Source organism: Providencia sp. PROV261, assembly GCF_028477945.1.
In the GTDB taxonomy this organism is placed as follows: domain Bacteria; phylum Pseudomonadota; class Gammaproteobacteria; order Enterobacterales; family Enterobacteriaceae; genus Providencia; species Providencia stuartii.
In genome coordinates this window covers 57672-173014 of sequence record NZ_JAMPMC010000013.1, presented here as the reverse complement: position 1 = coordinate 173014, position 115343 = coordinate 57672, and the positions used below count along the sequence as shown (strand labels likewise).

The 115343-nt window shown below is 39.3% G+C and carries 105 protein-coding genes and 2 pseudogenes (2 of these 107 cut by a window edge); 62 read left to right on the top strand and 45 right to left on the bottom strand.

The window, feature by feature from the left end; translation table 11 throughout:
* The 4 genes from tsaB to rnd all read left to right on the top strand — a co-directional run.
* Positions 1 to 619, top strand: the 3' portion of a protein-coding gene (gene tsaB / locus PR675_RS09300; protein WP_004919503.1) for a tRNA (adenosine(37)-N6)-threonylcarbamoyltransferase complex dimerization subunit type 1 TsaB. The gene continues 80 nt to the left of window position 1, outside the view; only the last 619 of its 699 coding nucleotides appear in the window; its start codon lies off the left edge, out of view; the stop codon is at positions 617 to 619.
* A 286-nt stretch (positions 620 to 905) separates the two neighbouring features.
* On the top strand, positions 906 to 1514 hold the full coding sequence (locus PR675_RS09295) for a Slp family lipoprotein (RefSeq protein ID WP_060560585.1): 609 nt from the start codon (positions 906 to 908) through the stop codon (positions 1512 to 1514).
* 327 nt (positions 1515 to 1841) lie between these two features.
* The gene (gene fadD / locus PR675_RS09290) at positions 1842 to 3530 is read left to right on the top strand and encodes a long-chain-fatty-acid--CoA ligase FadD (protein WP_004919508.1); all 1689 of its coding nucleotides are present in this window, start codon (positions 1842 to 1844) and stop codon (positions 3528 to 3530) included.
* Positions 3531 to 3616: 86 nt separating this feature from the next.
* The gene (gene rnd / locus PR675_RS09285; RefSeq protein WP_060560586.1) at positions 3617 to 4741 is read left to right on the top strand and encodes a ribonuclease D; all 1125 of its coding nucleotides are present in this window, start codon (positions 3617 to 3619) and stop codon (positions 4739 to 4741) included.
* 325 nt (positions 4742 to 5066) lie between these two features.
* On the opposite strand, the gene minE is transcribed toward rnd, so the two are convergent.
* From minE to minC, 3 genes are read right to left on the bottom strand one after another with little or no spacing between them, the layout of a single operon-like run.
* The gene (gene minE, locus PR675_RS09280) at positions 5067 to 5345 is read right to left on the bottom strand and encodes a cell division topological specificity factor MinE (protein ID WP_004919515.1); all 279 of its coding nucleotides are present in this window, start codon (positions 5343 to 5345) and stop codon (positions 5067 to 5069) included.
* 3 nt (positions 5346 to 5348) lie between these two features.
* Positions 5349 to 6164: a septum site-determining protein MinD gene (gene minD, locus PR675_RS09275; protein ID WP_004919516.1), complete on the bottom strand. Its 816-nt coding sequence runs from the start codon at positions 6162 to 6164 to the stop codon at positions 5349 to 5351.
* 23 nt (positions 6165 to 6187) lie between these two features.
* Complete coding sequence (gene minC / locus PR675_RS09270) at positions 6188 to 6907, bottom strand: septum site-determining protein MinC (RefSeq protein ID WP_004919519.1); 720 nt, start codon at positions 6905 to 6907, stop codon at positions 6188 to 6190.
* A gap of 129 nt (positions 6908 to 7036) precedes the next feature.
* Here minC and PR675_RS09265 point away from each other — a divergent pair, with 129 nt between their 5' ends.
* From PR675_RS09265 to PR675_RS09250, 4 genes are read left to right on the top strand one after another with little or no spacing between them, the layout of a single operon-like run.
* Positions 7037 to 7309, top strand: coding sequence for a YcgL domain-containing protein (locus PR675_RS09265; RefSeq protein WP_004919520.1), 273 nt, complete (start codon positions 7037 to 7039; stop codon positions 7307 to 7309).
* Positions 7310 to 7352: 43 nt separating this feature from the next.
* Positions 7353 to 8435, top strand: a complete 1083-nt coding sequence (locus tag PR675_RS09260; protein WP_060560587.1) for a lytic murein transglycosylase — start codon at positions 7353 to 7355, stop codon at positions 8433 to 8435.
* A gap of 20 nt (positions 8436 to 8455) precedes the next feature.
* Positions 8456 to 9112, top strand: a complete 657-nt coding sequence (locus PR675_RS09255; RefSeq protein ID WP_004919523.1) for a fumarylacetoacetate hydrolase family protein — start codon at positions 8456 to 8458, stop codon at positions 9110 to 9112.
* Positions 9113 to 9131: 19 nt separating this feature from the next.
* Positions 9132 to 9584: a YcgN family cysteine cluster protein gene (locus PR675_RS09250; protein ID WP_088499444.1), complete on the top strand. Its 453-nt coding sequence runs from the start codon at positions 9132 to 9134 to the stop codon at positions 9582 to 9584.
* Positions 9585 to 9669: 85 nt separating this feature from the next.
* On the opposite strand, the gene PR675_RS09245 is transcribed toward PR675_RS09250, so the two are convergent.
* A complete protein-coding gene (locus tag PR675_RS09245) occupies positions 9670 to 10503 on the bottom strand; it encodes an aldo/keto reductase (RefSeq protein WP_004919527.1) in 834 nt (277 codons plus the stop codon).
* A gap of 53 nt (positions 10504 to 10556) precedes the next feature.
* Positions 10557 to 11504, bottom strand: coding sequence for an FUSC family protein (locus PR675_RS09240; RefSeq protein WP_060560588.1), 948 nt, complete (start codon positions 11502 to 11504; stop codon positions 10557 to 10559).
* Between the two features lie 290 nt (positions 11505 to 11794).
* Here PR675_RS09240 and PR675_RS09235 point away from each other — a divergent pair, with 290 nt between their 5' ends.
* The 6 genes and pseudogenes from PR675_RS09235 (at position 11795) to PR675_RS09210 (ending at position 19001) form a co-directional block, all read left to right on the top strand.
* Positions 11795 to 11962, top strand: a complete 168-nt coding sequence (locus tag PR675_RS09235) for a hypothetical protein (protein WP_004919531.1) — start codon at positions 11795 to 11797, stop codon at positions 11960 to 11962.
* A gap of 1548 nt (positions 11963 to 13510) precedes the next feature.
* Positions 13511 to 14102 (top strand): annotated as a pseudogene (locus tag PR675_RS09230) (fimbrial protein).
* Positions 14103 to 14172: 70 nt separating this feature from the next.
* Positions 14173 to 14874 carry a fimbrial biogenesis chaperone gene (locus PR675_RS09225; protein ID WP_004919535.1) on the top strand — a complete coding sequence of 234 codons (702 nt, stop codon included), beginning with the start codon at positions 14173 to 14175 and terminating at the stop codon, positions 14872 to 14874.
* 9 nt (positions 14875 to 14883) lie between these two features.
* Positions 14884 to 17373 (top strand): fimbria/pilus outer membrane usher protein, encoded by a 2490-nt coding sequence (locus PR675_RS09220; RefSeq protein WP_040133104.1) that lies wholly within the window; start codon positions 14884 to 14886, stop codon positions 17371 to 17373.
* A complete protein-coding gene (locus PR675_RS09215) occupies positions 17364 to 18371 on the top strand; it encodes a fimbrial protein (RefSeq protein ID WP_004919539.1) in 1008 nt (335 codons plus the stop codon). Before PR675_RS09220 ends, PR675_RS09215 begins: the two co-directional genes overlap by 10 nt.
* 12 nt (positions 18372 to 18383) lie before the next feature.
* A complete protein-coding gene (locus PR675_RS09210; protein ID WP_004919541.1) occupies positions 18384 to 19001 on the top strand; it encodes a fimbrial protein in 618 nt (205 codons plus the stop codon).
* 138 nt (positions 19002 to 19139) lie between these two features.
* On the opposite strand, the gene PR675_RS09205 is transcribed toward PR675_RS09210, so the two are convergent.
* Positions 19140 to 19454, bottom strand: a complete 315-nt coding sequence (locus tag PR675_RS09205) for a helix-turn-helix domain-containing protein (protein WP_004919544.1) — start codon at positions 19452 to 19454, stop codon at positions 19140 to 19142.
* Positions 19455 to 20746: 1292 nt separating this feature from the next.
* Here PR675_RS09205 and grxB point away from each other — a divergent pair.
* Positions 20747 to 21385: a glutaredoxin 2 gene (grxB, locus tag PR675_RS09200; protein WP_272582733.1), complete on the top strand. Its 639-nt coding sequence runs from the start codon at positions 20747 to 20749 to the stop codon at positions 21383 to 21385.
* A 101-nt stretch (positions 21386 to 21486) separates the two neighbouring features.
* Here grxB and PR675_RS09195 read toward each other — a convergent pair whose 3' ends face one another.
* Together PR675_RS09195 and PR675_RS09190 are read right to left on the bottom strand one after the other, a co-directional pair.
* Entirely contained in the window at positions 21487 to 21924 is a 438-nt protein-coding gene (locus PR675_RS09195; RefSeq protein WP_014658307.1) for an META domain-containing protein, read from the bottom strand.
* Positions 21925 to 21940: 16 nt separating this feature from the next.
* Positions 21941 to 22939 carry a 2-hydroxyacid dehydrogenase gene (locus PR675_RS09190; protein WP_004919549.1) on the bottom strand — a complete coding sequence of 333 codons (999 nt, stop codon included), beginning with the start codon at positions 22937 to 22939 and terminating at the stop codon, positions 21941 to 21943.
* A 232-nt stretch (positions 22940 to 23171) separates the two neighbouring features.
* On the opposite strand from PR675_RS09190, the gene PR675_RS09185 reads away from it, so the two are divergent.
* The 3 genes from PR675_RS09185 to PR675_RS09175 are packed head-to-tail and all read left to right on the top strand — an operon-like array spanning position 23172 to position 26310.
* The gene (locus PR675_RS09185) at positions 23172 to 25763 is read left to right on the top strand and encodes a YdbH family protein (RefSeq protein ID WP_004919551.1); all 2592 of its coding nucleotides are present in this window, start codon (positions 23172 to 23174) and stop codon (positions 25761 to 25763) included.
* A 50-nt stretch (positions 25764 to 25813) separates the two neighbouring features.
* Complete coding sequence (locus PR675_RS09180) at positions 25814 to 25987, top strand: YnbE family lipoprotein (RefSeq protein WP_004919554.1); 174 nt, start codon at positions 25814 to 25816, stop codon at positions 25985 to 25987.
* A complete protein-coding gene (locus PR675_RS09175; RefSeq protein ID WP_004919556.1) occupies positions 25984 to 26310 on the top strand; it encodes a YdbL family protein in 327 nt (108 codons plus the stop codon). Before PR675_RS09180 ends, PR675_RS09175 begins: the two co-directional genes overlap by 4 nt.
* Positions 26311 to 26358: 48 nt before the next feature.
* Here the strand turns inward: PR675_RS09175 and PR675_RS09170 are convergent, their stop codons facing one another.
* Positions 26359 to 26958, bottom strand: coding sequence for an FMN-dependent NADH-azoreductase (locus tag PR675_RS09170; protein WP_004919558.1), 600 nt, complete (start codon positions 26956 to 26958; stop codon positions 26359 to 26361).
* Positions 26959 to 27175: 217 nt separating this feature from the next.
* Here PR675_RS09170 and hrpA point away from each other — a divergent pair, with 217 nt between their 5' ends.
* Positions 27176 to 31066, top strand: coding sequence for an ATP-dependent RNA helicase HrpA (hrpA, locus tag PR675_RS09165; protein WP_192840891.1), 3891 nt, complete (start codon positions 27176 to 27178; stop codon positions 31064 to 31066).
* Positions 31067 to 31141: 75 nt separating this feature from the next.
* Here the strand turns inward: hrpA and PR675_RS09160 are convergent, their stop codons facing one another.
* From PR675_RS09160 to ydgH, 6 genes are all read right to left on the bottom strand, one after another.
* Complete coding sequence (locus PR675_RS09160) at positions 31142 to 32110, bottom strand: fimbrial protein (RefSeq protein ID WP_060560991.1); 969 nt, start codon at positions 32108 to 32110, stop codon at positions 31142 to 31144.
* On the bottom strand, positions 32107 to 34593 hold the full coding sequence (locus tag PR675_RS09155; protein ID WP_060560992.1) for a fimbria/pilus outer membrane usher protein: 2487 nt from the start codon (positions 34591 to 34593) through the stop codon (positions 32107 to 32109). Before PR675_RS09155 ends, PR675_RS09160 begins: the two co-directional genes overlap by 4 nt.
* Positions 34574 to 35287: a fimbrial biogenesis chaperone gene (locus PR675_RS09150; protein WP_080728264.1), complete on the bottom strand. Its 714-nt coding sequence runs from the start codon at positions 35285 to 35287 to the stop codon at positions 34574 to 34576. The genes PR675_RS09155 and PR675_RS09150 overlap by 20 nt, the downstream gene beginning before the upstream one ends.
* Before the next feature lie 8 nt (positions 35288 to 35295).
* Complete coding sequence (locus PR675_RS09145) at positions 35296 to 35823, bottom strand: fimbrial protein (protein WP_014658314.1); 528 nt, start codon at positions 35821 to 35823, stop codon at positions 35296 to 35298.
* 912 nt (positions 35824 to 36735) lie between these two features.
* Positions 36736 to 38073, bottom strand: a complete 1338-nt coding sequence (locus PR675_RS09140) for a basic amino acid/polyamine antiporter (RefSeq protein WP_004919572.1) — start codon at positions 38071 to 38073, stop codon at positions 36736 to 36738.
* A 328-nt stretch (positions 38074 to 38401) separates the two neighbouring features.
* Positions 38402 to 39352 carry a DUF1471 family protein YdgH gene (ydgH, locus tag PR675_RS09135; RefSeq protein ID WP_004919577.1) on the bottom strand — a complete coding sequence of 317 codons (951 nt, stop codon included), beginning with the start codon at positions 39350 to 39352 and terminating at the stop codon, positions 38402 to 38404.
* Between the two features lie 384 nt (positions 39353 to 39736).
* On the opposite strand from ydgH, the gene pntA reads away from it, so the two are divergent.
* Together pntA and pntB are read left to right on the top strand one after the other, a co-directional pair.
* On the top strand, positions 39737 to 41269 hold the full coding sequence (pntA, locus tag PR675_RS09130) for a Re/Si-specific NAD(P)(+) transhydrogenase subunit alpha (RefSeq protein WP_004919579.1): 1533 nt from the start codon (positions 39737 to 39739) through the stop codon (positions 41267 to 41269).
* Between the two features lie 13 nt (positions 41270 to 41282).
* Positions 41283 to 42671: a Re/Si-specific NAD(P)(+) transhydrogenase subunit beta gene (pntB, locus tag PR675_RS09125; protein WP_014658317.1), complete on the top strand. Its 1389-nt coding sequence runs from the start codon at positions 41283 to 41285 to the stop codon at positions 42669 to 42671.
* 571 nt (positions 42672 to 43242) lie between these two features.
* Here pntB and uspE read toward each other — a convergent pair.
* Positions 43243 to 44187, bottom strand: a complete 945-nt coding sequence (gene uspE, locus PR675_RS09120; protein WP_014658318.1) for a universal stress protein UspE — start codon at positions 44185 to 44187, stop codon at positions 43243 to 43245.
* A 122-nt stretch (positions 44188 to 44309) separates the two neighbouring features.
* Positions 44310 to 45068, bottom strand: coding sequence for an FNR family transcription factor (locus PR675_RS09115; RefSeq protein WP_004919586.1), 759 nt, complete (start codon positions 45066 to 45068; stop codon positions 44310 to 44312).
* A gap of 346 nt (positions 45069 to 45414) precedes the next feature.
* On the opposite strand from PR675_RS09115, the gene PR675_RS09110 reads away from it, so the two are divergent.
* The 5 genes from PR675_RS09110 to PR675_RS09090 all read left to right on the top strand — a co-directional run bounded on the left by PR675_RS09110 (position 45415) and on the right by PR675_RS09090 (position 50996).
* Positions 45415 to 46425, top strand: coding sequence for an NAD(P)H-quinone oxidoreductase (locus tag PR675_RS09110; protein ID WP_060560993.1), 1011 nt, complete (start codon positions 45415 to 45417; stop codon positions 46423 to 46425).
* Positions 46426 to 46827: 402 nt separating this feature from the next.
* Entirely contained in the window at positions 46828 to 48768 is a 1941-nt protein-coding gene (locus PR675_RS09105; protein ID WP_004919591.1) for a pyridoxal phosphate-dependent decarboxylase family protein, read from the top strand.
* Between the two features lie 82 nt (positions 48769 to 48850).
* On the top strand, positions 48851 to 49999 hold the full coding sequence (tyrP, locus tag PR675_RS09100) for a tyrosine transporter TyrP (RefSeq protein ID WP_318558282.1): 1149 nt from the start codon (positions 48851 to 48853) through the stop codon (positions 49997 to 49999).
* A gap of 243 nt (positions 50000 to 50242) precedes the next feature.
* Positions 50243 to 50794: a PadR family transcriptional regulator gene (locus tag PR675_RS09095; protein WP_040133115.1), complete on the top strand. Its 552-nt coding sequence runs from the start codon at positions 50243 to 50245 to the stop codon at positions 50792 to 50794.
* Positions 50787 to 50996 carry a hypothetical protein gene (locus tag PR675_RS09090; protein ID WP_004919597.1) on the top strand — a complete coding sequence of 70 codons (210 nt, stop codon included), beginning with the start codon at positions 50787 to 50789 and terminating at the stop codon, positions 50994 to 50996. Before PR675_RS09095 ends, PR675_RS09090 begins: the two co-directional genes overlap by 8 nt.
* Positions 50997 to 51214: 218 nt before the next feature.
* Here the strand turns inward: PR675_RS09090 and PR675_RS09085 are convergent, their stop codons facing one another.
* Positions 51215 to 52960 (bottom strand): ABC-F family ATP-binding cassette domain-containing protein, encoded by a 1746-nt coding sequence (locus tag PR675_RS09085; RefSeq protein ID WP_060560996.1) that lies wholly within the window; start codon positions 52958 to 52960, stop codon positions 51215 to 51217.
* Between the two features lie 392 nt (positions 52961 to 53352).
* Between PR675_RS09085 and PR675_RS09080 the strand changes: the two genes are divergently transcribed.
* The 6 genes from PR675_RS09080 to ahpF all read left to right on the top strand — a co-directional run bounded on the left by PR675_RS09080 (position 53353) and on the right by ahpF (position 61578).
* Positions 53353 to 53829, top strand: coding sequence for a GNAT family N-acetyltransferase (locus PR675_RS09080; protein ID WP_036940170.1), 477 nt, complete (start codon positions 53353 to 53355; stop codon positions 53827 to 53829).
* A gap of 385 nt (positions 53830 to 54214) precedes the next feature.
* Positions 54215 to 55285: an HlyD family secretion protein gene (locus PR675_RS09075; RefSeq protein ID WP_060560997.1), complete on the top strand. Its 1071-nt coding sequence runs from the start codon at positions 54215 to 54217 to the stop codon at positions 55283 to 55285.
* A complete protein-coding gene (rbbA, locus tag PR675_RS09070; protein WP_014658323.1) occupies positions 55282 to 58038 on the top strand; it encodes a ribosome-associated ATPase/putative transporter RbbA in 2757 nt (918 codons plus the stop codon). Before PR675_RS09075 ends, rbbA begins: the two co-directional genes overlap by 4 nt.
* Before the next feature lie 6 nt (positions 58039 to 58044).
* Positions 58045 to 59169, top strand: coding sequence for an ABC transporter permease (locus PR675_RS09065; protein ID WP_169342274.1), 1125 nt, complete (start codon positions 58045 to 58047; stop codon positions 59167 to 59169).
* A 183-nt stretch (positions 59170 to 59352) separates the two neighbouring features.
* Entirely contained in the window at positions 59353 to 59916 is a 564-nt protein-coding gene (gene ahpC, locus PR675_RS09060; RefSeq protein ID WP_004919611.1) for an alkyl hydroperoxide reductase subunit C, read from the top strand.
* A gap of 87 nt (positions 59917 to 60003) precedes the next feature.
* A complete protein-coding gene (gene ahpF / locus PR675_RS09055) occupies positions 60004 to 61578 on the top strand; it encodes an alkyl hydroperoxide reductase subunit F (protein WP_060560998.1) in 1575 nt (524 codons plus the stop codon).
* 261 nt (positions 61579 to 61839) lie between these two features.
* Here the strand turns inward: ahpF and PR675_RS20995 are convergent.
* Positions 61840 to 61954, bottom strand: a pseudogene (locus PR675_RS20995) (phage integrase); the annotation flags it as partial.
* A gap of 154 nt (positions 61955 to 62108) precedes the next feature.
* Here PR675_RS20995 and PR675_RS09050 point away from each other — a divergent pair.
* A complete protein-coding gene (locus PR675_RS09050; protein ID WP_014658326.1) occupies positions 62109 to 62267 on the top strand; it encodes a hypothetical protein in 159 nt (52 codons plus the stop codon).
* A gap of 1041 nt (positions 62268 to 63308) precedes the next feature.
* Here PR675_RS09050 and drt3b read toward each other — a convergent pair.
* The 5 genes from drt3b to pdxR all read right to left on the bottom strand — a co-directional run bounded on the left by drt3b (position 63309) and on the right by pdxR (position 70217).
* Entirely contained in the window at positions 63309 to 65279 is a 1971-nt protein-coding gene (gene drt3b, locus PR675_RS09045; RefSeq protein ID WP_060560999.1) for an antiviral reverse transcriptase Drt3b, read from the bottom strand.
* Positions 65276 to 66508 carry an antiviral reverse transcriptase Drt3a gene (drt3a, locus tag PR675_RS09040; RefSeq protein WP_060561000.1) on the bottom strand — a complete coding sequence of 411 codons (1233 nt, stop codon included), beginning with the start codon at positions 66506 to 66508 and terminating at the stop codon, positions 65276 to 65278. The genes drt3b and drt3a overlap by 4 nt, the downstream gene beginning before the upstream one ends.
* Before the next feature lie 426 nt (positions 66509 to 66934).
* Complete coding sequence (locus PR675_RS09035) at positions 66935 to 67933, bottom strand: phage portal protein (RefSeq protein WP_239686460.1); 999 nt, start codon at positions 67931 to 67933, stop codon at positions 66935 to 66937.
* 72 nt (positions 67934 to 68005) lie between these two features.
* A complete protein-coding gene (locus PR675_RS09030) occupies positions 68006 to 68587 on the bottom strand; it encodes a YebB family permuted papain-like enzyme (protein ID WP_004919702.1) in 582 nt (193 codons plus the stop codon).
* Positions 68588 to 68735: 148 nt separating this feature from the next.
* Positions 68736 to 70217, bottom strand: a complete 1482-nt coding sequence (gene pdxR / locus PR675_RS09025) for a MocR-like pyridoxine biosynthesis transcription factor PdxR (RefSeq protein ID WP_060561001.1) — start codon at positions 70215 to 70217, stop codon at positions 68736 to 68738.
* A gap of 106 nt (positions 70218 to 70323) precedes the next feature.
* On the opposite strand from pdxR, the gene PR675_RS09020 reads away from it, so the two are divergent.
* From PR675_RS09020 to PR675_RS09010, 3 genes are all read left to right on the top strand, one after another.
* Complete coding sequence (locus tag PR675_RS09020; protein ID WP_004919706.1) at positions 70324 to 70782, top strand: GNAT family N-acetyltransferase; 459 nt, start codon at positions 70324 to 70326, stop codon at positions 70780 to 70782.
* 304 nt (positions 70783 to 71086) lie between these two features.
* A complete protein-coding gene (locus PR675_RS09015) occupies positions 71087 to 71323 on the top strand; it encodes a hypothetical protein (RefSeq protein ID WP_004919708.1) in 237 nt (78 codons plus the stop codon).
* A 146-nt stretch (positions 71324 to 71469) separates the two neighbouring features.
* Positions 71470 to 72051 carry a helix-turn-helix transcriptional regulator gene (locus PR675_RS09010; protein WP_060561002.1) on the top strand — a complete coding sequence of 194 codons (582 nt, stop codon included), beginning with the start codon at positions 71470 to 71472 and terminating at the stop codon, positions 72049 to 72051.
* Positions 72052 to 72200: 149 nt separating this feature from the next.
* Here the strand turns inward: PR675_RS09010 and PR675_RS09005 are convergent, their stop codons facing one another.
* Positions 72201 to 72740 (bottom strand): NADAR family protein, encoded by a 540-nt coding sequence (locus tag PR675_RS09005; protein ID WP_060561003.1) that lies wholly within the window; start codon positions 72738 to 72740, stop codon positions 72201 to 72203.
* 285 nt (positions 72741 to 73025) lie between these two features.
* On the opposite strand from PR675_RS09005, the gene PR675_RS09000 reads away from it, so the two are divergent.
* The 7 genes from PR675_RS09000 to PR675_RS08970 all read left to right on the top strand — a co-directional run bounded on the left by PR675_RS09000 (position 73026) and on the right by PR675_RS08970 (position 79231).
* The gene (locus tag PR675_RS09000; protein WP_061064052.1) at positions 73026 to 73934 is read left to right on the top strand and encodes an AEC family transporter; all 909 of its coding nucleotides are present in this window, start codon (positions 73026 to 73028) and stop codon (positions 73932 to 73934) included.
* A 183-nt stretch (positions 73935 to 74117) separates the two neighbouring features.
* Positions 74118 to 74426 carry a hypothetical protein gene (locus PR675_RS08995; protein ID WP_004919715.1) on the top strand — a complete coding sequence of 103 codons (309 nt, stop codon included), beginning with the start codon at positions 74118 to 74120 and terminating at the stop codon, positions 74424 to 74426.
* 63 nt (positions 74427 to 74489) lie between these two features.
* Positions 74490 to 75956: an AMP nucleosidase gene (locus PR675_RS08990; protein WP_272582732.1), complete on the top strand. Its 1467-nt coding sequence runs from the start codon at positions 74490 to 74492 to the stop codon at positions 75954 to 75956.
* A gap of 87 nt (positions 75957 to 76043) precedes the next feature.
* Positions 76044 to 76460, top strand: coding sequence for a helix-turn-helix domain-containing protein (locus tag PR675_RS08985; RefSeq protein ID WP_004919718.1), 417 nt, complete (start codon positions 76044 to 76046; stop codon positions 76458 to 76460).
* Between the two features lie 130 nt (positions 76461 to 76590).
* Positions 76591 to 77550, top strand: a complete 960-nt coding sequence (accA, locus tag PR675_RS08980; RefSeq protein WP_060561004.1) for an acetyl-CoA carboxylase carboxyl transferase subunit alpha — start codon at positions 76591 to 76593, stop codon at positions 77548 to 77550.
* Positions 77551 to 77593: 43 nt separating this feature from the next.
* Complete coding sequence (locus tag PR675_RS08975; RefSeq protein ID WP_036940207.1) at positions 77594 to 78286, top strand: phosphohydrolase; 693 nt, start codon at positions 77594 to 77596, stop codon at positions 78284 to 78286.
* A 42-nt stretch (positions 78287 to 78328) separates the two neighbouring features.
* Positions 78329 to 79231, top strand: a complete 903-nt coding sequence (locus PR675_RS08970) for a LysR family transcriptional regulator (RefSeq protein ID WP_040133123.1) — start codon at positions 78329 to 78331, stop codon at positions 79229 to 79231.
* A gap of 13 nt (positions 79232 to 79244) precedes the next feature.
* Here the strand turns inward: PR675_RS08970 and PR675_RS08965 are convergent, their stop codons facing one another.
* The 4 genes from PR675_RS08965 to PR675_RS08950 all read right to left on the bottom strand — a co-directional run bounded on the left by PR675_RS08965 (position 79245) and on the right by PR675_RS08950 (position 81981).
* On the bottom strand, positions 79245 to 79715 hold the full coding sequence (locus PR675_RS08965) for a DUF1456 family protein (RefSeq protein WP_042116583.1): 471 nt from the start codon (positions 79713 to 79715) through the stop codon (positions 79245 to 79247).
* 188 nt (positions 79716 to 79903) lie between these two features.
* A complete protein-coding gene (locus tag PR675_RS08960) occupies positions 79904 to 80218 on the bottom strand; it encodes an AzlD domain-containing protein (protein ID WP_060561005.1) in 315 nt (104 codons plus the stop codon).
* A complete protein-coding gene (locus tag PR675_RS08955; protein WP_004919733.1) occupies positions 80215 to 80916 on the bottom strand; it encodes an AzlC family ABC transporter permease in 702 nt (233 codons plus the stop codon). Before PR675_RS08955 ends, PR675_RS08960 begins: the two co-directional genes overlap by 4 nt.
* 198 nt (positions 80917 to 81114) lie before the next feature.
* Positions 81115 to 81981: an AraC family transcriptional regulator gene (locus PR675_RS08950; protein WP_060561006.1), complete on the bottom strand. Its 867-nt coding sequence runs from the start codon at positions 81979 to 81981 to the stop codon at positions 81115 to 81117.
* A 412-nt stretch (positions 81982 to 82393) separates the two neighbouring features.
* Between PR675_RS08950 and leuE the strand changes: the two genes are divergently transcribed.
* The 3 genes from leuE to PR675_RS08935 all read left to right on the top strand — a co-directional run bounded on the left by leuE (position 82394) and on the right by PR675_RS08935 (position 84168).
* Positions 82394 to 83035 (top strand): leucine efflux protein LeuE, encoded by a 642-nt coding sequence (gene leuE, locus PR675_RS08945; RefSeq protein ID WP_036940216.1) that lies wholly within the window; start codon positions 82394 to 82396, stop codon positions 83033 to 83035.
* Between the two features lie 268 nt (positions 83036 to 83303).
* Positions 83304 to 83696: a cytidine deaminase family protein gene (locus PR675_RS08940; protein WP_014658342.1), complete on the top strand. Its 393-nt coding sequence runs from the start codon at positions 83304 to 83306 to the stop codon at positions 83694 to 83696.
* 1 nt (position 83697) lies between these two features.
* A complete protein-coding gene (locus PR675_RS08935; protein WP_014658343.1) occupies positions 83698 to 84168 on the top strand; it encodes an NUDIX hydrolase in 471 nt (156 codons plus the stop codon).
* Between the two features lie 3 nt (positions 84169 to 84171).
* Here the strand turns inward: PR675_RS08935 and PR675_RS08930 are convergent, their stop codons facing one another.
* Positions 84172 to 84786 (bottom strand): LysE family translocator, encoded by a 615-nt coding sequence (locus PR675_RS08930; protein WP_040133126.1) that lies wholly within the window; start codon positions 84784 to 84786, stop codon positions 84172 to 84174.
* A gap of 149 nt (positions 84787 to 84935) precedes the next feature.
* On the opposite strand from PR675_RS08930, the gene PR675_RS08925 reads away from it, so the two are divergent.
* Together PR675_RS08925 and ddlA are read left to right on the top strand one after the other, a co-directional pair.
* Positions 84936 to 85820, top strand: a complete 885-nt coding sequence (locus tag PR675_RS08925) for a LysR substrate-binding domain-containing protein (RefSeq protein ID WP_014658345.1) — start codon at positions 84936 to 84938, stop codon at positions 85818 to 85820.
* A gap of 138 nt (positions 85821 to 85958) precedes the next feature.
* Positions 85959 to 87062 (top strand): D-alanine--D-alanine ligase, encoded by a 1104-nt coding sequence (gene ddlA, locus PR675_RS08920; protein ID WP_004919748.1) that lies wholly within the window; start codon positions 85959 to 85961, stop codon positions 87060 to 87062.
* Positions 87063 to 87130: 68 nt separating this feature from the next.
* Here the strand turns inward: ddlA and PR675_RS08915 are convergent, their stop codons facing one another.
* The 4 genes from PR675_RS08915 to PR675_RS08900 all read right to left on the bottom strand — a co-directional run bounded on the left by PR675_RS08915 (position 87131) and on the right by PR675_RS08900 (position 90415).
* Positions 87131 to 87691, bottom strand: a complete 561-nt coding sequence (locus tag PR675_RS08915) for an adenylate kinase (protein WP_053110207.1) — start codon at positions 87689 to 87691, stop codon at positions 87131 to 87133.
* Between the two features lie 328 nt (positions 87692 to 88019).
* Positions 88020 to 88793, bottom strand: coding sequence for a GNAT family N-acetyltransferase (locus PR675_RS08910; RefSeq protein ID WP_060561007.1), 774 nt, complete (start codon positions 88791 to 88793; stop codon positions 88020 to 88022).
* A gap of 3 nt (positions 88794 to 88796) precedes the next feature.
* Positions 88797 to 88985 carry an FAD-binding oxidoreductase gene (locus PR675_RS08905; protein ID WP_053110206.1) on the bottom strand — a complete coding sequence of 63 codons (189 nt, stop codon included), beginning with the start codon at positions 88983 to 88985 and terminating at the stop codon, positions 88797 to 88799.
* A gap of 266 nt (positions 88986 to 89251) precedes the next feature.
* Positions 89252 to 90415, bottom strand: a complete 1164-nt coding sequence (locus PR675_RS08900; RefSeq protein WP_004919762.1) for an MFS transporter — start codon at positions 90413 to 90415, stop codon at positions 89252 to 89254.
* A 742-nt stretch (positions 90416 to 91157) separates the two neighbouring features.
* On the opposite strand from PR675_RS08900, the gene PR675_RS08895 reads away from it, so the two are divergent.
* Positions 91158 to 91988: an acyl-CoA thioester hydrolase/BAAT C-terminal domain-containing protein gene (locus PR675_RS08895; protein ID WP_272582731.1), complete on the top strand. Its 831-nt coding sequence runs from the start codon at positions 91158 to 91160 to the stop codon at positions 91986 to 91988.
* Between the two features lie 332 nt (positions 91989 to 92320).
* Here the strand turns inward: PR675_RS08895 and PR675_RS08890 are convergent, their stop codons facing one another.
* Positions 92321 to 93094 (bottom strand): GNAT family N-acetyltransferase, encoded by a 774-nt coding sequence (locus PR675_RS08890; RefSeq protein ID WP_004919771.1) that lies wholly within the window; start codon positions 93092 to 93094, stop codon positions 92321 to 92323.
* 173 nt (positions 93095 to 93267) lie between these two features.
* Here PR675_RS08890 and frmR point away from each other — a divergent pair, with 173 nt between their 5' ends.
* Genes frmR through yqfB form a run of 4 tightly spaced genes read left to right on the top strand, consistent with a single transcriptional unit; the run spans position 93268 to position 95937 of the window.
* Positions 93268 to 93540 carry a formaldehyde-responsive transcriptional repressor FrmR gene (gene frmR, locus PR675_RS08885; protein WP_004919776.1) on the top strand — a complete coding sequence of 91 codons (273 nt, stop codon included), beginning with the start codon at positions 93268 to 93270 and terminating at the stop codon, positions 93538 to 93540.
* Positions 93541 to 93555: 15 nt separating this feature from the next.
* Positions 93556 to 94668 carry an S-(hydroxymethyl)glutathione dehydrogenase/class III alcohol dehydrogenase gene (locus tag PR675_RS08880; RefSeq protein WP_060561009.1) on the top strand — a complete coding sequence of 371 codons (1113 nt, stop codon included), beginning with the start codon at positions 93556 to 93558 and terminating at the stop codon, positions 94666 to 94668.
* 58 nt (positions 94669 to 94726) lie between these two features.
* Positions 94727 to 95557 carry an S-formylglutathione hydrolase gene (gene fghA / locus PR675_RS08875; RefSeq protein WP_060561010.1) on the top strand — a complete coding sequence of 277 codons (831 nt, stop codon included), beginning with the start codon at positions 94727 to 94729 and terminating at the stop codon, positions 95555 to 95557.
* Between the two features lie 59 nt (positions 95558 to 95616).
* A complete protein-coding gene (gene yqfB / locus PR675_RS08870; RefSeq protein ID WP_036940233.1) occupies positions 95617 to 95937 on the top strand; it encodes a N(4)-acetylcytidine aminohydrolase in 321 nt (106 codons plus the stop codon).
* A gap of 118 nt (positions 95938 to 96055) precedes the next feature.
* Here yqfB and PR675_RS08865 read toward each other — a convergent pair whose 3' ends face one another.
* The 6 genes from PR675_RS08865 to PR675_RS08840 all read right to left on the bottom strand — a co-directional run bounded on the left by PR675_RS08865 (position 96056) and on the right by PR675_RS08840 (position 101241).
* Positions 96056 to 96607 (bottom strand): SMI1/KNR4 family protein, encoded by a 552-nt coding sequence (locus tag PR675_RS08865; RefSeq protein ID WP_141173396.1) that lies wholly within the window; start codon positions 96605 to 96607, stop codon positions 96056 to 96058.
* A 152-nt stretch (positions 96608 to 96759) separates the two neighbouring features.
* Complete coding sequence (locus tag PR675_RS08860; RefSeq protein ID WP_004919788.1) at positions 96760 to 97272, bottom strand: GNAT family N-acetyltransferase; 513 nt, start codon at positions 97270 to 97272, stop codon at positions 96760 to 96762.
* Positions 97273 to 97300: 28 nt separating this feature from the next.
* On the bottom strand, positions 97301 to 97738 hold the full coding sequence (locus PR675_RS08855; RefSeq protein WP_014658355.1) for a GNAT family N-acetyltransferase: 438 nt from the start codon (positions 97736 to 97738) through the stop codon (positions 97301 to 97303).
* 304 nt (positions 97739 to 98042) lie between these two features.
* On the bottom strand, positions 98043 to 99035 hold the full coding sequence (locus tag PR675_RS08850; protein WP_004919792.1) for a D-cysteine desulfhydrase: 993 nt from the start codon (positions 99033 to 99035) through the stop codon (positions 98043 to 98045).
* 17 nt (positions 99036 to 99052) lie between these two features.
* Complete coding sequence (locus tag PR675_RS08845; RefSeq protein ID WP_004919795.1) at positions 99053 to 100480, bottom strand: Na+/H+ antiporter NhaC family protein; 1428 nt, start codon at positions 100478 to 100480, stop codon at positions 99053 to 99055.
* Positions 100481 to 100698: 218 nt separating this feature from the next.
* On the bottom strand, positions 100699 to 101241 hold the full coding sequence (locus PR675_RS08840) for a GNAT family N-acetyltransferase (protein ID WP_004919796.1): 543 nt from the start codon (positions 101239 to 101241) through the stop codon (positions 100699 to 100701).
* 195 nt (positions 101242 to 101436) lie between these two features.
* Here PR675_RS08840 and PR675_RS08835 point away from each other — a divergent pair, with 195 nt between their 5' ends.
* Positions 101437 to 102225 carry a helix-turn-helix domain-containing protein gene (locus PR675_RS08835; protein WP_101495220.1) on the top strand — a complete coding sequence of 263 codons (789 nt, stop codon included), beginning with the start codon at positions 101437 to 101439 and terminating at the stop codon, positions 102223 to 102225.
* Here the strand turns inward: PR675_RS08835 and PR675_RS08830 are convergent, their stop codons facing one another.
* On the bottom strand, positions 102226 to 103125 hold the full coding sequence (locus PR675_RS08830) for a LysR family transcriptional regulator (protein ID WP_172955140.1): 900 nt from the start codon (positions 103123 to 103125) through the stop codon (positions 102226 to 102228).
* Between the two features lie 123 nt (positions 103126 to 103248).
* On the opposite strand from PR675_RS08830, the gene PR675_RS08825 reads away from it, so the two are divergent.
* From PR675_RS08825 to PR675_RS08805, 5 genes are all read left to right on the top strand, one after another.
* Positions 103249 to 104433, top strand: a complete 1185-nt coding sequence (locus PR675_RS08825; RefSeq protein WP_060561011.1) for an MFS transporter — start codon at positions 103249 to 103251, stop codon at positions 104431 to 104433.
* 86 nt (positions 104434 to 104519) lie between these two features.
* Entirely contained in the window at positions 104520 to 105584 is a 1065-nt protein-coding gene (ada, locus tag PR675_RS08820; protein ID WP_060561012.1) for a bifunctional DNA-binding transcriptional regulator/O6-methylguanine-DNA methyltransferase Ada, read from the top strand.
* 154 nt (positions 105585 to 105738) lie between these two features.
* Positions 105739 to 106986, top strand: coding sequence for an adenosylhomocysteinase (locus PR675_RS08815; RefSeq protein ID WP_004919812.1), 1248 nt, complete (start codon positions 105739 to 105741; stop codon positions 106984 to 106986).
* 26 nt (positions 106987 to 107012) lie between these two features.
* Complete coding sequence (locus PR675_RS08810; protein WP_014658360.1) at positions 107013 to 108281, top strand: NupC/NupG family nucleoside CNT transporter; 1269 nt, start codon at positions 107013 to 107015, stop codon at positions 108279 to 108281.
* A gap of 21 nt (positions 108282 to 108302) precedes the next feature.
* A complete protein-coding gene (locus PR675_RS08805; RefSeq protein ID WP_036940251.1) occupies positions 108303 to 108959 on the top strand; it encodes a Crp/Fnr family transcriptional regulator in 657 nt (218 codons plus the stop codon).
* 229 nt (positions 108960 to 109188) lie between these two features.
* Here the strand turns inward: PR675_RS08805 and PR675_RS08800 are convergent, their stop codons facing one another.
* Positions 109189 to 109350: a hypothetical protein gene (locus PR675_RS08800; RefSeq protein WP_154598661.1), complete on the bottom strand. Its 162-nt coding sequence runs from the start codon at positions 109348 to 109350 to the stop codon at positions 109189 to 109191.
* Positions 109351 to 109501: 151 nt separating this feature from the next.
* On the opposite strand from PR675_RS08800, the gene PR675_RS08795 reads away from it, so the two are divergent.
* Together PR675_RS08795 and PR675_RS08790 are read left to right on the top strand one after the other, a co-directional pair.
* Positions 109502 to 110908, top strand: a complete 1407-nt coding sequence (locus PR675_RS08795; protein WP_036940254.1) for an aminotransferase-like domain-containing protein — start codon at positions 109502 to 109504, stop codon at positions 110906 to 110908.
* A gap of 237 nt (positions 110909 to 111145) precedes the next feature.
* The gene (locus tag PR675_RS08790; RefSeq protein WP_272582730.1) at positions 111146 to 112297 is read left to right on the top strand and encodes an MFS transporter; all 1152 of its coding nucleotides are present in this window, start codon (positions 111146 to 111148) and stop codon (positions 112295 to 112297) included.
* 33 nt (positions 112298 to 112330) lie between these two features.
* Here PR675_RS08790 and ydeE read toward each other — a convergent pair whose 3' ends face one another.
* Positions 112331 to 113524 (bottom strand): efflux MFS transporter YdeE, encoded by a 1194-nt coding sequence (gene ydeE / locus PR675_RS08785; RefSeq protein ID WP_014658366.1) that lies wholly within the window; start codon positions 113522 to 113524, stop codon positions 112331 to 112333.
* Between the two features lie 305 nt (positions 113525 to 113829).
* Entirely contained in the window at positions 113830 to 114615 is a 786-nt protein-coding gene (locus tag PR675_RS08780) for a helix-turn-helix transcriptional regulator (protein ID WP_014658367.1), read from the bottom strand.
* A gap of 99 nt (positions 114616 to 114714) precedes the next feature.
* On the opposite strand from PR675_RS08780, the gene PR675_RS08775 reads away from it, so the two are divergent.
* On the top strand, positions 114715 to 115343 hold the 5' portion of the coding sequence (locus tag PR675_RS08775; RefSeq protein WP_060561015.1) for an MFS transporter. Its footprint extends 793 nt past the window's final position; 629 of the gene's 1422 nt are visible here — the first part of the coding sequence; the start codon lies at positions 114715 to 114717; its stop codon lies off the right edge, out of view.

Below are 115343 nucleotides of genomic sequence, written 5' to 3'. Positions count from 1 at the left end.
GCGTTTTGCCGTTTCGCCTCGAGAGCATACACAAAAAGTGTTGCCAATGGTGGACGAGGTATTATCCCAAGCGGGGGTCACTTTAAACCAATTGGATGCGTTAGCGTTTGGTCGTGGACCGGGGAGTTTTACGGGCGTTCGCATCGGGGTCGGTATCGCCCAAGGGTTAGCACTCGGCGCCAATTTACCGATGATCGGTGTTTCATCATTGATGACACTGGCAGAAGGGGCATATCGAACGCAAGGACATGAGCAGGTTTTGACAGCGATTGATGCGCGCATGACAGAGGTATATTGCGCTCAATATCAGCGTACAGCAGAGGGCATATGGCTCGGTGAGGATACCGAAGCTGTTATGGCGCCGGAGCTATTTAGAGATTCAATCGCTCAGTTGGCAGGGCAATGGAGCCTAGCAGGAACAGGTTGGCAAGCTTATCCGCAATTAAAAGACAGTGCGCTTTCGTTGATTGAGAGTGGGATCACATTGCCAGCGGCACAAGATATGTTACCGATTGCTGAACGTTTATGGCGTGCGGGTCAGGTACAAGCCGTCGAAAACGTTGAACCAACATATTTACGTAACGAAGTGACGTGGAAAAAACTGCCGGGTCGTGAATAGGTATATTTTTTAGATTGGCTATGCTTATTTTATTGTTAAGTTAGGCATAGCCAAGTTCTGTTTTACGCTTTTTTCCTACCAATATTTACTGTCTTAAATGGATGTTTTTTTTAATTCGATGATTGAAATTAGCATCGAGACACATCAAGCCTTATTTTATCAGTCTATAATTGAATTATTCGTGTATTTATCTCTCAAAGTATTGAACATATCGTGTTATGTTAGTTGATATTAATGTTAATCCTTGCCGTCTGAATTTATAATTAAAGCTAAATGGAGGTGGTATATGGGTATAAAAATTAACAGCCGTTCGACATTTAAAGTGGTTTTATTTGTCGGCATATTAACGTTAACGGGGTGTGTGTCGATCCCAGCCTCAATTCAAGGCTCGTCACCTAATCCAGCGGTTAACTTATCGTCAGTACAAAATGCGCCTGAAATGTATATTGGGCAGGAAGGGCGTTTTGGTGGGAAAGTAATCTCTGTTTTTAATCAGCCTAATAAAACGCGATTAGAAATTGCCGTGATCCCACTGAATAAATATGATGCAGCACCAGAATTAAATACGGCATCAACTGGTCGTATTTATGCCTTTGTTAATGGGTTCCTTGACCCTGCTGACTATAATGGTCGTTACATCACAGTGGTGGGTAAAATTACCGGAGAGCAGCCTGGTAAAATTGGTGATATCCCCTATAAGTATGTCACGTTAGACGTAACGGGTTACCAGCGTTGGAATTTAGCGCAAAGTGTAATTTTGCCGCCACCAGGCCCGTGGGGTTATGGGTATTACGGAAACCCTTATTACTATAACCATCCTTGGGGTTACGGATATGGCTATGGTTATGGCTATCCGGGGGGTGTTGCTCCAGTACAAACCTATTTAACCGAATAAAATGAGAAGTGAAAGGCTATTTATTCGGCAATGAGCTTAGTCAGTTTATTTATTAGGTTTATACGTGGGAAATATGTTAATTTTTCCAAAAATGATTCAAAAAAGTGTATTATTATGATATCTACACCAGATATCGTTCTGGAATAACATACTAAAACGAAATAGGCGGAATAGTCCGCCTATTTTTGTTTCGAAGGAATGAAATTTATTTAGTGATAGACCTCTCAACCTTAGCACAGGGTATTTTTCAAACTGGTACGCTGAGTTAATAATTTGTTAAAAGAGTGTTTGAGTTATATTACTATACTAAAATTCAGGAGTCATACTTTGGAAAAAATCTGGCTGAAAAATTACCCAAGCGATGTGCCGGAAGAGATCGATCCTGATCGCTTTGCTTCTTTAGCAGAGTTACTTGAAAATTCGGTTTCGCAATATGCTGACCAACCTGCATTCATCAACATGGGTGCGGTGATGACTTATCGCAAGTTAGAAGAGAGAAGTCGTGCTTTTGCCGCTTACCTACAAAATGGGTTAGGGTTAAAAAAAGGCGACCGCGTCGCGTTGATGATGCCTAACTTGCTGCAATACCCGATAGCTCTATTTGGCGTTTTGCGCGCGGGGATGGTTGTCGTCAATGTTAACCCACTTTATACCCCAAGGGAGCTAGAGCACCAGTTAAATGATAGTGGTGCAACGGCCATTGTCATTGTGTCTAACTTTGCTCATACCCTTGAAAAAGTGGTGTTTAATACCAAGGTTAAGCACGTTATTTTAACTCGGATGGGGGATCAACTCTCTCGTCCGAAAGCGACATTAGTGGATTTTGTCGTCAAGTATGTTAAACGGTTGGTGCCTAAATACCATTTACCAGATGCTATCTCTTTCCGACGTGCGATGCATTACGGTTATCGTATGCAATATATCAAGCCAAAGATCAATGGCGATGACCTTGCGTTCCTTCAGTATACCGGAGGGACGACAGGGGTAGCGAAAGGGGCAATGCTAACGCACCGTAATATGTTAGCGAATATCGAGCAAGCTCGAGCGGCTTATGGTCCGGTATTAAAAATAGGTTCAGAATTTGTTGTTACGGCACTACCGCTCTATCACGTCTTTGCTCTTATGGTAAATTGCTTCCTGTTTATTAATGTCGGGGGGGTGAACTTATTGATTACTAACCCTCGTGATGTGGCAGGTACCGTTAAAGAGCTAGCACGTTATCCGATCACTTCGATTACGGGTGTTAATACCTTATTCAATGCATGGTTACATAACGCAGAGTTTCAACAACTGGATTTTTCTAAACTCAGGTTGACGGTTGGTGGCGGGATGCCTGTTCAAAAAGTAGTTGCTGAAAAATGGCAAAAACTGACTGGGAAGCATTTATTAGAAGGGTATGGATTGACGGAATGTTCGCCACTTGTCACTGGAAACCCGTATAATCTGACGGCTTATAGTGGTAGTATCGGGTTACCGGTTCCATCAACAGAAATCAAGCTGGTTGATGATGATGGAAATGAGGTTGCACTTGGGGAACCAGGGGAAATGTGGGTGAAAGGTCCACAGGTGATGAAAGGGTATTGGAACCGCCCTGATTCAACCGCGGAAATTTTACATGATGGCTGGTTAGCGACGGGGGATATTGCTGAAATAGACAGTGAAGGTTATATCCGCATTGTCGATCGTAAAAAAGACATGATCATCGTTTCGGGCTTCAATGTCTATCCAAACGAAGTGGAAGATGTGATTTCATCTCATCCTGATGTCGTAGAGTGTGCCGCGATTGGTGTGCCGAGTACGAGTACAGGGGAGGCAGTTAAAGTCTTTGTTGTTAGTAGTAATCCTAATCTAACGTCAGATGATCTGAAAACATTTTGTCGCCGCTCATTAACCGCCTATAAAGTACCTAAGTTATTTGAGTTCCGAACCGAGCTACCAAAATCGAACGTTGGTAAAATATTGCGTAGAGAACTACGTGATGAAGAGAAACAGCAAAAAGATAAATCAACAGCGTAACGTTGTCATATCGGTTTGCACCCCTATGAGTAACGCCGGTTTTTACCGGCGTTACTGTGATGAGAATATAAAAAGAGAAATTTGTTTTGAATTATCGTTTAGTTACAACTGATAGCGAACTTGCACAGGTATGCCAGCAGGCGAGTGAAGCCGATTGGTTGGCATTGGATACCGAATTTGTCCGTACTCGAACTTACTATCCACAATTAGGTTTGCTACAGCTTTATGATGGAAAACAAGTTTCACTGATTGACCCGTTATCTATTAGCGACTTTTCACCGTTTAAAGCCTTACTGACAAATAAGAGCCTCACTAAGTTTTTACATGCCGGTAGTGAAGATCTTGAAGTGTTTTTGCATGATTTTGAGTGTATGCCTGAACCGATGGTCGACACACAGGTTATTGCAGCCTTTTTGGGGTATCCAATCTCCTGTGGTTTCGCTTCTTTAGTTTCTGAATACTTAGGCATAGAGCTTGATAAGAGTGAATCTCGAACCGACTGGCTAGCGCGCCCCTTAAGTGAAAAACAGTGCCAATATGCGACGGCAGACGTGCTTTATTTGCTGCCGTTAGCCAAGATCCTGATGCAGAAAGTGGAAGAGTCAGGCTACCTTTCTGCTGCGCTAGAAGAGTGCCAAAGAACGGTTGAACGCAGACAAAATGTGACTGATCCTGCATTAGCTTACCGTAATATCACCAATGTTTGTCAGTTAAAGAATGAGCAATTGGCTTGCTTGCAAATGCTGGCGGAATGGCGGCTAAATCAAGCAAAAGCGCGTGATATGGCGATTAACTTTGTGGTTAAAGAGGAGCATCTTTGGAAAGTGGCGCGTTATTTACCCGGTTCATTAGGTGAATTAGACGCATTAGGGCTGACGGGACAAGAGATCCGCTGTCATGGAAGGCGGTTACTCAGTATTGTTGAAAAAGCCAAACAGATGGATGAGAGTGAATATCCCCCTACAGTGGCGAATTTGAATGAGCAACCTCAATATAAAACGTTATTTAAAGAGATAAAGAGTGTTGTTAAAGAAATTGCAGAGCATGAGAAATTCAATGCGGAATTGCTTGCTTCAAGGCGGCAAATAAACCAGTTGCTCTCGGTACATTGGGGGATCAAATCTATCCCTAATCAGCCTGAATTACTTGATGGTTGGCGAGGAAGAATGCTTGCTGAGCCAATTACAAAGCTCCTTCAACAAGCGCGTTAATGGCCTATTTTCACTCCTAGGTTTGCTAGGAGTGAAATGTTAACCTTTTACCTAGTGAATAGTGACGGCACTTAAGCGTTGAATAGCTCACCCACTCATTAATCAATCGATTTATTTACTGCACTGCTACGGTTTCGACAGAAAGTTAACTATCGGCAGAGGCGTATCGGAGAGTTGGGGGATTTTGTATTTCTTTTGGCAATAGACACCCAAACCACATAGAACAAATATTCATTCCATTGATGATTATTTAAATTCAATTGGTTGAACAAATAAAAAAGCAAGCCGCTATTTACAACTTAAAAACAACGGCTATTTGCTATGATTATTTTTCAGGAGCCTTGATTTCATCACCTTCCGGTAACGTAACGTTGAGTTCAAGTACTGAGATATCATCACCTTTTTGTTCGAATTGTACAGAAAGCATCTCAGGGTCAACTTGCACGTATTTACAAATAACCTGCAAAATATCTCTTTTCATATCAGCAAGATAAGGAGGTTCACTATCACCGCGGCGACGTTCTGCAACGATGATTTGCAATCGCTCTTTTGCGATATTTGCTGTCGACTTTTTTCTCGACAGAAAGAAATCCAATAAAGCCATTATTTACCCCCCAAATAGGCGTTTCAAGAAACCTTTTTTCTCTTCTTCAATGAATCGGATAGGGCGCTCTTCACCTAAAATACGGTCAACACAGTCACTGTATGCCTGACCTGCATCAGATTCTGCGTCTAAGATGACCGGTTCACCTTGGTTTGATGAACGTAGAACAGATTGGTCTTCAGGGATCACACCAATTAATGGAATACAAAGTATTTCCAGCACATCTTCCATGCTTAACATATCACCACGCGTCACACGACCCGGGTTATAGCGGGTTAATAATAAGTGCTCTTTGATAGGATCGAGCCCTTTTTCGGCGCGGCGTGATTTAGAGGCGAGAATACCCAAGATGCGGTCAGAGTCACGAACAGAAGAAACCTCAGGGTTCGTGGTGATGATCGCTTCATCTGCAAAGTAAAGTGCCATTAATGCACCACTTTCAATACCGGCTGGGGAGTCACATACGATAAAATCAAAAGACAAGTCATTACTTAATTCGTCGAGTATTTTTTCAACGCCTTCACGTGTCAGTGCGTCTTTGTCACGAGTTTGTGATGCTGGCAGAATATAAAGATTCTCGGTGCGTTTATCTTTAATCAGTGCCTGATTTAATGTGGCATCACCTTGAATGACGTTAACGAAGTCATACACTACTCGGCGTTCACATCCCATGATCAGGTCGAGGTTACGTAGACCGATATCAAAATCGATCACAACCGTTTTTTTCCCTCTTTGAGCTAGGCCTGTAGCTATGGCCGCGCTTGAAGTGGTTTTACCGACGCCACCTTTACCAGATGTAACAACAATTATGCGTGCCATGAATAATTCCTTGTAAATAAGGTCTAAATTAAGTTTTCAATATTTAATCTGTTGTCAACGAGACAAAGTTTCGCTGCTTTGCCGAGAAATTCAGACGGGATCTGATCACTCAGCCAATATTCACCTGCAATAGACACTAACTCTGCTTGCAAGTGGACACAAAAAATTTGGCTTTCCGTATCGCCAGAAGCACCTGCAAGTGCTCGGCCTCTCATTATGCCATATATATGAATATTACCATCTGCCAACAATTCTGCACCTGCACTCACATTACTTGTTACGATGAGATCACTATTTGGTGCATAAATTCGTTGGCCTGAACGAACAGGGGCATTAATAATTCGTGTTTTCCGGTAATTAAACTCAGGTTCGGCGGGAGTGGCTACCTCGACCGGTGTATGAACAGCCTTAGGTTGAGTATCAACGGCTTTTTGGCTTTTCCCCTCATTGAGAACCGGTAAGCCTGCATCATTGACTTTCTTACGTAGCAAAGGATCGGTACATCCGCTTATTCCGACAACCCTTAAGCCAACCGATATAATTGCTTTGTGAATACTGTATAAATCAGCATTTGTGGTTAAATCAGCAATGTTGATAACCACTGGCGCATTTTTAAGGAAGTCAGGAGCTTGACTAACCTTATCTTGTAGCGCTTTTTTGATGAGTTTGGGTTCTTCACTGTGTAAGTGAAGAACAGAAAGAGTAAAACTACTGCCTTTGAGTTCTATTGGCGACTGTGACATCTATCCGGGCTCAGCAAATTAAAATATCCGAAACAAACTTCGGGTGACGATATTCTGTAAAACAATAGCATGTTATAGTTACTACATTCTTCAAGCAAGCCAATGAACTAAGAAAAAGAGTTAAATATAATGATTTGTGCAATATATCGTAGTCCTAACCGTGAACAAACATATCTTTATATTGAGAAGAAGGATGATTTTTCTCGTGTACCTGAAGAACTCATGAAACAATTTGGTACTCCTCAATTTGCGATGACCCTTTCCCTTGCAAACCGCGACAAGCTGGCAAATGCAGACATTGAGAAAGTCAAAGCTGATTTAATTGAAGTTGGGTATTATCTGCAATTTCCACCTCCAGTTGAAAACCTACTCGCTGAATATCGAGAGTCTTACAGCGAATAAAATTAGGATAATACTTAGATGTTAATTTACTTGGGGAGGTGATGTGATAAAACCAACGTTATTATTTACTTTAATTAGCGGCCTATTTTTAGCTAGCTGCTCAGCAAAACAACCTATTTTGGTTACACCACAGGCTGAGCAAGATGCCATGATTGCAAAAGAGGTGATCGCGCTAAATAAAGCTTTTCCACTCAAAGAGCGTGAACCATCGCAATTCCCTGCTTATGTGGAGTTGTTAAAAGAGCATGCATTAGCTCAAGGTATTCAACCTGCAACTATTGAACGTGGTTTCGCCCATATTCATTTTATTGAACGCGTTGTTAAGGCCGATAAAGGGCAACCGGAAAAAAGAGCAACGGTGACTTTAGAAAGTTATCTCAAGAATGTGCTACCTGCATCACGCATTAATGCAGGCGCGGAAAAATATTGGGAAAATGAGTCACTCTTAAATGCGATTAGCCATCGTTATGGCGTACCGCCCCAATATATTGTTGCGTTGTGGGGGCTAGAAAGTGGCTTTGGTCGCTCCCAAGGTAAAGAAGATGTTATCTCAGCATTAGCTACGCTTTCATTTGAAGGCCGCCGTGAAGCATTATTCAGTAAACAGTTGCTGGCTGCACTGGAAATTATGGATAAAGGCTATATACCGGAAGAGCAGCAGTTAAAAGGCTCTTGGGCAGGCGCCATGGGCCAAAGCCAATTTATGCCGACGTCTTATTTATCTTATGCGGCGGATGGTGATGGCGATGGCAAAATGGATATTTGGAACAATAAGGCGGATGTGTTTGCCTCAATTGCCAATTACCTGTCTACGGAAGGCTGGCAGTCTGCACTACCTTGGGGCTATCAAGTGAGCCTACCTACCGACTTTGATAAGCAACTGGAAGGCGTGAAAGCAGAGCAGGGCAAAACGGTTGCACAGTGGGAGCAACTTGGCGTTAAACTCCCTGCATCTGCGCAGTTATCACCCAATTTAAAAACGTGGGTTGTTATCCCTGATGATCCGTTAGGGCGTGCATACTTAGTAACTGAAAACTTCCGCACGATCATGCATTGGAATCGTTCATATTACTTTGCTTTGAGCGTTTGCCTCATGGCTGATGGCGTTGCTCAAAAAATACAATAACGATAATAGGAGTTACAACTATGTACCAACATCGTGACTGGCAAGGTGCCTTACTGGATTTCCCTGCAAACAAAGTGGTTTGTGTTGGCAGTAACTATGCGAAACATATAAAAGAAATGGGCTCAGCACATCCCGAAGAGCCTGTGATTTTTATCAAACCTGAAACGGCATTATGTGACGCTAACCAACCGATTGTTATTCCAAAAGATCTTGGCTCTGTACATCATGAGATAGAATTAGCGGTTTTGATTGGTATGCCCTTAAAAAATGCTGATGAAGATAGAGTTTCTCGCTCAATCGCGGGTTTTGCTGTGGCATTAGATTTAACATTGCGTGATTTGCAGGCAAAATTTAAAAAAGCAGGGCAGCCATGGGAAAAAAGTAAAGCGTTTGATGGCTCATGTCCTATTTCAGGCTTTATTCCGGTTAATAACTTTGGTGATCCGCAAAGTGCCCAGCTTTCACTGGAGATCAATGGGGAAATTCGCCAGTCAGGCTCTACTCGTGATATGATCACGCCAATATTACCTCTGATTAGCTATATGTCTCGCTTTTTTACTTTGCGTGCGGGGGATATTATTTTAACGGGAACACCAGAGGGTGTCGGGCCGTTGACATCGGGTGATATGTTAAAGCTCTCAATTAATGACCACTCGTTAACGACTCGAGTGATCTAATGATATAGGATTGATAAGTATTATGTCTCAGCCTTTCTGGCAGGTAAAAACGTTAGATGAAATGACTGACGATGAATGGGAATCACTGTGTGACGGTTGTGGTCAGTGTTGTTTACATAAGCTGATGGATGAAGACACGGATGAAATTTATTTTACTAACGTGGCTTGTAATCAATTAAATATCAAGACCTGCCAGTGTAAGCATTATGAAGATCGTTTCAGTTATGAGGCAGATTGTATCAAGCTCAATCGCTACAATTTAGAAACGTTTGAATGGTTGCCACACACTTGTGCTTATCGTTTATTGCTAGAAGGTAAAACCTTACCTGCATGGCATCCTCTTAAAACGGGGTCAAAAGCGGCAATGCACAGTGAGCGGATCTCTGTTCGCCATATCGCGGTTAGAGAAAAAGATGTGGTGGATTGGGAAGACCATATCATGAATCGGCCAGTAGATAGAACATCATCTTAATCAGATAAGCTTGATTTAGCCAATATGTTTGAATAACGCGACAGCCCTATTTTATAGGGCTGTCGTATTTTAAAACAGTGACGTATTAAAATTCTTCATAAACAGCAGGATCTTGATTGCGTAATCGACCATTAGCAGAAGATAAGTTATTTATTGCTTGCATATCTTCCGGCGATAATTCGAAATCATAAACATCAATATTTTCAATTTGGCGTGACGAATGCGCCGATTTCGGTATTGGTAATGCACCTAACTGTAAATGCCAACGTATGATAATTTGCGATACCGATTTATTATAGCGACTCGCTAAATTGAGTAAGGTTGGATTAGATAACACATCACCAGCACGACCTAATGGGCTCCATGATTGCGTAATGATCCCTTTAGATTGGTCATACTGACGCTGTTTGGCTTGATTAAAATTAGGATGCAGCTCAATTTGATTGACCACGGGAAGTATGCCCGTCTCTTTTTCTAATGTTTCTAGATGTTCGGGGAGAAAATTACACACCCCAATACTTCTGATTAAACCTGAACGTTGTGAATCGATTAATGCTTGCCAAGCCTCAACAAATGTTCCTCTTTTCGGATTTGGCCAGTGGATCAAATAAAGGTCAACATAATCTAAACCTAATCGAGCCACTGATTCTTGGATAGTGTGCATGGCATTATTGTATTGTTGGTGTCGGCCAGGTAATTTCGATGTGACGGTTATTTGATCTCTAGGAACAGAGCTATTTTTAATGGCTTTGCCGACAATACCTTCATTCTCATAATTAAATGCAGTATCTAATAAACGATAGCCATGTGATAGCGCACTTTCAATAACCCGAACCCCATGTAAACCTTTTAATGAATATGTTCCAAAACCAATTTGAGGGATTTGGAATCCATCGAGTAATTCATATGATGGGATCATAGTGTCTCCTGATAGATGTCAAAACTGTACCCAATATATCACCGCGTAAGAACTTATTTTGTCGATTTGGGCAGTAGCAATAACATCATGATGGCAATGACCAAAGCGCAAACCGTCAGTAACACTCGGTCAATCGCTAATACAATAGGCCCAGCAGTGGCCGTTAAGTTAAATGTTAATGCGATAGCGGTTAAACAAAATGTCCAATAGCCATAACGTTTCGCACCGATCATTAACATGGCGAATAACAATAGGCCCACTAAGGAAACGTGTAAGAGTGGGTTATTTGATAAACCAAGTAAAAGCCCCCCTACAGCAGCACCGAGCAGAGTGCCTGCACCACGTTGTTTTAGCCTTTGCCAAGTTGCTGTCCGTTCAGATTTCATCACTCTTAAACCAGCAGCAGGTAACCAACAGGGATGAGAGCTAGGGAGCAGGGTTGCAAGAGCACTCCCGATGAGCGCAACGAGAACTATTGCCACAGAGAAGCGCTGTACTGCGAGAGTGCGCATATCAATTTGAGTTGTTGGTGCGGGAAGGTCATGACGGGGCAACAGAATATAAGCAATAATGACGCCCCAAAATGTACCGAGTGTAAATGCGATGCCATAAAATAAGCTACCCTGAGCGGGGACCTGACCAATTGATAGGAAATAAGCTAAAACGCCAAGGGCGATTGGTAAACGTAGATAGGTTGACCGCAATTCGGCATAGCCTTGAAAAAAAGCGCCAAGTCCAGAGCAAATAAAGAATAAAAGGCTACCAAGGGTGACGTTAATACCGATTACCGCAAGAGCAGATAAAATGCAGGCTCCTTGCAGTAAAACATAAATAGGTTTTTTCGTGGGGAGTTTAGGAAATGACACAACTAATAAATATGCACCAAAAGAGATCAAAGTCCCTAACATGGGTTGCTTATAGAGGATAGCAATAAACCATGGAGCGATAACCCATAGAGAAAGTAAAAAGGCACTTCGGGTTTGGGGCAAAGAAATTGGCATTAGACGATCTCACCTTATAAATTAATCATATTCATACAGTGTATAAGTTGATAACTCAACGAATAACTTACTGAGAATTATTATAATTTTCCATCATCTCTATTTGAGCATCATTGATTGCCCCGCCAACCTATCACTCGGAAAATGACATAACCAGCGTATAGCAACATCAATATGCCACTCTGGTAGTCGTTTGTATTGCTATCTTCTGTTTTTGTAAAATTAAGTAATTAAGACCTATCTTTTTCTTGAGTATGGCATGGTAAAGCCTCTAAAGGGAGGAAACCAAAATGCATCAAATGAAAACAGAAGTTGTGGTTATTAGACTCACTAAGCAAGAAAGAGCAGAGCTTGACGCTAAGAAAACTAAGCCCATTCTCTCAGACTGGTTAAAAGAGCTCGCATTTGCAGCCCCCGATAACCCAGACAATAAGAATATTGAAGGTAAACCCGCCTAGCGGAGTGATGATTTTATTCTCTACAAAATGGGCTTGCATGGTATATCTCAGTCAATAAAGGCGTTGAATGCAATTAACTTTATGGCTAATAGTAGGTTAATTGCATTCACTTAATGGAATGTAGCAGTTTAAGTCAGCAATTTTGTAAGGTGCTGTTAAAGAGGTTAACGGTAGTTTTAATTGATTGGTCGCTAACAATATGAAAGTAGTAACTTAACAACAATGTCGATTAAAGTTTGATCGGTGTGTGTAGTTGAAAGAGATCTAACTCTCACTTCTTGCGATAACAGATATTCAATATACGATGTGTGCTTTATGTTATGGTCTAAATAAGTTGCATTAAACAGGCTTATTCGCTCCATTAATCTTGTTATCTTTAGATAGATTATTGCGCAAAGTGATCTAACTAACCTTAACTGAGCATCTTTTTTGTTCAGCACTGGTGAAATAAAAAGCTATTTATACTCTTTAGGTGAGTTTTAGGACTATTCTTAAGGATGGTTTTGATATCTGAGTTAAGTCTCAATAGAGGGGAGGGTAAATTATTTTTTAACATTAGTTATCAAATGGTTACACATTTAAAAAAAATTGAATAGATCAAAAAATATGAAGAAAAAATGTGCATACATCAAATTAATTGATAACATTTACTAACAATAAGTAACCTTTGTTATTTCTTCATTAGCGCATTTTGGGTGCTAGGCAAGGAATAAAATAGCGAAATAAAAAGAACTTTTGAAATATAGTCAAATCACAAGTAATTATTCTACTTACTAGATCAAAATAAAGCCTATTACTTTCTGATTTATCGCTTAAGTTTTGCTTTTAATCTAAAAATACACCTTTATCCATATAATCATATTGTTTTACTCCTTACATGAGTAAATAATCCAATTATGATGCATTACCGTTATATCATAAATATATTCTCAAATGAGAATTAATTCCATCAATGAATAAACATAAAATTAATTTATATTATTTAAAACCCAAATATCATATTTAGACTAATATTTATTTTGAGTATATAAATTTAGAATAAGTAGTCACAATAAGGATAATCTTATTTAGAATAGTTTTTGCATTTATCTCTTTTATAAAATATCACTATAAGATCATTTTTTAGAATTTGTTAAAAACATAAAAATAAAAAACAAACAATCAATTTGATAAATTAGCGTAAAACGAGTAATACATCGTGTATATTCAATAAGGTTTTTCGATCAATAGCAGTTGTTTGATAGGCTAAGACTATTAAATTTTATTGTATCTCATGATAAAAACGATTTAATGTAATTTAAGTTTTTATGTATCCTCTCTCCGAAATCATATAGACCACGTTATGATTATTAATTCTAAAAATGGACTGATTAAGATAGAACTATATTTTTAATTAAATTATTAGCAGTAGCTTAAATACACGGAAATAAATGTGTAACCATATTAAACATATGGTCAACACCCTACGCTAATTATTTATTAAAAGACTAGGTGCTTAATAAGTTCTGTTTAGTGTAATAATAAAAACCCTCATATTAGGAAATGACAATGAAAAAAGTATTACTGACTGCAATTGCTACTGCAATTATTGGTGCATCTTCTGCTTACGCTGGAACTGGAACTGAAAACGCTGGTGGTGGCCAAGTTAATTTCTACGGTAAAGTGACAGATGTTTCTTGTACTATTTCTGTTGACGGCCAAGGTAGTGACGCTAAAGTTTATTTGGCTCCTGTTTCAGTAAAAGAAGTTAAAGATGCAGGTGCAAATACTTACCTGAAACCAAAATCATTTGTTATTGACGTGACTAATTGTCAAGGTACAGCTGATGACACTACATTAAATGTTAACTGGACTGGTGGTAACGTATTAGTAGGTGCTTCTGGTGCAAACGAAGGTTATTTAGCTAACACTGATTCAACGGGTGCTGAAAATATTCAATTAGTATTAGCAACTAATGCTGATCCTGATTTAAAAAACCAAAATCAACCCAACTAGTGCTACTCAACCTAAAGCAAAAACAGTTGATATTGCTGACGGTTCACGTTTCACTTATTACGTAGGTTACGCAACTTCTACGCCAGATACTGTTAGCAGCGGTATCGTAGAAAGCTATGCAACTTACGAAATTACTTACGAATAATATTAAATTAATTTAAAAGTAATATTTATCTAAGCGGTAGGTTAACTGCCGCTTTTATTTAGAGGTTCAAATGAAAGCAATTGTTTTATTCTTCTGCTTCGTTTTCAGTGCATCTTCATTAGCGAACAACATTATTGTTAACGGCACACGATTTATTTATCCTGGAAATGAAAAAGAAATTACAGTGCAGTTAAATAATACCGCGGATAGACCAGCTGTCGCACAAGCATGGTTAGATACCGGTGATGCATCTGAAACACCAGATACAATAAAAACACCATTTCAAATTACGCCTCCAATATCTCGTATTGATGCTAAGGGTGGTCAAACTCTCCGTATTAAATTAATGGATAAAAATGGACTACCACAAGATAAGGAAAGTTTATGGTGGCTGAATATTTTAGATATTCCACCGACAGTCCGAACTGCAGGAAAAGAAGATCAAAACTTTTTACAACTGGCAATTCGTTCTCGTTTTAAATTTATTTATCGTCCTGTAGGTTTAGGTAGCCGTGAATTAGCACCTGAAAAATTAATTGTGAGTGCTAATGGAAATAATCTGACTATAAATAACCCAACACCATTTTTTATTACCATTACAAAAATTTCTACAGATGGAAAAAATGGGTTAACTGATAAAGCGGTTATGGTGGCACCAAAAAGCCAGAGCTCAGTGGTATTGAAAAAAGCAATTAAAGCAGGTGAAAACATTGTTTTGAACAATATCAATGATTATGGGGCGGACATAGCAGTTAAAACAACTGTTAAATAGGACAGAAAAATGAAACAGCGAGAGTTAATAAATAAATATAGTAATACACTCTCTGTGACCTGCTTTGTCACTGTATGTATGATGCCAACATTTTACGCGTGGGGGGCGGAAGGCACAACCTACGAGTTTAACAGTGGATTCATAGTAGGCAGCAAAGATAATGTTGATTTAGAACGCTTCAATACTGCTCCAATTAGTGAAGGTAAATATTCTGTTGATGTGTATACCAATGATAATTGGAAAGGACGCTATGATTTAAATATTGTTCAACAAAAAGATGGGAATTTAGGTGTGTGCTATACGCCAGCTATGTTGAGCAATTTTGGTGTTGATGCAGAAAAATTAAACCCACAACTAAATTCACAAGAATCCACCTGCTTACCTCTTAAAGAGTGGAATAATTTGAGTGAAGTGAATGATAAATTTCACTCATCTAATTTACGTCTAGATATTTCAGTACCCCAAATTTATGAACAACGTTTATCACGCGGGTATGTTGCGCCACAATTCTGGGAAAAAGGAATACCAGCACTTAATGTAGCCTATATGGCTAACTATTATGATAATCATACCAGCGGAGCTCAGGGGCAAAATGATGCCAGTGCGTATTTAGGATTAAATGCAGGGTTATCATTCGATGGCTGGTTGTTAAAACATATTGGTAACTTAAGTTGGCAACGTTCAGGAAGCACCAGTTGGAACAGCAACCAAACTTATTTACAACGACCTATTGCAAGTATGAAGTCAAAAATGACCGCAGGTCAGTTTTATACTGATGGCGATCTGTTTGACAGTATTAGCTTGCGTGGTGCAAAAATTGCGACAGATGACAGCATGTATCCTGATGGAATGACATCATATGCACCTGAAATTCGTGGTGTTGCCCAAAGTAACGCATTAGTCACTGTACGCCAAAATGGCTCGATCATATATCAAACTTCAGTACCACCAGGGCCGTTTATTTTAAATGATGTCTATCCATCCGGTTACGGTAATGACCTAAACGTCACCGTTAAGGAAGCAGATGGCAGTGAAAGTACTTTCAGTGTGCCATATTCATCGTTAGCACAACTGTTACGTCCGGGCTTTACACGTTATCAAGTCGCTGCTGGTAAGTCTGATACCGATGGTTTGCATCATCGCCCTTATATTATGCAAGGTACGATCCAACACGGCTTAAATAATACGTTTTCACTTTATGGTGGTGTTACGGCATTTGATGACTACCAAGCTTATTTAGTTGGTACTGGTATTAATACGGGGATTGGTGCGTTAGCACTGGACGTGACGCAATCTCGAACTGCGTTAAAACATCGAACCGATAATGGCCAAAGTTATCGTATCACTTTTAACCGACTGATATCGCAAACTGATACCAATATTTCATTGGCTGCGTATCGTTATTCAACGAAAGACTATTTTAATGTTAACGATGCGCTGTATGCGATCGATTATGATAAACGTGGTCTTTCAAATAACCGTTGGCGTGAAAAAAATGGTTTTAGCTATACAGTAAACCAAAACTTACCGGATGGATTTGGTGGGCTGTATTTTACAGGTCGTATATCAAGTTATTGGGAACGTTCTGGCACTGAGAAACAGTATCAGTTTAGTTATAACAACCAATATCAGCGCCTCTCTTATTCCATTAATTTTATGCGAGTCTACTCGGATAATAATAACTCACATGGAAAGAAAGACGACCGTATTAGCCTAAACCTAAATATTCCACTCTATTTTGGTGACAGCAGAAGTACCACATTAACCTCAAACACCGTATTTAATAATGAGAAATTTGGCTCAACTCAGCTCGGTGTTAATGGGGCACTAGATGATGAGAATAACTGGACTTATGGGCTAAATACCTCAACGGCTAGAGGTGGTGAACACAGTGTTGCAGTAAATACGGGTTATCGTACTCCTTATGTCAATACCAATGCTAATTATAGTCAAGGGCAAGGTTATCGCCAATTTGGCGTTGGTGCGAATGGCTCTGTTGTTGTGCATTCAGGGGGCGTTGTACTCACACCAAATACTGCAACGACAATGGCGTTGATTGAAGCCGAAGGTGCAGAAGGCGCTTCAATTATCAGTGCTCCAGGTGTACGCGTCAATCGAGGTGGTTATGCACTAGCACCATATGTACGACCTTATCGTATTAATAATATTGAAATTGACCCTAAAGGCAGTGCTGAAGATATCGTGTTCGAAAACACATCAAGTCAAGTCGTTCCTTATGAAGGCAGTATTGTTAAGGTGAAATTTGGCACTAAAGTTGAACGTAATCGGACTTTTAACGTTGTGCGTCTCGATAAAAAGCCAATGCCATTTGGCGCGGAAGTGACTAACGCTGAAGGTGAGTCAATTGGTGTTGTCGGACAAGGTGGCACGGTATTTATTAGTAACGAAGATGCCAAAGAAGCTATTGTGAAATGGGATAATGGGCAATGTGTATTTTCTCTGGAAGCAGGAACCAGTAAGGATAGTGTATGTCGATAAACACAATTTTACGTAATGGAATAGCACTGGCAGCAGTGCTATCGAGTATCCCCGCGTATGCTACATGCACCCGAAATAGTTGGGTTCCAGCCGAGAATATCGACATGCAATTTGGCCGAGTGGTTGTCTCACCAGATCTTCCTGTAGGTAGTGTGATACAAGAAAAAACATGGCCGATGAAGGAAACTGGCAGTTATTGGGCACAGTGTTATGGCGGCACTGTTTTAGATGCCATTATAACAGCAAAGGGGCTGACTGAGGGGCCAAATAAAGTCTATAACACGAATATCCCAGGGATAGGATTGCGTTTCCAACGTATGGGGGCTGTAGCAATGACCTACCCAGATACGTTTAAAGTTAGTGGGAGTAATAGACAAAAGATCAATGTGTATTTAGCTGGCTCAACATTTAAGTTACAAATCATTAAGACAGCAGAAAATACAGGCTCAGGGCGAATTACCCAAGGTGAGTATACTCGTTATGGTTACAAACCTAATTCAGTTGAACCAGCGATTATTACTTATTTATCGGCTGATGCCATTACCATTGTATCGCCATCTTGTAAAATTATGACAGGTAAAAACCAAGATGTTCATCTAGATACGGTTAAGCGCACCGATTTTAAAGGTCGAGGAACTACTGCGGGTGAGAAAAAGTTCCCTATTAATTTAATGTGTAATGGTGGAGTGAGTATTTCTCCCGATTCGGTTTCTGTAAACATGAGTTTCTATGGAAGAAATGCACCGAATACCAACCCTCAAGATGGGGTTCTGGATAACACTGCAAAATCGTCCCCGGCACAAGGTATTGGTGTGCAAGTTCTTACCGACAAGGGAGTAAAATTAACTTGGGGTAAGAGTTATAAGGTTGGGGAGTTAACAACTGCACTCGATAAATATATTAATACGAACTATATTGCTCGCTATTACCAGTATGGAGACAAAGTGACTGCTGGTGATGTGCAGGCTGTGATGCAATTCAACATAACCTATGATTAATAGGGGAGCCCAATGAAAAACTGGATAATACTGATGCTTTTTTCAGCGGTAGGTTATGCAAATGCATTACCAACTTTTGAAACTAACTATGATGAAGGCAAGGTATCTTTTGCGGGTAAAGTTGTTGATGTTTCGTGTGTAGTTTCCGTGAATGACCAAGGAAGTGATGCGAATATCTATCTTGCTCCAATTTCACTTATGGAAATTCATAATAGTGAAGGTGGTGCCTATTTAAAATCAAAAATGTTTACTATCAAGTTATCACAATGTCAATCTGTTGAGCATAATGGTGAAGTTGTTGATGCCGATCTCAATAAAATCAGTGTAACTTGGGCGGATGGTTACTTGGTGCCGAAAACAAACTTTGAAACTGCGGGGCTTCTGAAAAATATGTTAGTTGATGGTGCAAAAAATATTAACTTTGCATTATCCATCAATAATAACACGATTCTAGATGCTGATAATAAAATTATTCCAGCGGATCCTCAGCAACTTAAAGTCACGCCGAAAATATCGGATAATAAGGATGCAATTTTCCAATATTATATTGGTTACACAGCAGAGAAGGCGAGTGATGTGACAACTGGGTTGATGGCAAGTTATGCGACATATGAAATCCAGTATAATTAACATATAAAAACATGTAGGTTAAATAAAAATAACATAGCGATTTAATCGCTATGTTATTTTTTTGTTTAGGTGATTAGGTTTGAGATATAATTGCCTAATTACAGATGTATCATAAATGTAATAATATGGATTGAAATATTAGAGCGAGTTTTTAGAGTGAATAATAACACTCTCTGCTGTATATTTTAGCTCTTGACTCTTAATATTAATTGTTTCATCTTGCATAGAGTAATCCTCTTCAGTAATACATCCTTGAAAGAACCAGTCTATAGGGCATTTCAACGCAATCGCTATGCTAACTAAGTGATTTAGAGGTATTTTATTGATTCCATTCTCATAGCGAGAGACTTGCTGTTGGCTGATATTTAATTTTTTGGCTAAATCAGCCCCCGAAAGGCCTAATTCTTTTCGCCGTGTTTTTATCTTAATTCCAATAAAATAATGAATGTCCATGTGACACCCTCGATTGATAAAGGGATTGTAGAGTATAATGCTAATGCATTATAAAATTATACAATATATAAAATCTTAAAAAAACAATTAATTTCAATATATCGGTTATTTAATTTAGCTAAGCCATATATTGAAAAGACCTTACAATTTATATTAGTAAGTGTTCTCATGTGTTAATTAAAATGAGAATAATAACTATAACAGAAATATTACTATATAAACATTTGATATAAATTAATTGTTTTACTTTTTGTTTTTTAGTTTTTGTATTTGATTATTTTAAGGCTTGATTATATTTAAATAAACCTTATTCATTTTTTCTTTTATCGATACTCGATTATGGATATGTCGTTCTCTAATATATAACCTTAGATGTTAGTGATATGTATCTAAAAAGCTATTAATTTTCACGGTAAGTATTTTTATTGAGGGTTTCATTGGTATATAAAAATATTAACATTAATTAATATTAAGGAAATTTAATGTTTATTGCTGTTTTACGGAGGATTATTGAATAAAAATTCACGTGGTAAATATACGTATGCTTATAATACATTATTAAAATAATAATAAAGTAGAATGAAAAAAGTCAATAAGTATATAATGAAATTAATCAATTAACTGTAATTACGGTCTTGAGAGGGGAGTGCTAGAAAGGATTGTAATTATTAAATCTATTTATAATCAATTACTTATTTATTCATTCCAATCAGAAGGAGAGTAATATAAATTACATTTTAATAACAAAAAAATGCAAGATATAGATAAGCTCATCATAGATCCCTAATGACATAGTAAAAATAACTATTAATGTAAAAAAGCTAACAGAAAGCAGTTTCGCCATAATTAATTGATAAAACTCTATTGGTAAATATGTGTTTATAGTTTTAGTATAACTGAACTTAAATATTAAAAATGATGTAATGTGTAAACATACATTTCTGGTAGCGCATACTAACAACTAACGCCATTGTTCAGGTGTTTTTTGAAGTTATAGACTAATTGATCTGATTAGTCTAGTTTTTTATGCTGTATATATGGTATAATACAGTGGTAGAAGTCGGTGATATTGGCCTGAATTACTGCAAATTGTAACAAAATTGAATGTTCACAAAAGGGCGAAATGAAGAGGTTCGCTGATAAATATCTTGCATAACTCATCGGTTAGAACAGATTTAGTGGTGGGTTACTTAAAGTTAATGAATTTTACAACTTTGTTACATTCATGCCTTTCGCTATACTAACATAATAATCAATATGATTGTCACCACTTAAATGAAGAGGATCTTATAATGAAACTCTATCTTTATGATCATTGTCCGTTTTGTGTTAGAGCAAGAATGATATTCGGATTTAAAAAAATCGCTGTAGAGCAGATATTTTTGATGGAAGATGATAAAGCGACGCCAACCAAAATGATTGGCCGCAAAATGTTGCCTATTTTGCAAAAAGATGATGGTGACTATTTACCAGAGAGTCTAGATATAGTTCATTATGTCGATCAGCTAGTAGAGCCAGCAATCGCTCAACATGCTGTTTCTCCAGAGATTGATAAATGGTATAACACCGTTTCAACTACAGTATATAAATTGGTTGTTCCGCGTTTTACACAAGCCGATTTTCCTGAGCTAAAGACCCCAGAGGCGAGAGCCGCTTATATTGAAAGGGAAGAGCGTGCTTTTGGTGATCTGAATACGTTATTAAAAGAAACGCATACATTAATTGTGGAGCTTGAACCACATATGGATGCTTTAGATGCATGGTTAGAAACGCGTAATAGCAACAATATTATTGATGATATTATTATCTTCCCTTTATTGCGCAGTTTATCAATAGTGAATGACTTACCGTTTAGCACCACTATACTGAATTATATGAAAAATATCGCTCAAATAACGGGGGTAACCCTGCTGTTTTCACAAGCAAGGTAAAGCTAGCTATTTTGAAACCGTGTTATTATCAAGCAAAAATCCCATTATTCATGACAAATAATGGGATTTTTAATTAGTCGTCACTTGAAAATAAAGAAAAATTAATTAACGTAATCTTTCAAAACATAAACCAGTTTATATCTACCTTGTGACAAAGTAAGCTTTTTATCATTATAGGATATATCAGCACCTTCGGTTAGCATACGTTTAATTAATGGATCCCATTTTGATAAGTCTTCATCAACGCACTCTAATTCTGTTTTGGATAGATGCTTAACAACAAGCGTTGCATTATTGATCCGACCCATTCCATGAAAATCATTGCACATAGTGGCAGAGACAAACATTTTTTCGCCAAAGGACAAACTAGGAACGCCGACTTTACCAACGATGGGGTGCCCATCAACCTCTGTTAGTACAAAATTATGATGGATTAACTGTTGCTCAGTCACATTATCGCTGTTATCAGCACTCACATTTTGGGTTTGGCAGGCTGCTAATAAAAAACCCAATAGTGTTAAAGGGATTATCCGTTTCATTATCATTTTGCCCCTATTAGGCTTTGACAATGTTAGGACAATCTTCGCCATTATTAAGTTGGCGGATGTTCCCTAAAGTTGTTTCGCTGATACTGGTTAATGCTTCTTCCGTTAAGAAAGCCTGATGACCCGTAAATAGCACATTATGGCATGATGAAAGGCGACGGAAAATATCATCTTGGATAACGTCATTCGATTTGTCTTCAAAGAACAATTCGCGTTCATTTTCATAAACATCCATACCAAGAGAGCCAATTTTCTGTGCTTTAAGTGCACTAATGGCTGCAACAGAATCGATGAGAGCGCCACGGCTTGTATTGATGATCATTACGCCATTTTTCATTTTATTAAATGCGTTTTCATCTAATAAATGGTGATTTTCGGGCGTGAGAGGGCAGTGTAAAGAGATAATGTCAGAATTTTTGTATAAAGTATCTAAATCCACATATTCTGCACCTAAATCGAGGACCACTTGATTTGGGTAAGGGTCATGGGCGAGTAAACGCATACCAAACCCTTTTAAGATCCTCAGCGCGGCTTGGCCAATTTTACCCGTGCCGATAATACCGACAGTGCGGTTATGCATATTAAAGCCCGTTAACCCTTCTAAAGAAAAGTTAGCATCTCGGGTACGTTGATAGGCTCGGTGGATACGACGATTAAGGCATAACATCATCCCCACGGCATGTTCGGCAACTGCTTCAGGTGAATAGGCGGGCACACGCACAACTTGGATCCCAAGCTCTTGTGCTGCGACTAAATCAACATTATTAAAACCTGCGCAACGTAATGCTAAAATGCGGATATTAAGCGCCGCAAGCTCTTCTAATACTTCACGGCTAGCATCATCATTAACAAAGATACATACGGCATCAGCGCCGACAGCATTTTTTGCTGTTTGTACTGTTAATGGAAAATCAAAGTATTCGATATTAAAATCAAACTCGGATCCTTGATTGACTTGATCCATATGTTTACGATCATACTGTTTAGTACTGTAAGAAACGATTTTCATCTAAGAAACTCCGTGTACTATTCGTTAGGAACCCAAAATAAGGGGTAGCTAAAAAAGTGGCTACCAAGCATTAAGGTCAGAATAAGATAATTATTACAGTAAATCATCAAAAAAATACTGAAAGCGCGCCTTTATTGCGCTTTAATTGGTGATTGTAGTCGTTTAAAGATATAACGATCTTGATTAGCACCAATATTCACAATCGATATAGATAAAACAAGGAAGCTGTTTGATGAAAAGGGCACTTAAAATATTACTCTTAAGCGTTGTAGGATGCGTTGTGCTCTTATCTATTTTATGGGTCACAGTAACCCGTTGGCTTCCTATTGTTGCAAAATCTTATTTACCCGAAAACGTGACGCTGTCATTTAGCCAGCCTGTATATCGTCATGACCAATTAATTGTTGATAGCATACAATTGAAGGCAGGCGACTGCTTGTGGTTTGATGCTAAAAAGAGCCGTTTTTCGCTTTTTCCATTACATTTAGCAATTAATGAGTTAACTGAAGATAATCAATGTTTAAGTCAGTTGTCTTCAGATGAAAAAGATAGCGAAAGTACACCACTATCGGTGATTGAATTGATTGATAACTTACCTTCATTTTCATTGGTCATTGAAAATGCCAAGGTATCGCCTTGGGAAGAGTATCAAGGCAGTATTTGGCTGTATCGAAATGAAGGGACGCCATTAGCTTTAGATTATCGTGGTGATAAATTATCTTTTTCAACTAATATCACTGCTAACCATCAACTCAATATTGAACATTTTTCCGTTCAATTACCAGAACAAGAGCAGCGCCTTGAACTCGATGGCGAGTTAAGCTTACCACTAACGACAGAATCACTTCCGACATCAGGCATACTCTTTGCTGAATTTTTATTAACTCAGCCAAGCAAATCCCTGTATGCGAAATTGCGGTGGCTGGATGATCAAGGCACATTGTCTTTATTTGATAAGCAAAGTGGTCAAGAAATTTTTCATTTGCCTTGGCAAGTGTCAGCCAACATGATCCGTATTGAGGATGGGCGTTGGCAGTGGGAAGAGAGTGAGGTTCCATTACATGGCGGTATTTCGTTACAAATAGAGAATTGGCAGTCGGGCCTGAGTGACATGGTGATTAGTGGGCGTACTAATATGATGACCGAGGCTCAAAAAGGTAAAGCGAATTTAGTATTAAATTTACCAGCTAATAAAATTAATTTACTCGATGCAGATATTCATTTTCAGCTAAATGGGCAATTGAAATATGATGATATGGTTTTAGATATTAACTTGCCGTCAAAAATATCGGGTCAATTAATTTCGCCCGCAATTTCATTTCTTCCCGGCTCACTCTTACGAGCTTATGGGCGTGTTTCACCGACGCTACTATTACAAGAAGCGCGCTTACCTTTAGCGGGTACTTCATTGAGTGCGGAAGGGATCACCGGGCGCCTCCAAGCTATTTTAAAAGTGAAAGAGCAGTATTGGGGGGATTTCGCCATTCATTTAGATGGTCAGGCGAATAAGTTTATATTTGATAAAGGCAAGTGGTTTTGGAATTATTGGGGAAATGCACAATTACCGGCTTTAGCGGCGCATTGGGATATCAAAGGGCAAGGTAGTTGGCAAGATTCGTTAATTACCCTAAATACGTTAAACACTGGGTTTGACCAAATAAAATATGGTTTGCTTTCGATGACGGCAACACGCCTTATTTTAACAAAACCTTTATTTTGGCAACGTGATCCGGCTAAAGAGAACTTCCAAGGTGAACTCCAACTTACCAGTCACCGAATGCAATTTGGAGCCGCAAGCTATTTGCCTAAAACGACTGTTAATGCGGCTCTAAAAGGTAAATCACCGGCTGATTTTCAGTTAAAAGCTGATTTAAGTACTAAAGACGTAGGGCCAATCGTTATTTTTAGTCGATGGGATGGCGAACGTTTTCGGGGGCAAGCGCGTTGGCCAGAACAATCAGTGAGCGCATTCCAAACATTGATCCCAAATGATTTAGGGATCACCTTGCGTGAAGGAAAACTTTTTTCACAAGCCGCTTTTTCGATTGATCCAGAAACCGGTTTTATCGCGGGAGGGCACTGGCGTGTAGAAAATACGGGAATGTGGCTTAAAGATGGTGAAGTGAGTGGCTTAGATTTCGTTTTACCTTGGAAATTACAAAATAGCACATGGACGTTAGGTGAAAAATCGGCTGTACAATTACGTATCAAGCAATTAAATAACTTGTTTGAACTAACCGATATTCGAGCCGATTTATCAGGTACTTACCCGCCAACAGATGCAATGCCATTAAAATTGAGCCAAGTTGGTTTTAATTTATTAGGGGGGAAGGTAGAGCTTGATTTACTCCGTTGGCCACAAAAACAGCCAGCCACAATCAGACTACATCAAATTGAATTAAGCCGATTATTTACCATACTCAAAGTAACTCAGTTTGCGGCCTCTGGTCGCGTTGATGGGGAATTACCTTTTTACCTTAATAATCCAGAGTGGATCGTTAAAAATGGTTGGTTAGAAAATAGTGGCCCGTTGGCCTTGCGTCTTGATACTCAGTTTGTTGAGTCAATTAAGGCTGATAATATGTCTGCAGGAGCAGCGATAGGTTGGTTGCAATACTTGGAAATTTCTCGCAGCCGTACCGATGTGAATATCACCAATTTAGGCTTGTTGACAATGAAAACCATTATCCAAGGTTTTAATCCTCAAGAATCTAAAAAAAGAGAAGTTCACTTAAATTACACACATGAAGAGAATATCTTCCAATTATGGCGTAGCCTACGTTTTGGCAGTAACTTAGAAGAGTGGCTGGAAAAAAATATCTAAAGGAATAAGGATTAACAGTGAAAATAATCGCGACGAGTGTATTTACATTGATGGCAATGATGCTGACAGGTTGTTTGCGGGTTGAGGTAGCGACACCTGATAAACCCATTAATATCAACATGAATGTTAAAATTGAGCACGAAATACTCATTAAAGCTGATAAGCAAGTTGAAGACTTACTTAAAGAAAATAGTGATCTTTTTGGTAAGGTGGAAGCACAATGAAGACCATTTTCCAAGCGTTGATGATATCCGGTTTATTTGTTTTTTCGGCTGCTGCACTAACCGTTGATGAGGCAAAAAATCAAGGGTTAGTTGGTGAAACATTATCGGGTTATTTAGCGGTAGTTACCCACGGTAATGCGGAAGTTGATGAGCTTGTCACTGAAATTAACCGTGAGCGTGAAATCAAATACAGTGAAATTGCGAAGAAAAACAATCTAAAAACTAGGGATGTGGGTAAAATAGCGGGGCAGAAACTCGTTGAAAGAGCCGCGAGTGGGGAGTATGTACGCGGTATTAATGGTCAATGGTTGAAGAAAAAATAATATGCGCATGATTTGTTCATACGCACATCATTGTGAGGTCAATTGCGGTTAAGCGATAACCGTATCGATGCATTGACGAGCATCTTGCTGTGCTTTTTCAGCCGATTCAGTACCTAATGCAGTACCCTCAGCAAAAATAAATTCGATATCGGTGATACCGATAAAGTTTAAGAACAGTTTTAAAAATGGAACAATAATGTCAGAAGCCGTATCTTTATAGATGCCACCTCGGCTGGTTAACACAAATGCACGTTTATTTTCTAATAAACCGACTGAGCCTTGTTCAGTATATTTAAAGGTCTCTCCCGCTCTTGCAATAAAATCAAAGTAATTTTTAAGATGGGAAGGGATATTCAAATTGTACATTGGCGCAGTAATGACAATCACATCATGTTGTTTGATTTCATCGATCAATTGGTTAGATAATGCTAAATGCGCTTTCTGCTGTTCAGTTTTACTGTCGCCTGGTGCGAAAGCTGCTAAAATTTCCGCATCAATCGCTGGAATTGGGTTGCTGACAAGATCACGGATGGTTATGCTATCGCTCGGGTTTTTTTCTTGCCATTGTTCAATAAAGTAATCTGCCATTTTGTTACTGTGTGAATAGTCTGCCAGAATACTTGATTTCAACAACAATACTTTTTTCATCGTTTTACCTTAAAACTCATTGATTTATATCGTAATTAATAATACAGATTTTAATCATCAATGAAAGAAAGAATTTTAGAAGAGTTATATCAAAAAAATTGATGTTGCCATTTATTCTGTGGTATTGATGGCGTTTTTATCATGATAGTAATGACAGCCTATATTCAACAAAATGGCATAAAATAGTTAAATAATAAGGATTTAAAAAGTGGAATCCATGCTGACAGCCTTAGAAGCTGATATTGGACAAACTTCATTACGTGACCAACGGTTACTGAAAAAGCGTCTTCAAGGAATAGTTAAAATTCGTGATGAAAAATCACGAGTTGCGGTACTGAATGCGATAAAAGCGGATGTTGAAACAGCGAAACAAAAAATTTCGAACAAGCTGCTTAATCCACCTAAAATCGTCTATCCAGAAAATCTTCCTGTTAGTCAGAAAAAACAAGCTATTTATGATGCGATAAAACAGCATCAAGTGGTGATCATCGCGGGTGAAACAGGGTCCGGTAAAACGACTCAGATCCCCAAAATATGTCTGGAATTAGGGCGAGGCGTTAAAGGGCTAATCGGTCATACACAACCAAGGCGACTAGCCGCTCGTGCGGTAGCAACCCGTCTAGCTCAAGAGCTTGAAAGCGAAGTCGGAACTATTGTTGGTTATAAAGTTCGCTTTAGTGATCAAGTGAGTGATAATACACAAGTCAAATTAATGACAGATGGCATTTTGTTAGCAGAACTGCAAAATGATAGGTTACTGCTGCAATATGATACGATCATTATCGATGAGGCCCACGAACGTAGCCTAAATATCGATTTTATCTTAGGTTACCTGCGCCAATTATTACCTAAACGTCCTGATCTAAAAGTCATTATTACGTCAGCAACTATCGATCCTGAACGTTTCTCTCGCCATTTTAATCAGGCACCCATTATTGAAGTGTCGGGGAGAACTTATCCCGTTGAAGTGCGTTATCGCCCGATTATGGGGGATGATAATGACAGCGACCGCGATCAAATCGATGGCATCATTGATGCTGTAAATGAGCTTGGGCAGGAAAGCTCAGGGGATATTTTGATCTTTATGAGCGGTGAACGAGAAATCCGCGATACCGCTGATGCCTTGTCAAAATTACAATTGCGCCATACCGAAATTTTACCGCTATTTGCTAGGCTATCGAATAGTGAACAAAATCGCATATTCCACCCACATGGTGGGCGGCGAATTATTTTAGCCACTAACGTTGCTGAAACGTCTTTGACCGTGCCTGGCATCAAATATGTCATTGATACTGGTTATGCGCGAATAAGCCGTTACAGTGTTAGAACCAAGGTGCAGCGCTTACCTGTTGAACCGATCTCCCAAGCTTCAGCAAATCAGCGTAAAGGTCGCTGTGGTCGTGTTTCTGATGGTATTTGTATTCGTTTATATTCTGAAGAGGACTTTTTAAGTCGCCCAGAGTTTACCGATCCTGAAATACTAAGAACCAATTTGGCGTCTGTTATTTTACAAATGACCTCAATTGGCTTAGGAGATATTAGCGCATTTCCATTTGTCGAAGCTCCGGATAAACGTAATATTCAAGATGGCGTGAAGTTATTAGAAGAGCTTGGGGCTATTCAGGCGCATCAACAGAGTGAACGCGGTTATATATTGACGGATATTGGTCGTCAATTGGCGCAACTACCGGTTGACCCACGTCTCGCTCGAATGGTGATAGAAGCGAGAAAGCTAGGGGCAGTCAGGGAAACCATGGTGATTGTGGCGGCATTATCGATTCAAGACCCAAGGGAGCGCCCATTAGATAAACAACAAGCAGCAGATGAAAAGCATCGCCGCTTCCACGATAAACAATCTGATTTCTTAGCATTCCTTAATCTGTGGGATTACTTAAAAGAGCAGCAAACCGCTTTATCAAATGCGCAATTTAGAAAAATGTGCCGCCAAGATTTTTTGAACTATTTACGCATTCGAGAGTGGCAAGATCTCTATACTCAATTGAGGCAAGTTGTTAAAGAGCAAGGTTTTCCAATTAATAGTGCAGCGGCAGATTACCGGTGTATTCATACATCATTACTTGCTGGGCTGCTATCTCATATCGGTCAAAAAGATGTGGAAAAGCCAGAATTTACAGGCGCTAGGAATGCAAGATTCACTATCTTCCCCGGCTCAGGTTTATTTAAAAAGCCCCCAAAATGGGCAATGGTCGCCGAGTTAGTAGAAACGTCAAAATTATGGGGGCGGGTGGCTGCAACTATTGAGCCTGAATGGATAGAGCCGTTAGCGGAGCACCTTGTTAAGCACCATTACAGCGAACCTCATTGGTCTAAATCGCAAGGTGCTGTGATGGCCTCTGAAAAGGTCACTTTGTATGGATTACCGATCGTCGCCGCGCGCCAAGTGAATTACGGGAAAATCGACCCCTTATTGTGTCGCGAGCTTTTCATTCGTCATGCACTGGTCGAAGGGGATTGGGTTACTCGTCACGCATTTTTCAGGGAAAACCGTAAGCTATTGGCGGAAGTTGAAGATTTAGAACACAAGTCTCGTCGTCGTGATATTTTGGTTGATGATGAAACCTTGTTTGCGTTTTATGACCAGCGTATCCCTAATGATGTGATCTCTACTCGCCATTTTGATAAGTGGTGGAAGGTTGCTTCAAAACAGCAGCCCGACCTCCTGAACTTTGAAAAAAATATGTTGATCAAAGAGGATGCGGCGCACGTTTCATTGCTAGATTATCCAAACTTTTGGCATCAAGGTGAGCTGAAATTCCGCTTAAGTTATCAATTTGAGCCAGGAACGGAGGCAGATGGGGTGACAGTGCATATCCCATTAGCCATTTTAAACCAAGTACACAATGTTGGTTTTGATTGGCAAGTTCCGGGGTTACGTCAAGAACTGATTATTGCGTTGATTAAATCATTACCTAAGCCTGTACGTCGGAATTTTGTGCCTGCACCTAATTATGCCGCGGCATTTCTTGAAAGAGTACCGACACCAGATGGTAGCCTACTTGATAAGCTTGAGCGTGAATTACGTCGCATGACAGGGGTGACTGTTGAACGTGATGCTTGGCAATTAGACCAACTACCTAGCCATTTGAAAATGACATTCCGCGTAGTGGGTGAAAAAAATAAAACCATCGCTGAAGGTCAAGATCTGGATGAATTGAAAAATCGGCTCAAAGAAAAGGTACAAGAAACCCTTTCCGAAGTGGTTGATGATGGCATTGAACAAAGCGGCTTACATATCTGGAGCTTTGGTGAGTTACCTCAACGTTACGAACAGAAACGAGGAGGGTATTCTGTTAAGGCTTATCCGGCCTTAGTGGATGAAAGAAACAGTGTTGGGATCCGCGTTTTCGAAACCGAATTTGAACAACAACAAGCGATGTGGGGTGGTGTACGTAGGTTACTGTTACTGAATATTCCATCGCCAATTAAATACTTACATGAAAAACTCCCGAACAAATCTAAACTGGGATTATATTTTAATCCGTATGGAAAAGTTTTAGAGTTAATCGATGATTGTATCGCCTGTGGTGTTGATCAACTCATTGCGACTTATGGTGGCCCTGTGTGGACGGAAGATGGGTTTGGCAAGTTACAAGAGTTTGTGCGGGCTGAACTCAATGATGCAGTTGTACAAATCGCGAAACAAGTTGAGCAAATACTCACTGCGGTATTTGCAATCAATAAACGCTTAAAAGGACGCGTTGACTTTGCGATGGCAATGGCACTTTCGGATATAAAAGGGCAGATGTCTAACTTAGTCTTTAAAGGCTTTGTCACTGAACATGGTTGGAAACGGCTTCCTGACGTGCTCCGTTATTTGAATGGTATTGAGCGCCGATTAGAAAAACTGGCGATTGATCCTAATAGAGACCGTGCCCAAATGAGTAAAGTGGAGCATGTGACACAAATGTGGCAGCAATGGAAGGCGAAACTGACACCAGTACAACAACAATTACCGGAAGTACAAGAGATCCGTTGGATGATCGAAGAGTTGCGTATAAGCCTATTTGCACAGCAGCTTGGTACGCCGTATCCGATTTCGGATAAACGGATTATTCAATCAATGGAAAATTTAAGTCAGTCACTTTGATAAAATACAGAGTTAGATGATAACCTTCAAAACCCCATCATGATGCTAAAGATGGGGTTTTTTTATCGTTATCGGTTATGGATAAACAATTTGTAATGTCGCAGTTGCATTGGCTTTTCCCGCACTAACAGAGGGGTGGATTTGCACATATTGAGCTTCGAAATAAATGGCATAGGGGGAGCGGTCAAAGCTAGTTCCTAAATTAAAGACTTTATTTAGAGGGATTGGCTCACCTTGAAAACGCAGTTGTAAACCAATCCCTTGGGCGCTATCAGGTCTTTTATCTAGTGCAATCACAGAATGATCTGCACTGTGACTGGCTCGCCCACTAAGGATAATGCCCACAGGGGTTTCTCCACTACAATTTAGCGTAAGATAAAAAGAGACGGGGGCGGAATGGCTACCAATCCCCCTAAACTGGCTCTGTTTGACTTTCTTCATTTTTACTCGTTTATGTTTTTCGAGCAGTTCACAGCTAGGCGTAACAATCTTTGTATTTAGGAAACGATAACTTTGAACAGGTAAATGACCAATTGATGCTTCAATCAGACGATGAGAGCTAAGTATCCCTGAACCTGTGATGTTTTTTGTTTTCACCAATTGTACTCGGATCCCATTTAATGCATTACCACAATAGCTATAACGATGAGAGGTAATGTGGCAAGCATTGGGTGAGTCATTAACAAAAGGTAACTTATCTCGGCTAAATGCCACTCCCTGTGGGATGAAGCGAAGGCCAATGCCGTCAATATTTGTTTGATAAATTGAGTTATAACCATTTGATAGTAATGGGAACTGGCTATTTTCCCATTTTGCTTGAACGGGTGAGCGACAATCTACCATGATTGGATTGTCACTAAGACCGTTTAAGGTCACCTCTTGGATCACCGACCCTACCGCTAATCGATGAGGTACAGTTACCGTACCGAGGGATAACACAGTATGATGTGGCGTGAAATTTGGCACATATTGGCATTGAGAAGCATAAGCGTTATGTGTAACGAATATACAGCAAGGCCATAAACGAGAAATTAAAGTCATCATAAAGCTTCCTTGCGCTGACAAATCACCGGAACATGGTAAAACCCTTGATTCAGATCTGTTTCTAATAGTTGGTATTGAAATTCACATTGCTGCGATTGTTTTGCTCCCCATTTCAATTTTATTGTGCCTGATGGCTCAAGCCCACTTAAATAGACTTGGCCCATATCGTTAATAATTCCTACATTAATATCATTGCTTGTTAGTTCTCCTTTTTCTGTTACGAGGCTGGCAAGCGCACCAAAAGGGGCCAATTTCCCATCCGCAAGCCGAATAGTAAAGAAAGAGCGTTTGCCCCGTTTGACGGGGAAGTGAACCAGTACCAATGCCCCTTTCGTTGGTAAAATAGATTGAAAACTCGTTTCAATTTCAGTATCTACAGGTAAGGTCTGTGTATCAATAACAAAGTTATTACGCCGATAAGGTTGTAGCTGATTGATAATCGCATGGCCTTTGCTATCGGTATTGGTATTGAGTTGAGCATCCAAACGGACGTCTTGCGTATCAGGTACAACCAATAAAGCGGAAGTTTCCCCACGACTCGGTGTTAGCGTGATGCCATACGAATGAGCCACCACTGAACTTCGAAACCCATAGTGCAATTGATGCTCTTGTTTGTAGCCATAACCCGCATTTAAAATAAATTTATTATGATGATACTGAGTATAAAATCGTGTGTCTGATTCATTTTTCGGCCTCATACAACAGCGGTTATTTAGAGAGTTATGCTGCAGAGTATAAGAAATAAAATTATCTTCTAGGATGGCTCCCGTTAATGTTGCTTGCTGGCTTTGATAGTTATTTGGCGCATATTGTGATTGGTAACTAAAATGCGTATTAGGCAACCAAGTGTTCACTGGAATAATTATGGAAGCAGAAAAGATATACTCTGGTTTTTGCTCAATGATAGAATAATTTGACTGGCAGTTAAGGCTAAAATGGTATTCGTTTATATTGCCTGAATAATTGAGATTATAGGCCCACTGATATCCTCTTTGCTCTCTAAACCTCTGTTGCGATGCTGATAATGATATATTTCCAAAATAACCTAACCCTTGTGATAAATGTAGCTTAATGATCTGTTGAGGGTAGGCGGTGTTAGATAAGTTTATTTTATCCAATACATCAGTGAACTGCCGTAACTTAGGGTTATCGGTCCATTGAACATTAAATGTAAACTCAGTTGCGGTGGGCGTGATTAACTTTGAATATTCAAACTGATAACTATTTGATTTATTTTTCTGACTGTAGGATTGTGTCCAATCAATAGTCAAATCGCCAATTTCATTGGCTGAAAATGAACTGCCTAATATCAGTGATTTAAAAGGTGATGAGAAAATAGAACCAGTATACGCAGTGATATTATTGTTAATACCATATTTTATTTCGCTATGAAAAAAATAAGGTGGTGCAGAGCGTGAGCGGTTAGAGACCATTCCACTGTTTAAGGCATAGCGAAATTGGCCTTTTTTGATCATCAGTGGCGAAGAAGAAAAAGGGTATTGGTATTGACGAACTCGACCACTAGACTCAGTGATCGTCATTTCTAAGACGCCTTTATGGGCTAATGGTTTCAATTGATTTAGTGTAAATGGCCCCGCAGGTAAATAATCATTATAAATGATAATATTATTTTGCCTTACGGTCACCTGAGCCGGACTATGATTAATGCCTTGTAATATGGGGGAATAATATGCATCATAATCCGGAAACATTAATTCATCATTAGAGAGTGAGATCCCTTTAAAAGAGTATGGTATAAAAAATGAGGAGGCAAGGTAATACTCGCCTAAGATAAATTGACTTTTTAAGGACCTAATCGGGTAGGATAAAGTTGTATTATAACTCTCCCATTGTTGGTGTGAGTTTGAGTAAACTAAATTATTTCTTAGACGCCATCCTAGATAGTTAATACCATTTTGCAATGACAGGTTAAAGCTATTATTGTCATTAATGTACTTATTCGAGTTATAACTTCCGGATAGGTTATAATCAATATAAGCTGACGTTACGCCATCATCCCATTGTGATTGAAGGTTATTCTCATTAGTGTCACTATTTAAGTAATGATGAGGGATATTGATATCCAACGTTAAGTGATTAAAGTCAAAATGATGAAAATAACCCTCGATAATTGTTGAAAGGTGGCTAGCTAGGTTGTCATTCTTATCAAACGCCATTGTATTTAATGTTTTTTCATGTAGGCCAATTTTTAATAATTGATTTCGACTGAATATTGGTACTAACTGTTGATCTATATATTGAAAACTTACATTTTCAGTAAATAGTCTAACATTGTTGACAATAACATCAACGGCATAAATCCCTTCGGGTTGATTATCTAGATTTAATATAATATTTTCAATGTCATTAATATTTTCAATGTTATCAAGTGCCTCAAGATTAAAATATTCAGCATATGCCAAAAGAGGAGTCGTGATTAAAAACAGCATTAATAAATTGATATTATTTTTTTTCATCATCATTAAAGAGTTGTTGAGAAATTAATTGTGTTTTACCGCCATAATCATTTAATGCGCTCCAAGAAACAGAATTCAATTGAGGCAATACTATTTTCCAAGATAATTGCCCAAAGGGGGCTATCATGCCAGGCTCTGCAATCTCTTTACCATTAAGGTATAGTTCTCGCAGCGTAATATAGTGCCCAGTAGGATTTGTTGCCGTTACTTTTTGGTTATTATAGCTAAATGTGATCTCTTTAAATGCAGATTCGGCACTGCTATTTAAAGATTCAGGTCGATAAAATAGCTTGAAACTGGATTTCACAACAATATGTAAATTATTTTCTGTATTTTCATGAATGGCAGGAAGAGACTTGATATGTAACCAGTAGAGAGTCTCTTGAACAGTTTGGTTTAATGGCGCCACTTTTATCACTCTTAATTTATTTAATGAGGCAGGTTTTAGCTTAAATAGTGGTGGTGTAATAATAAAATCATTAGACCGTTGATTATCTTTTTCAACCCATGATTGAATAAGGTAAGTCGTTTGCTCCTCAGGGTTCTCAATAGATAATGATATTTCCCTATCGTTTTCAGGATAAACAAACCGCGTGCCATTAATAATAATTCCGGCATAAGAGAGAAAAGGAAGCAATAATAAAAAGGTGACTGTTATTTTCATGATAATTAATGAGAGAGAAGAAAACCTCTCTCTCATCTCCTCTTTTATTGATAAATAATGCTGAAATGCGCTAATGCATCTGCTGAGCCGGGAATGATTTGATCACTGGTTGCAATATATTTAGCCACAAAATTCATTTCTACCGTTTTACTTGGGGTTATTTCTTTAAACTGGCTTCCCCCATTTAGTGGTATACGGCGAACACTATTTTCTTCATAAAGGCCTATTGCAATACCTGTTGCAGCAGGTGAGGTTGCATTTGGTGATAATCCTAATAAAGAAGGGTTAGCACTATCACTTTTACCATCAAACTTAAATTGAATTTTCTTATAATCGGTAGGGCAATTAGATAATGTTATTCTAAATGGTGTTGCTGCGGCAGTACTATTTTTATTAGTAAAAGCGGCTACAGAAACCTTCCCCATATTAACCACTTTATGTACAGAATTAGTATCAACAGAGCACGCCGTTGGAATTATACTGCCAACGAACTTTATTTCACCATCTGCTGAAAAAGAAATAGAATGATTAAAAAATAAAATAAGTAATATATATTTTAATAAACTGTTCATTGTATGACCTTGTAAATTATTTGCTGTGTGATTTCTATCAGTATATGTTGCTGATTGAGCGCAATATAATAAGTCTATTTTTTATGTTAAAAAGGGGTAAATTGGCGTGCACAAAACCAAATGATTTGATATCGACTTTCTTTTTCATCCTAAAATTTTGTTTTTAACATTTGCATTATGAAAATGATTTTCAGCATGATACTCCGTTTATTGTTCTTAAAAATTAAGAGTAGGGTATAACCGTTAAATTTTTAACGATTATAGCATCAAAACATACTACTTTAGTTACAACATACTAATTGTTTGAAGAGTACCTAATGAAACAACAGTGCCAATACAAAAAATAACGTGACTAGGCTAGCTAAGAATTAAATGGGAAATCAATCCAAGGTAGGGTGAATAGGGGGGGAAATGGTAAATCAGAGTCTCTATTTACTCCCTTTGCTAGTTTTAGCAGAGAGAGTAAAAACACAAACTGTCTGTATGGGAAATGAGCAAAACACTACAGTGTTTTACTTGTTACGCTATGCAAATAGGGCGAGCCATTGGTTTTTACGGCGTTTAAAGAGAATGGGTGTAACTCCTTTGAGCCTTTCTCATTTAATTTCTGGCGACATCTAATTTTTCTGGCACAGGCACTATTCGAAAAATGAAGCTTATTGATTTTTTTAACTTTAGCGCTAAAACCAATGTCTTGTGATGATTGAATTCTCTCATTTTTGGTTATGGTATATGAATGTTCATTACGTAATATTAAGTGCATGTTACCTCCTGAATGCAATCATTAGATAATATATGATTCACTTACAAATGATTTAAAAAAGCGCTGCTAGAACTAATGAAGGAAGAAGTATCGATGAGATCACTACACTGAATACTAGAGCCTTTTCAGTGTAGTGATTGTAGTTGAAGCTAAAATAGATAGTAGGTTGCGGGCACTGCCCCCGCGATAATAGCCAGAGCGATAATCTTTTCAGCCATATTAAGTGGAGCTTGTTGGGATTGCTGAGTTCGCGCATACCAAAAAACAAGTATACCAGGCGCATATAAAACGACAGACAGCATAAGGTTGATCAGTCCAGAAGCATAAAGCAGCCAAAGACCATAGAGGCTGGCCACCATTCCAACCATCAGTAGCAGCTTATTATGGCGTTCAAAAGCGACTTTTATGAGAAAAGCACCCACTAAAAAGTAAGGAACCAAAATCATCTCAGAAGCGATTGTTAGGAGCGTATTGTAATTACTCCCACTTAGCCAAATTAAGACTAGAGAAAGCTGTACGGCACCATTTGTTAACCACAGGGAGGAGGATGGAGCATCATTCTTATTCAGTTTATTGAATATTTTAGGGAATGATTGATATTGCGCTGCGATATAAGGCACTTCGGCAGCCATAATTGTCCAACTCAGGTATGCTCCACACACAGAGATAATAAGCCCCGCTGCGATAATGATCTCACCACTTGAACCAATTAAACCTACCATTAAATTGGCCATTGATGGATTTTTTATTTCAGCAAGCTCAGCCCTTGGCATAAGGCCTAACGAGAGAAGTGTCACTAGGATATAGATGATTAATGCAGAACTAACGGCGAAAACAGTGGCTAAGCCAACATCACGGCGGTTTTTAGCGCGAGCAGAGACAACGACAGCTCCTTCGATACCAATAAACACCCACAACGTGATCAACATAGTGTCTTTAACTTGCTGCCAAACAGGCACTCCGAGGGAAATCCCACTAAAATCTGCATCGAACACATCAAGTTTGAAAGCGACAAATGCTAGGATAATAAATAGCCCTAATGGGATTAATTTTGCCATAGTGGCTAGCTTATTAATTCCCGCCGCCGTTTGAACACCACGCAACACTAAATAGTGCACAATCCATAATAAGATGGATTCACCAACTAAGGCTTGCCAAGTGTTACCATCGCCAAAAATAATCCTATCGGGTGTATCAGTAAAAAAGCTGATAGCCGCAAAAACGATAACTAAGTAAGAGACATTAGCGATAACCGCACATAGCCAATAACCCCATGCGGAACAAAAACCAATCAGTTCACCGAAACCTTCTTTTGCATAAGTAAAAATGCCCCCATCAAGATCTGGGCGTATACGAGAAAGTAGCAGTAGAGAGAAAGCTAAAAATAAAATGCCAATGCCTGTAATTGACCAGCCAATGATAAGTGCCAAAGGGCTGGCAACTTCAGCCATATTTTGTGGAAGGCTAAAGACACCTGCACCCACCATTGAGCTGAGAACTAATGCGGTGAGTGCTGTAAGACTGAGTGTATGTTTCAATGTATGTCCTGGTTATTCTACAATCAAAAGTTAAAATAACGTTAAATCTACAATTTTATAATGTATTTAAGCTGGAACAATTTTAAATTATAGATTGTTTATCTGTCGTACTGATAAAGTGAGGGGGATTCTACGAATGAAACGACGGTTATGCAATGGAAAACTATTCAGTTTGATAAGATTTTTATTCAGTGGGAAAATCAGCAGTCAAACGTTTTTTTCAGAAATAAAAAAGCCAGCTCGAAAATGGAGCTGGCTTGGTTAGTTAGTATACTTATTACTTAAAGAGGTCAGCGCTGATGGTTACGCTACCGCCATTTGACTGCCACTCACGTGTGATATGGAAGTATTTGGCACCTTTAGCTTCAGCACGTTTGGCAATTTGATAACGCACTTCTGGTGTATTGGTGTAATAACCCGAGAAAGTGATCGAATCAAATGGAACCATTTGTGCAGCAGCGGTTTTATTAACTTCTTCGATAACATAGCCACTTGGCAATGTTACGCTGGTTTTGCCTGGTGCACTGCTTGATGTTTCAAAGAAACGACCAACGGCAGTAGTTGGTTCTTCAGATGAAGCAACGCCAGGAATACGTACTTTTTTGGCGGCTTCACCACCTTCCGCTAATAATGCTTGACCCGCTTCTGAATCTGCTGGTACGACAGCTTCCTCTAGCTGAACTTGGCGCTTAGGCGCATCTTTTTTATAGACATAAGCGGTAGCTAGGGTATTTCCACCATCATTTACAGCGATGTTACGAACAACATAGAATGATGCTGCGCCTTTTTCTTTTGCTTTCTTCGCAATAGCTTCATAAAGATCAGGCTGAGAAGGGTAGAAACCACTGACGGTAACAGCATCAAATGGTTCATACTGTGTTGCGTCTGCTTTTGACATCTCTTCAACGCCACCAAATACGCGACGTTTGCTTTCTTCCACAGATTTTGCATCTTTTTGGTAAAGATCTGCAACAACGCGCATGTTACCGCTATCACCCACATCATCAAGGCTCTGGATATAGAAAGCGTAAGCGCCTAATTTATCAGCCCGGCGTGAGACGGCATCGGATGCTTCATAAATAGCATTAAAGCGCCCAGTCACTGTTATGCGCTCATAAGGTTTTAACTCTTCAGCCTGTTTGGGCGTCAGTTCAACAGCTGCCTGTACAGCAGTAATACTGGTTAATGATAACACCGCGGCTGCGATGGCCGTAGTTTTCAGCTTCATACAAAATCCTTCCGACTTGCGCAATTTATTTTAAAAGTGCTGAACTTTAGTTGTATCACATGGCTATGATTATTACACGTAACCAATCAAGTTGTCTCATAATTTTATTTTTTATAAGAAATAAATATTCATTGACTAGTCATAATTACCAGATTTTTTTAGCTATCCAGTATTTTATTGACCTAAAACTAAGATTTTCACTGCGAATTCCATTTACTGTTTAAGAATCGAGATCAATTATGGATCAAGAATGTTATTTTCAGTAGGTTATTAGAACTCCATAGAACTGTTTTCGGCTAAAAATAGGACTTTTCTATCTAAGATGGTTAATTTTTAGCAAATTTAACAAATACAAAATTACTTTGGCTTTGAAAAGGGAACATTATGCGTATTGGTATACCTAGAGAACGACTTGCCAATGAAGCTCGTGTTGCTGCTACACCCTCGACGGTGACTCAACTGATTAAGTTAGGTTTCAGTGTCTGTATCGAAAGTGAAGCAGGACATTTAGCGAGTTTTGAGGATGCGGCTTATGAGCAGTCGGGGGCTGAGATTGTTGATCGTGACACCGCTTATTCAGCCGATATTGTTTTTAAAGTCAATGCACCACTAGACGATGAAATTGGATTACTGAAAGAAGGTGCAACGCTGGTGAGTTTTATCTGGCCAGCGCAAAATGCTGAATTGATGGATGCCTTAAAAGCAAGAAACATCAATGTATTCGCTATGGATGCAGTGCCGCGGATTTCCCGTGCGCAATCATTAGATGCCTTAAGTTCAATGGCAAATATCGCAGGTTATCGTGCAATTGTCGAAGCTGCTCATGAATTTGGTCGTTTTTTTACTGGTCAAATTACAGCAGCCGGTAAGGTACCGCCAGCGAAAGTGATGGTCATTGGTGCTGGGGTTGCTGGGCTGGCGGCAATCGGTGCTGCTGGTAGCTTGGGAGCGGTTGTACGTGCATTTGATACGCGTCCAGAAGTTAAAGAGCAAGTGCAGAGTATGGGAGCCGAATTCCTTGAGTTAGATTTCAAAGAGGAAGCAGGTAGCGGCGATGGCTATGCGAAAGTCATGTCCGAAGCGTTTATTAAGGCGGAAATGGCTTTATTTGCTGCACAAGCTAAAGAAGTCGACATTATCGTCACTACCGCACTTATTCCTGGGCGTCCAGCACCTAAATTAATTACCAAAGAGATGGTTGAGTCAATGAAACCTGGTAGTGTGATTGTTGACTTAGCGGCGCAAACAGGGGGGAACTGTGAGTTAACCCAAGCGGATAAATTGGTTGTGACTGATAATGGTGTCAAAATTATTGGTTATACCGATTTACCAAGCCGTCTACCGACTCAATCATCGCAATTGTATGGCACAAACCTTGTTAACTTGATGAAGTTACTGTGCAAAGAGAAGAATGGCGAAATCAATATTGATTTTGATGACGTTGTGATCCGCGGTGTTACCGTTATTAAACAAGGTGAAATCACGTGGCCTGCTCCCCCCATTCAAGTATCTGCTCAGCCGCAGGCGAAGCCTCAAGTGGCGGAAAAAGAAAAAGCGCCTGAGAAGAAGAAAATGTCGCCTGTAGTTAAGTATGGCTTAATGGCATTAGCGATCATTCTATTCGGTTGGTTTGCAAACTCAGCGCCAAAAGAGTTCTTATCACACTTTACGGTATTTGCTCTCGCTTGCGTTGTCGGTTATTACGTTGTGTGGAACGTAACACATGCGTTGCATACACCATTGATGTCTGTCACCAATGCAATTTCAGGCATTATTGTTGTCGGTGCAGTATTGCAAATAGGCTCGGGAGGATGGGTTAGTTTCTTATCTTTCATTGCCATATTGATTGCAAGTATCAATATATTCGGTGGGTTTACTGTTACCCAGCGTATGTTAAAAATGTTTCGTAAAGGATAAGGGGTAACGTATGTTGTCGAGTGGAATTGTAACGGCAGCTTATATTGTTGCTGCTATCCTATTTATATTCAGCCTAGCAGGGTTATCACGCCATGAAAGCTCTCAGCGTGGTAATACTTATGGTATTGCAGGTATGGCGATTGCTTTACTGGCTACCATCTTTGGCCCAGATAGTGCCAATATTGGCTGGATGATTGTTGCGATGGTCATTGGTGCAGTGATTGGTATTCGTCTGGCCAAAAAAGTTGAAATGACCGAAATGCCAGAATTGGTCGCTATTTTACATAGCTTTGTTGGTCTAGCGGCTGTTTTGGTTGGTTTTAATAGTTTTATTGCCAGTGAAGGTCATGCAGACGCGGTGATGGAAAATATCCATCTGACGGAAGTGTTCTTAGGCATATTTATTGGTGCGGTCACCTTCACAGGATCTGTGGTGGCTTATGGGAAATTGTCCGGTAAGATCTCATCGAAACCGATGATGCTACCTAATCGCCACAAACTAAACTTAGCGGCGCTTGTTGTCTCATTTGTGTTATTGCTGATCTTTGTTAAAACAAATAGTGTTGGTTTACAAGTCTTTGCCATGCTGATCATGACGGTTATTGCTTTGGCATTTGGCTGGCACTTAGTTGCTTCGATTGGTGGTGCAGATATGCCAGTTGTTGTGTCAATGCTGAACTCATATTCAGGTTGGGCAGCCGCTGCGGCAGGTTTTATGTTGAGTAATGACTTGCTCATCGTGACAGGAGCACTGGTCGGTTCGTCGGGTGCTATCCTCTCTTATATTATGTGTAAAGCTATGAACCGCTCCTTTATCAGTGTTATTGCTGGAGGCTTTGGTACAGATGGCTCCTCAACGGGTAATGAAGAGGAGATGGGCGAATACCGTGAAACAACGGCGGAAGAAGTGGCAGAATTATTGAAAAATTCAACCTCTGTCATTATTACTCCAGGTTATGGATTGGCGGTTGCTCAAGCACAATATCCTGTTCACGATATTACGGCTAAGTTGCGTGAGAGAGGCATCAATGTGCGTTTCGGTATCCACCCTGTAGCAGGGCGCTTACCTGGGCACATGAACGTCTTATTAGCTGAAGCAAAAGTACCTTATGACATAGTACTGGAAATGGATGAAATTAATGATGATTTCTCTGATACTGATACAGTATTGGTTATTGGTGCGAACGATACTGTTAACCCTGCGGCACAAGAGGATCCAAATAGTCCAATTGCCGGCATGCCAGTGTTGGAGGTTTGGAAAGCAAACAATGTGATTGTATTTAAGCGTTCAATGAATACCGGCTATGCAGGTGTACAAAATCCATTGTTTTTCAAAGAAAACACGCAGATGTTATTTGGTGATGCAAAAGCCAGCGTTGATGCGATTTTAAAAGCGCTTTAATGCGCTAACCTCAAAAGCTCTGTAGGCAACTACAGGGCTTTTTTATGGGTAAAAATGGGTTGTATAAGAAACTATCTTATTAAAAATTCAGTCTATTTCATTATGTTGTGCATTAGTTTCATTTTAATTTTAAAACCGGAGAATAGAAAATAGCCGTCATTTTATCGTCCACATGATGCTATTTTATTCACTTTAATCATAACGAGGAGGCCAATATTATGGCTCTCAACTGTGTAAATAAGGCTTCCTCACGATTACCAATGGATTTGCTTCAGGATTGGACATTGATAATGGGTTAGCATTGGGAATTAAATAACGTATTACAGTGAGTCGATGAGGGGGTAGCTGTTAATATCTCTGCTGAAGGTAAATTAGAGATATTTTCAATTAGATAGTTTTTATATTACCCAATATACAAATTTTATGAGTAATACTGCTGGCAAAAATAGTGGGGATACTAATTTTTGCGCATTGAAGCACTGAATGTGTATTCATTTATCGCAAAAGCGCTGAGTTACCTACAGCGCTTTTGCTACTTTAAAATAAATCTACTTAAGGTTGAGCGATAAAATTAATCATCATCAACTGTGATTGGGCAAACGAAACCATCAGGCTTAATCGCTAATAGGTCACATTTCAATTTGTCGATAACATGTTCTGCTGTATTCCCAAGAAAAGCTGCGGAAATCCCAGTTCTGCCTAATATACCTAGGACAACGACGCCGGCATGTAACTCCTCACAGATTTCAGGGATGATTTTCTCAGGTAACCCTTCACGGACGTGAGTGTATTTTTCATCAATCGAAAATTTCTGGCGTAATTCCTTCATGGCAATGAGATGTTGCCCACGTAGTGCATTGTTATAAAGGCTTGGGTCGAAATCAGGTAGTTCTATTGCAATATTCATTGGCGCAATAGGGTATGCGCTGACCAAATGAATTTCCTGATCTTTCACAATACGTGTTGCTAAATCCTTCGTTTTCTCAACCAACTTAATATTGAGGTCATCATGATAGGATTCTTCATTTGATAAATTGACGGCCACAACAACCGAACCATGATCTGGCCAGACTTTATCTTTAACCATCCATACAGGAGAAGGGCATTTTCTTAAAAGGTGCCAGTCCAGCGGCGTAAAAATAATCGACTCAAAGTTATCTGTTTGATGAGCCATTTTCAGAAGCAGGTCGTGTTCACCACTAATCACTTCCTGAATGATGGCTTCGTAAGGTTTATTATGCCAAATCACTTTAATTTCTATCTCAATACCTGCTTCCAGATAGAAATGCGCTTGTTGTTTAATCCAAGCAGCCTTTTGATTAATGACACCCTTACGCATTGCATCACGCTCTTCAGGTGATAGCAACGTGGTCATATCATAAGAGAGATCATAGATAGGTAAGAATGCTTTAATCCGTCCACCATTACGTTGCACTATGTAGACAGCACGTCGTAATGCTGGTTGATCATCCTGATTTGGGTCAATTGCAACTAGGAGATTTCTATAGTTTGCCATATTAAAATCCTCATAACGGCTGGACATTCCCTACTAAAGATAAACTAAGGTATTGAGGAAAAATAGGCAAGATTTGATGAAAAATAATAATGATGGGTCACAAAATAGTGACCCACCGAGAATTATGAACAAGAGACAGTGGAGACTTTACCTGCAATATCAGTCAGTTTTTCCATATCTTCAATAGTGATATATTTGCCTTTAACACTTAACATGCCGCTTTTTTGGAAACGTCCTAAAAGTCGACTAATCGTTTCAACGGTAAGGCCTAAATAGTTACCAATATCACCACGAGTCATCGTTAAGCGGAATTCTCTTGGAGAGAAGCCGCGCTCTGCAAAGCGATGAGACAGGTTAAGAATAAATGCAGCTAAACGTTCTTCCGCATTTTTCTTAGACAATAAAAGGATCATTTCTTGATCGCCTTTTATTTCGCCGCTCATCAAACGCATGATTTGTTGGCGTAGATTAGGCATCTTACCTGACAAATCATCGAGAGTTTCGAATGGGATTTCACAAACCATTGATGTTTCAAGAGCTTGTGCAAAACTTGGGTGCTGTGTATGTATAATTGCATCAAAACCAACCAGGTCACCAGCAAGATGGAAGCCTGTAATTTGCTCATCTCCTTCTTCAGTGATGGTGTAACTTTTGATTGTTCCTGAGCGAATGGCATACAAAGAACGTAATTCATCGCCGGCTTTAAACAGCGCCTGACCCTTTTGAATCGGTTTTTTACGTTCAATGATATTATCAAGTTGATCCAGTTCATGTTCATTCAGTGTGAAGGGAATGCACAGTTGGCTAATACTGCAGTCCTGACAATGAATAGCACAACCACCAGACTGGATGCGACGAACAACTCTTTTTTCTGGGATCATATTAAATGCTCAATACAAGTTAAAATTATTGATATGAGTCAATTTTAACATAAGATAATGCAACTGATAAGTAGAAATATAAAACAGAAGTATCTCAAATAGAAAAGCGTATAAAAACAAAGTAGTTAATCAAATTACATAGTTCATTATAACATCATGATATTCCTTATTTAACTTAAATAACCATTAAGTTAAGTAAAAAATTCTTTAATAGATAAAAGGGGTTATCTATTAAATATCTATTTAAAAGATATATTTTGATAAATTTAAAAATTAACATTAGTTATAATATTTAAACAATAATGCAATATTCGACTTAAAAATGAAAACTTCAGAGGAGCATCAAATGGTAAATAATCCATTAAATATTCCCAATACGATGAAAGTAATAAATATCGCGGAGCACGGTGGAGCAGAAAAACTGCAAATAATTGAACAACCATTGCCCGTACTATCAGAGGGTTATTTATTGGTTAAAGTTGAGGCTGCTGGTGTTAATCGCCCTGATGTTCTTCAACGTATAGGGGCTTATCCGCCACCTCCAGATGCCTCACCTATTTTAGGGCTTGAAGTCGCAGGAACCATTGTTGCAAAAGCAGACGATGTTCAACAATGGCAGATTGGAGATAATATTTGTGCGTTAGTTGCTGGAGGTGGTTACGCCGAATATTGTCTGGTACATCAAGATATTGCATTACCATTAGGTCACTTATCATTTGTTGAGGGAGCGGCTATACCTGAAAACTTTTTTACTGTTTGGGCGAATGTTTTTCAGATTGGTAAATTGAAAAAGGGTGAAACAGTGCTCATTCATGGTGGAACATCCGGTATTGGATCCGTTGCTATCATGTTAGCAAAAGCATTTGGTGCCACGGTGATCACAACAGTCGGCTCAGCAGAAAAGGTAGAAGTCGCAAAATCATTAGGGGCGGACTGTATAATTAATTACCGAAACGATGATTTTGTTCAACACACTCTTGATTACACGCGTTCTCAAGGGGTTGATATGGTTGTTGATATTGTTGGTGGTGATTATGTGGATAAAAATTATCAAGTCGCCGCAAAATTCGGGCGGATCATTCAAATAGGAATGATGAAAGGTAACCCTAAGAGCCTCAATTTAATGCCTTTAATGATTAAACGTTTGATTCACACAGGGTCAACCATGCGTTCACGTACCGTTGCTGAAAAATCCAGCATCGCCGCAGAGTTAAAGCAGCACGTTTGGGGGATGTTGCAAAAAGGTGAATTAAAACCTTTTATTAACAAAACCTATCCGTTAGACCAAGTGGCTGATGCTCATCGCCATATGGAATCTGGCGATCTTTACGGAAAAATAGTGTTAATTAACAAATAATTATTTTCCTATTGAGATTTATTGAGTCATGAAGATTTAATTTTTTCATGACTCATTGGCTTGCTCATTTATAACAAATGGTTTACATTTTCAAGTGGTTTTAGCGTAAATATCTCTTTACAGCAGACTAATTTTCGAAATTTTGTTCCTGCGCACAAATCCGATTGAAATAAATACGAGTTTATTAATATTTTAACAATTATGGATTATACCTATAGCTAAGTTGGCACATTAACGGCTTGCCTATCAATAAATAACCCAAAGATAATAAAGATAACAAGATCATTAATATATTGTTGTCTTTTAAAGATATGCATCCGTTATATCACTTTCCAATGATAGTAGTTACTTAAATCAAATATGCCATTAAAAGCATGGGCATGATTTAAAGGTGTAGTGATAATGACAAATTTTAATAACTCAAAAATGAATGTAGATGCTTTATTTCTAGGACCGAAATCTGAAAATGCAGTATTTTTCAGAGAGATGATGGAATATGCGGTAACGGAACATATGCATTGGCGTTCAGGCTACCACCCAGAAGACCCTGAATATGTGACAACGGTCGATCGTTATGCACCGGAATATAGGGATACTTTATATCGAACAGAAGGTATTTTAAATCAACTCTCTTCTAAGTTAAAAACAACATCAATCCCATGGTTTTCTCCTCGTTATATGGGCCACATGAACGCGGATACCTTAATGATATCGAATCTCGCGTACGTTATGGCAATGATGTACAACCCAAATAACTGTGCCCAAGAGTCTTCCCCCACCACAACAGTACTCGAGCTAGAAGCAGGGTTAGACCTGTGTGCAATGTTTGGTTATGACACTAATCAGTCATGGGGGCATATTACTTCAGGCGGCACTGTCGCTAATTATGAGGGGTTGTGGGTTGCTCGAAATATTAAAACGTTACCTTTGGCAATAGCTAAGCATCCTCAGGCTCGACAATTACTAAAAGAGGATAGTGAGAAAGCGTTGCTGAATATGCCGACCTCTGCTGTTTTAGATCTTATCGATGATTTAAAGAAACAAGGATTATTTGAAGAAGTCAGAGATATGACTTGTCGTGGTGAAGGGGTAGAACAAGGGAAATTAGGTAAGCTATTAGTCCCGCAATCTAAACATTACTCTTGGATGAAAGCGATGGATATTTTGGGGTTAGGACAACAAAATATCGTACAGCTCCCCGTCGATGCCAGTTATCGCACTGATACTGAGCAAATGAGACAAATTGTGTTTTCATTGATTGAACAAGGTGAGCCTATTTTAGCCGTAGTGGCTGTTGTAGGAACAACGGAAACGGGCGCGATTGATAATGTCGCAAAACTGATTGAATTGCGCAGAGAGTGCGAAGCGCGTTTTGGTGTCTCGTTTTATATTCATATCGATGCCGCTTATGCAGGCTATGCTTGTGCCATGTTCCGTGATGAGAATAATCAATTCCTTGATTATGATGTTTTGATTAAACGTTACCATCAGGAAGGTATTTTCCCCTCCGATGTTGTTTGGCCAAAGCCAGAGGTTTATCAAAGCTTCAAGGCATTACAAGAAGCGGACTCTATCACGGTTGATCCTCATAAAGTGGGCTTTATTCCTTATGCGGCAGGAGCAATCTGCATGAAGGATAAACGTATTGTTGATCTCATTTCTTATCATGCCGCTTATGTGTTTGAAGAAGTTGCAGAAAAAGGGCGTAAAGCAGAAAAGCAACAAAACGTATTATTAGGCTCTTCAATCATGGAAGGGTCAAAAGCTGGAGCCACGGCGGCGGCGGTCTGGGCGGCCCATCGGTTAGTTCCGCTAAATATTCTCGGTTACGGAAAAGTGATAGCAGCAGGAATAACCACAGCGAATTGGATCATTGAAAGTATCAATACCTGTGAGGCATTTGAAATCGAAGATAGAAAATTCGAAATTATTGCGCTGCCATCGCCTGATTTCCACATGGTCAACTTCATGTTTAAGGAAGTCGGTAATCAATCATTAGAAAAGCAGAATCAACTGAATAAGCGCCTTTATGAGTTGTGCTCATATGCCGCAGGCCGCTCTTATACGAATGACTTTTTAACTTCCTCAACATCCTTAACCTCGGAAGAGTACGGTGATAATCCACGAAATTTCTGTCGTGAGGCTGGCTTTAGTGATCAAGAGTGGGATAAGACTCAGTCATTATATGTATTAAGAGCCGCGATCATGACACATTGCTTACGGGATAAGCAGCATTTCACCGATTTTTGGCAAGAGTTGAAAAATATCTTTGAAGGCAAGTTGCAACAGCTTATAGATGAAGAAAATAAATTAAATCATTCAAAACAAAAAATAACGCTATAAACTTCTTGGCTAGGATCTCAATATGAAAAATCGCACACTTGGCAGTATTTTTATTGTTGCTGGCACTACGATTGGTGCTGGTATGCTTGCAATGCCGATAGCGGCAGCAGGTAACGGCTCCACGATAAGTTTAGCAATGTTGTTCGTGCTTTGGGCATTGATGTGTTACACCGCATTATTACTTGTCGAAGTCTATCAACATGAGTCCTCAGAAACGGGTATCGGCTCTGTTGCTCAGCGCTACTTAGGCTCAGGCGGTAAATTTATTACCGGTTTTAGTATGATGTTCCTGATGTACGCACTAACGGCGGCTTATGTTAGTGGTGCAGGGGAAATTATTACCTCCAACTTAAAAAGCAGTTTTGCTATTGAGATGGCTGATTGGATGGGGATTGTTATTTTTACGGTGATTGGTGGTGGTGTTGTGTGCTTTGGAACATCATCCGTTGATTTTATTAACCGTATTTTATTCGCAGCAAAAATTGTTTTTCTAGTCATTATCTTAGTGTTAATGATGCCACATGTTGAGCAGCAAAATTTATTGTCTGCACCAACAGAGAAAGTCTTGATCCTCTCGGCTATTCCTGTGTTTTTTACCTCATTTGGTTTCCATGGCAGTGTGCCAAGTGTTGTGAAATATATGGGCGGTGATGTGAAAAAATTACGGATAATATTTATTATCGGTAGTGCTATCCCATTAGTTGCCTATATTTTATGGCAGATTGCTACGTTAGGTAGCATTAACCCTACAACCTTTATCGGCATTCTTGCAGAAAATTCAGGATTAAATGGCTTACTGGATGCTATCCGCAATGTTGTGATGTCGGAAAGAACCCAGTTTATTGCTCAGATGTTTATGAGTTTAGCGCTCGCCACCTCGTTTCTCGGTGTTGCTTTAGGGCTATTTGATTTCTTAGCGGATTTATTTAAGCGCCAAGATAATATGGAGGGCCGCCTGCAAACAGGATTATTAACTTTCTTGCCACCATTAGTCTTTGCGCTGTTTTACCCGAAAGGATTTGTCATGGCATTAGGTTTTGCGGCGATTGCATTATCTATTCTTGCACTATTGTTACCTAGCGCGATGGCATTTAAATCAAGATTGTGTAATGAGCGTAAATATCAAGTTACCGGTGGCACACCTGCACTATTTATCGTGTTCTTGTGTGGTATTGTGGTGATCGGTGTTCAATTGGCAATTGCCTTCAAAATACTGCCAAACGTAGGGTAATTGACCTTTTCATTCAAATCAATAAAGCCAATCACGGACTCAACGGATTGGCTTTTTTTATTTCACGTCGATCATTGCTAATGCTTTTTTATCGATGGCATTTTATTAGCATCTCAATAAGAATAATTATCATTAGCATTTTATGCAAAAAAACAGATATATCTAAACTGGTAATCTTCAAAAAATCCACTATTATATTAGATATATCGGTTTTTAAGACCTAAAGGGGTTCTGAGAGTATTAATGAATAATGAACAACAAGCGGAACCGTGCCTTTGTGATGGTAAAAGCTTAAGCCGTATGTTTAACCCAAAACAGTTGCGTGTCTACATTCTGCATCTCTTGGCTGATGGGGCAAACTATGGTTATGAATTGATAAAAAAGATAGGGCAGGAAACGGCGGGTTTTTACTGCCCAAGCCCTGGTGTGATTTATCCAACATTAACATTATTAGAAGAGTTGGGGCTGATCACCGCGTATAAGGAGCAAGGAAAAGGGCGTAAGTGTTATTCGCTGACACCTGAAGGAAAATGTTTTCTATTATTGAAAGCTGATATTTTAGCGGAAGTTCAGCTAAAACTCAGTTATGCACAAGAGCTTACGGCTGGCAACCAATTTGCCAAAGAAATAGAGCTTGCTGTTGATAGATTTAAATCATTGCTGCGACACAACATTGTTTTGCAGGAATTGACTAAGGAACAATCAATGCGAGTTGTTGAAATTATCAACAGTGCTGTTGAACGTATTGAACAAGTCAACTCGGTATTGACAGTAGAAGGGCACGAACATGGCTAAAACCAATGATATTATTCAGGCAAAAGAGTCTTCATATATGAAAGATAACGTAAAGACATCACCTAATATACCATCTAACGAAAGTACGGAATCGGCCGAGGTAAAACCAGAGGCTGCATTAGATAAAAAATTTAAAGAGGTTGTTTGCCCAAAAGTACCGACATCTTATTTTAAACGAGCTAAACGCCAGCGTACTAAATAATAAAATAGGTTATTTTGCTGATTTATTATTCATGGTAAAACTTTTTGCACTTTAATTCGCTATTTTAGTGGAAAAAGGCCATGAAAATAAAAAAATAGACCTATTTTACCAAAACATTTTTCTGTTCTTAATGAACGGTCATAGTAAAACGCTGTTTATGGATTACATAATTATCATGTAATCCCCTAATAACCTTGGCTATTAGGGGATTGATTTAATTACAGGTTGAGTAGCGCCTGTATTTTTTCTATTTCATCGATCCACTGTTGTTGAAGCAGTGGTTTTTGATGAGCCAATTTACGTTGCCTATCTGCGTGTAATTTATCTTCAAGTAACAATAACTTTTCCAACAATTCATCTTCATAAACAGTCGATTGAGAAGCGGCTTCGTCTATATGGGGTGAAGCTACTTTTTCGTTAATTACGCTGTTATTTTGAAGGTGCGATTGTTGCTCGATTTGTTGGTAAACCTCCTCGACGTCAAGATACTCCTCTAATCGATTATTATTGATATACCAAAAACGCTGGCAACTCGTTTCAATTAACCATTTATCATGGCTAACCACCAGCAAAGCGCCTGCAAATTGTGATATTTGCTCACTCAGTGCTTCTTTGCCTTCAAGATCAAGGTGGTTGGTGGGTTCATCTAGCATCACTAGCTCATATTGCGCCAAGCTCAAGCCAATAAATAACAACCGTGCTCGTTCGCCGCCACTGAGTGTTGCCACTTTTTGTTGGTGGCGTGTATAAGGAAAACCTGCACCAATCAATGCCATTTTGCGTTGTTCATCGACTAAATTAGCAAAAGGCCGTAAAGCATCAGATAAACTGTCATTATCATTGAGTTGCTCAAGTTGCTGGTCGTAATAACCCGCATTAATCGATGGATGAAACTTTAATTGCTCACTGTATCGTTCATCTGCTTTAAAACGTTGCCACAATAAACGTAATAAAGTGGATTTACCGCAGCCATTGGCACCAATAATGGCAATACGATCACCACTTTTGACTTGATGAAAACCTGTTGTGAAAAGCAATTTCTCATCGGGAGTCTTAATGTTGGCATGATCTAATTCAAGGACTCTATCTGCGGGGATCGATTTGCCATTTAGCGCTAATTTCCATTGATAGCCTTCAGTCAGCTCAGTTTGCGCCTCCTTGAGTCTATCGATATGTTTTTCCATCTGTTTTGCTTTACGAGAAAGGTCTTCGTTATCATAAACTTGACCCCATATAGCTAAACGTTTGGCACTTACCGCAATGCGATCAATCTCCTTTTGCTCCGCTTGATGGCGTTTTTCATCAGCGACATCTTTTTGGCTCAGTGCATGACGTGCAGATGAGCATGGGAGCCGGAAGAAATGTAGCGTTTTATCTCGCAATATCCATGTGCAGTTAGTCACTTTATCAAGCAGATTTTGATCGTGAGAAACTAAAACGAAGCTGCCTTTCCAGTTTTGCAAAAAGTTACCTAACCAAATCAATGTGGGAAGGTCAAGATGGTTACTTGGCTCATCCAATAGCATCAGATCGGGTTGTTGAATTAATGCTCTACCTAAAAGTAATCGGGTATGCTGCCCGCCACTAATTTGATTGGCTTTTTGTGCCCATTGTTTCTCAGTGAACCCTAAATCAGTCAGTAAAACTTCCGCTCGCCAACGCTCAGAAAGACGCTCTTGAGCAGGGAGTTGCTGCATAACTGTATCAATTAAACTCAAATGCGCTACCTCTTCGGGTAGGTGCTGTTCAATATAAGCGGTTACACACTGATTTGCATAAGTAATACTGCCACTGTTAGGTGATAACTGACCGGTCAAAAGCTTCAATAATGTACTTTTGCCACTTCCGTTATGCCCAATCAGACCAATACGATCGCCACTTTGTAGCGTGAAGGTAATATCACTCAATAAAGAGGTTGTAGAAGTATCATAATTTAATGATTTTACAGATAATAAAGTGCTCATAGCTTACTCAATTTTTAGGCATGACAATGCCAGGGTATAGTCAGGACGACAACCCAGTAAGCTGAGGAAGGTATCTTTTGGGAGCTTCGCTCAGGCAGGGTTATCGCAGTATATAACTGTGAAAGCCTGAGCTTTGGCGATTACCAAAGAAGTGTGAATAGTCAATAAGATCACACAACATCATAATAAGCCTCCTTTTTTCTAGTGTTGAACAATATCGCTATCATAACAAACCTAGCAACTTTCTATCAATCACAATGATGTATTGTGTTTAGGTATTGTTATAAATGATTCTAATGGCATTAAAAGTGTCATGAATAAAACTGCTAGTGGCTGTGGTGAGTAATAATTTTGGAGTAAAATCAAGATGTAAACATATAGGAAACGCCAAAATGAATGTAGAAATAAAACCAGCCACAATTAAAGATGCCGCTTTGATTTTAGATATGATCATCGAATTAGCGGAATATGAAAAAGCACGTCATGAAGTTAAAGCATCTGTCACCGATATAGAAAACTCATTATTTGGTGAAAATTCAAATACAGAGGCTTTAATTTGCTATGTGGACGGTAAACCTGCTGGTTATGCGGTCTTTTTTTCTAGTTACTCGACTTGGTTAGGTAATAATGGGATCTACTTGGAAGATTTATATGTTTCCCCTGATTATCGAGGAGCGGGTGCGGGTAAAAAATTATTAAAGCATATTGCAATGATTGCCAGTGAAAGGAAATGCCAGCGTTTGGAATGGAGTGTTTTAGACTGGAATCAACCTGCAATTGATTTTTATAAAAGTATTGGTGCTAAACCCCAAGATGAATGGGTTCGTTACCGTATGGATGAACAAACAATTGCTGAATTTATAAGTTAAATACCTAATAAGTTAATTTTATAACAAAATAATGCTAACAAACTTTTTTGTTAGCATTATTTTTTTGTTTTTTAATAAATCTTAAGCAATAAGTGCCAATAAACTCTTTTTAACTTTTGAATATGGTATTTTGTGATATATGTGCTATTTTACTTAAGGTTAAAAGGGATAAAATAGAATTAAATTAAAGGGATAGAGAACAGGCAAGTAACTTAATCTAAAAAGGAATGTTGTATTGAGATGTTAAGTTGAAAATGTGCGTTAGTCAGTTTTTATTTTCTTGGTTTTATTATTTTTTAGTGTGACTAAATAAGATGGGCAATACTAAACAATTGAATTAAAAATTAGCTATTTTCTTTCACATAAAGAAAAGAGAAGGGATGGTATGAAAATAAATAAACGAAAGATCATTTTTTATGTCGCTATTATTTTAATTATTGCAGCAGGTGGTTTTTATTATTGGAGTATGAATTCTAGCAGTTTACCCGCAGGTTTCGCTCAAAGTAATGGTCGTATAGAAGCAACCGAAATTGATATTGCAACCAAAACGGCAGGGCGGATCGATACTATTACGGTGAGAGAAGGTGATTTTGTCAAGGAAGGTCAGATTCTTGCCAAAATGGATACCAGAGCACTGCAAGAACAGCTTCACGAAGTACAAGCTCAATTACGTCAAGCAATTAGTAATGTATCAACAGCAGAATCAGGTTTAGTGCAACGTGAAAGTGAAAAGTTAGCCGCACAAGCGGTTGTTCGTCAACGTGAAGCAGAACTTGATGCGGCACAGAAACGACTTAACCGTTCTCGTGCATTAGTAAGAACTAAAGCGGTTTCTCAACAACAGGTTGATGATGACACCGCACAGGTACAAGGCGCAAAAGCCGCGCTGCAAGCGGCTAAAGCTCAGGTTGCAGCCTCTCTTGCGGCAATTGATTCTGCAAAAGCGGGCGTTGTTCAAGCAAAAACGCGCGTTGATGCAGCGACTGCAACTGAAAGACGTATTATTGCTGATTTAGATGATAGTGTGCTTAAAGCGCCGCGTAACGGTCGTATTCAATACCGTGTTGCTGAACCTGGTGAAGTATTAGGGGCCGGTGGTCGAGTATTAAATATGGTTGACCTCAGCGATGTTTATATGACCTTCTTTTTACCTACAGAAGATGCTGGAAAAGTGGCATTAGGCAGTGATGTGCATATTGTCTTAGATGCTGCCCCTAATATTGTGATACCTGCGAAAGCGACTTTCGTTGCCAGTGTTGCACAATTCACACCAAAAACCGTTGAAACGCAAAACGAACGTTTGAAATTAATGTTCCGTGTTCGCGCGCGAATTTCACCAGAGCTACTGGAAAAGAACCTCGAATATGTCAAAACTGGTTTACCTGGCAAAGCTTATGTTCGTTTAGATCCTAATGCCCAATGGCCAACTGACCTTGAGGTGAGATTACCACAATGACCCATAATTTGATGGATGATGTGATAGTAGATTTAAGCCATGTCAGCCAACATTACGGTGATAATTGTGCGTTGGATGACATTACTTTATCAATTCCAGCAAGGAAAATGGTTGGTTTAATTGGCCCTGATGGTGTGGGGAAATCAAGCCTAATTTCATTGATTGCTGGTGCAAGAGAGATCCAGCAAGGGAAAGTTATCGTTCTTGGTGGTGATATGGCAGATAAAGAACATCGCCGAGAAGTCTGCCCTAAAATTGCTTATATGCCCCAAGGATTAGGGAAAAACTTATACCACACGCTTTCAGTCTATGAAAACGTCGATTTCTTTGGGCGTCTATTTGGGCAATCTAAAGAAGAGCGCCAGTATCGTATCGACGATTTACTCGAAAGCACGGGGTTGGCTCCATTCAAAGATAGGCCCGCAGGGAAGCTTTCAGGGGGGATGAAACAGAAACTGGGGCTTTGTTGTGCGCTAATTCATGACCCTGATTTACTGATCCTTGATGAACCAACCACAGGGGTTGACCCATTGTCACGGGCACAATTTTGGGATTTGATCGAACGTATTCGCGAACGACAAACCAATATGAGTGTGTTGGTGGCCACTGCTTATATGGAAGAAGCGGAGCGTTTTGATTGGCTGGTTGCGATGGATGATGGCAAGGTCATGGCAACAGGACATGCCTCTGAACTGAAAGCACAAACACAGTGCGATGATCTTGAAGCTGCATTTATTGCGTTACTACCAGAAGAGAAGCGTAGCGGTCATAAAAAAGTGGTTATCCCGCCTCGTGATACCTCAGACGATGATGTGATAGCGATTGAAGCGCAAGATCTAACCATGCGTTTTGGTCAATTTGTGGCGGTCGACCATGTTAATTTTAAAATACCGAAAGGTGAAATATTTGGCTTTTTGGGATCTAACGGATGCGGTAAGTCCACAACGATGAAGATGTTGACTGGGCTATTGCAAGCGAGCGAAGGGCAAGCATGGTTATTTGGGCAAGAAATTGACCCAAAAGATATTGAAACGCGCAAACGCGTTGGTTATATGTCACAAGCATTTTCCCTCTATAGCGAATTGAGTGTCGAACAAAACTTAGTTTTGCACGCTAAGCTATTTCATATCGCGGAAGATCAAATTAAGCAGCGCATTGATGAGATGTGCCAGCGTTTTGATTTAGATGATGTGCGAGATACGATGCCCGATGATTTACCGTTAGGTATTCGTCAACGCTTATCGCTAGCCGTTGCCGTTATTCATCGCCCCGAAATGTTGATCCTTGATGAGCCTACATCAGGGGTAGACCCTGTGGCGCGAGACATGTTCTGGAATTTAATGGTTGACCTTTCAAGGCGTGACGGTGTCACTATTTTTATTTCTACCCACTTTATGAATGAAGCGGAGCGCTGTGACCGTATTTCCTTGATGCATGCAGGGAAGGTACTTGATTGTGATACTCCTGATAATCTGATCAAAAAGCGCGGATTAGACACGCTGGAAGCCACTTTTATCGCCTATCTACAAGATGCTGTGGGAGAAGCCGGAGCGACCAAGGATACAGCCCCTGAATTTCATGTTGACCCTGAGCTTAAAAAACAGACGGATGAAGCGCTGAAAAGCCGTTTCAGTTTCCGTCGATTATTTAGTTATAGCATTCGGGAAGGGATGGAGTTACGGCGCGACCCAGTACGTTCGACACTCGCACTACTGGGTACGGTGATCCTCATGTTTATCATGGGCTATGGGATCAGTATGGATGTGGAAAATTTACGTTTTGCAGTACTTGACCGTGACCAGACAGGTTTAAGCCAAGGTTATACCCTAAATTTGGCAGGCTCTCGCTATTTTATCGAGCAGCCTCCCATTAAGGATTATGATGAACTGGAAACCGCGCTGCGTAGCGGTAAAGTATCTGTCGCCATTGAAATTCCCCCTAATTTTGCGCGTGATGTAGCAAAAGGGCATGCGGTGAAAATTGGCGTATGGGTTGATGGTGCAATGCCTAATCGTGCTGAAACTGTTCGTGGTTATGTACAAGCGATGCATCTCGCTTGGTTAAGCACCATGGCTGCTAAGCAACCAGTTGGTGTGGCGGGAATGCCTGTCATCGACATTCAGACCCGTTATCGCTATAACCCCGATGTAAAAAGTTTACCTGCGATTGTTCCCGCAGTGATTCCTCTGTTGCTGATGATGATCCCAGCGATGTTAAGTGCACTCAGTGTGGTTCGCGAAAAAGAGCTAGGATCAATGATTAACCTTTATGTAACCCCGATCACCAAATTGGAGTTTTTATTAGGTAAACAGCTTCCTTATATTTTATTAGGCATGTTTAACTTTGTGATGCTCTGCGCGTTGAGTGTATTTGTTTTTGGCGTTAGCTTTAAAGGGAGTTTTCTGACCTTAACACTTGCAGCTTTTCTCTATATTACTATCGCAACAGGAATGGGCTTGCTGATCTCTTGCTTTATGAAGAGTCAAATCGCCGCTATTTTTGGTACCGCAATTATTACACTGATCCCGGCTACTCAATTTTCAGGCATGATTGACCCTGTCTCTTCACTTGAAGGGATTGGTCGTTGGGTTGGTATGGTTTATCCCACATCGCACTTTTTGACAATAACACGCGGTACTTTCTCTAAAGGACTGAACTTGTTTGATTTGCAAGCGTCATTTATTCCGCTATTGATTACTATCCCTATCGTGATAGGCCTCAGTGTTATTTTCCTGAAAAAACAGGAGTCCTAACTGATGATACGTAAGTTACAAAACATATTTCATTTAGGTGTCAAAGAGCTGCGTAGTTTAGGGCGTGATAAGGCGATGATGGCGCTTATTGTTTTTGCTTTTACGGTGTCGATTTATTCATCGGCAACAGTGACGCCAGGCTCTTTGCATCACGCACCGATTGCGGTTGCTGATCAGGATAAATCACAGTTATCGAACCGTATTATCAATAGTTTTTATGCACCTTATTTTAAGACGCCGGCGGATGTAACTCCCGAACAGATTGATGGCCTTCTTGACCGAGGTACTTATACTTTTGCTTTAGATATTCCACCTAATTTTCAGAAGGATGTACTGGCCGGTCGCCATCCAGAAATCCAAGTGAATATTGATGCAACACGTATGAGCCAAGCGTTTTTAGGTAATAGTTACATTCAAAATATCACTTTAGGTGAAGTGAATGAGTTTCTTGCTAAGTACCGTAGTGATGCGAGTTTACCTGTAGATCTTGAAGTTCGTATGCGTTTTAACCCCAACTTAACGCAATCATGGTTTGGGTCGGTAATGGCAATCATTAATAACATTACTATGCTTTCGATAGTGTTAACGGGCGCTGCGCTAATTCGCGAACGAGAACACGGTACGGTTGAGCATTTAATGGTGATGCCACTAACTCCATTTGAAATCATGCTATCTAAGATTTGGTCAATGGGATTAGTGGTTTTGGTTGCCTCGGCAGTATCACTTCTGCTGGTGGTTAAAACCTTGCTACAAGTGCCGATCGAGGGGTCTATACTGCTATTTATGTGTGGTGTGGCATTAAGCTTATTTGCGACCACATCAATTGGTATCTTTATGGGTACGCTAGCTCGTTCAATGCCTCAGTTTGGGCTATTGATGATCCTTGTTCTATTACCGTTAAATATGCTTTCAGGAGGTATGACCGCACGTGAAAGTATGCCTCAGTTAGTTCAAGACATTATGCTGACGATGCCGACAACACATTTTGTGAGCCTTGCACAAGCGATTTTATATCGAGGAGCAGGGTTCCAGATCGTTTGGCCTCAGTTTATTGTCTTATTAATTATCGGTATCGTCTTCTTTTCGTTCGCATTAATGCGGTTTCGTAAAACCATTGCAACCATGGCATAACACCTTGCTGTTGCAATTATGTCAAAAAACGCTTGCTGAATTGTTCAGTAAGCGTTGTAATATAGTGCCTATCAATTCAAAAATCATTGCAAGTCTGTGCCTATCAAATCGATAGTATTAACTGATTGGAAAAAAAGGCTGTAAACCAGTAACTTAATAATCAACCAAACAGGAGAACGTAAAATGTCTTTAATTAATACTCAAATCAAACCATTTAAAAATCAAGCTTTTAAAGACGGTAAGTTTATCGAAGTCACCGAAAAAGATGTGGCTGGAAAATGGAGTGTATTCTTCTTCTATCCAGCAGACTTTACTTTCGTTTGCCCAACTGAACTTGGTGACGTCGCTGACCATTACGAAGAATTCCAAAAAATGGGCGTTGAAATCTATTCAGTTTCAACTGATACCCACTTTACTCACAAAGCATGGCACGAAAGTTCAGAAACTATCGGTAAAATCAAATACACCATGATCGGTGACCCAACAGGTGAACTGACTCGTAATTTCGAAAATATGCGTGAAGCAGAAGGTTTGGCTGACCGTGGTACTTTCGTTGTTGACCCACAAGGTATCATCCAAGCTATCGAAATCACAGCAGAAGGCATTGGCCGTGATGCTTCTGATCTGCTACGTAAAGTTAAAGCTGCGCAGTATGTTGCTAGCCACCCAGGCGAAGTATGCCCTGCTAAATGGAAAGAAGGTGAAGCAACTCTGTCTCCATCTTTAGATTTGGTTGGCAAAATCTAATCGAAAACTTTATTTCGAAAGTAGAAAGTAAAAACATACTGATGTTATCGGGTGCTATGCACCCGATTTTATGACCAAGGGGATCATATGCTCGATAACAATATGCAAGCGCAATTGAAAGCGTATTTAGAAAAATTGACTAAACCTGTTGAGTTAGTCGCTAATTTAGATAGCAGTAATAAATCAAATGAAATAAAACAGCTTCTAAACCAAATTGCTGCGCTTTCAGACAAGATTACTGTTCGTGAAGTACAAGATAATACTCAAAGAGTACCATCATTTTTAATTACTAACCCTGGTGTTGATAGTGGATTGCGTTTTGCAGGTTCACCACTAGGCCATGAATTTACATCGCTTGTGCTTGCATTGTTGCAAATTGGTGGTCACCCATCTAAAGAAGCACAAGAGTTATTAGATCAAGTGAAGGCCCTTGAAGGGGAATTCCATTTTGAAACCTATTATTCATTATCGTGCCATAACTGCCCAGATGTTGTGCAAGCACTGAATTTAATGGCAGTATTAAATCCAAATGTCACACATACAGCGATTGATGGTGCGCTGTTTCAAAATGAAATTGAAGAACGTAATGTGATGGGCGTTCCCGCTGTTTTCTTAAATGGAAAAGAGTTCGGCCAAGGGCGCATGACATTAAGTGAGATCATTAATAAGGTTGACACGAATGCTGACGCGCGTGCCGCTAAAGCATTAACGGAACGTGAACCATTTGAAGTACTCATCATCGGTAGTGGACCTGCTGGGGCATCCGCAGCGGTTTATACTGCACGTAAAGGTATTCGCACTGGTGTGATCGGTGAGCGTTTTGGTGGCCAAGTTATGGATACCGTTGATATCGAAAACTACATTTCTGTACTCAAAACAGAAGGGGCGATATTTGCGGGAGCACTGAAGAACCACGTTGATGACTACAATGTTGATGTGATTGATGGTCAGTCAGTGACTAAGTTAATTCCAGCAACAGAAGAAGGCGGTTACCACCAAATCGAAACAGCTTCCGGCGGAGTAATGAAGTCACGGAGTATCATTATTGCGACAGGTGCCCGTTGGCGTAACATGGGAGTACCTGGGGAGCAAGAGTATCGCACGAAAGGCGTTACATTCTGCCCACACTGTGATGGTCCGTTGTTTAAAGGCAAACGCGTTGCTGTGATTGGTGGAGGTAACTCAGGTATTGAAGCGGCTATTGACTTAGCGGGTATTGTTGAACATGTAACAGTATTGGAATTCGCGCCTGAATTGAAGGCGGATTCAGTACTACAAGATAAAGCACGTAGCCTGAAAAATATTGACATTATCGTTAATGCTCAAACATTGGAAGTGAAGGGCGATGGTAGCAAGATGACGGGTCTTGAATATAAAGACCGTACTGATGATAGTGTACATTTATTAGAAGTTGCAGGCGCATTTGTGCAAATTGGCCTGTTGCCAAATACCAATTGGTTAGGTGATACCGTTGCACGTAACCGTATAGGCGAAATTGAGGTGGATGCACGTGGCGAAACAAATGTGAAAGGTGTGTTCGCTGCGGGTGACTGTACTACTGTACCTTATAAACAGATCATTATTTCAGCCGGTGAAGGTGCAAAAGCCGCACTTAGCGCCTTTGATTACCTAATTCGCACAAGTACCAGAACCGCTGAATAGGTGTAATTTACTTTATATTCAGTGAGTTGTAGTCAAAAGGCACCCGGGGGCGAGTGCCTTTTTTTTGTGCATAATCTGTACAAAAAAGGCTCAAAAGTGCCTAAAAGTGTTCAAGTGTGGACAACTTGTGGACGATCTAAACGCTGATTTGGTGGTACTTGCAGCGGAGAAATGCATCCCAGTGTGGACAATTTGTGGACATGCAAAAGTTAAATTTGTATTGCTTTTCGTCGTCAAAATCATCCTAAAACGAACAGTCTATTAAGCTAACTCTGTTCCTCCCTTTAATGGGTTGTACGTAATCGCATCTTGAAGAAAGTCCGGTGTAAAGTGAGCGTAGGTCAAATGTCGAGTGACCTAGGATTCTCTGCAAAGTAGTTCTTTCTGTAAAAGCGGCCTATATTCGCCAAACACGTGACTTTATTATTGAGCTGGTCAAACAACGTGTTCAAGCGATCCAACTCGACCAACCGCAAGTAATGGAGTTTTGGGAGATATTTGATTATTTACACGATAACGAGGCTTTTGGTGTGAATCACAGTAGTGAAAAGGGTGTTTATGCAGTGAATTTTAACCATATTGCACAGGTGGCCAGTGAGTACCGCCAGTCTATGCTATTGAATACGGATATTAAGAATTTATTGAAAGCGGGGCGCATGCGTAAGTTTGTGGGCGTTAAGACGGTGTGAAGCGCGGTGAACAGCCAGTTTAATAGCACGCTTGCGGTGGGGAGTACTTTAACGAAGCCTGATGTGCTTAGATGTTGGTATTCCAAGAAAACAGTGAGAGTTAGTTTCCCCCTCTATTCATCTATAGGCTGCCGATGTGCAGCCTTTTTTATATCTGTAGATAGTTACCAACTAAATATCATAAATACTCAGAATGACAAACAAGTGAAAGCATAATGGGTTGTGCAATAAATAAGCATTACTAAGTGTCTTTTATATAGATAGAGAATTTGTGGGAGGGGTTCGGAAAGCGGTTACAATGGTTACAAAATTAAAATAGCCTTATATCTTATTGATACTATAAAGAAATATGGTAATAGAAAAAGGTTACAACTGGGTTACTTTGCGGTTACGTGTAACCGTTTTAAGAGGTTACAAATTAAAAATATAACTTATTGTTTTATAAGGATGTAACTTTTTAACCCCTGTTTTGTAACCCGTTGTAACCAGTAAAAAGTTACAACGGAGTTGTTTGTAATCAGTGGGTTATAGGTGGTTTTGGTAGGGTGTAACCGTTGTAACCGGTTTCCGAAAAACTAACAATTATTTGTGATACGAATATTTTTGTAATGAATATTCCATTTGTGCATATGAGAGAGACAAATATTACATTCATAAGATAGTGTTCAGGTAAGTGAGTTTATCAGTGGTAGAGAAAGGGTTGACTATTATTTAATCATTTATAATTAACATTAAGAAAGTGAGAAGGAATGAGTGTGATATAGTTACAAGTTAAAGATTTAATTTATTGATTTATAATACATATAATAAAATTTTTAATAAAGGTAGGAGAGGTTGGTTGCTCATCAGGTGTGTAAGGTATGCACGTCATATGACGATTTTGTCATGCGTATATACCTCTCAAACAGTTTAGATGAAATTTTGTTGCAAAAAATCTCAAACTAAATGCGAAACACTTCAAACGAAGTGTGACTCGCATAACTCAATGAAAGTGAATATAAGCGAGCAAGAGCAACTAACCAATCCTTGTTCCAATTTATGCTATAAATAGCTAGATTTCAACTCTTTTCTCTCTAAAAGGTTTATCAGGTTTAAATCGTTCCATTTGACAAACCAATAAACATTTAAAAAACTATTATATTCATCATCTATTTGAGTTGGAGTTCTAGCTAAATCTAAACTTGATGTTACTTTTATATAAATGTATTTTCTTAGCTCAGGTGAAACAAAAGGACAAGATAAAATATCTAACGCTAAATGAGCAATTTCCGAATTATCTTTAATATCATTATGTCCATCTGAGAAAAGTGATTTTATCTTTAACTCAATTATTCTTTTTATACTTTTATATTTATAATTGTTTTTTATAATAAATAAAAATGATACTATCGAAAAATAATTCATTTTTGTATCTGGTGTAATTATTTTTTCCAGACTAACTTTTTTTGGTAAATATTCATCACCTAGATTTCTTAGAAGTATTAACATATTTACTCTTTCAATTGAAAGAAAATTATGTCTTCCTTCATTAATATTATCAACTTCCAATATAGACATTGAATTAATATTGTTTGAAATAAAATCACATAATTCCAATCTAATGTCATCATGTTTAGTCAACAGCTTTTTATTGATTAGTATAGTAGCCTTCGTTATTTTAAGCGATGATGAAATAGATACATTAGTGTAAAAAAAGAAAAATAAAATATTATAAAGTGACAATAGAGTCTTTTTTAAAATAAAAGGGTTGAAATTATTTTTTATTATCTCATTATAATCCTTATTGATGTTTGTAATTCTATTGCATATGCTGGAGATTATATAAGATGATAAATTTGAATAGTTACTCGAAGGTGGGGTTATTATTTTAATTTTATTAATGAAGAAATTAGAGAAATCTCTTACATTTTTTACTTCCAATAGACATGATATCTTTTTTTCATTTTTAATGAAGAGTTTTTCATCCATTTCTTTTAATATCAAGTTAGCCTTAATTATAGAATCGGATTTTTCTGTAAGGAATGGCCTGTTATATTTTTTAAGTTTATTATCACCTAGATACAAATTATATTCTCCAAGATGATCATTTATTTCTTTATAAATAATTTCTGCAGTATTTATGTCTTTTGCAAAGAGAATAAAATCATCAACATAGCGATAGATGCAATAATCATCATTCATTTTTATATTTTTTATTGATAATGAATTAATTATATTATTATCAACTCGCTGGAGTATTATTTCTGCAAATACTCTACTAAATTCACTTCCTATTGGTATTCCATTCGTTTCGCTATGGTTGCTATTTTGCATAGTCTTATCTAAAATGGCAGGGAAACGCTGATTTATAGATTTGGTTGATTTTGAATAGTTTTTACCTTTGATCGCCCACTCTATGGAGTGTGTATAAATATTATTAAAACAATTAGCAACATCTAAATTCCACATAATAGGAAATTTTTTTTCTAAGTTGTAAAAATCATTATCTTTATAGAAGTTATAGATACGGTTATAGCCTTTATATGAGAAAAAAGATGATGCATGTTTCCTTTTTACTTCATCTTTAATGGTTTCAACATTTATTTCTTTGTATTTATTATTAATATGACCCTCCTTTAAATAAAAGGAGTTGGCTATTTTTATAGGTGCTCTTATAGATATCTCACTTAATGAACATAAATAATTAATTATGTTAGCATAATCTCTATATATTATTGCATACGTGTATTGTGATGCTGGGTGAATTAGAGAAAGTGTTCTTAATTTATGTTCATCCTTCTTTATGTTATATTTAAATGGTATTGTTGTATCGGGATTTAAAACTTCATTGTTATTAACATTTCTAATTATCAGATTTTTCATTATATCATATACAGGATTTCCTTTTTTTATGGAATTTAAATTAATATACAGTCCATCATTAGAGAATATTAAAGGTACATCATTAGGTGATGTATCTGTTAGTAAAGATCTTAAAAAATCTTTTTTGTCTATTTTAATATTATGCTTCATTGCCAAATCCTAGTTATCTCTTTTAATCTTTTTGCATTAAAACTTTTATATATTATTTTTTTATGTGAGTTTTCAAAGTTAATTTTTATTAGTTTATTTATTTGCAAGGTGTTAAAACTTCTTGCTTTTATTTTATTGGCGCGAATTTTATGACTAAATATTGTTTTTTTTAAAAACAAGTCAATTTCCTTAAGGCAAGAAGTGTCATTTATCTTTGAGTAATTAAAATAAATTCCTGTGGGAATTTTTTTCTTTGATTTCTCACTTATTAAGGTTCTATTCGTTGATAAAAACAATAACCTATCTATTAATAAATCAAAGTCGTTATTTTTATAGAATGCATAAAAAGATTTTGAAATACAGGTCTTTATTTTTTTTAATTTATTATCAGATATTTTTATAACAACTGTTCTGAAGTTTTTCTTTTTTTTCTTGTTTGATAATTGGTGATCTGTAGGGAATGAAAAATTATAACCCAAATAATTGAAAGATACAGGAGTACTATGCTCACTATAAGTATTTAGTGTTATTAGTTGTGATTTGGACTTATTTATATTTAAATTGTACGGTGAAATTGTGTTGTGTATCTTATTGAAAAATAATGGATTATCTGTAATTATGATTATATCATCAACAAATCGACCATAGTAAATGATATTTTGATTTCTAAGTATTTTTTCGTCAAAATCTAATAAGGCGATTTCAGAAAGAGAAGAGCTTATCTCTAAGCCTCGGGGGATTCCAACATTATTTGCAGTTATTGTATTGTATGTGTTTAATAAATGAAGTATTACATTAAAATTTATATGCGAAAGAGTTTTATTATTTTCAAGTTTTTTTAGTAAATGACATTGACTTATTGATTCAAAAAATGATTTTATATCAGTTCTAATTATAGAGTATTTAGGGCTTTCCTTAAGGAAAACCGTTAATTCATCTATTATAGAATGCCTGTTTTTCATTTTTAAATTAAACAGTCTTTTTAACGATGAATCACATCGGCGCAAAATTAACTTATGATGTAGAGTTGTGGTTGTATAAACATTTTTATTTTTTATTTTTATATTTTTGAGCGGAAAACCATCAATGTCAATGTACTTCATATAATCTTTCAGTTCGTCAAAAAAAGATTTTGAGAGTACAGAATTTAGTAGTTTTCGATTTTTTATAAAATCGCTAGGGTATAAATAACGCCGCAAATTTTGCTCGGAATAATCTTGTTGTATCATTAAGCTGAACTCCTTTTTTATATATAGACTATGTGAATGATAATTTTAAATCAAGAATACATATCACCAGTTTAAAATCTAATGGACTAAGCTCACAATTTTGTATCAAATTGCACAAATTTAGCCTTGACTTATTTTCTGCTTGGTACCTGTACTGGTGCGGGTTTTGGTGACCGGCACACCTGCACAAAATCCCATCCCTTTTGTGTGCGGGCGAGGCGGGAGCAAGCGCGCGCAAAGGGGTAAAGATGAGCCGCGCTGGCCATGGTGTGATTAGCTCGTTAATGGTGTTATTTGCAATTATTCAGGCTGTACAGCCTAGATGAGATATAAAATAGTTTCGGGTATGTGAAATAGGTAGAACGGCGCTAAGGCCGTTCTATTAGCTTTGAAAGAGGGAACATCGGTTAATGTGAATTGAATGGTTTATTTATAATTCGGTTCTTTGTTCTTGGCCTGCGTCAAAAAATCCAGCAACGCATATTGTTTAAAGCGGATCACCTCAACACCTAGCATGTCGTTAATTGATTTCATGCTTTCCATCAGTGGTAGTAACTCATTGAACCAAAAAACCATTGCGGCTTTTTCGATATCACCAAGGCTACCTGAGCCTTGCGGGATGATCCCCATCAGTTGTGGTGGTATCCGGTGCATGGCCAACAAATCATCGCGGGTGGTGTCCTTGATACCCACAAACTCATCTTTGGCGCTGATTTGTGAGAATGGCAAAATTTGAATCCCATCCTTGCCACCATTGGCGGCATAAACAAAGATATTTTTAAATGCCTTACCTTTACGGGCTTCGGTGAGTGATTTCTTTAATGACTCAACAGCCTTGTCGTCAGCCAATGCCGCGGAAAGATATACCATCACACCGGCGTGGCTGCCATTCTCATAATAGTTTGTCCGAAACAGGGTAGCCGAATGATTCAAGTTAGCGGAAATAAGCCCCGCCAAGTAATCGGGAACGCCATATATCTCTTGGTGAATACACGGATTTTTCAAATGAATAATGCTATTTTTGCGGAATTCGTAGGTATCTTGGTAATTCTTCACTTGCCAGTATTGCCCCTCATTCACACCGGCGTGGGTATACTTAGCCAAAGAGGTTTTTAATGTCAGCATATCGCCGAGCCGGTTAATGCGCTTTTCAAGGTAACCATTACCAAAAACGACAAAATCCTGCGCTAAGGTGGTGAAGTCAGGGCGTGATAAATAGGGCGTTGGTTCAAAACAGCTGGTGATCACATTACACTTAAACACTAACGGTGATTGATGGTAGGCCGCTGACAAGGTAAACGAGCACGCAATACCAGTAAAATCAATCGGGGTTTCATACCAGCGGTCATTGTGGTTGCATTCCATGCAGTCCAGCAAATCACCGCCGCCAGATACAATGACGGCGGGCAAAAGGTAAATGAGCAAAACTCAGGACTTTGTGTTTGTTTTTCGGTTACTGTTAATTCCCAACAAGCCAAAGAATTATCGCAATCCGAACTAATGAATATCCTCGTGACTGCGGTAAATTAACTCTAATTGCGGATGACTCCATAAACTGGCGGGGGTCACTGTCGCACGCTCCCAAGGAATATGACCGATAAACCACAATTTCCAAAAGTTAAGTTTGGCTTCGGGGTTTTTACTTAATAAATCTTTAAAAGTTTCAATTTCACCTACGTTAATTGAAAGTGCTGACTGGTAAATATCAAATACAAATTTCGAGCAGAACTGGCGGGAAGAGTGATAATCAAAGCCAGTATGATAAAATTTATTAAGTCTTGAAGGAACTTCTGCAACTAAAGCTGCTTTTTGTTCATCCGTTAGGTGGTGAGTAAGTCGGCGAACACCATATCTTTGCCCTGCCGAACGTTGAATAAAGCGAGTCAAAGTCGTGACAGTTGATAGCGGTACTCGGCTTTCTGCTACTAAATAATCTTGCCCGTTATGACCAATTATCAAGCCAACATGATTGCTCCAACATAAAGAGGCTGACGCTATTTGGCGAAATAACGTAGTGCCAATACTTGTAAAGATAATATCGCCGACCTCGAGGTTTTTAGGGGGAGTATTATTTGTCATTATTCATACCTCTCAATAATTTTAACTCTGTTTGATAGTAATCCCTGATAAAGAGTAACAGCAATGAGAATACGGATTAAAATCGCGTATTAAATTAAATAATACGTTTTCGTTTAGGTTATATTGATTATAGGTTATGCAACTCAATTTATTTTATTGTTTGTAGGGCATGGCTCAATGCGATAATACTACGCGTAATCTCAGTTTCAGTATGTGCAGCATAACCGAATAAAATAGCGTTGTTTTCATGACTATTCATACAATAACGAGACAGTGACTGTACACCAAAACCTAACTGATGGCAGGTAGAGAGTATAAACGGCAAACTAATTCCCGGCTTTAACCAACAAACAGCATGGATCCCTGAATCTGTTTGCTCAACGTTAAATACATGGGGCAAATAGGTGTTAATTGCACTAATTAATGCATTTTGGCGTGAATAGCAAACTTTTCGAACTTTACGCACATGGCGTGCATAATGCCCCTCTTGAATAAACTGTGCTAAAGCGGCTTGTTCTAAGTAACCTGAATGGCTATCACTGTAATATTTCATCATAGTAAAAGGCTCGATCAGAATTTTTGGCACAATTAAAAATCCTAAACGAAAACCCGGATACATCATTTTAGAAAAGGTGCCGGCATAAATAACACGTTGATGTGCATCAAGCCCTTGAAGTGCTTGAATAGGTTTAGATAAATAGCGAAATTCACTGTTGTAGTCATCTTCAAAAATCCATGCTTGATTCTTGTTTGCCCACTCTAATAGCGCTAATCGTTTTGTTAAGCTCAAAGTCGTACCAAGAGGAAATTGATGGGAAGGGGCGGTGTAAACTAAGCAAGCGTCAGGGTAAGTTTGTGCGGCCATCGTAATATTCATTCCATCACTCTCAGAAGGAATTGGGCAAATATTGGCTCCACGAGCAGTTAAAATAGCTCGCGCACTGTCATATCCAGGATCATCTAACCAGACTGAGCTACCTTGTTGTAATAATACGCTTGCGGTTAAATTAATCGCCTGCTGAGTACCATTTACAATAATAATTTGCTCTTCGCTGCAATTAACCCCACGCGTTGAGTGCACATAATCGACTAATATTCTTTTTAGTGGCGGATAACCTGCCGGATGATTGTAGTGAGGAATTTCTTGTTTTGATCTTCTCCAAACCCTTCCTAGTAATCTTCCCCATAAATCATGGGGAAACTGATCAACGCAACCAATGCCGATATTGAACATCTGTTTTTTATTCGTATTAGGCCGAGACGTTTTCCATAATGTCGTTAAATGACTCATCACGGGATTGAGATTAGGTGCAGAATATTGCTGTTTATTGAGAGGATCTGTCTTGGATGTTAATTTAACCAGCTCATCAGGTATGGTTGTAGAAACATAGGTGCCAGAGCCTTGACGAGTAACTAAATAACCCTCGTCGATTAATCGTTCAAAACCTGCAATGACTGAATTGCGAGATATCGACATCATTTCAGCAAAAGCACGACTAGAGGGCAGTTTGATCCCCGCAGATAATCGCCCATCAAGAATGGCATTTCTGATGGTGTGATAAACATTTTCTTTAATACAACCTGCTTCTAAGAGTAAATGAGGGAAGAGAGCTTGCGGTTTACGTTTCATTAGAAGTGGATCCTAAATAAATAGCAAAAGTGTATCTTATTTAGTACCAGATTGATATGTAATATAACGCCATTGTTTTATATGTCGAATCGTTAAAGGATATATCATGAATAACAATATGTTACCTGTTACTGTTGAATTTGTGTCACCCGAGCATTATCCGCAATGGCTAGTTTATTGGTTGCAGTATCAAGAATTTTATAAAGTGGATTTAAGCGAAGAAATCACATTAAAAACATGGGAGCGTTTTTTCGATGAAAATGAGCCTATGTATTGCGCCGTTGCACTTGAAGGTGAAAAAGTGGTTGGTTTTGTCAATTACCTCTACCATCGCTCCACATGGGCGGAAAATAATTTCTGCTATTTGGAAGATTTATTTGTTTCGCCAGACGTAAGGGGGCGTCAGGTAGGAAAACATCTGATTGAATTCGTGCATGAACAAGCAAAAAAACAAGCTTGTGGACGTCTGTATTGGCATACGCAGGAAACCAATTTACGAGGGCAGCGCTTATATGATTGGGTTGCTGAAAAACCAGGTGTGATTGAATATAGAATGCCGTTGTAATCTTTTAGTGATTTATTCATGAGATAGGTTACATACCCACTCATCATCCGAAGATTTTTTATCCTACTTGTGATCTCTTGGCGATTTCTGCCATCCCCACTGTTTTTGCGAGCGGTGGGGCTTTTATCTCCTTTGCTATGCTCATTGTTTTAATTTCAGACAAAGTTCAAAGTAGCTTTTTGTTAAGTTATATCCGACTGTTATTGAAAAATAACAGTAAACAATCACTACATGTGATATTCAAAGGAAAACACCTTGTTGACACCTGTCAACGAAGTAACTACAGTACGGATACAGGAGGGAAATGAAGAGACATCCAAACAAACACATTCAATCAGCGATTGAATATGCTGTCTCTAAAGGCTGGGTTTTGGTATCAGCGGGTCATAGTTCGCATGCCTTTTGCCGTTTACGCTGTGGTGACGCGAATGATGCACATCAAAACCATCAAATGAGCGTGTGGTCCACACCAAGCCGTCCTGAGGATCATGCTAAACAGATCAAACGGAAAGTTGATAGTTGTTATCGGTCTGGAAATTAATTTAAGGCGGCATTGCCGCCTGTTTCAAGCGAATAATCTAGGGGATGAGAAAGGTCACCTAGAACGGTATAGATAATAAAATGGTCTCAGTTAAAGGTATCTATTAACGAATCCATTAATGTATGGCGAGTATCAAGGAGAATACAGTGTCACTATACAATTTCACGTTGGTGCTTTCAGGTGTTAATGCTGATACCCCAGAACTTGAAGATGCGCTGTATGAAAGTGGTTGCGGTGATGCGCTAATCTGTTTTTATGGTAAATCGGTCTATCTAGAATTTGATAGAGAGGCTAAATCATTAGATGATGCAATTGAGTCAGCTATCCATCATGTTGAAACATCTGGGTTAGGGGCAAGAGTAGAATCGGTTGATTCAGTGCTCGTCGGCTTGAGTGATATTGCTGATTTAACACATCTCTCAAGGCAAGCGGTTGCAATGCTGAAAGATGGTAAGCGGGGTGCAGGGGATTTTCCAAACCCAATACAGCGTATTAAAGGCCAATCCCCTTTATGGGATTGGGCTGAGGTTGCTAATTGGTTACAAATTAATGGCAGGTTAAATCACCATCCTGAATTAGTGACGAATGCGAAGGCATTAAGTAAATGGAACTTGGCATTACGATCAAGTGTATGTGATGATTTGCTTGAAGTTGAAGCGATAACGAAAAAAATCGTCGATAATAGGCAAAAAAGAGCAGCATACGCCGATAAAACGAATGTTAAATAACCAATCTTAAAATACTCCCTTATTGACATAAGGGGGTAATTTTAATGCTTATGATATCTAAGCCGCCAGCTACAACTCGAATACTCAATGCTTGTGGTAGCAGGGAAGCCAATTTTCTTGGTTCAATGTTAGAGTGAGTAAGGAATGTTTTAAGTTGCCAGTTGTTTACGTACTTCCATAAGCGCAAAACCTAATAAATTGAGCCCTTTCCAAGTGAGAGGGTTCTCGATATTTTCACTATCTTCAGCAAGGCCGATCCCCCATATTTTATCAACAGGGCTTGCCTCAACTAATATTCTTTCATTGGTATTTAATAAAAATGTTTTTAACTCTTCATTTTGTGAAAACTTAGCAAGATTTGCTGTGACAGCAATATTAAATCTATGTTCATCCCATATGCTCTGTTGAAAGCCTCGTACCTCTCTACCGAATGCTTTTGCAGCGCCAGGATTTGGGGCATGGATAATTTTCTCGAAACTTTCATTGTCATCAAATAATCGTGCTTTTTCTGCCATCATAAAATGTTCAGCACTGGCAAAGCGATTGCCTTCAACCATAAAAGTAGCTGGATACCATTGGCTCAGGCAACTCTTGGTAACTTGTTTTTGTTTTGATTGATGACCCCAGAAAAAGAGGTATTTCAATTTTTTACCTGTTCGGTATTGTTTGCAAAGGGTTTGGATATCCATAATAAATTGTTCTAATAAATTTCTATTGGGGTAGCGTATCGATAAATTCTTCGAAATACCATAAGAAAGGCCTGTAGTTATAGCATAAATAGATTGATTAAAAAGTAACTGGCAAGTGTTGAAAATTAAATAAAACGTGAGGCATCAGACATTTTTTATAAATGATATAAAAAGTCGCATTTCACGTGTGAATAGAGCCATTTTTACCTAACTATTACATTTTGTTAACGATACAGTAAGCCCTCTTATTGGGTAAGGTTATTAACGAAAGTAAAGTATAAAAATATGGAACAAATATTGTTAGTTTTATGGCCTTTATTTGCACTGATAGCAATGGGTTTTATATTACGTCGTTCATCGCTGTTTTCGGTTGATTTTTGGCCTAGCGCTGAAAAACTGAACTATTTTATTTTGTTTCCTGCTTTATTGATTAACAGTTTAGCGAGTGCCCCACTTGATAGCCCTAAACTGCCTTATCTCGCGGGTGCGATATTTTTTGTGCTTATTATTAGCAGTGTATTAGTTCTAATTTTTAAATTACTTTTTAAAATGCCAATACCACGGTTTGGTGCTCATATTCAAGGTATTACCCGCTTTAATACTTATTTAGGGCTTGCAATCATAGCCGATTTATTTGGTACTGATGGCATAGCGATTGCTGCCGTCATTATGGCGATACTGGTGCCAAGTTGTAATGTTATTGCGGTCTTAGCATTAACCACTGGCTCTAAAGTTTCTATCAAACAGTTATTTTTACCGATCATTAAAAACCCGTTAATCCTCTCTTGTATTATTGGTATTTTGCTGAACTTATCTCCAATAGGATTACCTTTTGGTTCAGGACAACTATTAAAGCTACTTGCGGCAGCGAGTTTACCATTAGGGTTAATTTGTATTGGCGCGGCATTGCAAACATCGACGCTCAGGAAAGAATTTAAGCCGCTAATGACCTCTACGCTGTTACGTTTATTAGCGATGCCAGTATTAGCGCTTTTAACAGCAAAATTATTCTCATTACCGGAGTTTGAAACCGCGTTATTTGTGATTTTCTTTGCAATACCGACGGCGCCGACGGCTTATATTTTAACTCGTCAACTAAATGGTGATAGTCAGCTTATGGCAGGCATCATCACTTTGCAGACCGTAATTGCTGTCGTGACATTACCATTCATTCTTACCCAGATAATACATTAACTCATTGCTGCTATCGTTATTTAGCTTAAGTGAGATAATGGGTTTGAAGAGAATCGCTTTGTTAAAATATGGGGTTAATTTTGGGGATAAAATGGTTGTAGGAATAACGCATTATGACAGTTTTAGATAAAATATGTCTAATGGCTATATCTACATTCAAAATTCTGTTTATTGAGAACGCTAATGCCATTTTGTATTAATCAACAACCCCAAATAAACCAAACACTCTCCATTCCCAGTTCACGCGCGATAGAGGCTATTTTTAGTTCACCCGAGAAGCTCACAACCAAAGAATCTGAGTTGATGGGGATAAAAATTAAAGGTATTAAAAATAATACGCTATTTGTCGTTGAAAGTAATACTGGGCAGCCATTAAGCCTCAGCAAAGCTGAATTTCAATGGCTTTTTGAAACCAAGGTTGTAAGGCGTTTACAACCTGAAAAGACGAATTTTTTATCCCCAACGCGAATGTATAAAGGCTTGTTTGAATAATATTAAAGACATACACTGCTGCTTGATAAGGTAATAATATCATTTGATGATAAGGGGTCATGTGTGTCTTTAGAAAAATGTCAAAATAATGAAAATCTATCTATTGATGAGGTATTAGATAAACTTTCATTGCTGTACACAAATGCCATTGATTCTTTAAGAAGTGCCATTGCAGCTTATGTGACTGATGGGCAATTACCTGATGCGGATGCCCGCAAAAAGGGATTATTTGCCTATCCTGAACTATGTGTTGAGTGGCATGGTCAAATTGATCATTGCGTAAAAACGAGGGCATATGCACGTTTTGTTAAGCCCGGACAGTATCGTATTACGGTGACCCAGCCGGATCTATTTCGTCAATATTTAACCGAGCAACTGAGTATTTTACAGCAAGATTATGATGTCACTTTTTCTGTTTACCCCTCACAAACTGAAGTGCCATACCCGTTTGTGATTGATGGTTCTGATTTAGCTTTAGATAGAAGTATGAGTAGCAGTCTAGCGGCTCATTTTCCTATTACAGATCTTGCAGATATTAGTGATGATATTACCGACGGTTTATTTCAATCCGCAGAGGAGATGCCCCTTTCTCACTTTGATGCTTTGCGTGTCGATTTTTCCTTAGCGAGACTGAAACATTATACGGGAACGCCGCCAGAACATGTGCAACCTTATATTTTGTTTACAAATTACAATCGTTATGTCGATGAGTTTGTAAGCTGGGCTTGCGAGCAAGTTAGGGATCCGAATAGTCGTTATGTTGCATTATCCTGTGTAGGGCACAATTATTTAACGGCTGAAAACGCTGACCCACAAATTGCCACGTCTGATCTCACATGGAAAAAATTCCAAATGCCAGCGTATCATCTGATCGCGAAAGAGGGTGTAGGAATAACATTAGTTAATATTGGTGTTGGTCCATCGAATGCAAAAAATATTTGTGATCACTTGGCGGTATTACGGCCACACGCATGGTTAATGATAGGCCATTCCGGCGGCTTACGTGAAAGTCAAAAAATTGGTGACTATGTATTAGCTCATGCCTACTTACGTGATGATCATATTTTAGATGATGTTTTACCCCCTGATATTCCCATCCCAAGTATCGCAGAGGTACAAAGGGCACTGTACGATGCAACGAAACAAGTCAGTAATATGCCAGGTGAATTAGTTAAGCAACGGCTAAGAACAGGTACGGTGGTAACAACGGATGATCGTAACTGGGAATTACGCTTTTTTGCAACGGCCCGCCGTTTCAGCTTAAGCCGTGCTGTTGCTGTAGATATGGAAAGTGCGACTATTGCAGCTCAAGGTTATCGTTTTAGGGTGCCATATGGGACGCTATTATGCGTTTCTGATAAACCATTACATGGTGAAATCAAATTACCAGGGCAAGCAAATAGCTTTTATGAAGGGGCAATTTCAGAACATTTGCAGATTGGTATTCGAGCGATTGATCTTTTGCGACAAGAAGGCGATAAGCTGCATTCAAGAAAATTAAGAACCTTTGATGAGCCTCCTTTTAGGTAATAAAAAAGTATAGATACCGAATCAATGACATTTGCAGTGGCAAATGAAAAAATGAGGTATGGGTGAATTAAGCGAGTTATTAACGCCATGGTTGATGAACTAGATATTTCTGAGGTGAGTGAGCTATCGGGCTTACCGCCATCGACGTTGCGCTATTACGAAGAAAAGGGGTTAATTACCCCGATTGGTCGTAAAGGTTTGAAGCGTGTTTATCATGGTAAAGATGTGATGACTCGCTTATCACTTATTGCTTTAGGGAGAGAAGCAAAATTTTCACTTGATGAAATAAGCACCATGTTGAATCAAAGAAATGGACCAACGATTGATCGTGGCTATTTAATAACAAAAGCAGAGGAAATTCAAAAAGTCATTGATGATTTGTCGGCGTTAAAAAAAGGTATTTTGCATATCGTCAATTGCCCTGAAGAAAATCATTTAGCCTGCCCTAAATTTCAAAAAATAATGTCGATAGGCCTACGAAATAGCCGAAAATTCAGCCAATAAGGCATAATCTAGTGGGTATAACCGCGTGATTATCCCACTTTTGATAACAATTTATCCCATTTTCCTTCATAGAAAGCCTTTTAGATCTTAACTACACTTTAGGTATTGCTACACTGATTTAAAGGGTCCTATGTCTACTCACTTCTTAGCATTTGAAAAACCTATCGTCGAACTTAATGAAAGAATCGACGCCTTAGTGGCTTTTAAACAAAATAGCCAACAGCCTGATATTGATTTCGATGAAGAGATCAAGTTGCTGGAGAAAAAATGTTTAACACTGACAAAGAAAATTTTTTCTCAGCTTGGTGCTTGGGAAATAGTTCAACTTGCAAGGCATCCATTGAGGCCCTATACCCTAGATTATATTTCGCTGATTTTTACGGAATTTCAGGAGTTGGCTGGAGATAGGGCATTTGCGGATGATAAGGCGCTTGTTGGTGGTCTAGCACGCCTTGACGGGCAACCTGTTATGGTTATAGGTCAACAGAAAGGGCGTACCACAAAAGAAAAAGTGATGAGAAATTTCGGTATGCCTTCCCCGGAAGGTTACCGTAAGGCATTAAGGTTAATGAAGATGGCTGAGCGTTTTCATTTACCTGTAGTGATATTCATTGATTCTGCGGGGGCATATCCCGGTATTGGTGCAGAAGAGAGAGGGCAAGCTGAAGCGATAGCACGAAATATTATGGAGATGTCTTGCCTAAAAACACCTATCATTTGCGTGATAACAGGGGAAGGTTGCTCTGGTGGTGCACTGGCAATAGGGGTTGGCGACCGTATTAATATGTTGGAGTACAGCACATATGCGGCAATATCACCGGAAGGTTGTGCTTCAATCCTTTGGAAAGATGCACAAAAAGCACAAGTTGCTGCGGAAACAATGGGAATGACAGCCAAAAGGCTCAAGGAGCTAGGTATTATTGACACTATTATCCCTGAACCGCTCGGTGGCGCACATCGCGATTATGTATTAGCGAGTGAAAATTTAAAACAGCAGTTGCTTATTGATTTAGAGGCTCTCAAAAAACGGGATGTTGATCTATTATTGGCCGAAAGATATCAGAAAATTATGGCGTTTGGTTACTGTTAAGCATGATATAGTCATTTTTATCTGAAGTCGTTTGGTGATAGAAATGAATATAGAGCAATGGGCGAATGAGTTTGATAATTACCTGCTAAAAAACTGGGTTAATGATGATAATGCCCATGATATTTTTCATCTTAGGCGAGTTTGGCGTACGGCACAAAAAATTATGGAGCCAATAGAACAAGTTAATCCTTTGGTTGTATTGGCTGCCTGTTATTTTCACGATTTTGTCTCATTGCCGAAAAATCACCCCCAAAGACACCAAGCATCTTCTTTAAGTGCTGATAAAGCGGTGAGTGTTTTTCAGTCTCATTTTCCAAGCCTACCTGAACATTACTATGAACCGATTGCTCACTGTATTATCACCCATAGTTTTAGTGCTCAGCTCGAACCAAAAACGATTGAAGCGAAAATTGTTCAAGATGCGGATAGGTTAGAAGCACTTGGCGCAATTGGCTTAGCGCGTGTTTTTGCCGTTAGTGGCCAACTGAATAGGGCGTTATTTGATGCAAATGATCCTTTTGCACAAAATAGGCCACTGGATGATACTCAATGGGCTTTAGATCACTTTCAGCAAAAATTACTTAAATTACCGAGTACTATGCAAACTTCAATGGGAAGATTGCTCGCCACTCAAAATGCGAATTATTTAGTACAGTTTATGGCGAAATTAAGTGCTGAATTAAAGGGGAATAGTGTCCAGTTTGATGATCATATCATCGAACAGTTTTGGCTCTAATTAAGGTAGTGGCTTGATGTATTCAATAGGGATAGGCGATAAATGTCGGTTGATCTGAATTTATTAAGAGTTTTTGTTTCTGTGGCATCTCAGGGCAATTTTGCTCGTGCCGCACAACAACTGTCTATGCCGACATCGAATGTTAGCCGGAGTATTAAGCAATTAGAAACTCAGCTCAATTGTCGGTTAATTGAGAGAACAACGCGGAATATGAGGCTGACAGAGCAAGGTGAAATATTATGGAAGCATAGTCAAAATCTCTATGCAGAGCTTGATGATATATTGAGCCAAATAAGCCATCGTGAGAGATTAACAGGAACATTACGGCTCACTATTCCTAGTGAGACGGGAAGCCTACTATTAGCCGACATAATCACCGATTTTGCTCTATTGCATCCACAATTAACTCTTCATTGTGATACTCAGCTTATGCCTTTAGATGTGATTAATGATGATATCGATTTATTATTAACGTTCCATCGGGGTGAATTAGGCGATAGCAGCTATCATTCGAAATTAATAAAAGCTTGGCCGAGCGTTGTTGTGGCGGCTCCTCATCTTATTGAACAAACGGGCAAGCCGAAAAACCTCACGGAGCTAGCTAATATGCCTTGTATTTCAAGTTTAAGTGCAATAGCCGGTCAGCCATGGATATTTATCGACCAACAAGAACGCCCTCAAAAACTCAATATTAATAGTCGATACCGAGTTAATAGCGGTATTTTAGCTAAAGTTGCTGCATTAAAAGGGATTGGCTATGCCATTTTAGCGATGGAATCTTGCCAACCAGATATTGAGCAAGGTTTACTTGAAGTTATTGAGTTTGATGAGCGACCCGCTCCGATTGAATTACGTGCAGTTTATGCGAGTCGACGTTCATTATCACCGAAGATTGATGCTTTTTTGCAATATTTAATCCCATTATTTGCCAATAAGAAGGTGTAATTGCCAGACTCAATCATGCTGAAGTATGGCGTAATTTCAGGGTGAGTCCTTTTAGAAAATAGCGCAGTAATTGGTCACCACATTCACGGTAGTTTTTATGTTCAGGGTGACGAAATAGGGCGTTAATTTCGGGTTTAGATACTCGAAAATCGGCTTTTTGGTATATTTCTATCATATCGGTATCTTTTAATGCAAAAGCGATACGGAGTTTTTTAAGGATAATATTATTGTTGATATGTGTTTCAACTGTCGGAGCAGGGTGGTTATCGCTTTTACCTCGACGAAAATAGACTAAACCGTTAAGGAAGTGAACCAAGGTTTTATCATTACACTCCCTATATTCGGGGGAATCATCTTTCTTTAGCCAACTTACTATTTCTGCTTTGGTCACCGTTAAACCAGAGAGCTGCATAATTTCCACCATCTGGTTATCACTAAGGTCTAGCATGTAGCGAATACGACGTAAAACATAATTATTAAGCATGGCTATTGATTTTCCATAAATTAAGTTTTCTAAATCAATCACCAATGATAGTTATCAATGTTGAGATTCAAAAATATTGAGGCGTTTTAAGAAAGGCATACTAGAGAGTAATTTTGTTTTTATCAATATAAGAATGCGTAAAATAGACGATTTTAGCCTACCTTACGCATATTGTGTCTGACGTTGAATTAGCCGATAAAATAGATGAAACTATAAAAAAAGACTAAGGTTAACCCAACAGTTAATAGCATATTTTTCAGTAACGCCGCGGCAACGACGCAAAATAAAGCTCCCCATAAATAGGGGTTATCAGGGAAATCCCGCAACGCATGATTATCTAACAGGATCACCGGAGCACAAATTGCGGTTAATAAGCAAGGCGCTGAATAACCGAGAGCCTGTTTAATAAACAGTGGCAACCTAACAGGAAGCTGTGGGATCAGAAAAACGTAGCGTAAAGAGAAAACAATAACCGTCAGTGTCAGGATCAATACCCAAATCATTTTTCTTCCTTAAGTAATCGAGAAACCATAACTGAAACACACATCCCCCCAACACCCGCGATGACAATCGCACTACTTATTGAATATAGTGAGAGGGTAACGGCCACAACTAATGAAAATATCACGCCACAAATTGTGCTTATTTTCTTTGTCAGTGGAACAACAATCGCTAATAGTGTCGCAACCACAGAAAAGTCTAAATGTAAGCGGCTTAGGTCAGTAATGAAATTGGCCATCATAATGCCAAGAAGGCTGGTGATTAACCAAACAATATAAAAACTGAATCCAGCACCAAATAAATAAGGAAAACTGAGTGGCTGCCGTTTAGCAGCACTAATAGCAAATAGTTCGTCTGTTAATAAAAAGCCAATGCTTAAACGTTGAGTGGCAGTAAAATCCTTAACATGAGGCCGCATTGTTAGGCCGTATAGCAAATGCTGTGAAGTAATAAAGAAGACAGATATAATAATAGTGATATAACCCGCCCCAGAATTAAGTAAACCTAAAGTAACAAGTTGTGCTGCGCCAGCAAATATCATCGCTGACATAGAAATACTTTGCCAAAATGAAAGTCCGGCTTCAACAGCCATTGAACCTGCTAAAACACCCCATGGGATCACTGCTAAATTCAATGGAGTCATGTGCAGAGCCCCATGAGTAAAAGCACGTTGCCATTGGCTACGTTGTTGTGAATACATTGATTTAATACCTTTTTTGCTTCGTTATTTTTATCATACTGTCGAGTTGAGATGGCTGATAGAATAAAATTGCTCTTGATATGAGTGTATTATCACCAATGCCATGGCATAAAAGTAAATAACTAGCCTTTAATTTACACAATGTGGACAATTTGCACGCAATATCCCCAGCTATCTTTTAAGCAATAATAAAAGCGGTTATTCAGCCGATAACGGAAATAAGGGCTTGCATAAATGAATGCCGCCACTGGTAATATGCCGCGTATATTGGCTAGGTGTGACCCCAATGGATTTCTTAAAATGCCGTGTGAAATGGCTCTGATCAGAAAAACCACACTGGTTTGAAACATCAGCAGGTTTCTCCCCTTGTAATAGCAATTTTTTAGCTTTGTATAATCTTGCTTGGATTAAAAATGTATGGGGGGTTGTGCCTGTATGTAATTTAAACTGACGTAGAAAATGCCACTGACTTACCCCAGCAATTGCTGCTAACTCACTTAGGGAATGATCCTGCTCTGCGGTGCTCATGATTAGGTCACAAATATCCTGCATACGTTGTTTTGCAGGGGGAATATCATTGGGTTGTACTCGGCTTTTGTTGTATTTCAAAATAAGCCAGCTCATTGATGAGAGTAATAAGGTCTCTTTGAATAAGGTGTTATTGGGTTGTAATAATAAATTAAATAGTAAATTTAACTGAGCTGCTAAACCGGGATCTTGGATCACTGCGTTAGGGAACCAAGGGATCACTCCGTAGTTATCCGTTTTTAAATCTAAGGTTAAGCGTTGAAACATTTCAGGGGTAGGATAAATAGCTTTATAGGCCCAGCCGCCAGCTACAGCAGAAGAGCCTGTATGGATTTCATCCGCATTCACCACAATAATGTCGCCTTTAGGTGCATAATGGTTTTCACCAGTACGAAAAAATTGCTGAGCACCATCTTCAATCACACCAATACAAAAGCCTTCATGGCTATGGCGGGAAAATTTTTGTTGATGGTACTGGGCTTCTATCATTTCTAAGCCACCCAGTTCTCGCAAATGAAAATAATTGGCACTTTCCATCCCAATACCTACTCTTTACCCATGATAAAAACGGAATATAAACACACAGTTATATTGCATTAAACATATGCTATTTATACCCTTAATCTTAATTATTTTCACTATCACTACCCAATGACCTATTTTGGGTTATTGTTTCAATGATTTTTAATATTACGGAATAAAAACCTAAGATAAATGTCAGTGTCAATACGATTCTATTTTTGGTTTGTTTCGTGAATTATTGGTTCATGAAAATCAATATTTTTAGATTATTCAGCCTAGTTATTGATCTATATATGGCATATTTGCCCATATTTTTATTTGCGTGTAGTGATATCTTTTATAGTAAGATAACCCCGTGTATCATAGTCAATATTAACTGAATATGTTTATTTTTTGTTATAACTTTTATTAAGTTAGCGGGTTCCTTATGCTTGAAAATCTTGGTATCACAAATTTATGGACGTATTTAATCGGTGTAATTTTTATTACATTGGTGCCAGGCCCAAATTCTTTGTTTGTGTTAACGAGTAGTGCAAAGTATGGCATTAAAAATGGTTATAAAGCCGCGCTAGGCGTATTTACGGGTGACGCGATACTGATTTTTTTATCGTTTTTAGGGGTTGCTTCACTGGTTAAAACATCACCTATCTTTTTTAGTGTAATTAAGTATGTTGGCGCTACCTATTTAGTTTATTTAGGAATAAAAACGCTGTATAGCGTCTTTCATAAAAAAGAGCCGGTTGGGGATGTGGATGCAATAGTATTAGCAGCGAAAGGAACATACCAAAAAGCGGTGTTTTTAAGTTTGCTTAATCCTAAAATGATCATTTTTTATGTGTCATTTTTTATTCAGTTTATTGATCCTGCTTATCCTAATGCAGGCATACCGTTTTTTATTTTAGGCAGCATTCTTGAAGCATGCAGTATGATTTATCTATCAATGCTGATTTTTGGTGCTGTTGCTGTTACTAACATGGTAAAACATAACAAAAAACTGTCTAAATTATCTAATAGCTGCATTGGTGCTATCTTCTTAATGTTTGGGGCTAAATTAGCGTTAGCCGCCTAGTTTTTAGGGTTATATGATGATGCCGGCCATGAGCCGGCTTTTTTATCACTGTAATCTCGAAACAATTCTCAAGTCTCTAATACAACCCGTCGTCCAAAATTGTGCTCTGAATTTCAGTATCATGTGATTTGGAGTGGAATTATTGCGGTACAAATGTGTTCAGAAATAGTCTGGCTAATGGAACGGTGAAAGAGCACGTTTGGCTTCCAACATAGATAAACGACATAATAAAATTAAAATTATTCTGTGAGAAAAGGATGTATACCTGATGAAGCATTTAGTCAAAATTGCCAGCCGTTATGCAAAGCCATCTATTATCAATGATTATATTGAATGTGGTTATGTTGCTGCCGCGCTAGAAGCGGAAGATGGTGAAATTTATACAGGTATTAGCATTGATACGGCGTGCTCTCTGGGTTTTTGTGCAGAGCATGGCGCTGTTGCTGAATTACTCAAAGCAGGAAAGTCGGTCATTAAGTCGATGGTTGCCGTTGATTCCGCTGGAAATGTTGTACCGCCTTGTGGGCGTTGTCGAGAATTAGTCAGTCAATTATCCAATAAAAATAAGCAGACGCTCGTTGGGGTCGATAATGAAACTCAAGTCACCTTAGAGCAATTGATGCCTTATGATTGGAAAGCCACACAAAATAGAGAACAATAGAATGATGACGCAAGAGGATAAACATTTCACGGCAACGGCATTGCTGCGTAATCAAAAAGGGGAGTTTTTATTACATAAGCATCGCAAATTAGGGTGTTGGCTCCCACCGGGAGGGCATTTAGAAGATAATGAAGAGCCTCAAGATGCGGTAATGCGTGAAGTACGGGAAGAAACAGGGTTAGATTGCCGCGTGATTGATTGCGCCTATCCAACAGCAACCAAGGTAACGGGTTGTGAAAAAGTCACTGCTTTGCCCATGCCTTTAGCCATCTTAAAAGAGTTTATAACTGATAAAGAAAAAGGGGATCATTGGCATATTGATATGGTGTATTTATGTGAGCTTGTATCGCCAGATAAAACGCCTGATCCTGCATTTTGTTGGGTGCCTTTTGAAGAGCTAGCCAATCTCAATATCCCACATGATCTACTGCAATTGGCAAGCATGGTAAATGAAACTAACTTGTTGAAATAAAACTTATTTTATATTTAAAAACAACAATGAAACACCGAGCGCCATTAATAACAGACCAATTATTTTATCCACCACGAATTGGTAATTGAGAACTTGGTTGCGTATGACGGGCGCTGCGAAGAATAACGCGATCAAACTGAACCATAGCCAATGAACAAAAGAGATAAAAAACCCATAACTCAAATTAAGCATTAATGAGTGAGAATTTTGGAGCACTTGCGTATATACAGAAACGACAAATAGCATGGTTTTAGGATTTAATGCATTAGTTAAAAAGCCCATTTTAAAGGCAGCAAATCTTGTAGGTTTAGGTGTTTCACCGGTTTCTGTATTGATTTTTTGTTTATTGGTAAATGAGCTAAATCCAATATAAATTAAATATCCCACACCAAATAATTTCACAATAGTAAAAAGCGTCGGTGAGTTCATGATAAGCAGTGTTACACCGAATACAGTATAAAAAACATGAACCTGCACCCCAAAGGCTATACCTAATGCTGCAAGCAACCCAATTTTTGTGCCATAAGCATAACTACTACGTGTCACCATGGCAAAGTCGGGACCTGGACTAATTACCGCTAAAATAGTCATGGCTGCCATAGCAATAAGTTCATTCATGTTAACTGTCCTTAATAGGTAATAAAAACTGATATTAAAAATTGCTGATATAAATCATCTTGTTTATTAATTAACTGTATTATCAATAGATTGTATTTAGTTAAAAAGCGATTTATGCTGACGTAAATCTGTCAGTTTTTGTTACCTATATGATGAAATTACCACCATTATCCTCATTACGTTTCTTTGATGCCGCCGCGCGTCATGGCAGCTTTGTTAAAGCGGCGGATGAACTCCATGTCACGCATAGTGCTATCAGTCGCCAAATACGTTTGCTTGAAGAACAGATTGGTATTGCATTATTTGAGCGGCGTAACCGAGCGGTTTTTTTAACGTTGGCAGGCAAAAAGCTATATCAAACAACGAGTGAAATCTTTGCTCAATTGGATAAGACATTAGCAGAGCTTGGCAGTGTCGTTGATAGTAATGTGGTGAGTATTTCTTGTGAACCCACTATTGCTATGAAATGGCTTATTCCTCGATTAACGCAATTTTATCAGCAATTTCCTCATATTACGGTGCATTTGATTGCGGCAGGAGGGCCTATTGATTTCACTAAAGCAGGTGTTGATCTTGCTTTTAGGCGTAATGATTTTAAGTGGAATAGCCATATTTATGCTGAAGAAGTGTGTCGTGAAAGGATGGGGTTAGTGCAGCGGCCCGATTTACATTGGCACGATGGCTCCAGCGACATTGCGTTACTGTATCCAGCTTCTCGCCCCTCTGTTTGGGAGCAATGGCAACAGCAGATGGGCAATAGTCAGCAAGGTAATCGACAGGTTTCATATGAACATTTTTACCTTTGCATTCAGGCGGCCATTTCTGGTCAAGGGGTTGCGATTGCTTCATTTTTAATGGTTGAAGATGAGTTGCAATCAGGTCAATTAACCGCGCCTTATGGTTTTATCGAAGATGGTTCAGCTTATTATTTGTTGGCGCCCAAACCACCTGTTGTCGGAAGTGCTTTGCACCTATTTATTGAGTGGCTAAAAGATTGCCTTCAAGAAAGCTATACACTAACCCAAAAGGAGTAGCACAGATTTTACTTTACACTCGAATTGTTTATTCTTTCAGCAAAACCATGTGATAAATAAAGATTTTGTCACATAACTATTTTATAGCGTGTTATATTTCCAGACTTGGGTTTGTCGGTTTATTAAGTGGAGTGAGTAATGAGTAAATTACGGGTAGGTGTCATTTTTGGTGGTAAATCAACAGAGCATGAAGTGTCATTGCAGTCAGCGAAGAACATCATTAATGGTCTTGATCGCGATAGATTTGATGTATGCTTAATCGGCATTAACAAACAGGGGCATTGGCATGAATATGATGAAGCTGATTTTTTAATCCATGCAAATGATCCCGCTCGTATTGCACTAAGTACGCCAAAACGCAGTATCGCTATTATCCCTGGTAAAACAACCCAGCAATTTATTTCCCTTGAAGATGCTCAGCCACTCCCTCAAATTGATGTTATTTTCCCCATTGTGCACGGTAATTTGGGTGAAGACGGCTCTTTGCAAGGGTTATTGCGTATGGCTAATTTACCTTTTGTTGGCCCAGGTGTTTTAGGCTCTTCAGCCTGTATGGATAAAGATATCACTAAGCGATTACTACGCGATGCGGGGCTACATGTTGCACCTTTTATTACGCTGACAGCGTCGGATCGCACTGAAGCCAACTATGAAGCGGTTGTTAAACAATTAGGCCTCCCATTATTTATTAAACCGGCTAACCAAGGCTCTTCTGTTGGGATCAGTAAAGTGACTAATGAGTCTGAGTTTAAGGCAGCATTGGATTTCGCTTTCTTGTTCGATATGAAAGTCCTGATCGAAAGTGCAGTGAAAGGCCGTGAGATAGAATGTGCGGTATTAGGGAACGAACAGCCATTGGCAAGTCCATGTGGCGAAATTGTTCTACATGATAGCTTCTACGCTTATCACACCAAATATATCGATGAAAATGGTGCGTCTGTGGTAGCACCAGCGGATTTAGATGTTGAAGTGAGTGATAAAATACGGGAAATTGCATTACAGGCTTATCGTGCACTCAATTGCAGTGGTATGTCTCGCGTTGATGTTTTCTTGACCGAAGATAATCACGTTATTATCAATGAAATTAATACACTACCAGGGTTTACGAATATCAGTATGTACCCTAAATTGTGGCAACAAGGCGGGATGACATATCAAGCGTTGATCAGCCGCCTTATTGAACTAGGCATTGAAAAATATCAACAAACCATTGCTTTAAAAACAGCGTGTGATGTTAATTAATTGACTAATATCGCGGTATTTTATTAGCGTGCGATGTCACGCTAATAAAACATCGGTTAGTTTATGCCTTAATCTCGGTGATGCTGCGCAACATTTTTTTGCAGGTGCGTTAAGAATAACTGGGTTTCTTTTGGCGTCGTTAATCGAATAAAACGTATATGTTGATACTGTTTATCCGCCATACTGGCTATCCTAGGCCATTTACTTTTGTGATAGGTCGTTATCATCCATATTAGGATGGAATCACGACTAAAAAAGACATTTTTCCACGACTCATAATTCCCTGTATCCGGCCAAAGCTCTTGTTTGCTTCTGATCCGTGAGAACACTCGACGCACCGATTGATAAAGCGTCCGTAAGAATGAGTAATCAAGCCAAATCACCAGCTCAACCTCTTTCCATTTAATGGGTTGTGTCCGAGTATAGTTACCATCAAGTACCCAGCCGTTTGGTGCATTTTGCAGGGCTTGCGATAATTTCTTATACAATTGCTCATCGGTTGCGGGTTGCCAATTTTTTTGCCAATGAAGAGCATCCATTTCTATATATGGAACAGCGTAAAGTGACGCTAATTGCCGGGCAAAGGTGCTTTTACCACTGCCACTACAGCCAATAACATTAATTTTCATGAGTTAAATCATTTTATGGTAGATATGCCGTTCAGGTTTACTGAAGGGTAAAGTTGCACAAAAGCGTTCTGGAAAACGAAGCTTATCAGTGAATTATTCTATTTGATCAAACAAAAAATGCTCAATGTCTTGATGTCACTATTCAGGCAAAACATAAGCAGTACCAACTTATGGTTCAAGAAAAGCGGCATTGGTTTTAACGTAAGAGACTCACAAGGTGCATGGTGATAACGACACCCACACCTTGTTTATTGCGATAAGAGATCAAACTATGCGTGATGTTACTAGTACTTTTGCTGCCGTAGGGGCTAATTGCCAGCCTAATAAATTACTTGCACCAGACATAGTTAATATAACGGAATAAAGGTTCAAATCCGAACTTTTTGTATAGGTCGAAACCGGCTTCTGAGGCATCAAGGAAGCAGTGTTCAACACCTTGTTGATGACAAAATGCTAACGCATAAGCGATTAATTGTGTCGCGTAGCCTTTCCCTTGGTGTGTTGGCTCCGTACCAATATCATCAAAACGTGCAAGGCTACCTTCAATAGTGACGGTCATCGATGTTGCTGGCTCTCCAGCGACTAAGAGGACAAGATGAAATTGTGGCGCACCTTGCAATAAAGCATCTTCATGATAGCGGACATATTCATTGACAACCTTATCGTGTTCATCCGAAATATAAAACGCAGATACTAAAGGCTTAGCCCACAATGAAAGGTCATGGTTCGCAAACACAATATCCACTTGATTTTCAGGCAGTTCTACAGGGAGTTGTTTATCAAGTGATAATGCCATTGCTGTTGTGACGCTGTCACGTTTGTAGCCTAAGGCGAGTGCCTCATTGACAATATCTTGCTGCATTTCTTCAGGAACAACCAGTGTATGATTTTTCTTTTGTGCAACAAAAAGGTGATGAGCCTGCTTAAATGCTTGAATCGATGATTCAGGTTGAAGATAAATAAAGTTAAATACAGGCGAATTTAGAGGGGTAAGGTAACATATAGTATGTTGTTCGATCTGGATACTGTGCTCACAAATCGATGTCCAAAATGTTTTTTCGATGGACTGATAATGCCTTAAGTAGTAGAGCGGAATATTCATGTTTCAGTTACCTGACGCAAAGCGTGTTAATCGATAGGGGCTAAGTGCTGTCTGCTCTATGCCATGTATTATTTCATCTTGTGCCAAATGGCAAATTAATGGTGCAAATGTGATAGCAGCGTGCATACTAATAATATATAAACCACTGAAATCAGCAACTTTACCGACAATTGGCATCTCATCCTGTGGCATAGGTCGCATTCCTATGAAAGCATTTTCTAAGCGTAATCTATTTGTACCTATAAATGAATTTTGAATAACGGATAGCGCATTTTGTGCGATATTCACTGCACTATGCTCGGGGCGCTCATCGATGTAATCCTCGGTACAACATAATTAGATTGAAATCATCGGATAGAATGATTTTGTATAAGCACCTTAATAGAGATTAAGGTGCATGTTTAATTATTGGGTTAGTCAGGGCGTTTTAAGGTGAAAATCTTATTTAATTGTCAGCTTTAGACTCTCACCAATTTAGAGACAAACGCAATAATGACTAATAATGCGGCGATCGTGAGTAGAGCGGTCGCTAATGTAAACTGAAAGGCAACAAAACCAATGGCGGCGGGGCCTGCTAAAATACCAAGGTAACCCAGTGTGGATACAGCAGGAACAGCTAACGCTTCAGGCATCGTATTTTGCTTACCTATCGATGAAAACATCACAGGTACAATATTAGAACAGCCAGCACCAACCAGCGCATAACCTATAATTGCGATGGATAAGTAAGGTGATAATACCGCGATCATAAAGCCTATACAGGCTAAAAGAGCGCCCCAGAACACCACCCGCGCAGAGCCGACACGCATTACTATTTTATCTCCAGTTAAACGGCCAATTGTCATTGTTGTGGCGAAGGCTGCAAAGCCCAATCCACCAAGGGATTCTTCTAGACCGTGGTGCTCGATTAAAAATACGGCACTCCAATCTAGTACCGTACCTTCCGCGAGGAAAATAGCAAAGCAAATAATACCAATGACTAGAACAATACCTTTGGGTATCGCGATAAGAGGGCCGGTTGGTGCATTGGCATAACTTAAAAAACCTTTGAAGCTGATAGACAGCAACAGTAACGAAACCAATGAAATAATAATTGCAGCAGCAATTGGTGGTGTACCCATTAATAAAATGGCACTCATAGCACCAGCCCCTACAATTCCACCTACACTATAGTAACCATGAAAACCCGATATGATCGGCTTCTCAGAAGCTTTGTCTACAATCACTGCTTGTATGTTCATGGCACAATCTGTTAGCCCAATACCGACACCAAAAAGCAATAAGCCAACAATCAATATACCGATATGTGATATTGCAGGGAGTAAAGGGAGTAGCAAGCAAAAGGCGATGGTCGAGGCCACCATCAGTTTACGACAGCCAAATTTTGCAGCAATAGCCCCGGTTAAAGGCATCGCAATCAGCGCACCGACGCCAAAGCAGAGAAGTAATAATCCAAGTGTGGCGTCATTTGCGCCCGTATTGGCTTTGACAAAAGGGACAATTGCTGCCCATGAAGCGGTCGCAAAACCTGCAATAAAAAAGATAATCCGTGTTGCCACTTGCTCTTTTTTGGCTGGTGGAGTAGTCGGTGTTGTTTCTAATAATTCAGGAGATAGAGTCATTTTATCAATATATTTAGTTTAGTTATTAAATTATCTATGATGAAGAGTATCTAAAAGTGGATCATCTAATATCGGGTGGCGTATTTCCCTTTTCTGTCCATTTCTTCTTATCAGTGCGATGGCCCATTTGTCAGTCTATATAATAATAAAGGTTAAAGGATCAATATGATAGGGTTCTCATGCGAAACCAAAAAAATATTATCTATACTTAGCTATATTGATTTTGAAAAATAGCACGGTATCTCGAATGAGATAGAGATAATCAGCATGGCATTGTGGTTATATGTATTAAATTTATGACTTAGGGAAGTATATTAGGTATTAATAGCGCCTAGTTAAACAAGATTAATCAATTAATGTGTTCGATTACTGTTAGATACAATACAAGTTGATCATTCAGCGTTAAGGCGTGTTTTTAGAAAAAATAGGACACGACCACTTGCAGCCGTGCCACGAAAATTGTTTCACAATAGAATATCAGAATGCAAAAGTCCCAAGTGCTGACAACAGAATTTAGTCAACAAAATAAAATAATAATATATGATAACGAGTATGCAATATTCAGCATACCTTTATACATTAGCGTTTTCTCAGCATAATGAAATATTAAATTTCATTATGCTTTTACCTAATTTTATTTAGTTGAACTTTATTCAGAAGACAGCATTTTTAGTCCATGTTTAGCGCACTCTGATGTCTATAATCATGTCGTTATATTTTATGATTATAAATACGGTAAAAAATGAAAATAGGCTCTGTTATTTTATTATTAGTGGCTTTTACACTCACGGCTCACGCAGAAAAGGGTCCTGAGTTACAAAAAATTCAGGATAAACAAGGGAAAGAGATACATTACTACATAATAAAGCAAAGCGATAAAACAGCAAAAAACGTATTAGTGTTGATCCAAGGCTCTGATTGCAAAAGTGTTATTAATAACACTAAGATGATAAAAAATTTTGGCGCGGCATTTCCTAATAATGATATTTTACTGGTTGAAAAAACGGGATTAGATAGCCAAGTTGGAAAAAATGAGGATGGAGCATTAGTCGAAAATTGTCCTGTTGATTATATGAAAAATGATTCTCCATTAGAAAGAGCAGAGAATTATTTATTTTTAATTAGGCATTTAAAAAACCATTATCAACATATTATTTTGCTTGGAGGAAGTGAAGGGGCGGTAGTGACAAATTTAATTGTTTCTAACACGGATATGATCCAAGCCTCCATCTCATTGAATGGTGGCGGTCAGTTTTTTATTAACGATGTTATTTATAATATTGAAAAAACATTGCCTAATGAAGAAGTCGCGCAATCTATTGAAGGTTTTAAACAATTCGCTAAATCTGTAATACAAAATAAATTAGATGATAACCAATTTCCGAGTGAACATGGGGAAAAGTGGTGGCGTGAAATGCTAACAGTGAATAACCAAAAACTGCTTCAATCGATAAAAACACCTCACTTAGTGATTCAAACAATGGATGATATCAATGTAGATCCCCATAGTGTTGTGCGAATGATGGGAAAATTAATAATCCACAGGTATCGTTTAAAACATATCAGGGGTTAGATCACTTTTTCCTCGATCAAGAAGGAAAGTCACAAACAGAATTGATTGTGAAAGATATTAACGAGTGGTATCAAACCATAAACTAACTACTGTTTTAACGCCTTCTCCAAAAAACCTTCCGGGGAGGAGGTTCATTATCAATACGCTAATCAAGATCGTCAGTTAGGCGCTTGCAAAATAAACACCGCCAATCTAATACAGTTTTCACTATTTTTATTTTTTAGTGGCATTGAAACCATGGCAGTTGCTCTTTTCACAGATAAAAACATAGAAACCTTGTTTTAAATAATGATTAAAAATGGTTTATGTGGGAATGAGTAGCCATCAATCCACTATTCAACAATAAAGCTGTGGTAACGAAAAAGGGGGGTAAACCCTAATTTTTTGTAGATAGATAACCCATCGCTTGATGCCTCAAGAAAACAACGTTCGACCCCATTTTGCGTGCAGGTTTTTAAAGCATGTTTAATCAATAAGGTTGCCAACCCTTGACGCTGATATTGTGTATCTGTACCGATATCGTCTAGGCGAGCCATGCTACCGTTTAAGGTTAGAGTTAACGCACTGACAGGGGTATTGCCATGAAATAATACATAGTGTAGAAGTTGCCCCTTTCGCTGTAAGGCTCTTTGGTGATAACGGATATATTCGTTGATGACTGTTGGATCATCCTCACTGTCAGGGGCTGCAAACGCAGTAATTAATGGCTGTGCCCATTCAGTCAGCTGTTCATTACTTAAGGTAATCCTATAGCCTTCAGGCAGTAAACAGTCAGTATGATCCACCATCTTTGATGAGGTTAGTACCATTGCCGTTGTTTCTCCATCACTTTCATACTGGTTCTTAGTCATAATTGGCGCGAGCTGTGGCAACACTTTTTCATGTACGACAAGGACATAAGGTTTTTTTTGTTCAAAAAACAGTGCATTGCCTGCTTTAAAATCAGCGATTGATGCGCCGGAGTGTAAGTAGATAAAACTAAAGGCGGGAATAGGAAGTTCAGAGAAATATGCGATAGCTGTATCACTGATGCTTACGGTATTTTTGCAAATTCCTGACCAGAAATGACGCTCTTGTTGATAAAAACACAGCTCATTATTTTTCATTCAATTATCTCATTTATCAGTCTTATTATCCTAAAAGCCAGTCTACAAGAAGCGGATTTTCCTTAATAGCGTGCCTCACCAATAGCGCATTTTTAGACCTATAATTTTGCTATTCTGTACAGTGGAACTGAAAAATACTATACTCCCCCTATGTATATGATGGATGACTAACGATGCCACATTCACCAAAAGAAAAAAAAGCGGTTCTGACTCGGGTCAGGAAATTAAAAGGACAACTGCTGGCACTGGAATCGGCTCTAGAAGATGAAGTGGAGTGCAGTGCTGTGTTGCAGCAAATTGCGGCAATTAGAGGAGCGGTCAATGGGTTAATGGCGGGGGTTTTAGAGAGCCATCTACGAGAAGGATTACAGGAGTCTGCAACTACGCAGAGCCAAAAAGAGTCAGTTGATGACGCTATTTCTCTTATTCGAACATACCTGCGTTAAAAATAAGGAATCAATATGAAATCACGTGCAGCGGTCGCATTTGGGCCTGGGGAACCACTGAAAATTGTTGAAATTGATGTGATGCCACCTAAGGCGGGAGAAGTATTAGTAAAAATTAGTCATACCGGTGTTTGTCATACTGACGCATTTACCTTATCAGGGGATGATCCTGAAGGCTTATTTCCTGTTGTGTTAGGCCATGAAGGGGCAGGTGTCGTGGTTGAGGTCGGGGAAGGTGTCACAAGTGTAAAACCGGGTGATCACGTGATCCCTTTATATACGGCAGAGTGTGGCGAATGTGTATTTTGTCAATCAGGTAAAACAAACTTGTGTGTATCCGTTCGCGCAACACAAGGTAAAGGTGTTATGCCAGATGGTACCACCCGCTTTTCTTATAATGGCCAACCGCTCTACCATTATATGGGATGCTCTACTTTCAGTGAATATACCGTGGTTGCAGAGGTGTCATTAGCGAAAATTAATCCAGAAGCCAATCACCAAGAGGTATGTCTATTGGGTTGCGGAGTCACAACGGGGATCGGCGCGGTACATAATACAGCTAAAGTTCAAGAAGGCGATTCTGTTGCAGTGTTTGGCCTAGGGGGTATTGGCCTTGCCGTTATCCAAGGAGCAAGGCAAGCAAAAGCAGGGCGTATTATTGCAATTGATACTAATCCTGCAAAATTTGAGTTAGCGCGCCAATTTGGTGCGACAGATTGTTTGAACCCTAACGATTTTGATAAGCCGATTCAGCAAGTCCTTATTGAAATGACAGAATGGGGTGTTGATCATACCTTTGAATGTATTGGTAATGTTAATGTGATGAGAGCTGCGCTAGAGAGTGCGCATCGTGGTTGGGGCCAATCCATTATCATTGGTGTTGCAGGTGCAGGACAAGAAATCTCGACGCGTCCGTTCCAACTGGTAACAGGGCGTTCATGGCGAGGAACGGCATTTGGCGGTGTAAAAGGTCGCAGCCAACTTCCAAGAATGGTCGAAGATGCCATGAAAGGGGATATTGAGTTAGCGCCTTTCGTGACTCATACACTGCCTCTGGAAAAGATTAATGAAGCCTTTGACTTAATGCATGAAGGTAAATCCATTCGTACAGTGATCCATTACGATTAATTGTCCGCAAGCCCGAAATGTCGGGCTTATCTTACATTCAAATTGATAAGGAGATTGTATGGAAAGGATTGAACGTCACGCCTGTTTTGGCGGCTGGCAAGATGTCTATCAGCACCATTCTACCGTATTGAATTGCGATATGAGGTTTGCGGCTTTTTTACCTTCTGAGGCAGCGAACAAACAATACCCGGTTATTTACTGGTTATCGGGTTTAACTTGTAATGAACAAAACTTTATTACAAAAGCTGGCGCACAGCAGTTTGCAGCAGAGCATGGTGTTATTTTGATCGCACCTGATACCAGCCCTCGAGGTGAACAGGTTGCTGATGATGAGGCATATGATTTAGGGCAAGGTGCAGGGTTCTATTTAAATGCAATAAGAGAACCCTGGGTTAGCCATTATAAAATGTATGACTATATTGTCTCCGAACTGCCCGCATTGGTCGAAGCGAACTTACCCGCCAATGGTAAACGTGCCATTTGTGGGCATTCTATGGGGGGGCATGGTGCATTGATGATTGGCCTACGTAACTCAGACCGTTACTGTAGTTTATCGGCTTTTGCGCCAATCGTTGCTCCCACACAAGTACCATGGGGGCAAAAGGCATTTTCTGCTTATCTAGGTGAGGATAAATCGCTTTGGTCTCGCTATGATACCATCAATTTATTGAATGAGGCGCAATCGACACCGCCGATGTTGGTTGATGTGGGAACGGCAGATCCTTTTTACCAAGAACAATTACAACCTGAATTATTTGATGAAGTGTGCAAGCGTAAACGCCATAATTTCACATTAAATTTACATGAAGGCTATGACCACAGCTATTATTTTATTGCTAGCTTTATTGGTGATCATATTGCATTTCATGCACGTTATCTTAAGTCGTAATTATCGGTTGGTGATGAAATTGTCATCACCAACCCCTATTTTTTATACAGGGATTTGATGTGAATACAGTGCCAGACACAATCACGTTTTATGAGCGGCTGCTACCTTTGGTTATCTCAGGTAAAAAAGTCATTACTATTCGTGATCAACATGAAAGCCATTACGTACCGCACTCAGTTGTTAAGGTGTTTGCTCTTGAAACGGGGAAGTACTATACGGATATAGAAATCCTCTCTGTTGAACCGATCGATTACGATGATATTTCGGAGTATCACGCAACACAGGAGGCGATGACGCTGGATAATTTAAAAAGCCTTATTCGTGAAATTTATCCAACAGAGCAATCACTGTTTGTTATCCATTACCGTTTAGTGGAATAGGATTAATTGAACGAAAAGATTGAGATAGCTTTATTTTTAAGCACATGTTTGGAGGGCAATTAAATGGTATCGAGGAGAGGCTATTTAAGGAAAAAGCCCCTCATACCGTGGTTAAAAGTTATTTTTGGCGTGCGGCGACGCGTTTTTTCATATCATTGAGTCGCTGCATCAAGGCTTCGATTTCTTCGGAATAAACGTCAGTAAACTCTTTATCGAGTACAGTGATTTCATCATCATAGACTTCGACAAAGGCGCCATCTTTGCGAACACCCCATACATGATTACCGTCACCATAGATTGTGAGTAAAGGGAGAACATCTGTGATTTCAAAACGCTCAACAAGCTGTTTATAAGCTTCTAAAATACTTGCCCATTCAGGGAGATCATCGGTATCTATACCAAGGAGCACTACACCACAATGGAATGTCCATGCAGGAGCCACATCAAATAATTTTGCTTCAGGCCATACAGACTCTTTGGCCATAATGCATAGCCCATTGGTTTTCATTGAGAATGTGGCGAATTCTTCAGGAATTTTAATCCCCGTTGATGTCTCAATAAAAGAGACAGCTTCTGCCGTTGGTGGAACTGAGGCAACGGCGTGAAATTCTTCTTTATTGATGGGCTTTAATGCCTTCCAAATTTGCTCATGAAATTGTTCTGGCGTCATGACAAGCTACTCCTTTCTCTATGATTTGTCGCGCAAATTTTATTATATAAAAAACAGAAATCATGTAGGCAAGTTCCGAATGACCCATCGTCGCAATAAGCTCCCTTTTACTTGAGTGAAAATGTGGTTTTCATTATCGTCCACTAAGCAAACTAGATTACTTTCCCCATAATAAACTCAAGGCTTTGTTGAGTATGGCGGGTAAATATAACCTCTTTGAGTTTATGCATGCCATTTGCTTGATAAAAACTGAGCGCCGAGTGGTTATCAGCGAGAACATCTAACCATAATAGGGTATCACCATGCTGCTTAGTCAGAGCTTCAATCTGCTTAAATACGAGGGAGCCATTGCCTTGCCCCGTTTGGCTAGGTAAAAAGTAGAGCTTATTGAGTTGGGTTCCCTGAATTGTTTCATCAGGGATAGTGGAATGGTAAGTTAATTTGACTAACCCGATAGGTTGGGAATTCTCAATCACAAACCACTCAATATTCGATTGCTGCATGTCACTTATAATTTTAAAGGGAGAGTATTCATGATAAACATAGCTGGCTAGCTCATCTGCATTTTTCCATCGCTTTGCAAAGTGATAGAGGTAGCTTTCCATGCCTATCTTATAGAGTAATTGTGCGTCTTGTTCTGTCGCTTTTCGGAGTATGATTTTCATAAATATATTATTTTTCAGATTGTTAATATTATAAGTACATCATAGCAAGCATTTCTTCATCATCTTCATCTAACCCAATCTCTTGAAAACCAAATGATGAATAAAATGATTTTGCGACGCTATTTTTAGGGTTATAGCAAATTTCAATGGCTTGCAATGAATTATCTTGCTTAATTTCTGCTAGGGCTAACGCCATTGCTTGACGGCCAATACCATGATTTTGATGTGACTTATCAATCATAAAGCGCCAAATAGCAACGGTGTTATCCGATTTCGGCACCCACATAAAAAAGCCTACGGGGGTATCATCCAGATAAATGCCTCTAGTGACATACTCCTTATTATATGCTGCTTCAAGCAGAGACCATGTATTTGAAGCAACAAAATCTTCTTGTTCTTCAAACACCTCAAGTAATGATATTGCTTCGTAATTTTCTTTGGTTATTGTACGTAATTGAAGATTCATCTTTGCCTCCCATATCGAATAATTAGTCTATACAACTCATTATTCAATGCCTACAGAAACGTCCGTATAGCGCATTTTTGGCGCGAAAAAAGAGTGAGGAGATGAACAGGTTGGCTGATTGACGGTGTTTAACCATGGCGCTTATTATTTGTTTAAGAAGCGTAAATCTAGGTGAATACCGCTGATTTATAGATCAATTGATGTTGGGAGTGCTGTTTTGCATAGGGGATATGAAGGGGATTATCAGCCTAAGTTAATCGCGGTAAATGAGAAGACGGCTCACAATAGCATGAGCCGTTTTTAATTATTGATTAACTATTTTGTTGATTTCGGGATAAGCAAATAGGGCTGGTGCGCCCCCTGTATGCACAAACAGGACCGGCGTTTTTTCATTTGAGTTTTCTAAATAATCGATTAAACCAGCCATTGCTTTGCCTGTATAAACAGGATCTAACAAAATTCCCTCACTGCGAGCCAGTAGGGTGATAGCGTTTAGGCCTGCTTGATTTGGCATGCCATACATAGGTTCAAAGAATCCATCCCAGAGCGCTATTTCTGGCGTTTTTAAAATAGCGAGTAGTTCAGCTAATTCCCGCTGTATTTTTTCAACTTTTGGTGCCTGATCTTGCTTAAAACGTGACACTGTCACACCTATGACTTGAGAGTGAGGTAACAGCTCTTGTAGGCCGATAGCCAGACCTGCATGGGTGCCCGCGCTGCCCGAAGCCACAATGACTTTATCAAACTCCACTTCTAAAGGCTTTTGTTGAGCAATTTCGATGGCACATTGAACATAGCCAAGAGCGCCAAGGGCATTAGAGCCACCGACAGGAACAATATAAGCATCTTCTAATGCTAATGTTTGAATGAGTTCTTCCATTTGAGCTTGAGGGTCGGTTAAAGCCTCACACATGACAGATTCAGCCCCAAATAGATTGGTCAGCAATTTATTGCCGTTATGCAAAAAATTAGGGTCGTCACTTTGTATAGGGTTCTCCAGTAAAGCAATACATCTTAGCCCATACATAGCCGCAACTGCCGCCGTTTGGCGCACATGATTAGATTGAATTGCACCTGCGGTAACAATCACTTTTGCCTTTTTCTCTAATGCGTCAGCAATAAGAAACTCTAATTTTCGTAGTTTGTTTCCTCCCATCGCGAGAGGCGAAATGTCATCACGTTTAATAAAGATCTCACGACCATATACACGAGATAAGTTTTCAAGTCGTTCAAGGGGAGTCGAGCTTTTGTTCAAACTCAACTTGGTAAATTGGGCTAGTTTTTGTTGTAGTGACATGTCAACTTCCTCGGAAACTAATGTGAAAAACCTAAGTATAGATAAATAGCGAGTACCATACTTGCAGTGACTAATGCATAGGGCATTTGTGTTCGAATATGCTCAATATGATCACAATCTGTCGCCATTGACGCGACGATCGCATCAGCGGAAATGGGTGAGGTCATATCACCAAAGATTGATCCAGAAATGGCGGCACCTATCATATATTCAATAGGCATACCGACGGATATCCCTAGCTGCACGCCAATAGGGATCATAATGGCAAAGGTGCCCCATGAAGTTCCTGTTGCCAACGACATAATGGCGCTAATGATAAAAACAAAGCCAATAGAGAAGCCGGGAGCCATCACCCCTTGTGTGACGCTGGCAATATAAGTCCCTGTATTTAGCTCCGCTGAAACATTCCCCATTAAAAAGGCTAAGATCATAATTGAGCTGATTTTTAGCATATTGGCATAGCCAATGAATAATTCTTGAAAGAAATGCTCAATATTGAGCAATCGACGCCCAATAAACCAGCAAAAAGAGACAGCTGTACCAAACATGACTCCCCAATAAACGGACGTTGAGCCACTTCCTTTACTAAAATCACCATCACCAGTGATATACAAGGCAACGGGAACCATTAATACAGTTGAAAGGATAGGAATGAAAAAGTTCAAAACGGAGTGAGCATTGGGGTGATCAATAATATCCGTTTCGTCATCTGCGTCATGCTGCTGAGAATCGGCTTCCACGGTATGATTAGCCTGATATCGCATCTCAGCCTTTTTCATTGGGCCCCAAGATATATTCGTGAATACGTAGAATAAAATAGTGGCAAGCGACAACCAAGCCATCAAATTATAACCGATTGATTTAATCAAAATATCAAAAGGTTCACCAGTGATAAGCCCTTGTGAGATCTGGACGCCAATTAACCCCATAATCACTGCCCCCCAACCGTTGATAACCGCGGAAGAGCAAACAGAAACACAAGCGGTTTGGATGATATAAGACATTTTTTCCGGTGCGACGGCGTATTTGCGTGCGAGGTTTTTAGTCGAAGCGCCTGCGACTAGCTGATTAATGGAGCTTTCTATGAAAATTAATGAGGTGATCAAAATAGCCAAAAGTTGAGTGGTGACTCGGTTTTTGACTAGCTGTGTCCGATTGGAAAGTAGTTGGACTAATGCGCGAACGCCTCCCGTGACTACAACTAAGCGCATAATTCCACCAATCATCACCATAAAGACTATCGTGCGTGTATTTCCCGGTGATGCGAAGGTATCAATAACGCCATCGACAGTTCCTTTGATCCCAAGCAATATATTGTGGTCATGAATAACGGTAAAGCCGACCAAGATCCCTAGCATGAGCGAAAGCATGACTTGGCGGGTGAGGATCGCCAATAGAATAGTGACGATGGGAGTAATAACTGTCCAAATACCATAATCTTGCATGTGGTTACCTATTTGCAATGAATTTTTTATTTTAAAATTATAATTATCGAAAAATCATAGCACTGATAGGTAAGATTAATGAATAGATAACTGTTTATTCGCAGCGTTTTGTAACAAAAAAATCGGCCTGAATCGACCGGAAGTGTATAAAAATGATAGTTATAGGCAAAAGAGCCATTAGGCAATAGCTCTTTTACTGTTGTTTATGAACAAAGAAATTATGTGCGGTTTTTCCATTCTTGATAAGTGATCCGACTTATTTCTTCAATTTTCGTTTCACCTATTAATTCCATGTATTTGGGTTCAAGGGTGCCGTAATGGGTTAATCCGCATTTTTCTTGAACGGCTTTAGATTGCAGATTGCCTTGAAAATAACCACTCCATAAGTTCTCTAATTTTAAATCGGCAAATCCGTGGCGAATGATCTCGCGAACCGCTTCAGGGATTAAGCCTCGCCCCCAGAATGGTACTCCTATCCAATAACTGATTTCAGCATCGTTTTTTCCGATAGGTAATTGGCTATCAGCCTGCATGGACAGACCAATTAAACCAATAGCACGGTTATCTTCTTTTAAAGCGACAGCATAAACTTCGTCACGCATAAACATCGTTTTAATGATGGAGCGGCTTTCTTCAACACTTTTATGAGGGGGCCAACCCGCGATAGGTCCAACACGTTCATCTTTCGCGTATTCATACAAGTCGTTAGCATCACTTTCTTGCCAAGGGCGCAAAATTAGCCTTTCAGTATAAAGTTTCATCGAGATTTTCCTTATTGTTTTCTAGATACTGCCTATTTTAGGTATTTTTGTGATAGAAATAAGCGCAAAACCTCGTTACTTTAGGTACTTTTGCCAACACATTATCCATATTGACGCTCACAGAGGGCCTGCATGCTGAACTCATTTAATCACCGATATTGTGTACCTCATGTTATAAGCACGGGGGAGACAACGTTGGCAAGATCACAGTTAACGCCACTTGTACCAACCTATGTCGCCGTATTGATTTGTAAAAGAGGAAGAGCCGTTTTTAATATTAATTTTAAAAAATATGTCGTAAAAGCAAATGACATCATTGTGTTGTATGACGATACGTTTGTCATGGTGCAACAGTGTTCAGGGGCTTCTCTGTTTGATTATTTTTTACTTGAAAAGAATTTTGCAGTTGATGTCGCTTTTCAGTTACCAAATCCACTGTTTGCATTTTTTAATGCGTCGCCGGTGCTATCTGTGGAGCAAGCTGATTTGGCTGCGTTACAGCAATGGCAAGCGTTATTCGATTTTATTATTCAACAACAGGGCGAATACGTAACGACCATGTTATGCCATCATGTGCAAAATTTCTTTCTATTGATAGCCAATAAAATGCCACCAACACCCCTTAAACAAAAAGCACAACAAAGCCGTAAAGAACAGTTGTGCTGGCGTTTTTGGGATATGATCACACAGTATTGTAAAGAGCATCGAGACGTCCAATTTTATGCACGGAAATTAGCCGTCACACCATTTTATTTGTCTCAAATCACCAGCGATTTTTTTAATGATACCCCAAAGGCGTTGATTGATAGGCAAGTTGTACTCGAAATCAAAGCGTTGTTAGGTGGTGGAGATAAATCAATCAAAGAAGTGGCGGCGCAACTCAACTTTGAGGACACCTCTTATCTCTGTCGATATTTTAAACGGCATACAGGGCTAACCTTATCTAATTTTAAAAAAGGTCATCGTCGTGATGTTACTGACTAATCAGCTTGTCTCAATCTGCGTGCCATGCTTTTTCACAAAATCAATAAAACAGCGTAACCTAGGTGAAACCGCTTGGTTGCGATAGTAAACAGCATGAATAGGTTGTTTTACCTCATCGGTCTGTTCAGTTAGAACCTGCACTAATTGGCCATTTGCGAGTGCCTCATAGCTAACGAAATCAGAAGAAAGTAAGATCCCACAGCCTTGAACCGCTAAGTGGAATAACACTTCACCGCTGGCTGCGGCAATATCTGGCGTTATTTTAAGTGGTGTGCCATCTGCCATTTTTATCGGCCAAATATTTAATGTTTCCGGAGCAGTAAAACCTAGCAAACGATGGTGAATTAAATCATCAACGCTGCTGGGAACACCATATTTTTTGAGATAAGCAGGGCTAGCAAGTAGCCGTTTTTGACTATAACCAATTAATGTTGCATTTAATGATGAATCTTTTAGAGAGCCGATCCGAAAGGCGACATCTGTTTTTTTCTCTAATAGGTTAGTAAACCCTTCAAAATTAGTAATTTCTAACTCAATTTGTGGGTACTGCTCACTAAATAATGGGAGCAAAGGTGCTATTACACGGGTTAAAAAAGGCGTCGACGCATCAATACGCAACTTCCCAGATGGAATGGTTTGACGTGCTGATAACATCTCTTCGGCTTCTTGAGCAAGCTGGACTATCTCTCGCGCCTTTTGCAAAAATGCTCCCCCTTCATCACTGAGTTTAATTTTACGTGTTGTGCGATAAATCAGGGTTGTTTGTATTTTTTCTTCAAGCCTAAGAAGGGTACGACTAACTGTTGATATTGTCATATTCAACTGTTCTGCCGCTGCGGTAATAGAGCCGCAGTCAACCACGCTAATAAATACTTGCAACTCTTCAAAGGTCATTTTCATTTTTGCAATTCCGGCAAAAGTTTTTCTCACCTTAACGGCTTTTTCATGACACATCAATATGAAAAGATCACGCCACTTTAGTGTACTCAATAAAAAATAAGTATTTATTAGCAAGGTCTATTTATGAGAATCAATGTCGCACTTTTTGCATTATCGATAGGTGCATTCGCTATCGGCGTAACTGAATTTTCCCCGATGGGGATGTTGCCTTATATTGCCAGCAACTTGAATGTGGCTATTCCTTCTATCGGATCAATTGTGATTATTTACGCGTTAGGTGTCATGATTGGTGCTCCTATAATGACATTGGTATTAGTCAAATATCGCCCTAAATACGCACTGATCTTACTTATGTCTATATTTACCATAGGCAATTTATTATCTGCGATGTCACCTGGTTTAGTGACGCTGTCACTTTCTCGATTGGTGACTAGCTTAAATCATGGTGCATTTTTCGGGTTAGGGGCAATGGTTGCCGCGAGTGTTGTTCCTCCTGGTAAGCAAGCTAGTGCAATCGCTGCGATGTTTATGGGGTTAACGATCGCCAATATAGGTGGAGTACCTTTGATGACAAAACTGACCCAAGTCATAGGGTGGCGACAGGCTTTTTTTGTCATTTCAGGGTTAGGCGTTATCACACTCATTAGTTTAGTCTTGGCGTTGCCTCGCCATTTAAAGGGTCAAGTTGTCAACGTTCGGGCTGAATTGCGTATTTTACGAAAACCCCAAGTGATGTTAGGCATGTTAAGTACGGTGTTAGGAGCTAGTGCGATGTTTACCTTGTATACTTATGTCGCACCGATGTTAATGCAATTTATTGATGCTTCTGACTCAATGATCACACTAATGCTGGTGATTATCGGTGTCGGTTTTTCTATCGGTAACTATCTTGGTGGGCGATTTGCGGATCGCACTTTATATGGAACATTGTTTGTGTTCTTTGGCATGTTGGCCTTAAGTATGGTTATTTTCCCAATGATAGGTACGACAGCAATAGGTGCCGGACTAGGGTTAGCCCTGTGGAGTATTTTTAGTTTTGGTATTGTTCCCCCTTTGCAAATTTTAGTCATGAAAGCCGCGGTTGGGGCGCAAGCGTTAGCATCTTCGGTGAATGTAGGCGCTTTTAACCTCGGTAATGCGATTGGTGCAGCGATTGGGGCTAGCGTATTATCATTTGGCTACAGTTACTCAACGGTGAGTTATATGGGAACGTTAGTCGCATTATTAGGTATTGTGGTTTTATGGTTGAAAGTACGTCAAAACTTACGAAAAGAAAGTATTCAGCCAGCGGTCTGCATCTGTGACTAATGCGACTAAAAAGCAAGAGATGGAGTTTGTTGCTGCCTTATTTAACGAATAATGGCGGCAACACACGATAGAAATGGAGTATGGCTATGGCAACAGTAAACAAATGGTTAAGTGATGAAGCACGTTGGCAAGCGATTGTTGCCCGCGATAAAGCCGCGGATGGTCATTTTGTTTATGGTGTCCGTACTTCACGCATTTACTGCCATCCGTCAGCCGCGGGGCGTTTACCGAAACGAGAGAATATCGAGTTTTTTGATAACGAACAACAGGCGTTAGATAAAGGTTACCGGCCCGGTAAACGTAGCACGAAAGAGGCTGCTCAACTTGAACAATTTTACCAAGAAAAAATTGCACAAGCCTGCCGCTATATAGAACAAAGCGGTACGTCAGTGAAACTCAATGATATTGCCGCTTTTGTGGGGATCAGTCGCTATCACTTTCATCGCTTATTCAAAGCTCAAACAGGGCTTACCCCAAAAGCTTATGCTGATGCTTACCGGCATGGGAAGCTGCGTCAGCAATTACAGCAGCAATCGCGTATTACTGATGCGATTTATGATGCTGGATTTAGTTCAGATAGCCGTTTTTATGAAACCTCGGCAGAGCGCTTAGGCATGACGCCAACAGCATGGAAAACTGGTGGCGAGGGAGCAAAAATCTACTTTGCATTAGCCATGTGCTCATTAGGCGATATTTTAGTGGCGCAAAGTTCAGTCGGGGTCTGTGCTATTTTGTTGGGCGACGATCCTGAAAAACTGCTCAAAGACTTACAAGATAAGTTTCCTCATGCTGAATTAATCGGGGGAGATAGTGAGTTTGAAACGTTGGTTGCACAAGTAATCGGTTTTGTTGAAGCACCCGAAATTGGATTAAATTTACCCTTAGATATTCGCGGTACAGCATTTCAGCAACGTGTTTGGCAAGCATTGCGCACTATCCCTGTTGGCACAACGGTCAGTTACAGTGATATAGCTAAACAGATAGGTCATCCAAAAGCGGTAAGAGCGGTTGCCGGCGCTTGTGCGGCAAATATGCTGGCTGTGGCAATTCCTTGCCATCGAGTGGTGCGAAATGATGGCGCTTTGTCCGGTTATCGCTGGGGTATTGCACGTAAACGTCAGTTGTTGGATAAAGAAGCGGTGAATAAATGATTCGTTTAACAAATAATCACAACGCAAAATTGTTTGCCATAATTATATCTCGTTAACACTTTTTCAACCTAATATGGGCAAATGACCTATTGTGACTATCGTTCGTTTTGTATGTTTTGCTTCATTCTAAGCAACATATTGAAAGGAATTTAAGATGGTCACAAGTATCTATAAAGATTTATCTCTAGCGCCGGCTGGCGAACAAAAAATTGCTTGGGTACGTGCTCATATGCCGCTATTGCGTGCTTTAGAAGCTCGCTTTAGTAAAGAGAAGCCTTTTGCGGGCAAACGCATTGCATTATCTATCCATTTAGAAGCGAAAACCGCTTATCTTGCTCAAGTTTTTGCCGCTGGCGGTGCGAAAGTATCGGTGACTGGTAGTAACCCTATGTCGACTAAGGACGATATCGTAGCGGCATTAGTGAAAAGTGGTATCAATACATTTGCAATTCATGGTGCTAGCGCCGAAGAATACCAACAATTTGTAAAAGAGACACTGGCATGTGAGCCTCATATCGTTATCGATGATGGTGGCGATTTAGTGCATGAATTACACAGTGTTTATCCTGAATATGCAGGTCATGTTATTGGCGCTTGTGAAGAAACAACTACTGGCGTGTTAAGGGCGATGGCTCGTGAAAAAAGCCATGAGCTAAATTTCCCGGTGATCTCCATTAATGGGGCGCAGTCTAAGCATCTCTTTGATAACCGTTATGGTACAGGGCAATCTACGTTTGATGGCATTATGCGCACAACTAACCTAGTGATTGCGGGTAAAAAAGTGGTTGTTGCGGGTTATGGCTGGTGTGGTAAAGGCTGTGCGATGCGTGCAAAAGGCCTTGGTGCTGAAGTCATTATTACTGAAATCGACCCAATCAAAGCGCTTGAAGCGAAGATGGATGGTTTTGAAGTCATGACGATGGAAGCCGCAGCACCACTAGGTGATATTTTTGTGACCGCAACGGGTTGCTGTGATGTGCTGACTGAGGTGCATTTCAGTTTAATGAAAGAAGGGGCGATCATTAGTAATACCGGACATTTTGAAGACGAAATTAACCTTAATGCGTTGCAAGAATTGTGTGTGAGTACCTATGAAGCACGTCAAAATATTGAAGCCTACTGCTTGAAAAATGGTCGTACCGTTTATTTGTTGGGGCGTGGAGCACTGGTCAATATCGCTTGTGCCGATGGTCATCCAGCAGAAATTATGGATATGAGTTTTGCTTTACAAGCCTTAGGCGCAGAATATCTACTCAAACATGCGCTGGATAAAAAAGTGTATGCTGTTTCCGATGAAATCGACAGTGAAGTGGCGCGATTAAAATTACAAGATATGGGTGTTTCCTTCGATACTCTCAGTGATAGGCAGTACCAGTATTTAAATGCCTTTGAACTGAAATAAAAGTTAAAAGTAGGCGGAGGACGCTGATGTCGATACTGAATAGCCTTTTAGGTATTGCTGTCATATTATTGGTTGCATACCTTTGTTCTAACAACCGCCGTAGGATAAGCCTACGGCTCGTTTCCATCGCACTATTAATGCAATTTACTTTTGCATTTTGTATGTTATATCTGCCAGCTGGCAAGCGCGTTATGATGTGGATGGCGGATAAAGTCACCGCATTATTAGACTATACACAAACAGGCACACAATTTTTGTTAGGGGGCTTAGCCACTGACAAAATGTTTGATCTGCTTGGTGCCGATGGGTTTATTTTTGTATTTAAAGTACTACCTGTACTGGTGTTTTTATCTGCACTATCGGCCTTACTGTTTCATGTAGGTATTATGCAGAAACTGATCATCTTGATTGGTGGAGCATTACACCGTTTGCTTGGAACATCACGAGCGGAATCAATGTCTTCAGCTGCAAATATTTTTTTAGGGGTGACGGAAGCGCCGTTAGTGATCCGCCCTTATTTAAAATATTTATCCTCTTCAGAATTTTTCACCATTTTGGTTGGGGGAATAGCCTCAATTGCGGGAACCGTGTTACTTGGTTACGCCCAGTATGGCGTGAAAATTGAGTATTTACTGGCGGCTTCCTTTATGTCGGCCCCAGCAGGATTACTGTTTGCGAAATTGTTTTACCCTGAAACTAAAGAGAACAGTGATAAATATACAACGGTCAGCTCCATGAAAGGCGAAAAATCTGAATACCGTAATAGCATTGATGCGGTAACTCAGGGGGCTAGCGTCGGGGTTAGTATGGCGTTGAATATTGCGGGTATGCTCTTGGCTTTGTTAGCTATTATTGCAATGTTCGATGGCATAATGATGTGGGCAACTAGCTTTACTGGTTATGAAATTTCGCTCACCCAGTTGATTGGTTGGCTATTTTCACCGATAGCATGGCTGTTAGGCGTTGATTGGAATGAAGCTCAGTTCGCAGGGCAGTTATTAGGCCAGAAAGTATTATTCAATGAATTTATTGCATATGCTAATCTACAGCCTTATTTAGATGGTTCTATTTTGCCAGCGACAGGCGAAGCATTGAGCGTTAAGACACAAGTGATCCTCTCGTTTGCTCTGTGTGGTTTTACTAACATAGGTACAATAGGGATTGCGATAGGTGGCATCGGTGCGATGTGTCCTGAACGTCGTGGTGAATTGACGAGTATTGCATTCAAAGCATTTGGTGCGGCTATTTTGGCGAACTTAATGAACGGTGCTATAGCAGGGCTAATTTTAGGTTAATCATAGTGATGGGTGGCAGGTATGATGGATGAAACTCCTTTTCGCGAGTTGTGGCTAAAGTTCAGTGAACAAGAGCTACTTCCCGATGTTGATTGGTTATTTCGTCATGCGCCACCCTCAGTCAAAAATACCTTTTGTACCATTCATTTACAAGAAGGGTACAAACTGATCCATCAAGGCACAGAAAACCAATACACCTATATTATCATTGAAGGTGAGTTTGTGGTGAACAAACTCGCTGATAGTGGTAAAGAGCTCGCTTTAACATTCTGTTATAAAGGTGAATTTCTTGGTGAGATGGAAGCATTGTGCCAGCAAAAACATTATCGCTATGATGTGATTGCATTAACGGACGCACGAGTGATCCGTATCCCATCTGATAGTTTTTTAGTTTGGTTATCTCAAGACCACCGCTTATCCATTCTTTTAAATCGACAATTGGCGAAACGCTCATTAATTAATGGAGAACAACGATTGATGACCGCCGTTGATTCCATTGAAAAGAACTTGCTGTACATTTTAACGCAACTATCGAGCCACCAAATTCGTTTACCGAGAGAGACGTTAGCCGCAATTTTAGGTACTTCACGTCGCCATTTGGATAAAGTTTTATTTAAGTTGAAAGAACAAGGTATCATACAGCAAGAAGGCCACATCATTTTATTAGCTCCGCGTTAATTAAGGAAAGCTATCACTATTTCATGACTGAAAATAACATCATGAATTAAAAGGATAGCTTCTTATAACATAGCGTAATCGATCGTTTTATTTATCGAGTATAGGAAAAATAAAAATAATTTAAGCTTTTTACACTTAGGGTTAACTATAATTAAGAATCAATAAACTTTTATAGATAACATTAATATGAAAATGCTTTTTTGTTTATCCTATTGATAATTATTGATTTTTATATTTTTTGGTTTTTATATTTTTCAAATTTCTTTCTGGTTTTAAAGTGATAATAAATCGCTTTTATTGGATTGGTTAATTTTTTCAATATCCAAACGATAGGCTCTATTAAAATTAATTTAGAATAAGGTTTACCACCTTTGTTATGTTCATATTCCATATAACCCCCTTGTACCTTTAAATTTACAATTAGGTTTGCATAGAGAATAATCATAAAAAAGTGACAGATAGCGTTTTTTGCATAATACAGATCAAATATGGGTAGTTTTGTATTACATTAATGCGATATGCAAACGGTTAAGGGCTGAATGATGTTACTGTACAAACAGATCGCGCAGACATTACAGGAAAAAATTCATCGAGGAGACTTTTTAAGTGGTGAAAAACTTCCTTCAGTGAGGGAGATAGGGCGTGAACATGAGGTCAGCTTAACAACAGCGCAGCTTGCTTATCGTGAGCTAGAAAAAATGCAACTGATCTATGCGGTACCTAAATCAGGCTATTTTGTTATTCCAAACAAAACCGAGGCTCTACTGCCTAAGGCGGTAAATTACATACAAAAACCAGTACATATCGCTCAATGGAACCCAACTATTGATTTTTTACGCGTAGAAGAGCGCGATAATATCACTTCATTATCTTGCGCGGTTCCGAATATCGATAACAAAACATTAGAGCCGCTGTGGCAAGAAATGAATATGCTCAGCCGTCGTAAAAATCGCTTAATGTTAGAGTATGATTGCTTACAAGGATTGCCAGCATTGCGTGAGCAAATTCATCATATTTCTGATCATAAAACCCTGTTTACGCCTGACGATATCGTGACGACGACAAGTGGTCATCAAGCATTATCGCTGTCTATTCAAGCATCGACGCAAGGCGATGATGTGATAGCGGTAGAATCACCGACATTTCCTGGTTTATTGCAGACACTGTATGGATTAGGCAGAAGAATTATTGAAATCCCAACAGATCCACAGACAGGGATCAAATTAGAACGGGTACAAGAGGCTTTTCATCGTTGGTCAGTAAAAGCTATTGTGGTAACACCGACTTGCAATAACCCTATGGGCTGCTCCATGCCTGAAACACATAAGCAGCAGCTATTGCAACTGGCAACTCAATATGGCGTGACGATCATTGAAAATGACATTCTTGCGGGATTAGCGTATGAATATCCGCGCCCATCGACGATCCAATCATTGGATAGTGATGGGCAGGTGATCCTTTGTAGTTCATTTTCTAAAACAATCGCCCCAGGGGTGCGAACAGGATGGGTGATACCCGGAAAATATAAAGAAAAAGTCATGCACTTAAAATATTTGTCTCACTGTTCGGGAGAAATATTTATGCAGCAAGTTATGGCTAACTTTTTACGTGATGGGCACTATTTCCCACATCTACGCGCTATGCGCCAACATTATAGTGAGCTGCAATGCCAGTATCGAGAACTAGTGGAAAGTCACTTTCCGCCAATGACACGGATTTCTCGACCACAAGGGGGCTTTTCATTATGGGTTGAGCATCCTCCGGTGGATAACCGTAAATTAATGGATGTTTTACAGCGCAATAAAGTGATTGTGCTAACAGGAGAGCACTTTTCATCTGATGGATGCTTTACACATCATTTACGTATTAACTACGCATTGCCGTTGATCCCAAGGCGTCTTAATGGAATAAAGATATTGGGGGAAACATTAAAATTAACCCGTTTATAATTAAAGGTATTATGGTGTTTTTATTGATGAAAGGGCACCATAATGCCTCTTGACGAGCGCGTCGATGTTTTATAAGATCTAAACATCTAGTTAGCTTCAAACATTCATATCTTATTTCCTGATACCACTTTTTAACTTCTTGTTTTAATCCATTTTAATTTTATTCCCCATCGCCCTTAACACCTATCTGTGACCTTGTGTTCACGGAAGGGCTGTCTATTATTCAAGAGAATTATTATGCAACCATATCGTTACTTATTATGGGTACTTGCTACGGCGGTTTACCTAGTGGGTACTACTGAATTTATGTTATCTGCAACATTAACACCGCTGGCTGAGGTTTTTTCGGTCAGTAGCGCACAAGCATCATGGCTAATTTCAGCTTATGCGCTGACTTATGCGGTTACAGCACCAGTGATAGGTTATTTTTCTGATCGCATCGATCGGCGAAAGTTATTGTTAGTAGCCATGTTTCTATTTGCGATAGATAGCCTAGCTATCATTGTTTCTCCGAACTTCACTATCGCAATGTTCTTCCGTATTTGTGGTGGCTTAGCGTCGGCGGCGATAGTACCCACCATTTTTGCTTTAATTGCAGATATCTTCCCAGCGCGTCAGCAATCCACAGCGATGGGGATGGTGATGGTTGGTATGACGATAGGGATCGTATCAGGGCCTGTGTTAGCAGGCGTATTAACAGAGTATTTAACATGGTACGCGCCCTTTATTATGACAACAGTAGGAAGTCTTATCGTATGGTTTTGTGCCTGTAAAATATTGCCACCTTCAAAGCCTCATCAAGACGTGAGAAAACAAGGGGGATTCCAGTGGCTACAGGATATAAAAATAGTTCGTTTTATTAGTGCTAAAGCAATATGGAACGGCACTGCGGTCAGTGTTTTCTTATTGTCAGGAGAGGTACTCAGACTGAAATTTTCAATTGATAGCGCGCTAATCGGTGTTGTCGTTGCTGCGTTTGGAGTGGGGTTATTTATCGGAAATCTATTAGTCGGTCGGCTCAATCATTTTTTATCAAATGATAGCCAACGATTGTTATTAGTCATCTCTCTGATGGCAGTGGCGGTACTCACATTTGTTTTAGCGTATGTTCCACTGGTGGTACACACAGCATGTTTAGTTATTTGGGGCGGTTTTTTGGGGATGGCTGCGCCATTGAGTACCACCATGGTTGCGATGCGCAGTGGCGAAAACAAAGGTCAAGTATTAGCCGTTTCGGAAAGTTTTAATAACATTGTACTGTTTTCTATGCTGCCACTTTTATCATGGGAATTGAGCTACCATGGGCTGGTTACCATGAGTATGATCATTATGCTAATGCTGACCATTGCCATTGTGCTGAGTGTATTAGATATTCGGTCGAGTCAATAATGAGGAAGCGGGAGTTGGCTTCCCCCTTCGTACCTACTGAGTTTGTAAGATTTGTCGTTGTTTGCTGACGTTCATACCTTTGAGCATGCTCATCCAAGCTAATACCGTGAAGAACATTAAAATAATAAAAATGGCTTTAGGGGGAAGCTCTGTGAGCACGACCCCTGTAAGCATCGGGTTGAATGCACCGCCAAGCAAGCCAAGGGCTTGAGCCGAAAAATAGCTCGATTTCATGCCTTCCGGCGCAATATTATCAATCAACATGTACTCACCGGGCGCATAGATCAGCTCACCGAGAGTAAAAATAAAGGATCCTAGCGCCCATAAGTATAAGTTTTCGTCAGCTTCCATAAATGTGGCAAGGCCACCGACAAAAAAGAGAGTACCTAACGTCATATAACGCTTAAGGTTATCTGGTGTAAGGCGTTTACCTACCATATATTGCAAAGTAACCACAACCACTGCATTCATGGGAAGCACGACCCCGATGACGGCTTGTGCAAACTCGCTGTTGGATACAGTAATAACATATTGAGATATCCACGTTGTGAAGGTGCCAAATACCAGCGAGCCAAGAAAAGTGGACAAAATAAACCATGCTAATGCTCTGTCATGTAGCATCGCAGCGGGGTTCCATAAGCGCTTTTGGCCTTCTTGGTGGGGAGCAGGTTTCACACTTTGTACAAAGTGTTGAATAAAGAAAACGGGTATTGACGCTGAAATTGCCGCTAACCAAAATGGCAGATTGATGTTATACATCAATAACCATGTTCCAAGAGGCGGGCCGATGGTCCAACCGATATTCAAAAATGTGTAATTAAGGGAAAATACCTTTGCTTTAATAGAAAGAGGAAGAGTATCTGAAAAATAACCTTTTAGTACGGTTGAAAAGACGGAATAAGAGCAATTTATTAACGAGAAGAAAATAACCACAAGCACGGCATGACTTGAGAGTGGAATTGCAATAAAGCCCAAAATAAACGCAATAATAGCGATTAGCATACAGCGTTTCTTATCGACTTTATCTGCCAAAATACCAAAGCCCATACTAAATAAGACACCGATAGTTAAGGCAAGAGACATTGCAATCCCCACAATATCAATAGCCATTTGGTATTCTCGTGTCAGGTAAATCGCCATAAATGGCAAGGTTGCTCCACGTCCAATGGTTAATAGCAATGAAGAGCAGAGTAAAGCGCTATTTGAAATATTTGATTTAGACAACATGACCCACGACCTAACGTTATAATTGTTATTGAGTTGTAGCACTCTCTGTTAAATAGATAAATTACCGAATTTTGTGATAACAGGGAATGGCTGAGTCAGTACAAAGGCTGAAAAAGATAAAAACAAGATATTGGATAACTCTTATCTAGGATTAGGGTTTTTTAAATAGGCAATAGAAGGAATAGCAGTACCTTTATAGAGGATTACGCTATTATTTTTGGCTTTAAGCCTATGTTACAGTATCGCCCAGCGTCATCACTGACATGATACAGAAAAGCGGCTTCAATAATTTCACAACAATCAGGTTATTTCGGAATGTAGACTAATAACCGATTACCTTTTTCAATATCAAATGTCAAAGAAGAGTAATCATAATTTTCCACTTTACCTTGATAAGCAATTTCACGAATACCTGTACAAGGTTGGTAAATTTCATGCTTATGCCAAAGTTGGCTAAATAAAGTTGATTGTTCCAGCAGGGCGTTAATCATTTTTTTAATATTGGGGTTGTTCTTGGTGCGAGCATAATCACGGCGAAAACTGGCCAGTAGTTGTTGGGCAACAAGTTGCCAATTAACGAAGCGTTCTTGGTAGCGAGGATCCATAAATAGAAGATAGAGGAAATTGCAATAATACGGTTGCGCATCCGAAAAATGAAAATAGTGATCGGCCCGAGTATTATAAGCAAGCACATCCCAGTGCAAGTTGAGCACATAGCAGAGATAATGATCAGGAAAATCGCTGATCATGCGGGAAATAGCCGAAGGAACACGATGCTCGGTATTACCTGTTGCTATCGGCTCGCGGTTATGGGTTAACAAATAAAGGTGTTGACGCTCAGCGCTATTTAAATGTAACGCGGCTGATAAATTATCAAGGAATTGCGTCGAAACGCCAATATCACGACCTTGTTCAAGCCATGTGTACCAAGTCAAACCAACCCCAGCTAAAGCAGCAACTTCTTCACGACGAAGCCCCGGAGTCCTGCGCCTTGTCGTTCGCGGTAGGCCGACTTCTTCTGGTGAAATACTTTCCCGTTTTTGCTTTAAAAACTCAGCCAGCTCAGGGCGCATTCGTTGCATCGCTTTCATAGCCTATTGCCTTTAGTAATAGTATAAATGGTTAAATTGTACCATGATAACGGATTCTTTATAGTCCTCATTTTATTCGGCTAGATAAATGAGAACATCATGAATCGACATCAGCATATCGCTCTTTTTGTATTAATATTGGCGGGGTTCGTAACAATTTTTGATCTATTTGTGGTTAATGTTGCCATTGTGACTATTCAGCATTCGTTAAATGCCAATTTGACTGAGCTAACATTAATTATAGTCGGTTATGAATTAGCCTTTGGTTTATTACTCATTACAGGAGGTCGGTTAGGAGACATTTACGGTAAAAAATGCTTATACCGCGTGGGTATGGCATGCTTTACGCTCACATCTTTATTTTGTGCATTCGCACCGACAGCAACCTTGCTGGTGGTCGCAAGATTTTTTCAAGGGCTATCTGCTGCATTACTGTTTCCCCAAGTGTATGCCAGTCTCCGTGTCAATTTTAATCCGTTACAGGCGAAAAAAGCATTTGGCTATTTGGGAATGAGCTTAGGACTCGCTGCTATTGCTGGGCAAGCTTTAGGAGGGTGGCTGATCACGTTAGATCTATTTAACTTGAGTTGGCGGACAATTTTTTTAGTGAATTTACCGATAGGCATACTGGCTATCGCATTATCGCGTTTTTTACTCGAAGGAGAAAAATGCCGCATTAATCTTGATTGGTGTGGCGTCATATTATCAGGTTTAGGGATCTGCTGTGT

What these genes read in the sequence shown, in the direction of transcription:
- tyrP (WP_318558282.1), top strand. Translation starts at nt 48,851, where the DNA reads ATGCTTGCAATGCCGATAGCGGCAGCAGGTAACGGCTCCACGATAAGT.
- PR675_RS08895 (WP_272582731.1), top strand. Translation starts at nt 91,158, where the DNA reads ATGAAAATAGGCTCTGTTATTTTATTATTAGTGGCTTTTACACTCACG.
- PR675_RS09105 (WP_004919591.1), top strand. Translation starts at nt 46,828, where the DNA reads ATGACAAATTTTAATAACTCAAAAATGAATGTAGATGCTTTATTTCTA.
- PR675_RS09175 (WP_004919556.1), top strand. Translation starts at nt 25,984, where the DNA reads ATGAAGACCATTTTCCAAGCGTTGATGATATCCGGTTTATTTGTTTTT.
- PR675_RS08940 (WP_014658342.1), top strand. Translation starts at nt 83,304, where the DNA reads ATGAAGCATTTAGTCAAAATTGCCAGCCGTTATGCAAAGCCATCTATT.
- PR675_RS09110 (WP_060560993.1), top strand. Translation starts at nt 45,415, where the DNA reads ATGGTAAATAATCCATTAAATATTCCCAATACGATGAAAGTAATAAAT.
- PR675_RS08840 (WP_004919796.1), bottom strand. Translation starts at nt 101,241, where the DNA reads ATGAAACTTTATACTGAAAGGCTAATTTTGCGCCCTTGGCAAGAAAGT.
- PR675_RS08855 (WP_014658355.1), bottom strand. Translation starts at nt 97,738, where the DNA reads ATGAATCTTCAATTACGTACAATAACCAAAGAAAATTACGAAGCAATA.
- PR675_RS08790 (WP_272582730.1), top strand. Translation starts at nt 111,146, where the DNA reads ATGCAACCATATCGTTACTTATTATGGGTACTTGCTACGGCGGTTTAC.
- PR675_RS08865 (WP_141173396.1), bottom strand. Translation starts at nt 96,607, where the DNA reads ATGACGCCAGAACAATTTCATGAGCAAATTTGGAAGGCATTAAAGCCC.
- uspE (WP_014658318.1), bottom strand. Translation starts at nt 44,187, where the DNA reads ATGGCAAACTATAGAAATCTCCTAGTTGCAATTGACCCAAATCAGGAT.
- drt3b (WP_060560999.1), bottom strand. Translation starts at nt 65,279, where the DNA reads ATGAAGCATAATATTAAAATAGACAAAAAAGATTTTTTAAGATCTTTA.
- PR675_RS08975 (WP_036940207.1), top strand. Translation starts at nt 77,594, where the DNA reads ATGAATATAGAGCAATGGGCGAATGAGTTTGATAATTACCTGCTAAAA.
- PR675_RS08905 (WP_053110206.1), bottom strand. Translation starts at nt 88,985, where the DNA reads ATGCCACAGGATGAGATGCCAATTGTCGGTAAAGTTGCTGATTTCAGT.
- PR675_RS09240 (WP_060560588.1), bottom strand. Translation starts at nt 11,504, where the DNA reads ATGCCAATTTCTTTGCCCCAAACCCGAAGTGCCTTTTTACTTTCTCTA.
- PR675_RS08930 (WP_040133126.1), bottom strand. Translation starts at nt 84,786, where the DNA reads ATGAATGAACTTATTGCTATGGCAGCCATGACTATTTTAGCGGTAATT.
- PR675_RS09090 (WP_004919597.1), top strand. Translation starts at nt 50,787, where the DNA reads ATGGCTAAAACCAATGATATTATTCAGGCAAAAGAGTCTTCATATATG.
- PR675_RS08800 (WP_154598661.1), bottom strand. Translation starts at nt 109,350, where the DNA reads ATGGAATATGAACATAACAAAGGTGGTAAACCTTATTCTAAATTAATT.
- PR675_RS08805 (WP_036940251.1), top strand. Translation starts at nt 108,303, where the DNA reads ATGATGGATGAAACTCCTTTTCGCGAGTTGTGGCTAAAGTTCAGTGAA.
- minD (WP_004919516.1), bottom strand. Translation starts at nt 6,164, where the DNA reads ATGGCACGCATAATTGTTGTTACATCTGGTAAAGGTGGCGTCGGTAAA.
- PR675_RS08950 (WP_060561006.1), bottom strand. Translation starts at nt 81,981, where the DNA reads ATGGAAAGTGCCAATTATTTTCATTTGCGAGAACTGGGTGGCTTAGAA.
- PR675_RS09075 (WP_060560997.1), top strand. Translation starts at nt 54,215, where the DNA reads ATGAAAATAAATAAACGAAAGATCATTTTTTATGTCGCTATTATTTTA.
- PR675_RS08970 (WP_040133123.1), top strand. Translation starts at nt 78,329, where the DNA reads ATGTCGGTTGATCTGAATTTATTAAGAGTTTTTGTTTCTGTGGCATCT.
- leuE (WP_036940216.1), top strand. Translation starts at nt 82,394, where the DNA reads ATGCTTGAAAATCTTGGTATCACAAATTTATGGACGTATTTAATCGGT.
- PR675_RS09185 (WP_004919551.1), top strand. Translation starts at nt 23,172, where the DNA reads ATGAAAAGGGCACTTAAAATATTACTCTTAAGCGTTGTAGGATGCGTT.
- PR675_RS08890 (WP_004919771.1), bottom strand. Translation starts at nt 93,094, where the DNA reads ATGAAAAATAATGAGCTGTGTTTTTATCAACAAGAGCGTCATTTCTGG.
- hrpA (WP_192840891.1), top strand. Translation starts at nt 27,176, where the DNA reads ATGCTGACAGCCTTAGAAGCTGATATTGGACAAACTTCATTACGTGAC.
- PR675_RS09255 (WP_004919523.1), top strand. Translation starts at nt 8,456, where the DNA reads ATGTACCAACATCGTGACTGGCAAGGTGCCTTACTGGATTTCCCTGCA.
- PR675_RS09235 (WP_004919531.1), top strand. Translation starts at nt 11,795, where the DNA reads ATGCATCAAATGAAAACAGAAGTTGTGGTTATTAGACTCACTAAGCAA.
- PR675_RS08995 (WP_004919715.1), top strand. Translation starts at nt 74,118, where the DNA reads ATGCCATTTTGTATTAATCAACAACCCCAAATAAACCAAACACTCTCC.
- PR675_RS09220 (WP_040133104.1), top strand. Translation starts at nt 14,884, where the DNA reads ATGAAACAGCGAGAGTTAATAAATAAATATAGTAATACACTCTCTGTG.
- grxB (WP_272582733.1), top strand. Translation starts at nt 20,747, where the DNA reads ATGAAACTCTATCTTTATGATCATTGTCCGTTTTGTGTTAGAGCAAGA.
- ahpF (WP_060560998.1), top strand. Translation starts at nt 60,004, where the DNA reads ATGCTCGATAACAATATGCAAGCGCAATTGAAAGCGTATTTAGAAAAA.
- PR675_RS08795 (WP_036940254.1), top strand. Translation starts at nt 109,502, where the DNA reads ATGTTACTGTACAAACAGATCGCGCAGACATTACAGGAAAAAATTCAT.
- PR675_RS08985 (WP_004919718.1), top strand. Translation starts at nt 76,044, where the DNA reads ATGGTTGATGAACTAGATATTTCTGAGGTGAGTGAGCTATCGGGCTTA.
- PR675_RS08810 (WP_014658360.1), top strand. Translation starts at nt 107,013, where the DNA reads ATGTCGATACTGAATAGCCTTTTAGGTATTGCTGTCATATTATTGGTT.
- PR675_RS09180 (WP_004919554.1), top strand. Translation starts at nt 25,814, where the DNA reads ATGGCAATGATGCTGACAGGTTGTTTGCGGGTTGAGGTAGCGACACCT.
- PR675_RS09115 (WP_004919586.1), bottom strand. Translation starts at nt 45,068, where the DNA reads ATGATCCCAGAAAAAAGAGTTGTTCGTCGCATCCAGTCTGGTGGTTGT.
- PR675_RS09195 (WP_014658307.1), bottom strand. Translation starts at nt 21,924, where the DNA reads ATGAAACGGATAATCCCTTTAACACTATTGGGTTTTTTATTAGCAGCC.
- minE (WP_004919515.1), bottom strand. Translation starts at nt 5,345, where the DNA reads ATGGCTTTATTGGATTTCTTTCTGTCGAGAAAAAAGTCGACAGCAAAT.
- PR675_RS09170 (WP_004919558.1), bottom strand. Translation starts at nt 26,958, where the DNA reads ATGAAAAAAGTATTGTTGTTGAAATCAAGTATTCTGGCAGACTATTCA.
- PR675_RS09000 (WP_061064052.1), top strand. Translation starts at nt 73,026, where the DNA reads ATGGAACAAATATTGTTAGTTTTATGGCCTTTATTTGCACTGATAGCA.
- pntA (WP_004919579.1), top strand. Translation starts at nt 39,737, where the DNA reads ATGCGTATTGGTATACCTAGAGAACGACTTGCCAATGAAGCTCGTGTT.
- PR675_RS09085 (WP_060560996.1), bottom strand. Translation starts at nt 52,960, where the DNA reads ATGAGCACTTTATTATCTGTAAAATCATTAAATTATGATACTTCTACA.
- ydeE (WP_014658366.1), bottom strand. Translation starts at nt 113,524, where the DNA reads ATGTTGTCTAAATCAAATATTTCAAATAGCGCTTTACTCTGCTCTTCA.
- PR675_RS08815 (WP_004919812.1), top strand. Translation starts at nt 105,739, where the DNA reads ATGGTCACAAGTATCTATAAAGATTTATCTCTAGCGCCGGCTGGCGAA.
- rbbA (WP_014658323.1), top strand. Translation starts at nt 55,282, where the DNA reads ATGACCCATAATTTGATGGATGATGTGATAGTAGATTTAAGCCATGTC.
- ddlA (WP_004919748.1), top strand. Translation starts at nt 85,959, where the DNA reads ATGAGTAAATTACGGGTAGGTGTCATTTTTGGTGGTAAATCAACAGAG.
- PR675_RS08965 (WP_042116583.1), bottom strand. Translation starts at nt 79,715, where the DNA reads ATGCTTAATAATTATGTTTTACGTCGTATTCGCTACATGCTAGACCTT.
- PR675_RS09150 (WP_080728264.1), bottom strand. Translation starts at nt 35,287, where the DNA reads ATGAGAGAGAGGTTTTCTTCTCTCTCATTAATTATCATGAAAATAACA.
- PR675_RS09080 (WP_036940170.1), top strand. Translation starts at nt 53,353, where the DNA reads ATGAATGTAGAAATAAAACCAGCCACAATTAAAGATGCCGCTTTGATT.
- PR675_RS09155 (WP_060560992.1), bottom strand. Translation starts at nt 34,593, where the DNA reads ATGATGATGAAAAAAAATAATATCAATTTATTAATGCTGTTTTTAATC.
- PR675_RS09030 (WP_004919702.1), bottom strand. Translation starts at nt 68,587, where the DNA reads ATGACAAATAATACTCCCCCTAAAAACCTCGAGGTCGGCGATATTATC.
- PR675_RS08960 (WP_060561005.1), bottom strand. Translation starts at nt 80,218, where the DNA reads ATGATTTGGGTATTGATCCTGACACTGACGGTTATTGTTTTCTCTTTA.
- PR675_RS08780 (WP_014658367.1), bottom strand. Translation starts at nt 114,615, where the DNA reads ATGAAAGCGATGCAACGAATGCGCCCTGAGCTGGCTGAGTTTTTAAAG.
- minC (WP_004919519.1), bottom strand. Translation starts at nt 6,907, where the DNA reads ATGTCACAGTCGCCAATAGAACTCAAAGGCAGTAGTTTTACTCTTTCT.
- PR675_RS09140 (WP_004919572.1), bottom strand. Translation starts at nt 38,073, where the DNA reads ATGGTGGGTGCAGGTGTCTTTAGCCTTCCACAAAATATGGCTGAAGTT.
- PR675_RS08850 (WP_004919792.1), bottom strand. Translation starts at nt 99,035, where the DNA reads ATGTCACTACAACAAAAACTAGCCCAATTTACCAAGTTGAGTTTGAAC.
- PR675_RS08915 (WP_053110207.1), bottom strand. Translation starts at nt 87,691, where the DNA reads ATGAAAATTAATGTTATTGGCTGTAGTGGCAGTGGTAAAAGCACCTTT.
- PR675_RS09225 (WP_004919535.1), top strand. Translation starts at nt 14,173, where the DNA reads ATGAAAGCAATTGTTTTATTCTTCTGCTTCGTTTTCAGTGCATCTTCA.
- PR675_RS08935 (WP_014658343.1), top strand. Translation starts at nt 83,698, where the DNA reads ATGATGACGCAAGAGGATAAACATTTCACGGCAACGGCATTGCTGCGT.
- PR675_RS08925 (WP_014658345.1), top strand. Translation starts at nt 84,936, where the DNA reads ATGATGAAATTACCACCATTATCCTCATTACGTTTCTTTGATGCCGCC.
- PR675_RS09005 (WP_060561003.1), bottom strand. Translation starts at nt 72,740, where the DNA reads ATGGATATCCAAACCCTTTGCAAACAATACCGAACAGGTAAAAAATTG.
- PR675_RS08910 (WP_060561007.1), bottom strand. Translation starts at nt 88,793, where the DNA reads ATGAATATTCCGCTCTACTACTTAAGGCATTATCAGTCCATCGAAAAA.
- PR675_RS09020 (WP_004919706.1), top strand. Translation starts at nt 70,324, where the DNA reads ATGAATAACAATATGTTACCTGTTACTGTTGAATTTGTGTCACCCGAG.
- PR675_RS09145 (WP_014658314.1), bottom strand. Translation starts at nt 35,823, where the DNA reads ATGAACAGTTTATTAAAATATATATTACTTATTTTATTTTTTAATCAT.
- PR675_RS08825 (WP_060561011.1), top strand. Translation starts at nt 103,249, where the DNA reads ATGAGAATCAATGTCGCACTTTTTGCATTATCGATAGGTGCATTCGCT.
- PR675_RS09015 (WP_004919708.1), top strand. Translation starts at nt 71,087, where the DNA reads ATGAAGAGACATCCAAACAAACACATTCAATCAGCGATTGAATATGCT.
- PR675_RS09245 (WP_004919527.1), bottom strand. Translation starts at nt 10,503, where the DNA reads ATGATCCCATCATATGAATTACTCGATGGATTCCAAATCCCTCAAATT.
- ydgH (WP_004919577.1), bottom strand. Translation starts at nt 39,352, where the DNA reads ATGAAGCTGAAAACTACGGCCATCGCAGCCGCGGTGTTATCATTAACC.
- PR675_RS09295 (WP_060560585.1), top strand. Translation starts at nt 906, where the DNA reads ATGGGTATAAAAATTAACAGCCGTTCGACATTTAAAGTGGTTTTATTT.
- PR675_RS09265 (WP_004919520.1), top strand. Translation starts at nt 7,037, where the DNA reads ATGATTTGTGCAATATATCGTAGTCCTAACCGTGAACAAACATATCTT.
- PR675_RS09205 (WP_004919544.1), bottom strand. Translation starts at nt 19,454, where the DNA reads ATGGACATTCATTATTTTATTGGAATTAAGATAAAAACACGGCGAAAA.
- drt3a (WP_060561000.1), bottom strand. Translation starts at nt 66,508, where the DNA reads ATGATACAACAAGATTATTCCGAGCAAAATTTGCGGCGTTATTTATAC.
- ahpC (WP_004919611.1), top strand. Translation starts at nt 59,353, where the DNA reads ATGTCTTTAATTAATACTCAAATCAAACCATTTAAAAATCAAGCTTTT.
- PR675_RS08860 (WP_004919788.1), bottom strand. Translation starts at nt 97,272, where the DNA reads ATGAAAATCATACTCCGAAAAGCGACAGAACAAGACGCACAATTACTC.
- PR675_RS09095 (WP_040133115.1), top strand. Translation starts at nt 50,243, where the DNA reads ATGAATAATGAACAACAAGCGGAACCGTGCCTTTGTGATGGTAAAAGC.
- PR675_RS08845 (WP_004919795.1), bottom strand. Translation starts at nt 100,480, where the DNA reads ATGCAAGATTATGGTATTTGGACAGTTATTACTCCCATCGTCACTATT.
- PR675_RS09190 (WP_004919549.1), bottom strand. Translation starts at nt 22,939, where the DNA reads ATGAAAATCGTTTCTTACAGTACTAAACAGTATGATCGTAAACATATG.
- pdxR (WP_060561001.1), bottom strand. Translation starts at nt 70,217, where the DNA reads ATGAAACGTAAACCGCAAGCTCTCTTCCCTCATTTACTCTTAGAAGCA.
- PR675_RS09215 (WP_004919539.1), top strand. Translation starts at nt 17,364, where the DNA reads ATGTCGATAAACACAATTTTACGTAATGGAATAGCACTGGCAGCAGTG.
- accA (WP_060561004.1), top strand. Translation starts at nt 76,591, where the DNA reads ATGTCTACTCACTTCTTAGCATTTGAAAAACCTATCGTCGAACTTAAT.
- PR675_RS08880 (WP_060561009.1), top strand. Translation starts at nt 93,556, where the DNA reads ATGAAATCACGTGCAGCGGTCGCATTTGGGCCTGGGGAACCACTGAAA.
- PR675_RS08900 (WP_004919762.1), bottom strand. Translation starts at nt 90,415, where the DNA reads ATGACTCTATCTCCTGAATTATTAGAAACAACACCGACTACTCCACCA.
- frmR (WP_004919776.1), top strand. Translation starts at nt 93,268, where the DNA reads ATGCCACATTCACCAAAAGAAAAAAAAGCGGTTCTGACTCGGGTCAGG.
- PR675_RS08955 (WP_004919733.1), bottom strand. Translation starts at nt 80,916, where the DNA reads ATGTATTCACAACAACGTAGCCAATGGCAACGTGCTTTTACTCATGGG.
- ada (WP_060561012.1), top strand. Translation starts at nt 104,520, where the DNA reads ATGGCAACAGTAAACAAATGGTTAAGTGATGAAGCACGTTGGCAAGCG.
- fghA (WP_060561010.1), top strand. Translation starts at nt 94,727, where the DNA reads ATGGAAAGGATTGAACGTCACGCCTGTTTTGGCGGCTGGCAAGATGTC.
- PR675_RS09160 (WP_060560991.1), bottom strand. Translation starts at nt 32,110, where the DNA reads ATGATGACTTTAATTTCTCGTTTATGGCCTTGCTGTATATTCGTTACA.
- PR675_RS09210 (WP_004919541.1), top strand. Translation starts at nt 18,384, where the DNA reads ATGAAAAACTGGATAATACTGATGCTTTTTTCAGCGGTAGGTTATGCA.
- PR675_RS08830 (WP_172955140.1), bottom strand. Translation starts at nt 103,125, where the DNA reads ATGAAAATGACCTTTGAAGAGTTGCAAGTATTTATTAGCGTGGTTGAC.